The organism is Paracoccus shanxieyensis, assembly GCF_009711265.1.
Taxonomy (GTDB): domain Bacteria; phylum Pseudomonadota; class Alphaproteobacteria; order Rhodobacterales; family Rhodobacteraceae; genus Paracoccus; species Paracoccus shanxieyensis.
The window spans coordinates 1-115,343 of the sequence record NZ_WMII01000006.1 but is presented as its reverse complement, the minus strand read 5'-3'; the positions used below and the strand labels follow the sequence as shown (position 1 = coordinate 115,343).

99 protein-coding genes (1 of these 99 running past the window's edge) are annotated in these 115,343 nt (G+C 65.7%); 61 read left to right on the top strand and 38 right to left on the bottom strand.

Features of this window, described 5'->3' with window-relative positions:
- Positions 1-1,785 carry the 3' portion of an arginine/lysine/ornithine decarboxylase gene (locus GL284_RS08035; RefSeq protein WP_155044085.1) on the top strand. Its footprint begins 504 nt before the window's first position, so 1,785 of the gene's 2,289 nt are visible here — the last part of the coding sequence; its start codon lies off the left edge, out of view; the stop codon is at positions 1,783-1,785.
- Between the two features lie 79 nt (positions 1,786-1,864).
- Here GL284_RS08035 and GL284_RS21295 read toward each other — a convergent pair whose 3' ends face one another.
- From GL284_RS21295 to GL284_RS08015, 5 genes are all read right to left on the bottom strand, one after another.
- Complete coding sequence (locus GL284_RS21295; RefSeq protein WP_196216741.1) at positions 1,865-2,029, bottom strand: hypothetical protein; 165 nt, start codon at positions 2,027-2,029, stop codon at positions 1,865-1,867.
- Positions 2,026-3,150, bottom strand: coding sequence for a YeeE/YedE thiosulfate transporter family protein (locus GL284_RS08030; RefSeq protein WP_155044084.1), 1,125 nt, complete (start codon positions 3,148-3,150; stop codon positions 2,026-2,028). Before GL284_RS08030 ends, GL284_RS21295 begins: the two co-directional genes overlap by 4 nt.
- Positions 3,150-4,085 (bottom strand): sulfurtransferase, encoded by a 936-nt coding sequence (locus GL284_RS08025; protein WP_155044083.1) that lies wholly within the window; start codon positions 4,083-4,085, stop codon positions 3,150-3,152. Before GL284_RS08025 ends, GL284_RS08030 begins: the two co-directional genes overlap by 1 nt.
- A 203-nt stretch (positions 4,086-4,288) precedes the next feature.
- Positions 4,289-5,566 carry a solute carrier family 23 protein gene (locus GL284_RS08020; RefSeq protein ID WP_155044082.1) on the bottom strand — a complete coding sequence of 426 codons (1,278 nt, stop codon included), beginning with the start codon at positions 5,564-5,566 and terminating at the stop codon, positions 4,289-4,291.
- A 75-nt stretch (positions 5,567-5,641) separates the two neighbouring features.
- Positions 5,642-6,898 carry an NAD(P)/FAD-dependent oxidoreductase gene (locus GL284_RS08015; RefSeq protein ID WP_155044081.1) on the bottom strand — a complete coding sequence of 419 codons (1,257 nt, stop codon included), beginning with the start codon at positions 6,896-6,898 and terminating at the stop codon, positions 5,642-5,644.
- A 206-nt stretch (positions 6,899-7,104) separates the two neighbouring features.
- Between GL284_RS08015 and GL284_RS08010 the strand changes: the two genes are divergently transcribed.
- Positions 7,105-8,115 carry a siderophore-interacting protein gene (locus GL284_RS08010; protein WP_155044080.1) on the top strand — a complete coding sequence of 337 codons (1,011 nt, stop codon included), beginning with the start codon at positions 7,105-7,107 and terminating at the stop codon, positions 8,113-8,115.
- Here the strand turns inward: GL284_RS08010 and GL284_RS08005 are convergent.
- From GL284_RS08005 to GL284_RS07985, 5 genes are read right to left on the bottom strand one after another with little or no spacing between them, the layout of a single operon-like run.
- Positions 8,094-9,791 (bottom strand): ABC transporter ATP-binding protein, encoded by a 1,698-nt coding sequence (locus tag GL284_RS08005; protein WP_155044079.1) that lies wholly within the window; start codon positions 9,789-9,791, stop codon positions 8,094-8,096. The two genes, GL284_RS08010 and GL284_RS08005, sit on opposite strands and share 22 nt — an antisense overlap.
- Positions 9,792-9,809: 18 nt before the next feature.
- Positions 9,810-10,586 (bottom strand): ABC transporter ATP-binding protein, encoded by a 777-nt coding sequence (locus tag GL284_RS08000; RefSeq protein WP_155044078.1) that lies wholly within the window; start codon positions 10,584-10,586, stop codon positions 9,810-9,812.
- Positions 10,583-12,559, bottom strand: a complete 1,977-nt coding sequence (gene fhuB / locus GL284_RS07995) for a Fe(3+)-hydroxamate ABC transporter permease FhuB (protein WP_425274189.1) — start codon at positions 12,557-12,559, stop codon at positions 10,583-10,585. Before fhuB ends, GL284_RS08000 begins: the two co-directional genes overlap by 4 nt.
- Before the next feature lie 7 nt (positions 12,560-12,566).
- A complete protein-coding gene (locus GL284_RS07990) occupies positions 12,567-13,457 on the bottom strand; it encodes an ABC transporter substrate-binding protein (protein WP_341870325.1) in 891 nt (296 codons plus the stop codon).
- Positions 13,451-15,541, bottom strand: coding sequence for a TonB-dependent siderophore receptor (locus tag GL284_RS07985; protein ID WP_155044077.1), 2,091 nt, complete (start codon positions 15,539-15,541; stop codon positions 13,451-13,453). The genes GL284_RS07990 and GL284_RS07985 overlap by 7 nt, the downstream gene beginning before the upstream one ends.
- Positions 15,542-15,855: 314 nt before the next feature.
- Between GL284_RS07985 and GL284_RS07980 the strand changes: the two genes are divergently transcribed.
- The 4 genes from GL284_RS07980 (at position 15,856) to GL284_RS07965 (ending at position 20,096) form a co-directional block, all read left to right on the top strand.
- Complete coding sequence (locus GL284_RS07980; RefSeq protein WP_155044076.1) at positions 15,856-16,830, top strand: tripartite tricarboxylate transporter substrate binding protein; 975 nt, start codon at positions 15,856-15,858, stop codon at positions 16,828-16,830.
- Between the two features lie 67 nt (positions 16,831-16,897).
- Positions 16,898-17,371, top strand: coding sequence for a tripartite tricarboxylate transporter TctB family protein (locus tag GL284_RS07975; RefSeq protein WP_155044075.1), 474 nt, complete (start codon positions 16,898-16,900; stop codon positions 17,369-17,371).
- 4 nt (positions 17,372-17,375) lie between these two features.
- Positions 17,376-18,866: a tripartite tricarboxylate transporter permease gene (locus tag GL284_RS07970; protein WP_155044074.1), complete on the top strand. Its 1,491-nt coding sequence runs from the start codon at positions 17,376-17,378 to the stop codon at positions 18,864-18,866.
- Between the two features lie 102 nt (positions 18,867-18,968).
- Complete coding sequence (locus GL284_RS07965; RefSeq protein ID WP_155044073.1) at positions 18,969-20,096, top strand: carboxylate-amine ligase; 1,128 nt, start codon at positions 18,969-18,971, stop codon at positions 20,094-20,096.
- Positions 20,097-20,104: 8 nt separating this feature from the next.
- On the opposite strand, the gene GL284_RS07960 is transcribed toward GL284_RS07965, so the two are convergent.
- The 4 genes from GL284_RS07960 to GL284_RS07945 all read right to left on the bottom strand — a co-directional run bounded on the left by GL284_RS07960 (position 20,105) and on the right by GL284_RS07945 (position 25,056).
- Positions 20,105-20,962 (bottom strand): formate/nitrite transporter family protein, encoded by an 858-nt coding sequence (locus GL284_RS07960; protein ID WP_155044072.1) that lies wholly within the window; start codon positions 20,960-20,962, stop codon positions 20,105-20,107.
- Positions 20,963-21,052: 90 nt separating this feature from the next.
- On the bottom strand, positions 21,053-22,579 hold the full coding sequence (locus GL284_RS07955) for a SulP family inorganic anion transporter (RefSeq protein ID WP_155044071.1): 1,527 nt from the start codon (positions 22,577-22,579) through the stop codon (positions 21,053-21,055).
- A gap of 5 nt (positions 22,580-22,584) precedes the next feature.
- On the bottom strand, positions 22,585-23,283 hold the full coding sequence (locus tag GL284_RS07950; RefSeq protein WP_155044070.1) for a carbonic anhydrase: 699 nt from the start codon (positions 23,281-23,283) through the stop codon (positions 22,585-22,587).
- Positions 23,284-23,772: 489 nt separating this feature from the next.
- Positions 23,773-25,056 carry a S8 family serine peptidase gene (locus tag GL284_RS07945; protein ID WP_155044069.1) on the bottom strand — a complete coding sequence of 428 codons (1,284 nt, stop codon included), beginning with the start codon at positions 25,054-25,056 and terminating at the stop codon, positions 23,773-23,775.
- A gap of 96 nt (positions 25,057-25,152) precedes the next feature.
- Between GL284_RS07945 and GL284_RS07940 the strand changes: the two genes are divergently transcribed.
- The 4 genes from GL284_RS07940 (at position 25,153) to GL284_RS07925 (ending at position 29,375) form a co-directional block, all read left to right on the top strand.
- On the top strand, positions 25,153-25,644 hold the full coding sequence (locus GL284_RS07940) for an RNA polymerase sigma factor (RefSeq protein ID WP_155044068.1): 492 nt from the start codon (positions 25,153-25,155) through the stop codon (positions 25,642-25,644).
- Positions 25,645-25,694: 50 nt separating this feature from the next.
- On the top strand, positions 25,695-26,468 hold the full coding sequence (locus tag GL284_RS07935; protein ID WP_155044067.1) for an anti-sigma factor family protein: 774 nt from the start codon (positions 25,695-25,697) through the stop codon (positions 26,466-26,468).
- Positions 26,469-26,639: 171 nt separating this feature from the next.
- Positions 26,640-27,446: a calcium-binding protein gene (locus GL284_RS07930; protein WP_341870324.1), complete on the top strand. Its 807-nt coding sequence runs from the start codon at positions 26,640-26,642 to the stop codon at positions 27,444-27,446.
- A 261-nt stretch (positions 27,447-27,707) separates the two neighbouring features.
- On the top strand, positions 27,708-29,375 hold the full coding sequence (locus GL284_RS07925; protein ID WP_230382971.1) for an OpgD/OpgG family glucan biosynthesis protein: 1,668 nt from the start codon (positions 27,708-27,710) through the stop codon (positions 29,373-29,375).
- Positions 29,376-29,405: 30 nt separating this feature from the next.
- Here the strand turns inward: GL284_RS07925 and GL284_RS07920 are convergent, their stop codons facing one another.
- The gene (locus tag GL284_RS07920) at positions 29,406-30,287 is read right to left on the bottom strand and encodes a DMT family transporter (protein ID WP_155044066.1); all 882 of its coding nucleotides are present in this window, start codon (positions 30,285-30,287) and stop codon (positions 29,406-29,408) included.
- Between the two features lie 162 nt (positions 30,288-30,449).
- On the opposite strand from GL284_RS07920, the gene GL284_RS07915 reads away from it, so the two are divergent.
- Together GL284_RS07915 and GL284_RS07910 are read left to right on the top strand one after the other, a co-directional pair.
- Complete coding sequence (locus tag GL284_RS07915) at positions 30,450-31,637, top strand: multidrug effflux MFS transporter (protein WP_155044065.1); 1,188 nt, start codon at positions 30,450-30,452, stop codon at positions 31,635-31,637.
- Positions 31,638-31,713: 76 nt separating this feature from the next.
- Complete coding sequence (locus GL284_RS07910; RefSeq protein WP_155044064.1) at positions 31,714-33,237, top strand: phospholipase D-like domain-containing protein; 1,524 nt, start codon at positions 31,714-31,716, stop codon at positions 33,235-33,237.
- A 263-nt stretch (positions 33,238-33,500) separates the two neighbouring features.
- Here the strand turns inward: GL284_RS07910 and GL284_RS07905 are convergent, their stop codons facing one another.
- A complete protein-coding gene (locus GL284_RS07905) occupies positions 33,501-34,178 on the bottom strand; it encodes a hypothetical protein (RefSeq protein WP_155044063.1) in 678 nt (225 codons plus the stop codon).
- Positions 34,179-34,652: 474 nt separating this feature from the next.
- On the opposite strand from GL284_RS07905, the gene GL284_RS07900 reads away from it, so the two are divergent.
- The 7 genes from GL284_RS07900 to GL284_RS07870 all read left to right on the top strand — a co-directional run bounded on the left by GL284_RS07900 (position 34,653) and on the right by GL284_RS07870 (position 43,852).
- Positions 34,653-35,957, top strand: coding sequence for an AAA family ATPase (locus GL284_RS07900; protein ID WP_155044062.1), 1,305 nt, complete (start codon positions 34,653-34,655; stop codon positions 35,955-35,957).
- Positions 35,954-37,084 (top strand): ParB/RepB/Spo0J family partition protein, encoded by a 1,131-nt coding sequence (locus GL284_RS07895; protein WP_155044061.1) that lies wholly within the window; start codon positions 35,954-35,956, stop codon positions 37,082-37,084. Before GL284_RS07900 ends, GL284_RS07895 begins: the two co-directional genes overlap by 4 nt.
- A 957-nt stretch (positions 37,085-38,041) precedes the next feature.
- Positions 38,042-39,028 (top strand): helix-turn-helix domain-containing protein, encoded by a 987-nt coding sequence (locus tag GL284_RS07890; RefSeq protein WP_155044060.1) that lies wholly within the window; start codon positions 38,042-38,044, stop codon positions 39,026-39,028.
- Positions 39,029-39,112: 84 nt separating this feature from the next.
- Positions 39,113-40,051, top strand: coding sequence for an ROK family protein (locus GL284_RS07885; protein ID WP_155044059.1), 939 nt, complete (start codon positions 39,113-39,115; stop codon positions 40,049-40,051).
- Positions 40,045-41,136 (top strand): N-acetylglucosamine-6-phosphate deacetylase, encoded by a 1,092-nt coding sequence (locus tag GL284_RS07880; protein WP_155044058.1) that lies wholly within the window; start codon positions 40,045-40,047, stop codon positions 41,134-41,136. Before GL284_RS07885 ends, GL284_RS07880 begins: the two co-directional genes overlap by 7 nt.
- Positions 41,137-41,747: 611 nt before the next feature.
- A complete protein-coding gene (locus tag GL284_RS07875) occupies positions 41,748-42,062 on the top strand; it encodes a hypothetical protein (RefSeq protein ID WP_155044057.1) in 315 nt (104 codons plus the stop codon).
- A gap of 146 nt (positions 42,063-42,208) precedes the next feature.
- Complete coding sequence (locus tag GL284_RS07870; protein WP_155044056.1) at positions 42,209-43,852, top strand: BCCT family transporter; 1,644 nt, start codon at positions 42,209-42,211, stop codon at positions 43,850-43,852.
- Positions 43,853-43,943: 91 nt separating this feature from the next.
- Here GL284_RS07870 and GL284_RS07865 read toward each other — a convergent pair whose 3' ends face one another.
- Together GL284_RS07865 and GL284_RS07860 are read right to left on the bottom strand one after the other, a co-directional pair.
- Complete coding sequence (locus GL284_RS07865) at positions 43,944-45,488, bottom strand: SLC13 family permease (RefSeq protein ID WP_155044055.1); 1,545 nt, start codon at positions 45,486-45,488, stop codon at positions 43,944-43,946.
- 198 nt (positions 45,489-45,686) lie between these two features.
- On the bottom strand, positions 45,687-45,995 hold the full coding sequence (locus GL284_RS07860) for a hypothetical protein (RefSeq protein WP_155044054.1): 309 nt from the start codon (positions 45,993-45,995) through the stop codon (positions 45,687-45,689).
- A gap of 110 nt (positions 45,996-46,105) precedes the next feature.
- On the opposite strand from GL284_RS07860, the gene GL284_RS07855 reads away from it, so the two are divergent.
- From GL284_RS07855 to GL284_RS07795, 13 genes are all read left to right on the top strand, one after another.
- On the top strand, positions 46,106-46,795 hold the full coding sequence (locus GL284_RS07855) for a GntR family transcriptional regulator (RefSeq protein WP_155044053.1): 690 nt from the start codon (positions 46,106-46,108) through the stop codon (positions 46,793-46,795).
- Complete coding sequence (locus GL284_RS07850) at positions 46,792-47,661, top strand: isocitrate lyase/PEP mutase family protein (RefSeq protein ID WP_155044052.1); 870 nt, start codon at positions 46,792-46,794, stop codon at positions 47,659-47,661. The genes GL284_RS07855 and GL284_RS07850 overlap by 4 nt, the downstream gene beginning before the upstream one ends.
- A complete protein-coding gene (locus tag GL284_RS07845; RefSeq protein WP_155044051.1) occupies positions 47,658-48,380 on the top strand; it encodes an SDR family NAD(P)-dependent oxidoreductase in 723 nt (240 codons plus the stop codon). The genes GL284_RS07850 and GL284_RS07845 overlap by 4 nt, the downstream gene beginning before the upstream one ends.
- Positions 48,377-48,880 carry a TRAP transporter small permease gene (locus tag GL284_RS07840; protein WP_155044050.1) on the top strand — a complete coding sequence of 168 codons (504 nt, stop codon included), beginning with the start codon at positions 48,377-48,379 and terminating at the stop codon, positions 48,878-48,880. The genes GL284_RS07845 and GL284_RS07840 overlap by 4 nt, the downstream gene beginning before the upstream one ends.
- Positions 48,877-50,154: a TRAP transporter large permease gene (locus GL284_RS07835; protein ID WP_155044049.1), complete on the top strand. Its 1,278-nt coding sequence runs from the start codon at positions 48,877-48,879 to the stop codon at positions 50,152-50,154. The genes GL284_RS07840 and GL284_RS07835 overlap by 4 nt, the downstream gene beginning before the upstream one ends.
- 39 nt (positions 50,155-50,193) lie before the next feature.
- Positions 50,194-51,204 (top strand): TRAP transporter substrate-binding protein DctP, encoded by a 1,011-nt coding sequence (gene dctP / locus GL284_RS07830; RefSeq protein WP_155044048.1) that lies wholly within the window; start codon positions 50,194-50,196, stop codon positions 51,202-51,204.
- 69 nt (positions 51,205-51,273) lie between these two features.
- A complete protein-coding gene (locus tag GL284_RS07825; protein ID WP_155044047.1) occupies positions 51,274-52,683 on the top strand; it encodes an FAD-binding oxidoreductase in 1,410 nt (469 codons plus the stop codon).
- Positions 52,680-53,465, top strand: coding sequence for an HpcH/HpaI aldolase family protein (locus GL284_RS07820; protein WP_155044046.1), 786 nt, complete (start codon positions 52,680-52,682; stop codon positions 53,463-53,465). Before GL284_RS07825 ends, GL284_RS07820 begins: the two co-directional genes overlap by 4 nt.
- Before the next feature lie 193 nt (positions 53,466-53,658).
- Positions 53,659-55,020: an MmgE/PrpD family protein gene (locus GL284_RS07815; RefSeq protein ID WP_155044045.1), complete on the top strand. Its 1,362-nt coding sequence runs from the start codon at positions 53,659-53,661 to the stop codon at positions 55,018-55,020.
- Positions 55,021-55,272: 252 nt separating this feature from the next.
- A complete protein-coding gene (locus GL284_RS07810; RefSeq protein ID WP_155044044.1) occupies positions 55,273-56,280 on the top strand; it encodes a TRAP transporter substrate-binding protein in 1,008 nt (335 codons plus the stop codon).
- 55 nt (positions 56,281-56,335) lie between these two features.
- Positions 56,336-56,965, top strand: a complete 630-nt coding sequence (locus GL284_RS07805) for a TRAP transporter small permease (RefSeq protein ID WP_155044043.1) — start codon at positions 56,336-56,338, stop codon at positions 56,963-56,965.
- A complete protein-coding gene (locus tag GL284_RS07800) occupies positions 56,962-58,287 on the top strand; it encodes a TRAP transporter large permease (RefSeq protein ID WP_155044042.1) in 1,326 nt (441 codons plus the stop codon). Before GL284_RS07805 ends, GL284_RS07800 begins: the two co-directional genes overlap by 4 nt.
- Positions 58,288-58,440: 153 nt before the next feature.
- Positions 58,441-60,120, top strand: a complete 1,680-nt coding sequence (locus tag GL284_RS07795) for a tannase/feruloyl esterase family alpha/beta hydrolase (RefSeq protein WP_155044041.1) — start codon at positions 58,441-58,443, stop codon at positions 60,118-60,120.
- A 26-nt stretch (positions 60,121-60,146) separates the two neighbouring features.
- On the opposite strand, the gene GL284_RS07790 is transcribed toward GL284_RS07795, so the two are convergent.
- Genes GL284_RS07790 through GL284_RS07780 form a run of 3 tightly spaced genes read right to left on the bottom strand, consistent with a single transcriptional unit; the run spans position 60,147 to position 63,391 of the window.
- Positions 60,147-61,646, bottom strand: coding sequence for a fumarate hydratase (locus GL284_RS07790; RefSeq protein ID WP_155044040.1), 1,500 nt, complete (start codon positions 61,644-61,646; stop codon positions 60,147-60,149).
- A 9-nt stretch (positions 61,647-61,655) separates the two neighbouring features.
- Positions 61,656-62,630, bottom strand: a complete 975-nt coding sequence (locus tag GL284_RS07785; protein WP_155044039.1) for a LysR family transcriptional regulator — start codon at positions 62,628-62,630, stop codon at positions 61,656-61,658.
- The gene (locus tag GL284_RS07780; protein ID WP_155044038.1) at positions 62,627-63,391 is read right to left on the bottom strand and encodes a class I SAM-dependent methyltransferase; all 765 of its coding nucleotides are present in this window, start codon (positions 63,389-63,391) and stop codon (positions 62,627-62,629) included. The genes GL284_RS07785 and GL284_RS07780 overlap by 4 nt, the downstream gene beginning before the upstream one ends.
- 241 nt (positions 63,392-63,632) lie before the next feature.
- Between GL284_RS07780 and GL284_RS07775 the strand changes: the two genes are divergently transcribed.
- The 6 genes from GL284_RS07775 to GL284_RS07750 all read left to right on the top strand — a co-directional run bounded on the left by GL284_RS07775 (position 63,633) and on the right by GL284_RS07750 (position 69,455).
- Entirely contained in the window at positions 63,633-65,045 is a 1,413-nt protein-coding gene (locus GL284_RS07775) for a hypothetical protein (protein WP_155044037.1), read from the top strand.
- A 4-nt stretch (positions 65,046-65,049) separates the two neighbouring features.
- Entirely contained in the window at positions 65,050-65,427 is a 378-nt protein-coding gene (locus GL284_RS07770) for a VOC family protein (protein ID WP_155044036.1), read from the top strand.
- A 113-nt stretch (positions 65,428-65,540) separates the two neighbouring features.
- On the top strand, positions 65,541-66,704 hold the full coding sequence (locus GL284_RS07765) for an acyl-CoA dehydrogenase family protein (protein WP_155044035.1): 1,164 nt from the start codon (positions 65,541-65,543) through the stop codon (positions 66,702-66,704).
- Complete coding sequence (locus tag GL284_RS07760) at positions 66,704-67,819, top strand: CaiB/BaiF CoA transferase family protein (RefSeq protein ID WP_155044034.1); 1,116 nt, start codon at positions 66,704-66,706, stop codon at positions 67,817-67,819. The genes GL284_RS07765 and GL284_RS07760 overlap by 1 nt, the downstream gene beginning before the upstream one ends.
- Positions 67,816-68,676, top strand: coding sequence for an HTD2 family dehydratase (locus GL284_RS07755; protein WP_230382970.1), 861 nt, complete (start codon positions 67,816-67,818; stop codon positions 68,674-68,676). The genes GL284_RS07760 and GL284_RS07755 overlap by 4 nt, the downstream gene beginning before the upstream one ends.
- On the top strand, positions 68,670-69,455 hold the full coding sequence (locus GL284_RS07750) for an HpcH/HpaI aldolase/citrate lyase family protein (RefSeq protein WP_155044033.1): 786 nt from the start codon (positions 68,670-68,672) through the stop codon (positions 69,453-69,455). Before GL284_RS07755 ends, GL284_RS07750 begins: the two co-directional genes overlap by 7 nt.
- A gap of 150 nt (positions 69,456-69,605) precedes the next feature.
- Here the strand turns inward: GL284_RS07750 and GL284_RS21290 are convergent, their stop codons facing one another.
- The 5 genes from GL284_RS21290 to GL284_RS07725 all read right to left on the bottom strand — a co-directional run bounded on the left by GL284_RS21290 (position 69,606) and on the right by GL284_RS07725 (position 76,032).
- Positions 69,606-70,100: an ABC transporter permease gene (locus tag GL284_RS21290; protein WP_230382969.1), complete on the bottom strand. Its 495-nt coding sequence runs from the start codon at positions 70,098-70,100 to the stop codon at positions 69,606-69,608.
- 349 nt (positions 70,101-70,449) lie between these two features.
- Positions 70,450-71,502 (bottom strand): 2,3-butanediol dehydrogenase, encoded by a 1,053-nt coding sequence (locus GL284_RS07740; protein WP_155044031.1) that lies wholly within the window; start codon positions 71,500-71,502, stop codon positions 70,450-70,452.
- 23 nt (positions 71,503-71,525) lie between these two features.
- On the bottom strand, positions 71,526-72,299 hold the full coding sequence (locus GL284_RS07735) for an acetoin reductase (protein WP_155044030.1): 774 nt from the start codon (positions 72,297-72,299) through the stop codon (positions 71,526-71,528).
- A 66-nt stretch (positions 72,300-72,365) separates the two neighbouring features.
- Entirely contained in the window at positions 72,366-74,165 is a 1,800-nt protein-coding gene (locus GL284_RS07730) for an NAD(P)/FAD-dependent oxidoreductase (RefSeq protein ID WP_155044029.1), read from the bottom strand.
- A gap of 139 nt (positions 74,166-74,304) precedes the next feature.
- Complete coding sequence (locus GL284_RS07725; RefSeq protein WP_230382968.1) at positions 74,305-76,032, bottom strand: sigma-54-dependent Fis family transcriptional regulator; 1,728 nt, start codon at positions 76,030-76,032, stop codon at positions 74,305-74,307.
- Between the two features lie 194 nt (positions 76,033-76,226).
- On the opposite strand from GL284_RS07725, the gene GL284_RS07720 reads away from it, so the two are divergent.
- Entirely contained in the window at positions 76,227-77,510 is a 1,284-nt protein-coding gene (locus GL284_RS07720; RefSeq protein WP_155044027.1) for a lytic murein transglycosylase, read from the top strand.
- A 93-nt stretch (positions 77,511-77,603) separates the two neighbouring features.
- Here the strand turns inward: GL284_RS07720 and GL284_RS07715 are convergent, their stop codons facing one another.
- Entirely contained in the window at positions 77,604-77,834 is a 231-nt protein-coding gene (locus tag GL284_RS07715; protein WP_155044026.1) for a hypothetical protein, read from the bottom strand.
- 333 nt (positions 77,835-78,167) lie between these two features.
- Here GL284_RS07715 and GL284_RS07710 point away from each other — a divergent pair, with 333 nt between their 5' ends.
- Positions 78,168-78,383 carry a hypothetical protein gene (locus tag GL284_RS07710; protein ID WP_230382967.1) on the top strand — a complete coding sequence of 72 codons (216 nt, stop codon included), beginning with the start codon at positions 78,168-78,170 and terminating at the stop codon, positions 78,381-78,383.
- 52 nt (positions 78,384-78,435) lie between these two features.
- Here GL284_RS07710 and GL284_RS07705 read toward each other — a convergent pair whose 3' ends face one another.
- From GL284_RS07705 to otnK, 8 genes are all read right to left on the bottom strand, one after another.
- Positions 78,436-78,840 carry a hypothetical protein gene (locus GL284_RS07705; protein WP_155044024.1) on the bottom strand — a complete coding sequence of 135 codons (405 nt, stop codon included), beginning with the start codon at positions 78,838-78,840 and terminating at the stop codon, positions 78,436-78,438.
- Between the two features lie 132 nt (positions 78,841-78,972).
- The gene (locus GL284_RS07700) at positions 78,973-80,385 is read right to left on the bottom strand and encodes an alanine/glycine:cation symporter family protein (protein ID WP_155044023.1); all 1,413 of its coding nucleotides are present in this window, start codon (positions 80,383-80,385) and stop codon (positions 78,973-78,975) included.
- A gap of 165 nt (positions 80,386-80,550) precedes the next feature.
- Complete coding sequence (locus GL284_RS07695; RefSeq protein ID WP_155044022.1) at positions 80,551-80,826, bottom strand: hypothetical protein; 276 nt, start codon at positions 80,824-80,826, stop codon at positions 80,551-80,553.
- Complete coding sequence (locus GL284_RS07690) at positions 80,823-83,078, bottom strand: FdhF/YdeP family oxidoreductase (protein WP_155044021.1); 2,256 nt, start codon at positions 83,076-83,078, stop codon at positions 80,823-80,825. The genes GL284_RS07695 and GL284_RS07690 overlap by 4 nt, the downstream gene beginning before the upstream one ends.
- A gap of 245 nt (positions 83,079-83,323) precedes the next feature.
- Positions 83,324-83,977, bottom strand: a complete 654-nt coding sequence (otnC, locus tag GL284_RS07685; RefSeq protein WP_230382966.1) for a 3-oxo-tetronate 4-phosphate decarboxylase — start codon at positions 83,975-83,977, stop codon at positions 83,324-83,326.
- Positions 83,974-84,759: a DeoR family transcriptional regulator gene (locus GL284_RS07680; protein ID WP_341870323.1), complete on the bottom strand. Its 786-nt coding sequence runs from the start codon at positions 84,757-84,759 to the stop codon at positions 83,974-83,976. Before GL284_RS07680 ends, otnC begins: the two co-directional genes overlap by 4 nt.
- Positions 84,756-85,538: a 2-oxo-tetronate isomerase gene (gene otnI / locus GL284_RS07675; RefSeq protein WP_155044020.1), complete on the bottom strand. Its 783-nt coding sequence runs from the start codon at positions 85,536-85,538 to the stop codon at positions 84,756-84,758. The genes GL284_RS07680 and otnI overlap by 4 nt, the downstream gene beginning before the upstream one ends.
- Positions 85,538-86,815: a 3-oxo-tetronate kinase gene (otnK, locus tag GL284_RS07670; RefSeq protein ID WP_279639263.1), complete on the bottom strand. Its 1,278-nt coding sequence runs from the start codon at positions 86,813-86,815 to the stop codon at positions 85,538-85,540. Before otnK ends, otnI begins: the two co-directional genes overlap by 1 nt.
- Before the next feature lie 323 nt (positions 86,816-87,138).
- Between otnK and GL284_RS07665 the strand changes: the two genes are divergently transcribed.
- The 13 genes from GL284_RS07665 to GL284_RS07605 all read left to right on the top strand — a co-directional run bounded on the left by GL284_RS07665 (position 87,139) and on the right by GL284_RS07605 (position 102,544).
- Positions 87,139-88,803: a thiamine pyrophosphate-binding protein gene (locus GL284_RS07665; RefSeq protein ID WP_155044019.1), complete on the top strand. Its 1,665-nt coding sequence runs from the start codon at positions 87,139-87,141 to the stop codon at positions 88,801-88,803.
- The gene (locus GL284_RS07660) at positions 88,800-90,896 is read left to right on the top strand and encodes a hydantoinase/oxoprolinase family protein (protein WP_155044018.1); all 2,097 of its coding nucleotides are present in this window, start codon (positions 88,800-88,802) and stop codon (positions 90,894-90,896) included. The genes GL284_RS07665 and GL284_RS07660 overlap by 4 nt, the downstream gene beginning before the upstream one ends.
- Entirely contained in the window at positions 90,893-92,515 is a 1,623-nt protein-coding gene (locus GL284_RS07655) for a hydantoinase B/oxoprolinase family protein (RefSeq protein ID WP_155044017.1), read from the top strand. Before GL284_RS07660 ends, GL284_RS07655 begins: the two co-directional genes overlap by 4 nt.
- On the top strand, positions 92,512-93,729 hold the full coding sequence (locus GL284_RS07650) for a pyridoxal phosphate-dependent aminotransferase (RefSeq protein ID WP_155044016.1): 1,218 nt from the start codon (positions 92,512-92,514) through the stop codon (positions 93,727-93,729). The genes GL284_RS07655 and GL284_RS07650 overlap by 4 nt, the downstream gene beginning before the upstream one ends.
- A complete protein-coding gene (locus GL284_RS07645; RefSeq protein WP_155044015.1) occupies positions 93,726-94,541 on the top strand; it encodes an NAD-dependent epimerase/dehydratase family protein in 816 nt (271 codons plus the stop codon). The genes GL284_RS07650 and GL284_RS07645 overlap by 4 nt, the downstream gene beginning before the upstream one ends.
- Positions 94,541-95,749, top strand: coding sequence for an NAD(P)/FAD-dependent oxidoreductase (locus GL284_RS07640; RefSeq protein WP_155044014.1), 1,209 nt, complete (start codon positions 94,541-94,543; stop codon positions 95,747-95,749). Before GL284_RS07645 ends, GL284_RS07640 begins: the two co-directional genes overlap by 1 nt.
- Positions 95,750-95,777: 28 nt before the next feature.
- Positions 95,778-96,704 carry a LysR substrate-binding domain-containing protein gene (locus GL284_RS07635; protein ID WP_155044013.1) on the top strand — a complete coding sequence of 309 codons (927 nt, stop codon included), beginning with the start codon at positions 95,778-95,780 and terminating at the stop codon, positions 96,702-96,704.
- 107 nt (positions 96,705-96,811) lie between these two features.
- Positions 96,812-97,540 (top strand): SDR family oxidoreductase, encoded by a 729-nt coding sequence (locus GL284_RS07630; protein WP_155044012.1) that lies wholly within the window; start codon positions 96,812-96,814, stop codon positions 97,538-97,540.
- 2 nt (positions 97,541-97,542) lie between these two features.
- Positions 97,543-98,292, top strand: a complete 750-nt coding sequence (locus GL284_RS07625) for an SDR family NAD(P)-dependent oxidoreductase (protein WP_155044011.1) — start codon at positions 97,543-97,545, stop codon at positions 98,290-98,292.
- A gap of 95 nt (positions 98,293-98,387) precedes the next feature.
- The gene (locus GL284_RS07620; RefSeq protein WP_155044010.1) at positions 98,388-99,425 is read left to right on the top strand and encodes an amino acid ABC transporter substrate-binding protein; all 1,038 of its coding nucleotides are present in this window, start codon (positions 98,388-98,390) and stop codon (positions 99,423-99,425) included.
- 52 nt (positions 99,426-99,477) lie between these two features.
- Positions 99,478-100,641, top strand: a complete 1,164-nt coding sequence (locus tag GL284_RS07615) for an ABC transporter permease subunit (RefSeq protein ID WP_155044009.1) — start codon at positions 99,478-99,480, stop codon at positions 100,639-100,641.
- Positions 100,642-100,644: 3 nt separating this feature from the next.
- On the top strand, positions 100,645-101,721 hold the full coding sequence (locus GL284_RS07610; protein ID WP_155044008.1) for an amino acid ABC transporter permease: 1,077 nt from the start codon (positions 100,645-100,647) through the stop codon (positions 101,719-101,721).
- Positions 101,722-101,731: 10 nt separating this feature from the next.
- Entirely contained in the window at positions 101,732-102,544 is an 813-nt protein-coding gene (locus GL284_RS07605) for an amino acid ABC transporter ATP-binding protein (protein ID WP_155044007.1), read from the top strand.
- Here GL284_RS07605 and GL284_RS07600 read toward each other — a convergent pair.
- Positions 102,517-103,197, bottom strand: a complete 681-nt coding sequence (locus GL284_RS07600; RefSeq protein ID WP_155044006.1) for a GntR family transcriptional regulator — start codon at positions 103,195-103,197, stop codon at positions 102,517-102,519. The two genes, GL284_RS07605 and GL284_RS07600, sit on opposite strands and share 28 nt — an antisense overlap.
- A gap of 225 nt (positions 103,198-103,422) precedes the next feature.
- Between GL284_RS07600 and GL284_RS07595 the strand changes: the two genes are divergently transcribed.
- The 4 genes from GL284_RS07595 (at position 103,423) to GL284_RS07580 (ending at position 108,651) form a co-directional block, all read left to right on the top strand.
- Entirely contained in the window at positions 103,423-104,172 is a 750-nt protein-coding gene (locus GL284_RS07595) for an SDR family NAD(P)-dependent oxidoreductase (protein ID WP_155044005.1), read from the top strand.
- A gap of 22 nt (positions 104,173-104,194) precedes the next feature.
- A complete protein-coding gene (locus GL284_RS07590) occupies positions 104,195-105,922 on the top strand; it encodes a dihydroxy-acid dehydratase (protein ID WP_155044004.1) in 1,728 nt (575 codons plus the stop codon).
- Between the two features lie 21 nt (positions 105,923-105,943).
- Positions 105,944-106,678: an aspartate/glutamate racemase family protein gene (locus GL284_RS07585; protein WP_155044003.1), complete on the top strand. Its 735-nt coding sequence runs from the start codon at positions 105,944-105,946 to the stop codon at positions 106,676-106,678.
- A gap of 299 nt (positions 106,679-106,977) precedes the next feature.
- Positions 106,978-108,651, top strand: coding sequence for a tannase/feruloyl esterase family alpha/beta hydrolase (locus GL284_RS07580; protein WP_196216740.1), 1,674 nt, complete (start codon positions 106,978-106,980; stop codon positions 108,649-108,651).
- Between the two features lie 74 nt (positions 108,652-108,725).
- Here the strand turns inward: GL284_RS07580 and GL284_RS07575 are convergent, their stop codons facing one another.
- The gene (locus GL284_RS07575) at positions 108,726-109,499 is read right to left on the bottom strand and encodes an IclR family transcriptional regulator (protein WP_196216739.1); all 774 of its coding nucleotides are present in this window, start codon (positions 109,497-109,499) and stop codon (positions 108,726-108,728) included.
- A 229-nt stretch (positions 109,500-109,728) separates the two neighbouring features.
- Here GL284_RS07575 and GL284_RS07570 point away from each other — a divergent pair, with 229 nt between their 5' ends.
- On the top strand, positions 109,729-111,069 hold the full coding sequence (locus tag GL284_RS07570; protein ID WP_341870322.1) for an MFS transporter: 1,341 nt from the start codon (positions 109,729-109,731) through the stop codon (positions 111,067-111,069).
- On the top strand, positions 111,066-111,914 hold the full coding sequence (locus tag GL284_RS07565) for a sugar phosphate isomerase/epimerase family protein (RefSeq protein WP_155043999.1): 849 nt from the start codon (positions 111,066-111,068) through the stop codon (positions 111,912-111,914). The genes GL284_RS07570 and GL284_RS07565 overlap by 4 nt, the downstream gene beginning before the upstream one ends.
- Positions 111,915-111,987: 73 nt before the next feature.
- On the opposite strand, the gene GL284_RS07560 is transcribed toward GL284_RS07565, so the two are convergent.
- Positions 111,988-112,737, bottom strand: coding sequence for an aminotransferase class IV (locus tag GL284_RS07560; RefSeq protein WP_341870333.1), 750 nt, complete (start codon positions 112,735-112,737; stop codon positions 111,988-111,990).
- An 89-nt stretch (positions 112,738-112,826) separates the two neighbouring features.
- Here GL284_RS07560 and GL284_RS07555 point away from each other — a divergent pair, with 89 nt between their 5' ends.
- The gene (locus GL284_RS07555; protein WP_155043997.1) at positions 112,827-113,600 is read left to right on the top strand and encodes an amino acid ABC transporter ATP-binding protein; all 774 of its coding nucleotides are present in this window, start codon (positions 112,827-112,829) and stop codon (positions 113,598-113,600) included.
- A gap of 2 nt (positions 113,601-113,602) precedes the next feature.
- Positions 113,603-115,009 (top strand): MmgE/PrpD family protein, encoded by a 1,407-nt coding sequence (locus GL284_RS07550; RefSeq protein WP_155043996.1) that lies wholly within the window; start codon positions 113,603-113,605, stop codon positions 115,007-115,009.
- Positions 115,010-115,343 lie beyond the last annotated feature (334 nt).

Genomic DNA, 115,343 nt, shown 5'->3' with positions numbered 1-115,343 from the left:
CCCGGCCATTCCGGCGGGGTGGCCTTCCTGAAATCGCCCATCGGCCAGATGTATCACCAGTTCTATGGCGAAAACATGCTGCGCGCCGATGTCTGCAATGCGGTCGAGGAACTGGGCCAGCTCTTGGACCACAACGGCGCCATCGGGGCCTCGGAACGCAATGCGGCGCGGATCTTCAACGCCGATCACTGCTTCTTCGTGACGAACGGCACCTCGACCAGCAACAAGATGGTCTGGCACCACACCGTCGCGCCCGGCGATGTGGTCGTGGTCGACCGCAACTGCCACAAGTCGATCCTGCATTCGATCATCATGACCGGCGCGATCCCGGTCTTTCTGAAACCCACGCGCAATCATTACGGCATCATCGGCCCGATCCCCTATTCCGAATTCGAGATCGAGACGATCAAGGCCAAGATCCGCGCCAACCCGCTGCTGGCCGGCGTCGATGCCGAGACCGTCAAGCCGCGCATCATGACGCTGACGCAATCGACCTATGACGGCGTTCTGTACAATACCGAAGTCATCAAGGGCCTGCTGGACGGCTATGTCGAAAACCTGCATTTCGACGAAGCGTGGCTGCCCCATGCGGCGTTTCATCCCTTCTATGGCACCTATCACGCCATGGGGCGCAAGCGGGGCCGCACCGAACATTCGGTGACCTATGCCACGCAATCGGTCCACAAGCTGCTGGCCGGGATCTCTCAGGCCAGTCACGTGCTGGTGCAGGACAGCGCCAATACCAAGCTGGACCGGCATCTGTTCAACGAATCCTATCTGATGCACACCTCGACCAGCCCGCAATATTCGATCATCGCCAGCTGCGACGTGGCCGCCGCGATGATGGAGCCGCCGGGCGGCACGGCCTTGGTCGAGGAATCCATCGCCGAGGCCCTGGATTTCCGCCGCGCCATGCGCAAGGTCGATGCCGAATTCGGCGATGACGACTGGTGGTTCCGCGTCTGGGGCCCGGATGAGCTGGAAGAGGAAGGCATCGGCCGCACCAAGGACTGGGTGCTGCGCCGCACCGACAGCGAAGGCGTGCAGCGCGACGGCGAAGACAGCTGGCACGGCTTTGGCGACATGGCGCCGGGCTTCAACATGCTGGACCCGATCAAGGCCACCATCATCACCCCGGGCCTGAACCTTGATGGCCGGTTCGAGGATTGGGGCATTCCGGCCAGCATCGTGTCGAAATATCTGGCCGAACATGGCGTGGTGATCGAAAAGACCGGGCTTTACAGCTTCTTTGTGATGTTCACCATCGGCATCACCAAGGGGCGCTGGAATACGCTGCTGGCCTCGTTGCAGCAGTTCAAGGACGATTACGCCCGCAACCAGCCGCTATGGCGCGTGATGCCGGAATTCTGCCAGAAGCAGCCGCGCTATGAACAGATGGGCCTGCGCGACCTGTGCCAGCACGTCCATTCGCTGTATTCCAAATATGACATCGCGATCCTCTCGACCGAGATGTATCTCAGCGACCATACCCCGGCGATGACGCCCAGCGATGCCTTTGCCCATATCGCGCGCCGCACCACGCAGCGCGTGCCGATCGACGAGCTTGAGGGCCGCATCACGACCAGCCTTGTGACGCCCTATCCTCCGGGCATTCCGCTGCTGATCCCGGGCGAGGTCTTCAACCGCAAGATCGTCGAATATCTAAAGTTCAACCGCGAGTTTGAACGCGAATGCCCCGGGTTTGAAACCGATATTCACGGGCTGGTGCAGGAAACCGGCCCGGATGGGATCAAGCGCTATTTCGCGGATTGCGTCGCCGAATAGCACGGATCGCGCCCCGCTTTTTCGGAAAAGGCCGCCACCGGGGCGGCCTTTTTCATGTCGGCATTCATGGCCGCCGCCGTTATTGCGGCATCGCCCCGCAAAAGCCGCCGGTGGCGGCCACACCCGATCCCAGCGCCAGCATCGGCGGGGCGTGATAGGGATTGGGCGGCGTGCGGGCCAGATCGAACACCAGCACCGCAGCCACGAACAAAAGCGCGAGCGGCGCGGTCAGACGGCGGGTCATGCGCGTGCCTCCATCCCCAGCAGGGGCCGCAGCCGCACCCCCAGAACCGAGCCCAGAAAGCCCGCGCCGAACCAGACCCAGCCATGCAGGCTGCCGGTCGAGATGCCGGAAAAGAACGCGCCGACATTGCAGCCAAAGGCCAGCCGCGACGAAAAGCCCATCAGCAGACCGGCAACGGCGGCGGCGATCCATGCCCGCAGCGGCAGTTTCGGCAGGGGCTGGTTCAGCCCGCCGCTGCGCCATGCCGCGACCAGAAACGCGCCGCCGATGATGCCGATATTCGTCAACGAGGTCACATCCGTCAGCACGCTGTCGCCCAGCCGCGCGGCATTGCCCGGTGCCGTCCAGAAGGCCGATCCGGACAGATCCGCCCCCAGCGCCACCGCGCCCTTGGCGGCCCAAAGCCCCAGCCCATAGACCACGCCCCAGGGCTGTCCCGCCACGACCAGATTGCCGATGGCCAAGGCCGCCAGCAGCACCGCCGCGACGATCAGCCGCCCCGGCACGCGGCGCGTGCCCGGCGCGGCCAGCGCCAGCAGCAGGACGGCGACCGCCGCCAGCCCGCCCAGCGTGACCAGCAGCCCGGATGTGCCTTGCAGCGTCAGGATCGGCAGCGCGCCCAGATCGGTCCACCAGACCAGCCCATATGCGCCCAGAAAGCTGCCCACCGCGAAAAACGGCAGCGCCAGCAGCCCGACCGGATTGCCGCTGCCGGCATTGACCAGCGTGCCGGACCCGCAGCCCAGCACCACCTGCATCGCCATGCCAAAGACGAAAGCGCCCGCGACCATCGCCCAGCCGATGGGGGCGGCGGCGCCGAAAATCTCGCCCGGATGGCTGGCCAGCAGCGGGAAGGCCACGACCGAGACCAGCGCGATGGCCAGAAGCTGCGCCAGCAGCCCGCCCGGATCGCGCCGCAGGATCATCGCGCGCCACGGCCCGGCAAAGCCGAAGCGCAACCCCTCAAGCGTAATGCCGATGCCAAGTCCCACGGCCAGCAACAGCCCGAACCGCGCCCCGGCAAACAGCGCCACCGCAAAGATCGCGGCCAGTCCCGCCAGCGCCAGCGCGGCGCGGGACGCAGCCCGGCCCGGTTCAGGGATCGCCACCGCCTCGGCCATCAGTTGCCGCCCCGGATCTGGTTCATCAGGTTCTGCATCAGGCCGGGCGTGTGATCCATCGCGCCGCCGGTCTGCGACCAGCCCACCATCGAATCCGGGTAAAGCTTCACATCCGGCAGACCGGCCAGTTCGGACAGCGCAAACCATTCGGTCGCGGCCCAATGCCCGGTATTGCAGAAGGCCACGACTTCCTCTTGCGGCTGGATGCCCAGCTTGGCTGCGACCTCGGCGGCCTCGGACCGGCCCATCACCCGCGTCGGATCGTCAAACCAGACCGCATGTGACACGCTTTCGGCCCCCGGCAGCGTGCCGGGCCGGGAGGCGGCGGGATGCGATTGCTGGCCATTGAAAAACGCCTCGGGGCGGGCGTCGATCAGCCGCGCCTTCTGTGCGCCGCTGACCACTGCGGACACGTCATCGGTGGTGGCCAGCCAGCGGTCGGAAAACCGGATGCTGACCTCCGAAGGCACCGGCGCATTGGCCTTGGTCTCCAGCGGCAGGCCATCCGCCGCCCAAGCCCCCATGCCGCCATTCAGGATCGCCAGATGGCTGACGCCCGAGGATTTCAGCGTCCAATAGACCCGCGCCGCCGATCCGAAATCGCTGTTGTCTTCGCCCTGATGGACGATGACCACCGGGCGATCCAGCGTCACGCCGATCTCGCGCAGGGTGGCCTGCAGCTGGTCTTCGGGCACGACCGCGCCGGGATTGTCAGCCGGGCCGCGAAACCGGGCATAGGGGGCGGAAATCGCGCCCGCGATATGGCCCTGCGCATAAGCCTCGCCCCGCGTGTCCAGCACCAGCGGCGCATCCGGCCCGGCAATCATGGTCTGCAGTTCGGCGGGCTCGATCAAGGGCCCGAACTCGGCGGTCTGGGCATGGGCCGCGCCCACAAGGCAAAGCGCGGCAAGGGTAGAGAATGCAAATCTGCGCATGTCCCGGCTCCTGTTCATGGGTTTGCCCCCGATGTCAGGTCCATCGCGGGCTTTGGCAAGGGGATACCACATCGCCGCAGGGTTTGCGCCGCGAACAGCATTCGCGATGCGCGGCCGATGTGGTCTGCCCCGATACATGCACCACGCATGACGGTGGGATCAGGTTCCATCCCAAGCCGCCAAGCCGCAGCCGCCGTCCTTTTTCACCCGCGCCGCCGCAGCCCCAGCAATTGGTACAGCAGCAGCGCCGCGATGGTCGATGTGCCGATGCCGCCAAGGGCGAAGCCGCCGATGTCCACGGTGAAATCGCCCGCGCCAAAGACCAGCGCCACGCCCACCGGAAACAGGTTGCGCGGGTCCGAGAAATCGACGCGGTGGTCGATCCAGATCCGCGCCATCGCCGCCGCGATCAGCCCGAAGACGCAGACCGCCAGCCCCGCCAGCACCGGCGCGGGGATGGTCTGAAGCAGCGCGCCGAATTTCGGTGACAGGCCCAGCAGGATGGCGATGACGGCGGCAACCGGAAAGATCAGCGTGGAATAGACCTTGGTCATCGCCATGACGCCGATGTTTTCGGCATAGGTGGTGACACCCGTGCCGCCGCCCGCCCCCGCGATCATCGTGGCCAGCCCGTCGCCCAGAAAGCCGCGCCCGATATAGCGGTCCATGTCCTGCCCGGTGATCGCGCCAAGCGCCTTGATATGGCCAAGGTTCTCGGCCACCAGCACGATGGCCACCGGGGCGATCAGGGCGATGGCCGCCGGATCGAAGACCGGCGCGGTAAAGCGCGGCAGCCCGAACCACGGCGCCGCGGCGACCGCGGCAAAGTCGATCCCCGGTGCCAGCCCCATCAGATTGCCCAGCACCAGCACCAGCGCATAGCCGAACAGCAAGGCCATCAGCACCGCCACGCGCCGGATGCCGCGCGGGCCATAGGCCGACACCATCGCCATAGAGACCACGACCGCCAGCGCAATCGTCAGATGCACCGCCGTGCCCTGCAATTGCGACACCGCGACCGGCGCAAGGTTCAGCCCGATCGAGACGCCGATGGCCCCGGTCACGGCGGGCGGCATCAACCGCTCGACCCAGCCCGAGCCGATGGCCATCACCAGCAGCCCGATCAGCGCATAGATCAGCCCGGCGACAATGATGCCGCCAAGCGCCACGCCGATATTGGGGTTGGCCCCGCCCCCGGCAAAGCCGGTCGCAGCCATGATGACGGCGATGAAGGCGAATGAGGATCCCAGATAGCTGGGCACGCGCCCGCCCGTGACCACGAAGAACAGAAGCGTGCCGATCCCGGAAAAGAAGATCGCCACATTCGGGTCGAACCCCATGATCAGCGGCGCCAGAATGGTCGAACCCGACATCGCCAGCAAATGCTGCAGGCTCATGGGCAGGGTGGCTGCTGCGGGCAGACGCTCATCGGGCAGCACGGTTTCAGCCGTGGCAAGACGCCAGCGCGGGAAATAGGCCATGGCAATTCCTTGGATCGGTCGGGCATGTCCGGTCATGCGCCAGATCAGGCGGAAACGCCAGAACCCATCCCGGGATCACGGCTCTTTCAGGGTCTCTTTCTGGGTGATCAGCCGGGCCGAGTTCTGCCCCGACAGGAACACCCACAGCCAGCTCAGCGCGACAAAGATGCGCGAGCGCGCGCCGATCAGGAAATAGATATGCGCGATGCCCCAGACCCACCAAGCCAGCCAGCCGCGCATCTTGAAGCGGCCATACTCGATCACCGCCGAATTGCGCCCGATGGTCGCCAGATTGCCCATGTGGCGATACTGGAACGGCGCGGGCGCGGGCTTGCCCGTCAGCCGCGCAAGGATCACCTGCGCGGTATAACTGCCCTGCTGCTTGGCGGCAGGTGCCACCCCCGGCACGGGCTTGCCGTCTGACACGACATGCGCCGTGTCGCCCAGAACGAAGATCGCGGGATCGTCCGGCACGGTCAGATCGGGCGCAACCATGACCCGGCCGGCGCGGTCGGCTTCCGCCCCCAGCCAGTCCTTCGCGCGCGATGCCTGAACGCCCGCCGCCCAGATCGTGGTCTGGGCCGGGATGAACTGGCCGTTCACGGTGATGCCATCGCCGCTGCAATCGGTGACGGGATGGCCGGTCATGACCTCGACCCCGTCGCGACCCAGCGCCTTGGCGGCATATTGCGACAGATCCTCGCTGAAGGCGGGCAGGATGCGCGGTCCGGCCTCGACCAGCAGGATGCGGGCCTTGCGGGTGTCCATGCGGCGGAATTCGCGCGGCAGGATGCGATGCGCCAGTTCGGCGATGATGCCCACCATCTCGACCCCGGTGGGACCGGCACCGATGACGGCAAAGGTCAGCAGCGCCTGCCGCTCGGCCTCGTTTTCGGTCAGTTCGGCGCGCTCGAAGGCCAGCAGCATCCGGCGGCGGATCGTGGTGGCGTCCTCGAGCGTCTTCAGGCCGGGCGCGTCCGGCTCCCACGCGTCCTTGCCGAAATAGGCGTGGCGCGCGCCGGTGGCGATGACCAGCGTGTCGAACCCCACCCGCTCGCCCGAACGCAGCACCACTTCGCGCGTGGTGCGGTCTACGTCCTCGACCGTGCCCAGAAGCGTGGTCACGTCCTTGCGGTCGCGCAGCAGCGCCCGGATGGGCCATGCGATGTCGGAAGTGGCCAGAAGCGTGGTCGCGACCTGATACAGCAGCGGCTGGAACAGATGGTGGTTGCGCTGGTCGATCAGCGTGATCTGGCACCCCGATCCCTTCAGGCCCAGAACGGTCTGAAGACCGGCAAACCCCGCTCCGATGACGACAACCCGGTGCTGCATCGCAAATAACCTTTCGCGTTCTGCCCTCCCGAGCCGTGGGTCTGGCAGCAGGCGGGATGTATGGCAAGCCCGCACGAACATGGATGCTGCGACGTTTCGCCGCAAGTCAGGGCTCAGAACGACACTTGCCAGCGCCTGCACAGGGGAATTGCCGATCCTTTCTGTAGGATATATGCTGCGCCGGATATCACCGAAAGGTCCGCGCAATGTTTCCCATTCGCCCGCATCGCAGCATCGGCACGCTTTCCAGCGCCTCGGGCGCGGCGGCCGCGATCTTGCGCGCCCGCGCCGCCGAATGGGAGGTGGCGCTGATTGAAACGCCCGACAGCCTGACCATGCATGTCTGGGGCAGCGAGCTGACGCTGATCCCCGACGCGGGCAGCACCCGGATCGAGCTGAACGCCCCGGAGCAGCGCCTGATCGGCGTCTTGCAGGACAGCGCGACCGAGCTTTTTGAAAGCCACGGCCTGAACATCCGCTGGGACCGGGTGAATGTCGGCGCGCTGACCCCCGGCCTTGCGCTGATGCAGGTCGAACGCGTCACGCCCCGCACGCCGGGCTTTCTGCGCGTCCGTCTGCGCGGAGACGAGGCCGCGCGCTTTGGCCAGGGCAGTCTGCATTTCCGCCTGCTGATCGCGCCGCAGGGCCGCATCCCGCAATGGCCGCGCATCGCCGAAAACGGCCGCACCGTCTGGCCCGATGGCGCGGATGCGCTGCATCGCCCGGTCTATACCGTGGCCGATCAGGCGGCGGATTGGGCCGATTTCGACATCTTCCGCCACGCGGGCAGCCCGACCTGCGACTGGGCCGACCGCGTGCGCCCCGGCGAGGAAGTGGGCATCATCGGCCCCGGCGGCGGCTGGTGCCCCGAGGCGGGCACGCTGCGGCTGTTCGGCGATGAAACCGCCCTGCCCGCCATCGCGCGGATGCTGGCGCTGACCCAAGGCGATGCGCGCGCATGGATTTCCTGCGCGCCCGAGGATCTGGGCGATCTGGCGGCGGATCCGCGCGTGACGCGCTGCGACGATCTGCTGGCCGCGCTGAACAACGCCGAGCTGGGCACGGGTGATCCGGACACGGCCGAGGATCGCCATGTCTGGTTCGCCGGTCCGGCGCAGGCCGCGCGCGAGGCCCGCGCTGCGCTGCTGAAAGCCGGGCTCAGCAAGCGGCAGTTCACCGCCGCCGCTTATTGGGGTCAGCCCGACAGCCGGGCATAGACCCCGCCGCGCGCCACCAGCGCACCATGTTCGCCCATCTCGACGATGCGGCCGTCCTGCATCACGGCGATGCGGTCGGCATTGCGGATCGTGCCCAGCCGGTGCGCGATGACCAGCGTCGTGCGCCCGACAGACAGCGCGTCCAGCGCTGACTGGATTTCCCGCTCGGTCTGGCTGTCCAGCGCGCTGGTCGCCTCATCCAGAATCAGGATGGGCGGGTTCTTCAAAAAGGCGCGGGCAATCGCCACGCGCTGTTTCTGCCCGCCCGACAGCATGACGCCGCGTTCGCCGACGATGGTGTTCAGCCCATCCGGCAGGCTGTCCAGCAAGGGGCCAAGCTGCGCCTGCCGCGCGGCCTCGGTGATCTCGGCATCCGAGGCACCCAGCCGGCCATAGGCGATGTTTTCGCGCAGGCTGCCGCCGAACAGGAACACGTCCTGACTGACCAGCCCGATCTGGCGGCGCAGGCTGTGCAGCTGCAACTGATCCAACGCCATGCCGTCGACGGTGATCCGCCCCGAGGTCGGTTCATAAAAGCGCGGCAGCAGCGCCAGCAGCGTCGTCTTGCCCGCGCCGGACGGGCCGACAAAGGCCACGGTTTCGCCCGCCTTGATGTCCAGATCAATGCCGCGCAGGATCGGGCGTTCGTCATAGCCAAAGCTCACGTTCTCGAACCGGATATCGCCACGCAGCGCCGGGGCCGGGATGGCGTCGGGCGCATCGGCGATCTCGGGGTCGGTTGCCAGCAGTTCCTGATAGCGGCGAAAGCCCGCAATGCCGCGCGGATAGGTCTCGATCACGGCAGCGATCTTTTCCAGCGGGCGATAGAACACGCCGACAAGCACCAGAAAGCCCACAAAGCCGCCGGTCGTCAGATCGCCGCGCATGACGTAATAGGCTCCCATGACCATGACGATCACCTGCACGAAGCGCAGACCCATGTATTGCAGCGCCGAGACCGTCGCCATCACCTTATAGGCTTCCAGCTTGGTCTTGCGGTAATTCTGGTTGTCGACGGCAAACAGCTCGCTTTCATGGGATTCATTGCCGAAGGCCTGCACCACGCGCACACCGCCAAGCGCCTCTTCCAGCCGGACGTTGAAATCGCCGACGCGGGAATAGATCGCCCGCCACGTCCGCGTCATCCGCCCGCCGTAAAAGATGACCAGCGCCAGCATCGCAGGCACGATCAGCGCCACGATCATCGCCAGTTGCGGATGGATCCAGAACATCAGCAGGAAGGCGCCGATAAAGGTCATCAGCGCGATCATCGCATCTTCCGGGCCGTGATGGGCGACCTCGCCGATTTCCTCAAGGTCGCGGGTGACGCGGGCGACCAGCTTGCCGGTGCGGGCGCGGTCATACCAGCGCCATGACAGCCGCGTCAGGTGGTCGAAGGCACGGGCGCGCATCTCGGTTTCGATATTGATGCCCAGCTTGTGACCCCAATAGACCACGATGGCCAGCAACCCGGTATTGGCGGCATAAAGCACCATCAGACCGATGGCTGCGGCGACGGTCAGGCTCCAGTTGCCCTGCGGCAACAGGTGGTCGATGAAGGCGGTGATGGCCAGCGGAAAGGCCAGTTCCAGCAGCCCCGACAGAACCGCACAGCCGAAATCCAGCCAGAATAGCCCAAGCCACGGGCGGTAATAGCCAAAGAATTCGCGCAGCATGTCCGGTCCTTGTTCTTCCTATGCGGGGACGGCGACCCTGCCGCCATCCTCGCGCCGCAAGACCTGCATCGGCAGGCCATACACATGTTCCAGCGCCTCGGGGCGCATCAGATCGTCGGGACTGCCCTGCAAGGCAAGGCGGCCCGCCTTCATCGCCACCACATGATCGCAGAATCTTGCGGCCATGTTGACCTCGTGCAGCACGACGATGGCGGTGCGGCCCTGATTGTGGCACATGCGGCGGACAAGCGACAGGACCTCGACCTGATGGGCGATGTCCAGCGCCGAAATCGGCTCATCCAGCAGCAGCGTGCCCGCGGCCTGCGCCACCATCATCGCCAGCCAGCAGCGCTGGCGCTCGCCCCCTGACAGCGTATCGACCAGTTGACCCGCGAATTCGGTGACGCCGCATTCCTGCATCGCGCCCTCGACGGCGGCATGGTCGTCCGGCCCGAACCGCCCCAGCGCGCCGTGCCAGGGATAGCGGCCAAGCGCCACCAGTTCGCGCACCGTCATGCCCTCGGCCGGAGGCGTGGTCTGCGGCATGAAGGCCAGCCCGCGCGCATAATCCTGCGCGTTGTAGTCGCTGATCGGACGGCCCGCGAAACGCACCTCGCCCAGGGAATGCCCGATCTGGCGCGCCAGCACCTTCAAGAGCGTCGATTTCGACGAGCCGTTATGCCCGATCAGCGCGATCACCTGCCCGCCGGGCAGCGCCAGATCCAGATCGTGGATCAGCCTGCGGCCCGGCACATCGACGCACAGGCCCTTGATCGTGAACAGTGGCTGGGTCATCGCCTCATCCTCATCATCAGCCATATGAGCCATGGCGCCCCCAGAAGCGAGGCGAAAAGCCCCAAAGGCAGTTCATAGGGAAAACCGGCCATCCGCGCGCCGAAATCGGCGGCGATCATCAGGATCGCCCCGATCAGCGCCGCACCCAGAACGTGATCCTGCGCCCGCGCGAGGCCAATGCGGCGCGCCAGATGCGGGGCCATCAGACCCACGAAGCTCAGCGGGCCGACCAGCACCGTCGCCGCGCCCGTGGCCACGCCCGCCAGCCCGATCAGCGCCAGCCGCGCCCGGATCAGCGGCAGGCCGACGCCCGCCGCGACCTCGCCGCCCAAAGGCAGCACCTGCAACCAGCGCCGCGCCAGCCAGACCGCCGCCAGCATGACCCCCGCCAGCCCCGCCAGCGTCGCGGCCTGCGCCGGTCCGACCTTGCTGGACGATCCCGACAGCCATGCCAGCACCTGCCAGCTTTGTGTGCTGCCGGTGGCCATGATCGCCGACAAAAGCGCCGCAGCCATGGCCGAGACCGCGACCCCCGCCAGCAGCACGCGCTCAGCGGGCATGTCGCGACGGCGGGCGTAATTGGCGACCAGCCCCAGTGCCAGCGCTCCGCCCAGCATGGTGCCGATGCTCAGGACGCCCTGCCCCGGCGCGGTGAACAGATACAGCGTGATCGCATAGCCCATCGAGGCCCCGCCCGACACGCCCAGCACCTCGGGCGAGGCCAGAGGGTTCGCGGTCAGTCGCTGCAGCACCGCTCCGGCCAGTGCCAGCAGCGCCCCCGCCGCACCCGCTGCCACCAGTCGCGGCAGGCGCAGCGGCAGGAAGGCGCGGAAACTGTCCCAATCCAGCACGGCCCAACCGCCCGGAATACGCCCGATCCAGACCAGCACCACGATCAGCGCGATGATCGACGCGCCCAGCCCGGCCAGCACGCGACCGGGCCGCGCCAGCCGTGCGCCCGGCCCCTCGCCCGCCTCGGTTCCGGGCGGGGTCGATCCGCGCAGGCGCGGCAGCAGCCAGATCAGCAGCGGCCCGCCGATCAGCCCGGTCAGCGCGCCGGTGGGAAACATCTCTCCGGTGGCGCCTGCCAGCGTCATCACCACGCCGTCGCAGATCGACAGCGTCAGCGCGCCGATCAGCGGCGCCATGGCCAGCACCTGCCCCATGGTCCGCGCCCCCAGCGTGCGCGCCAATGCGGGCGCGGCCAGACCGACAAAGCCGATCAGCCCCAGTTCGGCCGAGACCGCCGCCGCCAGCACCACGGCCACGACCACCGCCGCAAAGCGCACGGCTGCGACGTTCATGCCCAGCCCCTGCGCCCCGGCAGCCCCCAGCGACAGGACGCGCAAGGGCCGCGCCAGCAGCGCCGCCGCGATGCCGCAGACGGCCAGCACAAGGGCAAGGATGCGCACGCCGCTCCAGTCCTGCTGCACCAGCGAGCCGCCGTTCCAGATCACCAGCGACAGCAGATATTCCCCCCGCGCCAGCGTGATCGCCGTGGCAATGGCCGAGGCGGTCATGGCAACCATCATCCCCGCGATGACCATGGTCACCGGCGCAAAGGCCCGGCGCGCGCCGATGGCCATGACCAGCCCCGCCGCCAGTCCCGCGCCGGTCAGCGCCACCGGCCAGCGGCCATGCTCCAGCAGGCCCGGCGCAAGGATCGTGGCGATCACCAGCCCAAGCTGCGCCCCGCCGGAAATGCCCAGCGTCGTCGGATCGGCGACCGGATTGCGCAACACCGCCTGCAACAGCGCGCCCGACAGCCCCAGCGCCACGCCCGCAACCAGCGCAATCGCGCCGCGCGGCATCAGCCCAAAGGCCAGCAGGATCTGCTGCAGGTTCATGCGCGCCGGATCGAACGGCCATGCCGGCCAATCGCCCGGCAGCACCCGATGCGCGGCCATCAGCCACATCAGCAACGCCAGAGCCGCCGCCGGCAGCAGCGCCAGAACGAAGGTGCGCATGGTCATAGCATGGTCATAGCGTCGTGGGCCCCGCCTCGAATGTCTGGACAAGCAGCCGCGCGAACCGCTGGGCCGAGGGCAGCCCGCCAAAGGCATTGACCGTCGGCATCCTGTAAAGCCGCGATTGCGCGACCTGCGGCAGGGCCTGCCACAGGATGCTGCGGCGCAGCCCGCCGATCGCCTCGGTCGGGATGTCGCCGGTGATGACCAGCCGCGCCTCGGGCGTGTCGGCCAGACGCTCCAGCGGCAAAGGCGCGCGGAAACTGAACTGCGTCTGGCCCGACCATGCGTTTTGCAACCCCAGCCGCACCAGCACATCGCCGAACATGCTGTCAAAGCCGAAGGCGCGCAGATGCCGGGCATCGCCAATGTCGATCAGGCAGACCGGCCGATCCTGAAAGGCTGCGGCGCGCCGGGCCAAGGCGTCGAACTCGGCCTCGGCCTCGGCGCGGGCCTGACCCGCGGCGGCGGCGCTGTTGGTGGCCGCGCCCAGATCCTCCAGCGCCGCCAGCGCCTTGGCCAGGGGCGGCTCACCCGGCACATAGAAGCCCAGCGACAGCACCTGCGCGACCGAAGCCAGTCGCGCCTGATGCTGCTGATAGAACGGCGATGACAGGATCAGATCGGGCTTGGTCAATTGCAGAAGTTCGTAATTCGGCGCGCCCCGCAGCCCCAGATCCACCACCCCCGGCAGATCCCCGACCGAGCTTTCGGCCCGATAGCCGATCAGTTCGCAGGCCGCGACGGGCTGGTGGCCAAGGGCGCAGGCGGTTTCCAGCATGGCCCAGTCCACCGCCGCCAGCCGAAAACCCCGCGCCCCAAATGCAGGCCCCGCCGCAGCCAGCGCCGCGGCGGAGATCAGGAAAGCACGCCGGTCCAGCACGCGGGCCGGGTGGGTTACCACTTGTAGGTCAGCCGCGCCTGCACTTCCCGGCCTTCGCCATAGTTGCAGTAAAACGCGCTGCAGCTTGCCAGATAGGTCTTGTCGGCAAGGTTCAGCACATTCAGCGAGGCTTCGATATTGTCGCGGGTATAGCTCGCGCCCAGATCCAGCAGCGTATAGCTGTCCAGCGGGTAGTTGTTGGCATCGTCGCCATAGCGCTCGCCGACATAGCGCACGCCGCCGCCTGCGCGGAAGCCGTTGCCGAAATCGCGGTCCAGCCACAGCGAGGCCATGTGATAGGGCGAGTTCGCGGCACGGTTGCCGTCAAGGAACGGGCCGGTTTCGCGGGCATCGCCCTTCTGGCGCGCGTCGGTATAGGTATAGGCGGCGCGGACATCCCAGCCCTCGGCCAGTTCCGCCGTCGCTTCCAACTCGACGCCGCGCGAATGCACCTCGCCGATCTGGAACGGCTGGAAGCTTTCGTCGCTGCGCACGACATTGGTCTGTTTCAGATCATAGACGGCGGCCGTCAGCAGGATGTTCTGCGCGGGCTGATACTTCACGCCGATTTCCCACTGCTTGCCCTCGGTCGGCTTCAGCGTGTCGCCATTGCGATCCGTGCCGATCTCGGGGTCGAACGAGGTCGAATAGGCGATATAGGGCGCCAGATCATTCGCGAACAGATAGGACAGACCGATGCGGCCGGTCGTCGCCTCATCCTTCTGATAGGCGCTGGAGGTGCCGGTGAAATTGTTGGTGACGGTGCCGGTCTGCTTGACCCAGCTGTGACGCAGGCCCGCCGACAGACGCCAGTTGTTCCATGCGATTTCGTCCTGCGCATAGATGCCGATCTGCTGGATCGTCAGGTCTTCGTGCTTTTCATACCAAAGATCGCCCACCACGTCGATGTCGCGGTCGGGGTTCCGCCAGTCGATATCCTGCGGGTAAAGGAACTGCGTGTTGTTATCCAGCTTGTTGCGGATGATATCCAGACCGACCAGAATCTTGTGGGTGGCAGCGCCCGTGGTCACATCGCCCACCAGCCGGGTGTCGACGTTCAGCGTGGTGCTGTCCTCGTTCTGGATGGTCTGGTTCAGGTCGATGAAATTGCCGTCCGCCGTCAGCGCGTTCGACGTGAAGATGTTATAGTCCCAGTCGAATTTCTGATAGCGGAAGCCCTGTTCCACGCGCCAGCCGTTTTCCAGATCGCGGGCATATTCCACGCCGACATTGAACATGCGGCGGTCGCTGTCGGTCTCATCGGGATAGCCGGCATAGAACTCGCGCAGGTAATCGTCATCGGCGATCTGGGTCAGCGCATAGGGCACGCCCGCAGGCGAAATCGGGCTGTCCTTCTGATAGCCCAGCAGCAGGTCCAGCGTCGAGACCTCATCCAGCTGCCAGCGGAATGCGCCGGCCAGATACTGGCGGTCGTTGGTCACGTCCTTCACCTGCTCTTCGGTCTTGCTGATCTGGCCGGTCAGACGCCATGCCAGAATCTCAGACGGGGCGCGGTTCACGTCGAAAAACAGGCTGGCATCGCCAAAGCTGCCATAGCCGACGCCTGCCTCGGCAAAGTCGTCCTGCTGGGCGTGCTTCTGCACAAGGTTCACGATCCCGCCGGGTGAACCCGCGCCGTAAAGCCCCGAGGACGGGCCGCGCAGCAGTTCCACACGCTCCAGCCCGTAAAGCTCATACGAGGGCGCGCCGAATTTGCGGATGAACCGCAGCCCGTTCAGATATTGCGAGTTGTTCGAACCGAAGCCGCGGATGTTCGGCTCATCAAAGCCGGGGGTCGCGCCGTAAGGCTCGGCAACGGCACCGGCGCTGTAGCGCAGCGCCTGACCGACCGAGGCCGCGCCCTGATCCCGGATCTGCTGGGTCGTCACGACCGAAACGGACTGCTGGGTTTCCAGCACCGTCGCCTCGGTCTTGGTGGCGATCTGCGTGGTCGGCACGACATAGCCCTGCGTCGGCGCGGTCGCGTCCAGCACGATCTCATCCAGAACCACACTCTCCGTGGTGCCTTCGGTCTGGGCCAGCGCGGGCAATGAGAGTGTCAGAACGCTGGCACCCGCCAGCAGCAGCACACGAGAGGAGAACATCTTTTCGACCACCTTTCATTTGCGCGCCGCCGCCTGCTGGCAGGAACGACCGCGATTCATTTCCTGACGGTTTTAATACAGATTCTGCCCGTCACACAGCCGTGACATTGCGTCGGCCTGTCTGCGTGGTTTTCCTGCCGCAGTCGCGCCGCGCGTGTGGCGAACGTCATCGCGGCAAACACAGCGTATGCATTGAAAATCTGCGCCAATCCGCAAAGTGAAACGCAGATCCGACTGGATCGTTGACAATGTATACACAATCCCCAATCCTGATCCTCAGCGAGGGCCGACCGTGCCCTGAGGGAGGAGAACCGATGAACCGCAGATGTTTTCTGCCGCTGATGGCGGCTGCGCTGACGCTTTCCACGCTGACCACGCCCGCGCTGGCGGAATATCCCGAACGCCCGATCGAAATGATCGTGCCTTGGGGCGCGGGCGGCGGCACCGATGCGGTGGGCCGCATCTTCGCGCAAATGCTGCAACAGGAACTGGGCAAGCCGGTGAACGTGGTGAACCGGACCGGCGGCTCGGGGGTGGTGGGCCATACCGCGATCTCGCGCGCGCGGCCCGACGGCTATACCATCGGCATCGTCACCATCGAAATCGACATGATGCACTGGCAGGGCCTGACCCAGCTGACGCATGAGGATTTCGACTTTCTGGCCATGGTCAATGCCGATCCGGGCGGGCTGATGGTGGCCGAGGACGCGCCGTGGCAGACCGCCGCCGAGCTGCGCGACGCCATGAAATCGGAACCCGCAGGCACGCTGAAAGCCTCGGGGACGGGACAGGGCGGCATCTGGCATCTGAACATGCTGGGCTGGATGCTGTCCGAAGGCATTCCCTTGCAGAACGTGGCATGGGTGCCCAGTCAGGGTGCCTCTGCCGGGCTGACCGACATGGTGGCGGGCGGCGTGCAGCTTGTGCCCTCGTCGCTGGCCGAGGGGCGCGCGCTGATCGATGCGGGCCGCGTGCGGGCGCTGGCCACCATGTCCGACGAACCGCAGGCGCTGTTTCCCGACGCGCCGCCGCTGAAACAGGCCACCGGCTCGGACTGGAAACTGTCGGTCTGGCGCACCATCGCGGCCCCCAAGGGCATGCCCGAAGACGTGCGCGCCAAGCTGACCGCCGCCATTCAAAAAGCCTATGACAGCAAGGAATATCAGGACTTCATGACCGAACGCGGCTTCGGCCTTCGTTGGGCCGGACCCGAGGACACCGCCCGCATCGTGGCCGAAGACGACGCCACGCTGGGCGCGGTCATGAAAGAGGCCGGTCTGGCCAAGTGACGACACGGATGACGACACGGGCGGGCTGCGCCCCGGCGCGGCCCCCCGAACCAGAGGGGAGGCTGGAATGAGACTGGGAGATCGCGCCTTGGGGTTTCTGACCCTGCTGGGCGGAGTGGTTCTGTTCATCGCGTCGATGCGCTTTTCGCCCTTGCCGGGCCAGAAATACGGCGCCGAGACCCTGCCCGAGGTCGTGGGCTTTCTGGCCATCGTGCTGGGCGCGGTGATGCTGGCAAAGGGCCTGCGTCAGGAACGCGGCATGGCGCTGGTGCAGGTGGCCGACTGGGCGCGCGAAACCGGGGCATGGGCGCGGCTTCTGGGGGCGGCGCTGCTGGTGGGGGTCTATGTGCTGGTGCTGGACCGCGTGGGCTTCACCCTTGCCAGCCTGGTGCTGGTCGCGGCCATGCTGGCGCTGACCCGCACGAAGCCCCTGCTGATCTTGCCCATCGCGCTGGTCACGGTGCTGGTCGTGCAATTCGCCTTTGGCCGGATGCTGCTGGTGCCGCTGCCGCGCGGCGAAATCCTGTCGCTGCCGTGGTGATCCGATGAGCACGCTGTCCCAATCCTTTGCCATGGTCTTTGACTGGCAGGTGCTGCTGGTCATGCTGCTGTCGGGCGCCTTCGGGCTGTTCGTCGGCGCCATCCCCGGCCTGACCGCCACCATGGCCACCGCGCTGCTGGTGCCCATCACCTTCTTCATGGAGCCGATTGCCGCCATCGCCGCGATCGTCACCGCATCCGCCATGGCGATCTTTTCCGGCGACATTCCCGGTGCGCTGCTGCGCATCCCCGGCACGCCTGCCTCGGCCGCCTATGTCGAAGACAGCTACCGCATGACCCGCGACGGGCGCGGCCCCGAGGCGCTTGGCGCCTTGCTGGTCTTTTCGGTGATCGGCGGCGTCTTCGGCACCATCGTGCTGATCCTCGCCTCGCCGCTGCTGGCCGAGGTGGCGCTGAAATTCTCCTCCTTTGAATATTTCTGGCTGGTGCTGCTGGGGCTGTCGGCGGCGATCTTCGTGTCGCCCGGCTCGGTCACGCGCGGGCTGGTGGCGCTGGTCATCGGGCTGGTCGCGGCCTGTGTCGGCATGGACAACCCCACCGCCGAGCCGCGCTTCACCTTCGGCAATGTCGATCTGCTGGCCGGGATCTCATTCATTCCGGCGATGATCGGGCTGTTCGCGCTGGCCGAGGTGTTTCGCTATATGGTGCATGGCCACAAGATGCCCCCGGCGCTGAAACCCGACACGCGCGGGATGATCCGCACGCAATGGGGCGTGCTGAAGCGGTATCCCAAACAGACCATGCGCGGCAATGTCACCGGCACGTTGATCGGCGCGCTGCCCGGCGCGGGCGCGGATATCGCGGCGTGGATATCTTATGCGATGTCCAAGCGGTTTTCCCGCACGCCCGAGAAATTCGGCACCGGCCATGTCGAGGGGCTGGTCGAGGCCGGGGCCTCGAACAATTCCGCCGTCAGCGGCGCGTGGATCCCGGCGCTGGTCTTTGGCATTCCGGGCGATTCCATCACCGCCATCGTCATCGGCGTGCTGTATATCAAAGGCATGAACCCCGGCCCGACGATCTTCATCGAACAGGCGGCGATGGTGAATGCGCTGTTCATCGTCTTTCTGCTGGCCAATCTGCTGATGATCCCGCTGGGCTGGCTGGCGATCCGCGGCTCGGCGCATATCCTTGCGGTGCCGCAGCGCATCCTGATGCCGATCATCCTGCTGTTCTGCATCGTCGGCGCCTTTGCCATCACCAATTCGGTCTTTGGCATCATCCTGATGCTGGCCTTCGGCGTTCTGGGCTTCATCATGGAGGAAAACGACATCCCCATCGCGCCCGCCATCCTTGGGCTGGTGCTGGGGCCGATGCTGGAACAGCATTTCGTCACCTCGATGATCAAGGCCAATGGCGATCTGCTGGAATTCTTCGGCAGGCCCATCGCCGCCGGGCTGGGGATCATGACGATCCTGATCTGGTTTCTGCCCTTGGTGCTGCGGCTGGTGCGCGGGCGCAAGGCGGCGGCATGAGGGCTGTGGCATGAGGGCTTTGGCATGACGGCGGCCGCGTGGCGGGAACGCGGGCCGCTGCCAATGTGTTGATCCGCCACAGGTCACGACAGGCGGATCACCATGCAGGACGACGACGACTTCACGCTGGGCATCGAGGAAGAATATCTGCTGGTCGATGCCGAAACCGGCGCCTTAGCCGAGGCGCCCGACGCGCTGATGGCCGCCTGCAAGGCCGATCTTGGCGATCAGGTCAGCCCGGAATATCTGCGCTGCCAGATCGAGGTCGGCACCCCCGTCAGCCGCAATATCGCCGAGGCCCGCGACCATCTTGCGCGGCTGCGCCTCTCGATTGCGACCCATGCGGCGGAATTTGGCATGGCGCCGATTTCCGTGGCCTGCCATCCCTTTGCCGACTGGCGCGATCAAAGCCATACCGATAAGGACCGCTATATCCAGCTGTCGCGCGAAATGGGGGCGGTGTCGCGGCGGATGCTGATCTGCGGGATGCATGTCCATGTCGGCATCACCGACAAGGCGCTGCGGATCGAATTGATGAACCAGATGCCCTATTTCCTGCCGCATCTGCTGGCGCTGTCGGTCTCAAGCCCGTTCTGGCAGGGGGTGGATACCGGGCTTGGCTCGTATCGCACGACGGTGTTTGGCAATTATCCCCGCACGGGCCTGCCGCCGCAATTCGCGGGCTGGGGGGAATATCAGCGTTCGGTGCAGGCGCTGGTGCATCTGGGCATCATTCAGGATGCCAGCAAGATCTGGTGGGATCTGCGCCCCTCGTCGCATTACCCCACGCTGGAGACGCGGATCTGCGACGCCTGCCCGCGCATCCGCGATGCGTTGACCATGGCCGCGACGATTCAGGCCACGGCGCGGATGCTGGTGCGGCTGCACCGCAAGAACCTGCGCTGGCGGCAATATGACAACTTCCTGCTGGGTGAAAACCGCTGGCGCGCGCTGCGCTATGGCGTGACCGAGGGGCTGATCGACTTCGGCTCGCGCGAAATCCGGCCATTTGCGCAACTGACCGAGGACTGGCTGGCGCTGATCGCCGAGGACGCCGATGCGCTGGACAGCCAGCCCGCCACCGCCCGGCTGCGCGACATGGCGCAGGACAGCGCCGCCGACCGCCAGCGCGCGGTCATGGCCTCGGCGCTGGCGGCAGGGGCAGATCACGATCAGGCGATGCGCGCCGTGGTCCAGCACCTGATCGCGGAATTTCGCCGCGATCTTTAGCCTGCCCCTCAGCCTTCCTCGTCGGCGCGCACCTCGAAATGCGACACCAACGCAAAGATCGCCGTGCCGCCGACGATATTGCCCAGCGTGGTGGGCAGAAGGAACGCCCCCAGCGCCGGGCCAAGACTGGCCTGCCCCATCATCAGCAGATAGATCACCTCGACGCTGCCGACGATGACATGCGGGAAATCCCCTATGGCCACCAGATATGTCGCCAGAAACACCAGCAGCAGCTTCGACTGCTCAAGCCCATAGATCGCCCAGACCATCGTGGCGATCATCCAGCCCGAGATGATGCCGCCGGTGAACATCTGCACCGGGGTCTTTTCCATCAGATGATGGCCGATCTCCAGAAAGGCCTGCGTCACTTCGGGGGTAAAGACCGGCAGATAGGCAAAGACCGCCGCCGCAATGGCCGCGCCCGCCAGATTGCCCGCAAAGACCGAGCCCCACAGCCGCAGCAGCCGCAAGACGTTGCCACCCGTGGGCTTGCGCAGCACCGGCACGACCGGCGTCACCGTGTTTTCGGTGAACAGCTGCTGGCCCGCCGCGATGACGAAGATGAAGCCGAAGGTATAGCCCACCGCCTCGATCAGAAAGCCCAGCTCGATATCGGGCAGATTGGCCCTGATGATGCCGCGCGCGACCAGCGACAGGCTCATGGTGATGCCGCCCGCCAAGGCCGACCAGAACAGCGCGAAAACCTCACGCGACAGCTCGCGCTCGCCCTCGCGGCGCAGAAGTTCGTGCACGGTCGCCGCTTTTGACGGCATCCGTTCTTCCAGATCATCGGCGGGAATGGCCTTGGCCTCTTCGGGGGTCGCTTCGTCCTTGGGCAGTTCCCGTGCCGGGCTGTGGTCGCTCATGCCTGTGTCATCCTGCAAATGCCACAGCCACAAGCGCGACGTGGCGCCGGTCGTTCCCGGCGCCACGAAAGATTTCGGCAATGGACCCGCTCAGGCAGTCTCGGAGGAGAGCCGCGCGAAGATCCGCCCGATCCGCGGATCGCTTTGCTGCGGCGCCAGCACCTCGACGGGGCGGCCGGCCCGCGTCTCGCGCCGGACCCATTCGCAGATCGTCTCGGCGCTGGTATGGTCCATATAGTTCAGCTTCTGACCGTCCAGACAGACCTTGCGGCCTTCGGGCAGGTTCTCCAGCGTCTCCAGCATCGCGGGCACGCTGCGGCAGGTCGCGGCCCCGTCAAGGCCAAGGCGGATCGCGTCACCCTGCTCGGTCCGCCTGATCGAAAAGCGGCGCACCAGCCACGGCAGCACCTCGACCAGCGACAGCGCCAGGCCGATGCCCACGCCGACCAGCAGGTCATGCGTCACCACCATCACCACCGTCGCCACCCAGATCGCCACCGGGAAGAACCCGTGATTGGTCAGCAATTCGCGGACATGGTGAATGCCGATCAGACGCCAGCCGGTCACCAGCAGCACCGCCGCCAGCGCCGTCAGCGGCACCAGACCCAACAGCCCCGGCAGCGCCGCGATCAGCGCCAGAATCCAGATGCCATGCATGATGGTCGAGGCCCGCGTCCGGGCCCCCGCCTGCACATTGGCCGAGGACCGCACGATCACGCCGGTGATCGGCAGACCGCCAAGCACCCCGCACAAGCCGTTGCCGACGCCCTGCGCAAACAGCTCCTTGTTCAGCCGGGTGCGTTCGCCGTCATGCATCCGGTCGACGGCGGCCGCCGACAGCAGCGTCTCGGCGCTGGCGATGATGGCGATGACCACGGCGGCGACGATCAGTCCCGGTTCGGTCATGCGGGCGAAATTCTCGACCGTCGGCAGCGCGATGCTGGAAAAGATCGAATCCGGCACCTCGACGCGCGGAATGGGCAGGTTCATCAACGCCGTCAGCACCGTGCCCGCGCCCACGCCGATCAGCGCGCCGGGCACCAGCGCCAGCGATGTCGGGCGCATCTTTTCCCAGCCCAGCATCGCCAGCAGCGAAATCAGGCCGATCAGCAGCGCCAGCGTCTCGGACGACACCGTGTCGCCCAGCACGCGCGACACGCTTTCGTCCATCGCGGCGATATTGTCGGTCGCATGTGCGGCGGGCGCGCTGCCCATCAGCACATGGATCTGGCCAAGAATGATCAGGATGCCAATGCCCGTCAGCATCCCATGCACCACCGCCGGCGAGATCGAGCGGAACCACGATCCCATGCGCAGAAACCCGGCGGCGATCTGGATGATCCCGGCCAGCACCAGCACCGGACCCAGCATGGCGATGCCGTATTCCTGCACGAAGCCAAAGACGATGACGGCAAGCCCCGCCGCCGGTCCCGTCACCTGCAAGGGCGATCCGGCCAGAAAGCCCACGACGATGCCGCCGATGACGCCCGAGATCAGCCCCATCGCCACAGGCACGCCCGAGGCGATGGCGATGCCCAGACACAGCGGCATGGCCACCAGAAAGACCACCAGCGAAGCGGCAAAATCACGCGAGAATGAGGAGGCGTATTTCTGCATGATCGTCACTCCGCCGCGATGGTGGCCTGCGCGGCAAGCTGCGGCTGGATGCGGCCCCGGATCGCGACCGGCAGGTCCTGGCCGTCGCGGGGCAGCACGAATTCGCGTTTCTCGCCGTCATAGACCAGCACGCCGCCAGTCTCGATGTCGAAGAACCAGCCATGCAGCGTGATCTCACCCTGCGCCAGCTTCGCCGCGACCGAAGGATGCGTGCGCAGGTGATCCAGCTGCACCAGCACGTTTTCCAGCGCGACGGCGCGGATCATGTCCGGCTCGCTCAGGCCCTGCGGATAGGCTTGCGACACCACCGAATGCGCGGCGTGGCTGTGACGCAGCCAGGCGGCGACATTGGGCATCGGCTCCAGCAGATGCGGGCAGCACAGGCCCTTCATCGCGCCGCATTCCGAATGGCCGCAGACGATGATGTCGCGCACCCCCAGCGCCATCACGCCATATTCGATGGCCGAGGACACACCGCCATTCATCGTCGAAAACGGCGGCACGATGTTTCCGGCATTGCGACAGACGAACAGCTCTCCGGGGCCCGATTGCGTGATCGCCTCGGGCATGACGCGGCTGTCAGCGCAGGAAATCATCAGGGCCTGCGGGCTTTGACCCTCATGCGCCAATTGCCGGTAAAGCGCGGCCTGTTGCGGGAAAACGTCCCCGCGGAAACTGGTGATCCCCTTCATGAAATCAGGCATCGATGGTCCTTTCGCTTGTCGGGCTGCCGGTCTTGTGGCGGCCCGGGATGGGTGCGGGTCGGTTCTGGGCCGACCGTCGCATGACCTCAGGTAAGCAGGCTTCTCCTGACGCGTCTCTGACAGCTTTGGTCAGCAGGGCGTGGGAAAAGCCCGATATCGCCCCGGATGTGCTGCATCGCAGCATGTTCGGCGGCGGGTTCCCGCCACCCACAAACTCGTCATCCTCAGGTTGTATTCGGGGAAATTCGACCTGTCTGTTGGTCAGACCAGTCCCGGCGCCGGACTCGCGCGGCAAAAGGCGGTCCCGACCGGCAAGAAACCGCCACCTGTCAGATCCGCCGCCGCGATTTTTCTGAAATCCACCCGCCCGGCGCTGCGGCGCGGCATTCCGGCGCAAGAATCGACTGATCGGTTCAGTTATCCGATGCCCGCAGACAGCAAAAAGCCGCCCCGCAGGGACGGCTTCGCGGCGCGGCGCGGGCCGGTCTCTCAGGGGGCGGCGACGGCCATGCAGGGATTGGCCGGGATCACCAGCCCATGCCCGAAGACATCATCATGCCCTTTGGATCCCAGATCGCGGGCGGCGGCCTGCAACCGCACGCGCAGCATGTCGGGCGCGATGCCGGGCTGGCTTTGCATCAGCAGCGCCGCCGCCGCCGTGACAAAGGGCGCGGCAAAGGATGTGCCGGTCTTGGTGCGCGCGCCACTGACCGAGGCGGCAGTCCAGATATCGACCCCCGGCGCGGCGAAATCGATATGCTTGCCCCGCCCGGCCCGGCGATAGACCTGTTCGCGCCGGTCCACCGCCGTCACCGCGATCACCGGCTCATAGGCGGCGGGATATGCGGGTTTCGCGCCCGGCCCGCCATTGCCCGCCGCCGCCACCATCACGATGCCCGCGCCGTCCAGCAACCGCACCTGCCGCGCAAGGGCTGCGTTATGCGGACCGGCCAGCGACAGGTTGATGATGCCCACCTTGGCCGCGCCCAGATAATCCAGCGCCTCGATCAGGTCGAAGGCGTCGGCGCGCTCATCCTTGCCCGCCAGATGAAAGGCATCGACGGCGATCAGCTCGGCCCCCGGCACCAGCCCGGGCGAGCGGCTGTCGGCCTGCCCAACCAGCAGCGCCGCAACCGAGGTGCCGTGGATCTGACCCGAGGGATCGACATTGCGCCCCTCGCCGATGCGATGCACATGCAGGCGGCTGTCGGCAAAGACCGGATGACTGGCATTGATGCCGGTATCGACCATGCCGATGCGCGGTGCGGTGCCGCAACTGGCGGTGCCCGCAGGCCATGCGATCATCTGGCGCGCGGGACAGTCGATGCCGCGACAGGCTGGCCCCTGTTCAGGGCGATAGAAATGGTTGAAATCCGCGCTGCCCCCGGTTTCGCGGGCGCGGACGGCGGCGCGGGCCTCGGCCATCGTCATATGGCGCGGCTTGCGCAGCCGGATCAGTGTCTCGCCCGAGGACAGGGTGGCGCGCCGCAACGGCTGAAAGCCCTGCGCCCGCAGCGCCTCGATATCGGGTTGGGCAAGGCCGCGGACCAGAATCTCATTGGCGGCAAAGGCGGGCGGCGGCGCAGGCGCGCGGACACGCGGGGCCTGTTGCGGCGCGGGCCTGCGGCGCGGCTGCGCGTCGTCGTCATCATCATCATCGTCGTCATGGTCATCGGCCCATGCGGCGGCGACCTGCATCCCCCAGCCCTGCGGCGCGAGCTCCAGCACCAGCATCGCGGCCAGCATGGCAAAAATCAGCGGAAATCGTGGCATCGGGCTTCTCCTGTGGGACGGCTTGCTGGACATTCCACGTCCCAACCCCTCTATTATTCCCCGAATGATGCGTGATGTCCAAGTTTCGGAGGTTTCATGGATGCGGCTTTCAGTCAGGCCCTGATCGCCCTTCTGCCCAACCTTCGCCGCTTCGCGCTGTCCTTGTCGCGGCGCAAGGATCTGGCCGACGATCTGGTGCAGATCACCGTCGAACGCGCCATCGCCAATGCCGCCAGCTTCGACGCCACCTCACGTATTGAACCGTGGCTGTTTCGCATCATGCGCAACGCATGGATCGACCAGACCCGGCGGCAAAAGACGCAGGGCACTCAGGTCGATGTCTTCGACATCCCCGAGGCGCTGCCCACCGATCCCGCCCCCGGCCTTGAGGCGCGCATCATGCTGCGCCACGTCCAGGAGGCCATGCTGACCCTGCCCGAAGACCAGCGCGAGGTGCTGCATCTCGTCTGTGTCGAAGAAATGAGCTATGCCGAAACCGCCCGCACGCTGGACATCCCCATGGGCACGGTCATGAGCCGGCTGGCGCGCGCCCGCCTCGCGCTGGCGGAAAAACTGGGATTAAAATGACCGGCGGCGCGTAGACCATGCGCAACCCCGGCGGCTGACAGGATAGGACCATGCAGATCGACGACGAAACCCTGATGGCGCTTGCCGATGGCCAGCTGGACGCGGACCGCGCCGAGGCCCTGCGCCGCGCCGTCGCGGCCGATCCCGATCTGCAAAGGCGGCTGGCGCGGTTTACCGAAACCCGCCGCCTGCTGGGCGAATGGCGCCAATCCGACACGGGTCAACCCGATGCGGGCCAACCCGACGCAGGGCATTCCGAAGATCCCCTTGCCGCAATGATCCGCGCCGCAGCCCAGCCCGCACCGCAACAGCCCAAACCGCAACAGCCCAAACCGCAGCAAACCACGCCGCCCGCCCCCGCCAACCTGAACCGGCGTCCGTGGCTTGCGGCGGCGGCCTCGGTTGCGCTGGCGGCCTTGGTCTTTGGCTGGTGGCAGCAATCGGGCGCACCCGCCCCGCAAGGTCTGGCCCAGCCCGAGATCGCGGCGCTGGACGAATTGCGCGCCGGGCAGGTGCGGGGGCTGGATGACGGCACGCAGCTTTCCATGATCGCCTCGTATCGCGGCGATGAAGGCCAGCTTTGCCGCGAATATGAAACCGTGCGCGACAGCACCATCCGCATCGTGCTGGCCTGTCGCGGCACCGAGGGCTGGCAACAGCGCTTCGCCGCGCTGTCGGCGACGCAGGACGGCACGTTCCAGCCCGCCTCGGATGAAAGCGCGATCGACGCGGCGCTGCAGGCCGTGGGCGCCGACCAGCCGCTGACCCCCGAGGAAGAGGCCGCAGCCCTTGGCGACAGTGCCGAAGGCCTGCCGCCGAACTGAAACGCCCGCCTTCCCTGCGCATTCGGGCGGCCCGTCATGGCCGCCTTTTTTCATGGCGCACGGCCTTTTTAGGCCCCGCTTTCAGGCCCCGCCATTTTTCCCCCCTGACGCAAAAATTTCACCGCCGCGCGGAATAGTCGCGCGGTCTGCCGCGTAACCCTGCCGGACGACGTGGAATACGGCCGAACCGGCAGCCTGACCGCGCAAGACCTGACCGCCGGCAACATCAGCGAGGATCCCATGGCAACCATCCGTGGCAATGACGACAGCAACCGCATCAACGGCACCAATGTCGCCGACCGCCTGTTCGGCATGTCGGGCGATGACACCATCTATGGCTTCAACGGCAATGACACCATCGACGGCGGCGAAGGCAATGACCGCATCTATGCGGGCGAAGGCCATAACCGCGTCGTCGCGGGCGAAGGCAATGACTTCGTGTCGGCTGGCGCCGGCAATGACGTGATCAATGCCGGCGAAGGCAATGACACCGTGCATGCCGGCAACGGCACCAACAATATCCAGCTGGGCGAAGGCAACGACATGGCCGTGTCGGGCACCGGCAACGACTACATCAACGCGGGCGAAGGCAATGACACCGTGCTGGCCGGGGCGGGCAACGATGTCATCCTTGGCGGCGAAGGCGACGACCGGATGCTGGGTCAGGCGGGCAATGACCGCATCACCGCGCATGAAGGCAATGACACGCTGGACGGCGGCGCGGGCCATGACACCATGTCGGGCGGCGAAGGCTCGGACGTGTTCGTCTGGAATGGCGGGCGCGATGTCATCACCGATTTTGAAACCGATGACGACCGCATCAACCTGTCGCATTACACCCGTTTCGACAGCTGGGGCGATGTGCGCGGCGCGGCCCGTCAGGTCGGAAACGATGTCATCATCACCCATGGCGGCGACCGTCTGGTGATCGAGGACACGCGCCTGAACCAGCTGGGGGGCGACGACTTCATCTGGTAAACCCGGCGCAAGTCCGGGACCGCCAGACGGGGCAGCAGACCATCGCAAACAAAGGCAGGATAGCCCGCCGCGCCGGACCCGTTCCGGCGCGGCATCGCCGTGGACCGCGTGCAAAACCGGCAGGGATCCGCGCTTTTTGCGCGGGTTCTTGCTATTTGCTTGCCAGAATCCCGCAGTCAAAATAGCGATGGGAACAAACCTTGGCACAGGGCATTTCCCTTGCTCATCAATGCTGTCCCGCTGACCGAACGGAGTTCCAACTTGCGCCTTCGCAGTCCCGCCGCCCTTTGTGCCGCAGCCCTTGCCCTGACGCTTGGCCAGCCGCTTCTGCCCGCCAATCTCCTCGCCGCCATGGCGCAGGACGCCACAACCACCGCCGATGCCTTCCAGCCCACGCTGGGTCAGGCGCAGGATTTCAGCTTCGACACGCTGGCCGCCAGCGCGCGCGAACTGGCGGCGAAACCCTTTGTCGCCCCCGTCGTCGAACAGCCCGAAGTGCTGGACAAGATCGACTATGACGCGCATTGGAAGATCGTCTTCCGCCCCGAAACCACCGTGAAGGTGGGCGACGTGCCGGTGCAGTTCTTCCATCTGGGCACCTATTTCCGCAATCCCGTCAAGATCAGCACCGTCGAGGATGGCAAGGCGCGCGAGATCACCTATGACGCCCGCTTCTTCGACATGCCCGCCGACAGCCCGGCCAAGCAACTGACCAAGGGCACGGGCTTTGCGGGCTTCCGCCTGATGGACGAAGACCTGAAAACCGACTGGATCAGCTTTCTGGGCGCGTCCTATTTCCGCACCTCGGGACCGCAGGGCCAATATGGCATGTCGGCCCGCGGCCTTGCGCTGAATTCCGGCATGTCCGAGCCAGAGGAATTCCCGCTGTTCAAGGAATTCTACATCGAAAAGCCCACCGATGGCAGCGCCGATGTCACCATCTATGCGCTGATGGACAGCCCCTCGGTCTCGGGCGCCTACCGCATGGACATCACCAAGGGCACGCCGGGTCAGGGCCAGAAGATGGCGATTTCGTCGAAGCTGTTCTTCCGCAACTCGGTCGAACGGCTGGGCGTCGCGCCGCTGACCTCGATGTATTGGTATTCCGAAACCAACCGCGTTCTGGCCTTCGACTGGCGCCCGGAAGTGCATGACGCCGACGGGCTGATGATGGTGATGGGCAATGGCGAACAGATCTGGCGTCCGCTGATGAACCCGCCGCGCGTCGTCACCTCCAGCTTTGCCACGGAAAACCCGCAGGGCTTCGGCCTGATCCAGCGCGACCGCCGGTTCGAGAATTACGAAGATGACGGCGTGTTCTATGACAAGCGCGCCTCGGTCTGGATCGCGCCCAAGGGCGATTGGGGCAAGGGTCAGATCCAGCTGATCGAGATCCCGACCGATGATGAGATCTATGACAATATCGTCTCGTTCTGGAACCCGGAGGAAAAGCCGCAACCGGGACAAGAGCTTGATTTCAATTACGACCTGACCTGGATGGCCGATGCCCCCGTGCCGCAGCCGCTGGCCAAGACCGTCGCCACCCGCATCGGCGCGGGCGGCGTGCCGGGCCAGCCGCGTCCCTTCGGTCACCTGAAGGTCGCCATCGACTTCGACGGCGACGCGATCGGCAAGCTGGGCCAGCAGGACGGCGTGACGCCGCAGGTCACCGTGCCCGAGCGCGTCCAGATCGTGCAGTCCTATGCCCTGCCCGTGGTCGGCACCTCGCGCTGGCGGCTGATCTTCGACATTGCCGCCGAAGGGGTCGAGACGGCGGATATCCGCGCCTATCTGGCGGCCAAGGACGGCACGCCGCTGACCGAAACCTGGCTGGGACAGGTGCACCCGACGCAGTTCGACCGCATCCGTCCGGGCTATGATCCCGACAAGCCCGCGACCGAACAGGAAGCCGCCTCGGCCACACCCTGATCCTTTTGCGATCCTCTCTGCCGCCGCCGTTCAGATCTCCTGCGCGGCGGCGGTCTGCGTTTCACGCCGCGACCGCAGCAGCGTATAGACCCCGCTGCCGACGATGACCGCGCTGCCCAGCAGCGTCAGCAGGTCGGGCCGCTCGCCAAAGACCAGAGCGGCAAGGATCAGCGCAAAGACCAGCCGCGTATAGCGAAAGGGCGTGACGACCGCGACCTCGCCCAGCCGCATGGCCGAGGTCAGCGCGTAATACGCCCCCGTCCCCACGACCGAGGCCGTGGCGATCAGCCCCAGCGCGGCGGCGGGCGGCACCCCTGCCCCGCCGGTCACCGCCAGCATGATCGCGCCCGCAGGCACCAGCGCCAGAAAGCCGTAAACCCCCAGCACCATGTTCGACAGCGATTTCGGCGCGCCCCGCGTCGCCAGATCGCGCAGCGCAAATCCCAGCATCCCCAGCAGCGCCGCGACCGAGCCCCAGCCCAGATCGACGCCGGGCCGCAACACGATCAGCACGCCTGCAAAGCCGATGGCAATCGCGCTCCAGCGCCGCCAGCCCACACGCTCGCCGAAAAACAGCGCAGCGCCCGCGACGACGACCAAAGGCGTCGCCTGCAGCAGCGCCGAGACCGTGGACAACGGCGCCAGCGCCAGCGCCAGCACGAAAAACAGCCGCCCGACGATCTCGGCCAGCGACTTGGCGCCCACCACCGGATGCAGCAGATCGCGGTTCAGCAGACGGTCGCCGCGCGACTTGGCCAGAGCCGCGAACCAGACCGTGCCCAAGGCGCCAAAGATCATCAGGATCAGCCCGACCGGAACATCGCGCGCGGCGGATTTCAGCAGCATGTCCTCGACCGCGAAACCGGCCATGGCGGCGACCATCATCGCCGCCCCCTTCAGATTGGCATTCATGGGGCACCTCCTACCTTCCGCGCCTACCCTGCCGGACCGGGATTGCCAATGGGGCGCGGTCGTGACACAAGCCCGGCTTGGCGGTGGCATCATCCTTGGCGCGATTCTTGCGCCTTTCCCCCCCCTTGTCCAATTCCATGATCCAAACAAACAGGCATTCCGATGCGTGATCCGTTGTTCCGCATGGCCCTTGTGCTGGGCCTTCTTTCCGCCGTCGGTCCCTTTGCGATGGACATGTATCTGCCCGCGCTGCCGCAGGTGGCCGCCGACCTTGCCACATCCGAGGCAGGCGCGGCGCTGACCCTGACCGCCTATTTCATCGTCTTCGGCGTGGCACAGATGATCTATGGCCCCATGGCCGACGCCATCGGGCGCAAGAAGCCGCTGATGATCGGGCTTGGCATCTTCACGCTGGCCACCATCGCCGCGGCCTTCGCGCCCAGCATCGGCTGGCTGATCGCCGCCCGCGCGGTGCAGGGCCTGGGTGCGGCGGCGCTGATGGCCGTGCCGCGCGCGGTGATCCGCGACGTGGCCAGCGGCCCGGCGGCGGCCCGCGTCATGGCCACCATCATGATCGTCATCGCCGTCTCGCCGATGCTCGCGCCACTCTCGGGCTCGATCATCATGGCCTGGGGCGGCTGGCGCGAGATCTTCGCCGTTCTGGCCTGCGCCGCGCTGATCAGCTTCCTGCTGATCGTCTTTGCCCTGCCCGAGACGCTGGCCCCCGAACACCGCCGGCCCGTGCGCGCCCGCGTGATGGCCGCAGGCGCCCGCCGCCTGCTGGGCGACCGCCGCTTCATGGGGCTGACGATGATCGGCGGCTTCGGCATGGCCAGCTTCTTCGTGTTCATCGCCTCGGCCAGCTTCGTCTATACCCGGCAATACGGGCTGACGCCGACGCAGTTCTCGCTGGCCTTCGCGGCCAATGCGATCGGCTTCTTCTCGGCCTCGCAACTGGCCGCGCGCATGGCCGAAAGGTTCGGGATGGAGCGGGTGATCTCGGTCGCCATCACCGGCTTTGCGGCCGCGACCATCGCGCTGACGCTGGTGGTGTGGTCGGGACTTGATGCCTTGCCCGTGGTGATGATCGGGCTGTTTCTGGGCAATGCCTGCCTTGGGCTGGTGATGCCCACGGCCATGGTCATGTCGCTGGACCCGCATCCCGACATCGCGGGGCTGGCCTCGTCGCTGGGCGGCACGTTCCAGATGCTGACCGGCGGCGTGATGATCGGCGTCACCAGCCTCTTCATGAACAACACCGCGCAAACCATGGTCGCGGGCATCGCGCTGTGCGCCATCCTGTCATGGTGCGCCGCCGCGCTGTCGCTGCCCCGCCTGCGTCTGCGCTGACATAAGTTAAGATCGCGGCGGAACCCTGCCCGCCGCGATCCCGTTTCTGTCCCGCCTTCCCCTTACGCGGTGACACATGCAAGATTTCCAGTTCCGCCCCGGCAAGAATTGCTGGCGCATCGAAAAAGCCAGCTGCTTTTCCTTCATCATCGACGGTCAGGCCTATTTCCGCGCCCTGCGGGAATCGCTGCTGAAGGCGGAACGCATGGCGCTGATGGTGGGCTGGGATTTCGATTTTGAAATCGACATGCTGCCGGGGGAAAGCGATGCCGATGGCCAGGCGCCGGACGGCTTTCCGAACAAGGTCGGGCCGTTTCTGGACGCGCTGGCCGAACGCCGCCCCGGTCTGGACATCTATCTGCTGAAATGGAGCGGCGGCGCCCTGATCGCCCCCGGCGGCATCCTGCCCGCCGCCCGCGTCAAGTTCATGTCCCCCGCCCAGATCCATCTGGCCTTTGACGGCCGCCACCCGATCGGCGCCTGCCACCACCAGAAAGTCGTGGTCATCGACGATTCGCTGGCCTTCTGCGGCGGCATCGACGTGACGGACGGCCGCTGGGACACGCCCGAACACGACCCTGAAAACGACCTCCGCCGCCTGAAATCGGGACAGATCGCCCAGCCGTGGCACGACGCCTCGGCGGTGATTTCCGGCCCCGCGGCGGCGGCGCTCAGCGAGTTGGTGCGCGACCGCTGGGAACGCGCCAATGACGCGCCGGTGGACGAGGATTTCCGGCCCGGCGCGGATCTGTGGCCCGACAGCATCCGCCCCATGCTCGCCAATGTCGATCTGGCCATCGCCCGGACCGAGCCGCCGACGACCGACGCCCCCCCTGTGGCCGAGATCGAGCAGCTCTATCTGGACAGCATCGACACCGCCCGCGACGTGATCTATCTGGAATCGCAATATTTCTGCTGCGACAGTATCACCCGCGCCATCAAGCGCCGCCTGATCGAAGCCGACGGCCCCGAGGTCGTCATCATCCAGCCCGATGCTGCGCAGAAAATGATCGAGGATCAGGCCATGCACATCACCCGCTCGCGCATGGTGCGCGATCTGCGGGCGCATGACTATCATGGCCGTTTCCGCATCTTCTACCCGGTCGATGCGGCGGGCCAAGGCATCTATGTCCATGCCAAGATCAGCATCATCGACGACACGCTGCTGCGGGTCGGCTCGTCGAATATCGACCGCCGTTCGATGGGGTTCGATACCGAATGCGACGTGGCGCTGGCGGGCACGAAAGGCGCCAGCCGCCGCATGATCGCCGCCATGCGCGACCGGCTTCTGGCCGAACATCTGGACACCACGCCCGAAGCCGTCGCCGCTGCGGTCAAGGCGCATGGCAGCCTGATCTCGGCCATCGAGGCGCTGAACCCGCGCACGGGCCGGGCGCTGCGCGAACTGCCCTTGCGGCGCGAAAGCTTTCTGGGCCGCGTGCTGGCCGATACCCGCTTCTTCGATCCGCGTTACCGCGCCAGCGCCAAGGCGCGGGTCGGCGTCACCTCGCGCCATCTGATGATCGGCGCGGGGCTTCTGGCCGGGGGCGCGCTGATCTGGCGTCAGTTCAGACGGAAAGACCGCCCGGGCAAAGACTAGGGGGAAATCACTTTAATCCGCAGAATCCGCCCGTTGATGCGGCGCACTGCGGTGGTCATCCGTTCCGACAGATGCGTCTGCACGTAACTCGCGTGAAACGCGGCTGGTCTGCCTGCTGGCCGCTTTTTCGATCCGCGCTTCCGCGCCAGCGCCAAGGCGCGGGTCGGCGTCACTTCGCGCCATCTGATGATCAGCGCGGGGCTTCTGGCCGGTGGCGCGCTGATCTGGCGTCAATTCAGACGGAAAAACCGCCCCGGCAAAGACTAAGGGGAAATCACTTTAATCCGCAGAATCTGCCCGTTGATGCGGCGCACTGCGGTGGTCATCCGTTCCGACAGATGCGTCTGCACGTAACTTGCGTGAAACCGGCTGGGCGCCAGCAGCGTCAGACAGCCATCGGCCTGCCCCGCCTCGCGCAGGGCCGCAAACCAGCCGTCATGCAGCGCCCGGTCCTCCTCGGCCAGCCGCAGGCAGGCTTCGGCCCACAGGCCGTCTTGCGGGGCACTGACGGCGCGGTGCAGCGGCACGACGTTATCGGCCGGCAGATCCGCCGCGCGCCCGGCCAGCCGGTCCACCAGATCCGGACCGACATTGGCCCATTCCGCCTTGGTGTCCAGCAGCACCCGCTCAAGGTTCAGACCCAGAACCGAGACCCGGCCCCGCGCGCCGTGCTGCTTGATCTCCAGCCAGCCCATCGCCCGCAGCTTTGCCATGTCGCGCTTGACCGTGCGCTCATCGACGCACCACAGCCGCGCCATTTCGCGCTGACCGACCGTCAATTCGTTGCGCTGCCAGTTATAGCGGCTGGTGATCAGCGCCATCAGCCGCAGCACCAGCTTCTGGCGATGCTTGTCGCCCGCCAGGGCATGGGCCATCATGGCCGACAGAATATCATATTTCTTTGCCGCGGCATCACGCCCCACGGCACGGATCACCTGCATGACTGCCCCTGCCCCGGCTTTGCCGGATGCTGCTTCGATTTGTGCCGGTTGCGACCCCGGATGCCTCTGGTGACGGCTTGGCGATCTGCGCCGCCCAACGCTTTTCGTCACCTTGTCGCTATTTGCGTCCTGATTTCCGATTCTGTCAAGCACTTCACCATCCGACCCGGCAATCCGCCCCAAAACCATTTGAAAAATAGGTATCATTGGTAATGCGGGACATGCAGGATGTCACCAAATAGCGGTGAAATGTCCCCCATTCCTGCCGCAACGCCGATCCACCTGTCCCCCATTTCTAAGCCGGATTCAGTGCCAAAGCGATTCGGCCCGGACGATGGGGATCGCGCAAAAGGGCCAGAAAACGCTGGGTTACGCGAAACTTCTCATTCATTGAAATCGGCTTTTGCCAAAAAGGCAAATCCGGCGTAAAAGCGGAACATAAGAAAATTTGCGTCCGAACATACAGGCAAAGACATGTATACGCATGAAGACCTCGCCAAGCTGCAAGCACAGTCACTGAAGATGCAGGGCTGGATCCGTCGGCAGACCTTCAGCCCCGCCAATGAAAAGACCCTGCGCCGCTTCTCAAGCTGGGAGGTGGCCGAGCTGATCTTCCGCATGAACCAGTCGACCTTCCGCGGCAAGCTGGCCGCCGAGCCAAACCTTCCCCTCGGGGAAGTCGAAGAGGATGGCCGCCAGCGCTGGTTCTCGCTCGAAGAGGTGAATGAGCTGCGCCGCCGCATCAAGGTCAACCGCAAGACGCTGATGCCGCCCCGCCCCGAGGGCAAGCGCGCCTTTCGCGCGGCCATTGCCAACTTCAAGGGCGGTGCGGGCAAATCGACCGTGGCGCTGCACTTCGCCCATGCCGCCGCGCTGGACGGCTACCGGGTGCTGGTGGTCGATTTCGACCCGCAGGCCACGCTGAGCCATTCGATGGGCCTGACCGATGTCGGTGAGGATCACACCGTCTGGGGCATCATGGCCCGCGATCTGGAGCGGGAAACCGACCGGATGAACGCCGCCATCTCGGGCGCGGAATCGGGGACCGCCCTGCCCCGGCGCAAGCTGCCCGCCTCGATCCGCGACATGGGTCTGGGCACTCTGCGGCCTGCCGACTTCATCAAGCCCACCGCATGGCCCACGATCGACATCGTGCCCAGCTGCGCCAACGCCGCCTTTGTCGAGTTCGCCAGCGCTCAGTACCGGCATCTGAACCCGGAATGGACCTTCTTCGGCGCGGTGTCGCGCTTTTTGGACAGCCTTGCCGACGATGCCTATGACCTGATCCTGTTCGATTGCCCGCCGGCCATCGGTTACCAGTCGATGAACGCGGTCTTTGCCGCCGACATGCTGTATATCCCCTCGGGGCCCGGCTATTGGGAATACGACTCTACCACCAGCTTCATCGGCCAGCTGTCCGAGGCGCTGGAGGATCTGTCGCATGGCTTTGAAAACTTCCCCACGGGGAAGATCCGCCTGCCCAAGGCCTTTGCCGATATCCGCTTCCTGATGACGCGCTATGAGCCCTCGAATGAGCTGCATCAGGCGATGTTCGGCGCGTTCCGGCAGGTCTTTGGCGACCGTCTGGCCGAGCATCCGATCGAACTGACCCGCGCCGTCGAGCAGTCGGGCCGCTTCCTGTCCTCGATCTATGAGATCGACTACCGCGAGATGACGCGCGGCACATGGCGGCGTGCGCGCGCGACCTTCGATCAGGCCTATGAGGAGTTCCGCAACCATGCCATTGCCGCATGGATGACGCTGGAGGATGAGGCATGACCCGCAAGCGCCGCATGTTCGATATCGAGATGCCGGACGAGCCGGCGGCCGGTCCCGCTGCCGGAACCTTCCCCGCGGGGAAGGGTGACGCGCAGCCCGAACCCGCCCGCGACCAGCGCCGCGGGCCGATGGCCACCGCCATCAGCGAGACCGCCGAGTCGAGCCGCGAGCGCGCCCGGCTGGAGGCCGAGATCCGGGCCGAGAATGATGCGCTGGCGCAGGAGCACGTGCGGCTGAAGCGCGCCGGTCTGATCACCGATCTGATCGCGCTGGACGCCATCGACACGCAGAAACTGATCCGCGACCGCAAGCCCGGCGCGGATTATGAGCTGGCCGAACTGGTCGCCTCGATCCGCGAGATCGGGCTGTCGAACCCGATCCGGGTCGAGCCTGCGGGCGAGGGGCGCTATGAGCTGATCCAGGGCTGGCGCAGGCTGTCGGCCTATCGCGCGCTGCTGGAGGAGACGGGCGATGCCGAGGCATGGGGGCGCATCCCGGCAGGCATCGCGGCGCGGGGCGACGAACTGGAGCAGCTTTACCGTCGCATGGTCGATGAGAACCTTGTGCGCAAGGATATCTCATTCGCCGAGATGGCCCAGCTGGCGCTGCATTACGCAATGGACCCGATGACCGAGGAGAACGACCCCGAAAAGGCCGTGGCCATCCTGTTCAAGTCGGCGGGCTATCAGAAGCGCAGCTATATCCGCAGCTTCATCCGGCTGGTCGAAGGGCTGGGCGAGACGTTGCTTTATGCCGCCGAGGTGCCGCGGGCGCTGGGGCTGGCGCTGTCCTCGAAACTGGATGAGGTGCCGGGGCTGGCGGCGGCGATCCGGGCCGAGCTGAAGGACTGGGACACCCGCAGCATCAAGGACGAACTGGACGTGCTGCGGCGCTTCGTGGGGCAGGGGGCGGATGAGGTTCTGGCCCCCGAGACGCCCGCCGCCAAGCCCGCGCCGCTTCCCGCGGGGAAGGCGCGGACGACGTTCCAGATCCAGCGCCCGCAGGGCAGCGCCAAATGCACCGCCGCGAATGGCCGGCTGGAGATCCGGCTGGCGCGGGATTTCTCGGCGCTGGACCGTCGCCGGCTGGAGGCTGCTGTCCGGCAGATGCTGGACAATCTGGAGTGAACCTTCCCCATGGGGAAGGTTGGCCTTATCCGCACTATGGTCTTATGGTGCGGATAAGGCGGTTGGGTTTTGGATCGTTTGGGGACGGTTGTGTGGGGCGGCTTCCGGCATTGCCTTGGTGATGTGTTGCTTGTGGGTATAGGGAGATTTTTCGCTTAACGTATTGTAATTAATATAAATTTATGATCTGGGATGTTCATGATGAAGGCCACTGTGTGGCGGCGACGCTGCGTGGCCTGTGCTGAGACCGTGCCGGGTTGGCGGCGAGGCCATTGCGTCTGTGGCCATATTTATGCGGTGATCTTTGCCTTTCATCCCGCGGGTCGCCTTGGCAGCCCCGATGAGCGAGGCTGACAAGAATGCCAAGCTGCACGCGGGTGCGACGCCTTGGGACGCGGTTTGCTGAAATGTCGTGGTTCTGGTTGAAACCATTCTCGCCGAGTTGCGAGGCTTGGCGCCGTGCCATGTGGCTTTTATTTTGGAATATCAGCCATCGCTTTGGCGTCGATCTTCGCGCGGGAATGTTCAAAGCGCCCGGTGTTCGCAGAATTGCCGGCCCTGATACCAGCGGGGACATCAAAGAACGCCCAGCTGCCTGCGACCGCGATGCCTTGGGACGCGGTTTGCTGGAGATTGGGCGGTTCTTGCTGAGACCCCTTGCGCGGCGGTGTGAAACCTGGCGTTGCCCCTTTAGGCATCTTTAACGGGGCCAAAGGCCGTTGCTTCGGCGGTGATATCTGCGCGGCGTATCGGGTGCGGGCGGTCTTGGCGGCCCCGGTATCAGCAAAGGCCGATCATGAACCTCCTGCGCACGCGGGCGTGGTGTCGTGGCGCGCGGTTTGCGGCGATGGGGCAGGGGCGCTTATCCCTTGTCACGCGCAACTGCCGCCCGCAAAGATCGCGGGCTTGCCGATCGTGACCTTGCGCGGCGGGCGCGCTAGAGTTTCCGGCATGGAGATGACGAATCTGCTTTCCGACCCGTCCCTGTCCGGGGATGCGCCCGCCGCGCCGCTGCCGGGGCCGGGGGATTGGCTTGCGGCGCAGGCGGCAGAGGCCGGGGCTTTGGCGCGGGCATGTGCGGCCATCGGGCGGCTGGACGGCACGCTGGCCGCGCTGCCCGAGCACCAGCGCGCGGGTGCGGTGCGGCGGCTGGCGCTGATCGAACTGGAGGCGATGCTTTGGGCGCAGGGCACGCCGCTGCGCCGCGAGGATATCGGGCGCGACGCGATGGAGGGCCGCGTCGGCGCAGATCTTGAGGCGATGCGGCTGGCGCGCTGGGGGCTGCGGCGGCTGGAAGGGCAGGGGGGGCTGGCCGATCTGCGCGGCTTTCTGGGGCTTTACCGGCAGGACGGCCCGGCGCTGGCCGAGCCTTTGGCGCTGCGCCCGGTGGGCGAGGCCTTCGATCAGGCTGCGGACGAGTTTCTGGGCATGGCAGGCGCGCTTGCGGGCATCGAGCCCGCCGCGCGTGCCCCCGCGCTGCGCGCGGCATGGCGCATCGCCGATCTGTCCGCCCCCGAATGTCTGGTCGAGCCTGCCTGCTGGACCGCCCGCGACATGGCGACCGGCTGCGAGGCCCTGCGCTTCGTGCCGCTGGGGCGCCATGGCCGTGGCGTCTGGATCGACGGCGGCCCGGCGCGCGGGCGGGTGGCGCGCCAGCTGGCGGCGGCGGAAGCCGGGGCCGTCGAGGCGCGGCGCGAATTGCTGCGCGTGATCCACTGGGCCGCGCGCGCCCTCCAGGCCGTGGCCCCGATCAAGGGCGAGAACGCCGCCCGCGTCGTCGAGGCGCTGGCCGCCCATCCGCTGATGAGCACCGCCATGGTCGAAGAGGCCACCGGCACCAGCCGCGACACTGCCGAGCGGCTGCTGGCCCGGATGCAGGCCATGGGTCTGATCCGCGAGATCACCGGCGCGCGGCGTTTTCGGCTGTGGACGGCGGGCGGTTGAGCGGCCTATGACGGCAGCCGGGTCTGGTCGGGCGGGGTCTGCTTAGACCGGGGCAGGGAAGGCCGGGTTCGGGAAAGGCGCAGGATGCGGCAGGACGGAAAAGCGGGAACGCTGTGCGGGGCGATCGACCTTGGCGGCACCAAGATCGAGGCGCGGCTGTTCGATGCCGCCATGGTCTCGGTCGATCTGCGCCGCGTGCCGACGCCGCGCACGGATTTCGCCGCCTTCATGGTGGCGCTGGTGGATCAGGTCCGCTGGCTTGAGGCGCGGGCGGGGGACGCGCATCTGCCGGTCGCCCTTTCGATTGCCGGGATGATCGAGCCTGCGACGGGGATCGCCACCGCCTCGAACATCCCGGTGACCGGGCGCCATCTGGGGGCGGAACTGACGGCGGCGCTGGGGCGGGATCTGCCGATGGTCAATGATTGCACCGCCTTCGCCTGGTCCGAGGCGCATGGCGGCGCGGGCGAGGGCGCTCGCTCGGTCATGGGGCTGGTCATGGGCACGGGTGTCGGTGCGGGCATTGTCGTCGATGGCCGCGTGCCGCCGCGCCATGCCGGGATCTCGGTCGAGATCGGGCATCTGGGGATGCCTGCGCGGGCGCTGGCCCGGCACGGGCTGCCGATGTGGCGCTGCGGCTGCGGGCGGGACGGCTGTCATGAGAATTACGTCTCGGGGACGGGGCTGCGGCGCATTGCGGAATGGGCCGGGCTGGCCGAGACCGATCCCCAACGCGTGGCGGCGCTGGCGGGGGCGGATGCGCAGGCGGCGCGGGTCATGGAGATCTGGGCCGATCTGGCCGGCGAGATGCTGTATGCCGCGCAGCTGATGCTGGATCCCGAGGTGATCGTGCTGGGGGGCGGGCTGTCGAACATCGCCTGCCTGCCCGAGCGGCTGTCGGCAGCCTTGCAGCGGCTGCGGCTGGGCGATGCGCGGCTGCCCGCGATCCGGCGGGCGCTGCATGGCGACAGCTCGGGCGCGCGGGGGGCGGCGCTGATGGCGCGGATGGGGCAGACATGCTGATCGCGGCGGACCGGATCTGGACCGGGGGCGCGCTGGCGCAGGGGATGGCGGTGCAGCTGGACGCCAGCGGGGCGGGCATCGCCGCGCTGCGGCCTTTGGGCGCGGATACGCCCGATCTGCGCGTCGCGCTGCTGATGCCGGGCTGCACCGATCTGCAGGTGAATGGCGGCGGCGGGGTGCTGTTCAACGCCGATCCGACGCCTGCGGGGCTTCGGGCGATTGCCGAGGCGCATCTGCGGCTGGGCACGGCGGCGATCCTGCCCACCGTCATCACCGACGCCCCCGAGGTGCTGGAGGCCGCGGCCGAGGCGGTCATCGCCGGCGACGCGCCGGGCATTGCGGGCATTCACATCGAGGGGCCGCATATCGCCCCCGAACGCCGTGGCACGCATGAGGCGCGTTTCATCCGGCCGCTGGACGCGCGCACGATGGCGGTGCTGGCGCGGCTGCGGGGCGCGCGGGTGCCGGTCCTGCTGACGCTGGCGCCCGAGCTGGCCGATCCGGCGCTGCTGCGGCAGGCGGCGGGGCTTGGGGTGGTGATCTCGGCCGGGCACAGCATGGCGGATGCGGCACAGACCCGCGCGGCGCTGGCGGGCGGCGTGACGATGTTCACCCATCTTTACAACGCCATGCCGCAGATGACCTCGCGGGCACCGGGCATTGTCGCGGCGGCGATCCTGTCGGATGCGTGGTGCGGCATGATCGCCGACGGCATCCATGTCGCGCCCGAGATGCTGGCGCTGGCCATGGCGGCGCGTCCGGTAGAGGAGCGCTGCTTTCTGATCTCGGACGCGATGCCGTCGGTGGGGGGGGCCGCGCAGTTTTCGTTGTATGGCATGCAGATCCGCGTTCAGGACGGCGCGCTGGTCAATCCGCAAGGCGCGCTGGCCGGGGCGCATGTCGATCTGCTGGAAAGCATGCGGCGGCTGATGGCGATGACCGGCACGCCGCTGGCGCGTGCCATCGCCATGGTCACCGACCTGCCGCGCCGCGCCATGCGCCTGCCACCGCTGGAGATCGCGCCGGGCATGGCCACGCGCGATCTGCTGGCGCTCGACGAGGCACAGGCAATCGTGCGGTGGTGATGCGTCGGCGGGCTTGCGGGCCGGGTCTATCGGGATGGGCTGCTGCTGACGGGGCGGGTCATCTGTGCGTTCGGGGTGCTGCGGGCAATCGCGTGCTGGTCCGGTGTTCGGCGGGTCGCCGCCCCCCGACGCGCTGGGGTTGCGACCGGGGCAGGGGCTTTGCCAAAGCAAGGTGATGCCTGTCGCTTCGGACCACGGAATACTGGGGCCATGGCACGGTTGCGGCTTGCGTGATGCGGGATCTTTTGGGGCGATTGTCTGGAACTTGCGGTGCTGGCGGGCATGTGTCGCCGGAGGGTGGCGCGTCGGCAGGGCCCTTGTGTTGAAATGCCGTGCGCTGACCAATGCGCTGCGTCTGTATGCAGCCGGTATGCGGTCTGGCGCGCCTCGTCCTTTGGCGGCAGATGGTCTGCGACCAGCGACCAGCGACCAGCGACCAGCGACCAGCGACCAGCGACCAGCGGCGCTGGCGGGCGCGAATGAAGCCGGTCACGCGCGCCGAGGCGCGGTCGGACTGACAGAGGCAGCGGGCTTTTCGGTTGTCGCGCCAGGTCGCAGCCTCGCAGGTCAGCGGCGGCGGCCCCGGACGGCGTGGGTTGCGGTGTTGCAGCATGGCGCTGCTGCATGATCGGAGTGCAATCGCGCGGGCCGCGGTATCCCTAGTCCGCAGCGAAAGGGGGCCAGACACGCAGGTTGCGTGGTCGCCCATCTATTCCGGGCTGACGGCGATGCGTGTGGTCGCGCAGCATGTCGGTGCTGAAGGCAGGGCAATCACGGGTGTCCTGCCCGGTAGCCGTGGCTTTTCAGATCCCGTCTGGGCCTTGGCAGTGCGCGAGGATATTGCGCGCGCGTTGCCGCACATCCTGCAACGCCCCCGCCGCGTTGCGATCTTGTCACATCCGCCGCGTGCAGGACCGTTCCTCTGACGGGGCAGGGGGCACGGTCGTCGGACCAGTTTCATCAGCAAAAAGGCCGCGCGACCCGGAAAAACTTGGCCACCGCGCGCAACGCAATGCTGCACTGCGGCGTTAGGGCCACATCCTCTGTCAGAAAGGCCACATCTGGGAATCATATGAGCGACATCAAACCCCCATTCACCGATATCGACATCCAGACTGCGGACGAAGGCTTTTACGAAGGCTATTCGTTGCCGGTCACGCTGGCCGCAAAGATCGGCTTTGCCGTGCTGACGGCCTGGGCGCTGCTGATGCCCGGCGCGGCCGAGCACGCGCTGGCATGGCTGAACACCGAGATCCTGTCGGTCTTCAATTTCTTCTACATCGCGGTTGTCGGGGTTTTCGCCTGGTTCCTTCTGGTGGTGGCCCTTGTCCCGGCATCGGGGCAGCTTCGCCTTGGGAAACCGGACGAAAGGCCCGAATTCAGCACGTTTTCGTGGTTTGCGATGATGTTCGGTGCCGGTCTGGGTGTCGGTCTGATGGTCTATTCCACCGCCGAGCCGCTGAGCCTGTGGCAGACCAATCCGCAGATCATCCAGGGACAGGTCGCGCCGCTGAGCGCCGAGGCGCTGACCTCGGCCTTTCGCTATACCTTCCTGCATTACGGGCTGCATGCGTGGTCGATCTATGTCGTGACCGGCCTGTGTCTGGCCTATTACGCCTATACCCGTGACATGCCGCTGACGATCCGCACGGCGCTGACGCCGATCTTTGGCCGCTACATGAACGGCGCGCTTGGCAATGTCGTCGACGTGCTGGGCGTGGTGGCGACCATCCTTGGCATTGCGGTGACCATCGGCTTTGGCATCAGCCAGTTGGTCGAGGGGGTCTATTCCATCTCGGGCGCGGAATGGCTGCTGCAGGCGGGTCAGAACGGTTCGCCGCCCATGCCGTCCACGGTCGGGCTGATCGCGGCGCTGATCGTCGTCATGGGCATGTCGATCCTGTCGGCCGTGTCCGGCGTCGGGCGCGGCGTCAAATATCTGTCGAACCTCAATCTGGTGCTGTCGACGGTGCTTCTGCTGATCTTTGTCGTGTTCGGGGCCTTCGGCTTTGCGATGACCACCTATGGTCAGGCGCTGGCGGATTATGTGCTGCATTTTCCGGCGCTGTCCTTCGAGGCCTATTCGACCTCGAATGAGCTGGGGCAATGGCAGGCGGGCTCCACCACGTTCTATTGGGCATGGTGGATCGCGTTTTCGCCCTTTGTCGGCCTGTTTCTGGCCCGCATCTCGCGCGGCAGGACGATCCGGGAATTCGTGCTGGGTGCGGTCATCATGCCGTCGCTGGTGTGTTTCCTGTGGATGACGGCGCTTGGCGGCACGGCGATCGATCTGGAGATGTCGGGCGTGGCCGGCGGCGCGATCATCGATGCCTCGCTGACCAACAAGCTGTTCGTGACGCTGCATTATCTGGTCAGCGATCAGTTGTTCGGCTGGCTGTCGGTGATGTGCGTGGTGCTGATCCTGACATTTCTGGTCACCTCGGCGGATTCGGGGCTGCTGGTCATCAACACGATCATGGCCGGAGGCGATGAGGAAACCGGCGTGCGCCACCGCATCACCTGGGGCGTGCTGCTGACGCTGGTGATTGCCGCGCTGATCGTGGCCGGAGGCGGCGGGCTGTTCGTGTTGCAGGACGCCATGATTATCGGCGCGCTGCCGTTTTCGTTCGTGATGCTGGCGATGTGCGTGTCGCTGACCAAGGCGCTGTATCGCGATCACCTGCGCAGCAAGGCCGAAGAGGAACAGGCGGCCTGAGGAACCAACCGCCGGGCCGCGTCGCGGCAGCCCGGCGGTTTTCGCCATGTGCAACAGGGGACAGGGGCGCACCCCTGTCCCTTTTTTCCGCTTAGAATTGCAGGCCCATCGCCAGTCCGCCCAGCAGATAGCAGATGGCGGTGATCAGCAGGATGCCCACCAGATTAAGCACCAGACCGCCGCGCGCCATTTGCGCGATGGTGACCTTGCCCGTCCCGAAGACGATGGCATTGGGCGGCGTGCCGACCGGCAGCATGAAGGCGCAGGTCGCGGCCAGCGCCGCCGGGATCAGCAGCGTCATCGCATCCGCGCCGATGCCCAGGGCCACACCGCCAAGGATGGGGATGAAGGTCGCGGCGGTCGCCGTGTTCGAGGTCACCTCGGTCAGAAACAGGATCATCGTGACCACGGCGGCGACCAGAAGCAGCGTCGGCAAGGTGCCCAGACCCTCGACCTGCGTGCCGATCCAGCCGTCAAGCCCCGAGGCGCCGACCGCAGATGCAAGGCTGAGACCGCCGCCGAACAGCAAGAGCACCCCCCAGGGCAGACCCTTTTCCGCATCCTGCCATGTCAGGACCATCTGACCGCGCCCCTTGCCGGGCAGCAGGAACATGGCGATGCCCGCGCCGATGGCGATTGCGGTATCGTCCAGCGCATCAAGCCACGGCATCGCGGCACCGATCGCCGGGATCGTGCTGAGCAGCCCCGGAACCACCCACAGGAACGCCGCGCCAAGGAACACATACAGCACCATGCGTTCGCCCTGGCTCATCGGTCCCAGATCGGCGATCTGTTCGTTGATCATCGCGCGGCCGCCCGGAATTTCCGGCAGATCAAAGCGATACAGCACGCGCGTCATCAGCCACCATGCGATCAGGATGAAGGCCAGCGCCAGCGGCGTGCCCAGCATCATCCATTCCAGAAAGCCGATGGGGCGGCCCAGCTCATCGGCGGCATAGCCCGCCACGATGGCATTGGGCGGGCTGCCCAGCAGCGTGCCCAGCCCGCCGATCGAGGCCGACCATGCGATGGCCAGCATCAGACAGACCCCGAAGGCCCGCACCTGAGGATCGCGCACCATGTCGGCGATCGAGCCCTCGGTGTCGATCTCGTCGGGGGATTGCGTCGTCGTGCGGTCGATGACCAGCGTCAGCACCGACAGCCCGATGGGCAGCATCATCAGCACCGTCGCGGTATTCGACACCCACATCGACAGAAAGCCGGTCGCCAGCATCATGCCAAGGATGATCTGGCGCGGCTGCACGCCAACCCGGCTGAGCGTCAGCAGCGCGATGCGCCGGTGCAGGTTCCATTTCTCCATGGCGATGGCGATCAGGAACCCGCCCAGAAACAGAAACACGATGGTGTTGCCATAGGCGGCCGTGGCTTCGGCGACCGTGCGCTCGGTGAATGCCGGGATCAGGACGATGGGCAGAAGGGCAGTGGCCGACAGGGGCAGGGCCTCGGTCATCCACCAGACGGCCATCAGCACGCCCATGGCTGCGACGACCCTGCCATCGGGCGACAGCCCCTCGGCCGCGCCCAGCAGCGCATAGGTCAGCCCCGCCACGGCCAGTCCCAGCCCGCGCATGATCCAGACGGCGCCGGCCCCATCGGGCGTTGTGGTTTCTGACATAGCTCTCCTCCTTGTCGTTGGTGCGGGCCTTCCATCCCCCGGATCGGACATGCCGGTGTGCCGCCACATGCGGGGGGTGGAACGCAACAAAGGTCGACAATGCCCTTGACCGTTAGGCAGGGCAACCTTTGCGCGGAAATTGATCGGACGCGGCGGCGGGGGCCTTGCGGCTTGTGCAGCTAAAGGGAAGCGGCCCGGTCACTGAACCACCCCCGCGAGCCAGCCCGGCACCACGCTGTTCCAGCGGAGCAGGTGCAGGACGCCGATCAAGGCGGAACAGGCCGCGCCGGTCAGGATCACTGCCCAGATCGACCAGCCCAGCCAATGCGTCACCGGCTTGGAGGCCCTGTCATGGCCAAGGGCGGCGGTCACTTCGGCGGCCTCGCGCTGATTTAGCCATGTGCCGTTGCGCGTGAGGGAGTTGCAGGCGCCGCGCTGGTCCGCGTTCTGGCGCGGCGCGCGGGCAATCATGGCAACGCGGAGGCCAGCGGCAAAGGCGCCTGCCATCCGCCGCCGCCTGTCGCGATCAAAAAAATCGCCGGGGCCGAACAGCAAGATTGACTCTGAATGTTACGTGTTACATGTAACACGTAACACAAGCTTTGGGAGGAGCGGTGATGCCTGCAAAAAGCGCCATGCGCATCGCGCAACCGCCCTCGCTTGCCACAATGGCCGCCGACAGGCTGCGCAATGCCATCATCGACGGCGAATTCACCCTGGGCGAAAACATCTCGGAAGAGCGTCTGTGCGAGGCGTTCGGGATCAGCCGCTCGCCGGTGCGGGATGCGCTGAACGCGCTGCAATTCACCGGGCTGGTCGAAGTCCGCCCCAAGCGCGGCAGTTTCGTGTTCAACCCGACCGAGGACGATGTCGCCAAGCTGTGCGACTATCGTTTCATGCTGGAACGCGAGGCGGCGCTGATGGCCGTGCGCGATGACAAGGACGCATTGGCGCGCCAGCTTCAGGATGCCGTGGCGGCCATGGTGCAGGCCCATGCAAATGGCGATCGCCGCGCCTATGGTCATGCCGATACCGCCTATCATGCGGCGTTTTTCCTGTGCTGCGGCAACGGTCTGATGCGCGACGCCTATCGTCTGGCCGAGGCGCGGCTGGCGACGCTGCGCACGCTGCTGACCGCCCCCTTTGACGAGCGGCGCGAATCCGGTCTGGCGCAGCATCGCGACATGGCCGAGGCGCTGCTGTCCGGCGACACCGCCGGTTTTGAGGCCATGCTGAAGGTCCATGCCGACTGGACCGGCCGTCTGACAGCCGCCTTGCAATCGCAAAAGGAACACCCCAAGCCATGACGGATCAGACCAAGCACCTGCGCGACCTGCTGACGCAGGGCCGCATCATCGCAGCGCCCGGCGCGCCCGATGCCCTGTCGGCCCGGCTGATCGCGCAAAGCGGGTTTCCGGCGGTCTATATGACCGGGCTGGGGGCCACCGCCAGCCGTCTGGGCGTGCCCGATCTTGGCCTGCTCAGCCAGACCGAGATGGCCGATCAGGCCCGTGCCATGGCCGCGGTCGCGGGCGTGCCGGTGATTGCCGATGCCGATACCGGCTATGGCGGGCCGCTGAACCTGCGCCGCGTCATCGACGATTACGCGCAGGCTGGGATCGCCGCCTTCCATGTCGAGGATCAGCAGATGCCCAAGCGTTGCGGGCAGTTGTCGGGTGCGCGCCTTGTCAGCCCCGCCGAGGCCGAGGCCCGGCTGCGGGCCGCCGTGGCCGCCCGCGACGCCAATCCGCGCGACATGGTGGTCATCGGCCGCACCGACGCTTTGGGGGCCGAGGGGATCGAGGCGGCGCTGGACCGCGCCCGCCGCTATGCCCAGACCGGGGTCGATCTGGTCTTTGTCGATGGCATCCGCACCGTCGCGCAGGTCGAGGCCGTGGCCCATGCGCTGCCCGGTCCCAAGGTGGTCAGTCTGGTCGATGGCACCGAAGCCGCGGCGCTTGGGCTGGATGACCTGCAAGAGATGGGCTTTGCGATCTGCCTGTTCGCGATCACCACGCTGCTGGCCAGCCTGACCGCTCAGGCCGAGGCGCTGGACAAGCTGCGCGCGACCGGCCGCATCGCGCCGAACCCCGAGGGCTTCGACTATGCCCGCTTTTCCGCCCTGGTCGATCTGGCCAGCCATCAGGCCTTTGCGCATGAGCATGAGGCATGAGCGCGCCGGTCGTCCTGATCACCGGCGGCGCGGCAGGCATCGGGCTTGCCATCGCCGCGCGCGCCTTGGCGCGGGGGGCGAAGGTCTGGCTGTGGGACCGCGACGCCGATGCGCTGCATGCTGCCAGAACCGTATGGGGCGGCGATGTGCGGACGGCCGAGGTGGATCTGGCCGATCCGGACGCCATCCTGCGGGCTGAAACCCGGCTTGCCGAACTGCCGCCCACGCATCTGGTCAACAATGCCGGGATTCTGGGCCAGCCAATGGCGCTGGACGCCATGCAGGCCGATGAGATCCAGCGCGTGCTGGCGATCAATGTCACCGGCACATTGCTGGCCAGCGCCGCCTTTCTGCGCGCCCGCGCCGCGCATCCGCAGGCGGCGATCGTCAACATGTCCTCGATTGCCGGGACCAATGGCGGCGCGCCGGGCCATGCGGTCTATGGCGCCTCGAAAGCGGCGCTGCTGGCGCTGACCAGCGCGATGGCCCGCGATCTGGCGCCCGGCATCCGCGTCAACGCGCTGGCACCCGGCATCATCGACACCGAGATTCAGAAGTCCGTCTTCGCCAGCCGCGCGGCGCTTGAGGCCACGGCCCAAGGCATCCCGCTGGGCCGCTTAGGCACCCCGGACGAGGTGGCAGAGGCCGCCGAATGGCTGCTGTTCGCCGCCGCCTATGTCACGGGCGAAACCATGCGCGTCGGAGGAGGGCGCAAATGAAACAACTTGATCGCTGGTTCTTTCGCGCCATCGACATCGCGCTAGTCGGCCTGCTGGCCGCGATGACGCTGATGGTCTTTGGCAATGTCGTGCTGCGCTATGGCTTTGGCTCGGGTCTGGATTTCTCCGAGGAGATGTCGCGCTTCTGCTTTGTCTGGCTGATCTTTCTGGGCTCGGTCGCGGCGATGCGGCGCAATCTGCACATGGGATTTGACATGGTGGTCGTCATGGTCCGCCCGCAGGTCCGCCGCGTGCTGCTGACCATCGCCAACGGGCTGATCCTTGCCTGCTGCCTGCTGCTGCTGGTCGGCACGCTGATGCAATGGCACATCAACGCAACGAACATCGCCCCCGTCACCGGGATGCCGATGAGCTGGCTGTTCGGCGTGGCCGTCCCCATGAGCCTGTGCGTCGGCATCATGGCCGCCATCCGCATGGTCGGCTATGCCACGGGCCGCCTGACCAGCATTCCCACCCCGCATGGCGAGGTGCATGAATGAGCCTGGTCATCTTTCTGGGCGTGCTGATTGCCGCCATGGCCGTGGGCGTGCCCATCGCCTTTTCGCTGATCCTGTGCGCCGTCGCCATGGGCTTTGCGCTGGACATGTTCGACCCTCAGATCATCTCGCAACGCATGATCGTCGGCGCAAACAGCTTCACGCTGCTGGCGATCCCGTTCTTTCTGCTGGCGGGCGAGTTGATGAACGCGGGCGGCATGTCGCGCCGGATCGTGGCCTTTGCCATCTCGCTGGCCGGGCATTTCCGGGGCGGTCTGGGCGTGGTGGCGATCTTTGCCGCGATCATTCTGGCCTCGCTGTCGGGATCGGCTGCGGCGGATACGGCGGCGCTGGTCACGATGCTTTTGCCGATGATGCGCGGCGCGGGCCATGATGAGGCGCGCTCGGTCGGGCTGCTGGCCTCGGGCGGGATCATCGCGCCGATCATTCCGCCGTCGATCGCCTATATCATCTTCGGGGTGGCCACGAACCTGTCGATCAGCCAGCTGTTCATGGCGGGCATCGTGCCGGGCATCATGATGGGGCTGGGCGCGCTGGCCGCCTGGATGATCGTGTCGCGGCTGGACGATGTCGAGCCCCTGCCGCGTGCCAGCTGGGCCGAACGCGGCCGCGCCACGCGCGATGCGATCTGGGCGCTGGGTCTGCCGGTCATCATTCTGGGCGGGATCCGTTTCGGCATCGTCACCCCGACCGAGGCCGCTGTCGTCGCCGTCATCTATGCGCTGTTCGTGGGCATCGTGATCTATCGCGAACTGAAGCCTTCGCAACTGTTCGAGGTCTTCCGCAATGCCGCGACCACCACGGCCGTGGTGATGCTGCTGGCCGCAGCGGCGCTGGCGACGGCCTGGTTCGTGTCCATCGCCGATCTGTCGGGCATCGTTCTGGGCATCGTCGAGCCGCTGATCGAGCATCCGAAGATCCTGATGGCCGTCATCATGCTGCTGATCATCGCCGTGGGCACGGCGCTGGATATGGGCCCGACCATCCTGATCCTTGCGCCGGTGCTGCTTCCGGTCGTCAAGGAAGCCGGGATCGACCCGATCTATTTCGGCGTGCTGTTCGTCATCAACTGCGCCATCGGGCTGGTGACGCCGCCCGTGGGCATCGCCTTGTCCGTGGCCTCGGGGGTGTCGGGCGTGCCGATGCACCGGGCGGCCATGGGCGCCATGCCCTTCATGATCGCGCAGCTGAGTGTCCTGTTCCTGCTGGTCATGTTCCCGCAACTGGTGCTGTGGCCGATGGAATGGCTGCGCTAGACCCGCAAATCCGCATTCAATCTTTGGGAGGAGAACCACATGAAATGCCACGTTAAAGCCCTGCTTGCCAGCACGCTGATCGCTGCGGCCATGGCCGCCCCGGCGCAGGCCGAGATCGGACGCCACACCTTCAAGGTCTCGAACGGTGCGGCCGAGGATCATCCGGTCTCGGCCGGGATCAAGGGCATGTCGGAATGTCTGGTGGGCAAGACCGACGGCAAGATGAAGCTGCGCGGCTTCTATAACGGCGAGCTGGGCGACGATGCCGAGGCCACGCAATCGGTGCGCTCGGGCTCGATCGAGATGGTGGTGACCGGCGCCGCCGCCATCGGCGGGATCGAACCGGCGATGAGCGCGTTCGAGCTGCCGTTCCTGTTCAACTCGGATGCCGAGGTGGATGCGGTGATGACCGGCCCCTATTACGATCATGTCGCGGCCAAGATGCCCGCGCATGACCTGATCCTGCTGTCGATCTGGGAAAACGGCTTCCGCAACTCGACCAACAACAAGCACGCGATCAGCAAGGCCGAGGATTTCGCCGGGCTGAACTTCCGCGTCATGCAGAACCCGATCTTTCTGGACACCTTCCGCCGTCTGGGCGCGAACCCCGTGCCGATGGCTTTTGGCGAGGTGTTCACCGCGCTGGAGACCGGCGCGGTGGACGGTCAGGAAAACCCGCTGCCGCTGATTCAGGCCAGCCGCTTTTATGAGGTGCAAAAATATCTGACCCTGACGCGCCACGCCTATTCGCCGACGCCGGTGCTGATGTCGAAAAAGGTCTGGGACAAGCTGGACCCGGAAGAGCAGGCGCTGGTGCAGGACTGCGCCAAGGAAGGCCGCGACAAGCAGATCGAACGCTCGCGCGCGGCGGTGACCGAGGCGCTGGCCGAGTTGCAAGAGCATGGCATGGAGGTGACCGAGCTGACCCCCGAGGCCACGGATCACCTGCGCGAGCTGGTGGTTCCGGTGCTGGAAGCCGCGATCCCGACCGTGGGTCAGGAAAACTATGATCTGCTGCTTGCGGAACTGACCAAGCTGCGCGGCGAATAACGCCGCGCCCCCCTTCGGCGCGGCGTTCCTCCCCGCCGCGCCGATCCTGTCCTTGCCAAAGGTTTGCCCATGCCCGCCCGATCCGATGCCTGCCTTGCCGCGCTTGCCGCAGCCTTTCCCCCGGCCGCCCTGCTGCAGGGTGCCGACATTCCCGCGCGCAATCTGCAGGACACCAGCTATCTGCCCACCGAGGCGCCGTTGGCCGTCTTGCGCCCGGATACGCCCGAAGGCGTGGCCGAGGTCATGCGGATCTGCGCCGCGCATGGCGTTGCGGTGGTGCCGCAGGGCGGGTTGACCGGGCTGGCGGGCGGGGCCCATCCCATCGCGGGCGCAGTCATGCTGTCGCTGGAGCGGCTGGCGGGGATCGAGGAGATCGACCCCGCCGCCGCCACCATGACCGTGCGCGCCGGCACGCCGCTGGAGGTGATCCAGCGCGCCGCCGACGATGCGGGCTTCTTCGTCGCGCTGGATCTGGGCGCGCGGGGATCGTGCCAGATCGGCGGCAATCTGGGCACGAATGCCGGCGGCAACCGGGTGATCCGCTATGGCATGGCGCGCGAGATGGTGCTGGGGCTGGAATATGTGCTGCCCGATGGCACGCTGGTCACCAGCCTGAACAAGATGATCAAGAACAATGCGGGCTATGATCTGAAACAGCTTTTCATCGGGTCAGAGGGCACGCTGGGCGTCATCACCCGTGCCGTCCTGCGTATGCAACCCAAGCCCGGCTGCGTGAATGCCGCGCTGTGCGGCATGGACAGCTACGGCGATGTCGTGGCTCTGCTGGGCCAGGCGCGGCGTGGTCTGGGGCCGATGCTGTCGGCCTTCGAGGTGATGTGGGCCGATTACTGGCACGAGGCGACGGTGACGGTGGGCGTCCGCTCTCCGCTGGGCGGGGCGCATCCGTTCTATGTGCTGATCGAGGCGCAGGGCCTGTCCGAAGACATCGACGGCCCGCGCTTCCAGTCATGGATCGAAAGCCAGTTCGAGGCCGGGCTGATCGCCGATGCCGCCATCTCGCAAAGCATGGCCGATGTCGGCGCGTTCTGGGCCACGCGCGATGCCTGTTCGGAATTCGGCAGCCGCCTTGGCCCGCATGTGGCCTTTGACGTGGGTTTGCCGGTCGCGGTGATGGACGATTTCGCGCAAGCCTGCAAAGCCCGGCTGGCCGACCGTGTGCCGGATGCGTTTTCGGTCTATTACGGCCATATCGGCGACGGCAACCTGCATCTGATCGCGCTGTCCAAGGGCGCGCAGGTACAGCCGATGACGCAGATCTCGGCTGCGGTCTATGAGACCGTGCGCGATTTTGGCGGCACGGTCTCGGCGGAACATGGCATCGGGCTGCTGAAAAAACCCTATCTTGGCTATACGCGGACCCCGCAGGAACTGGCGCTGATGCGGCGGTTGAAGGCGGCGATAGATCCGCAAGGCATCCTGAACCCCGGAAAGGTGTTCGACATGGAGGAAGGCGCATGAACCGGCTGAAACAGCGGATCGAGGCGGGCGAACAGGTTGCGGCGGCCTGGGTCGAACTGGGCAATCCCGACATTGCCGAAATCATGGTGCGCCACGGTTGGACCACGCTGGTCATCGACGGCGAACATGGGGTCGGTGATCTGGACGACTGGGTGGCCGTCGCCCGTGCCGTCGAAGCGGCGGGCGGCGAGGTGGTGCTGCGCGTCCCCGACGGATCGGACACCACGCTGAAGCGGGTGCTGGACCGGGGTTTCCGGTCGCTGATCGTGCCGATGGTCAACACCGCCGCCCAGGCGCGCGAGATCGTCGCGGCCTGCCGCTATCCCGGCCTTGGCCGACGCGGCTATGCGGCGCCGATCCTGCGCGCCTCGGACTGGGGCGCGCGTCCCGGCTATGCCCGCGACGAGGCCAGCAAGGAACTGCTGCTGATGCTGCAATGCGAACATATCGAGGCGGTCGAGAACCTGCCCGAGATCGCCGCCGTCGAGGGGGTCGATCTGATCTTTATCGGCCCCAACGATCTGGCCGGGTCGATCGACCATCTGGAACGCATGGAGGACCCCGCCCCGCAGGATCTGCTGCGCCGGATCGAGGCGGGCGCCGCTGCCGCGGGCAAGCCTCTGGCGACGATCCTTGGGGCCGGGCGCGGCTGGACGCAGCTGCGCGCGCTTGGCTATCGCTTCATGGTCGGGCCGAACGACATCTCGATCCTGATCGCCGGGGCCCGCGCCAGCGCCGCCGAGCGCGACAACCTGCTGGCCAGCGCCGTGGCGCAATACTGAAGCCCCGCGCCAAGGCGCGATCTTTAAGGCTTGGGCTGGCAACCGATCCGCAACGCAGCAAGCGGGCGGGATCGGTTGTCAGCGTCTGCCACAGACCCGGCGCGCCATAAGAAAATGGCATGGCATCGCTGCCGAACTGCTATTGGACAGATGGCGCGCCGGCCCACATCTTCCCGCCAAAAGGGAGAGCCTCATGTCCATCACCGTTGAATTGTCGCAATTTGTTGCCGAAACCCGGTCGGGCGACATTCCACCGCAGGTGCGCGACCGCGCGCTGGCGCTTGTCACCGACTTTGCCGCCTCGGCCATCCGCGCGGCCGAGGATTGCCCGTCAAGCCATGTCATCTTCCGGACCCTGGACCGTCTGGGCATGGCCGCCGAGGGCGATTGCACGGTGTTCGGCCTGTCGCGGCGCTATGGCGCGGCGGCGGCGGCGCTGCTGAACGGTGCCTTTGGCCATTCGCTGGATTTCGACGACACCCATGCCGACAGCTCGCTGCATCCCAGCGCGCCGGTGGTGCCTGCCGCGCTGGCGGCGGCCGAGCTGACCGGCGCATCGGGGGCGGATCTGCTGGCCGCCGTGGTGATCGGCTTCGAGGTCTGCTGCCGTCTGGGCATGGCGCTGGACCCGGCATCGCATTACGCGCGCGGCTTTCATCCGACGGCCACCGCAGGGGGCTTCGGCGCGGCGGCCGCTGCCGGCCGCCTGCTGGGCCTGAATGCCCAAGGCATCGAGGCGGCCTTCGGGATTGCCGCCAGTCAGGCGTCGGGCTCGTTGCAGTTTCTTGAGAACGGCGCATGGAACAAGCGCTATCAGGTCGGCGAGGCGGCGATGAAGGGGCTGATGGCGGCGACGCTGGCATCGGACGACTTTGTCGGCGCGCTGGATGCGCTGAACGGCAGGCATGGGTTCCTGAAGGGTTATTCGGATGCGGCGGACCCGGCCAAGGCGGTGGCGGATCTGGGCGGCGTGTGGGAAACCATGCGCATTGGCGTGAAGCCCTATCCGGCCTGCCGCTATACGCATGCCGCCGTCGACGGCCTGCTGGAGCTGTGCCGGACCGAGGGCATCGGGGCCGCCGATATCTCGCGCATCGTGGTGGGTCTGCATCGCAACGGCATCGCGCTGGTCGGCGCGCCCTTGCCCGCCAAGCGCCGCGCCCGCAGCATCGTCGAGGGCCAGTTTTCCATGCCCTTTGCCGCTGCGGTGGCGCTGCAACGCGGCCGCTTTGGCTGGGACGATTACGACCTGCTGGGCACAGCCGAAACCGATGCGCTGTCCGACAGGATCGAGGTGCAGCATGACGGCTCGCTTGAGGGGCTGCGCCATCCCTTCGGGGCCACGCTGCGCGTCGAAACCAGGGGCCGCGTGATCGAGCGCCGCATCGCCGATCCCTCGGGCGAGCCGGAGACCTTTCCCAGCGCCGCCGCCAGCGAAGCGAAGTTCCGGTCGCTGACCGATCCGGTCCGGAACGGCGGCACCGCCGACTGGCTGGAGCTGATGCGCGGGCTGTCCGGCGCGCCCTTGGTCAGCGCCCATCTGAAACAGGCGTGAGCCGGCCTTGGCGCTTGCCATCGGGGCCATCTGGCAGCGGGTTTTCAACCGGCGGGCAATGTCCCGGATCGGCTGCGAATGGGCCATTCCCAGCCATCCATGCCATACATCGATGTTATGACCATTAGATATATCATATATTTGATGTATCGCAGCGATCAGATCATTTTCGACCCTGCCAAAGCGATGTTCAGGAGGATCTTCGCCCAAGGCAGGGCCGGAACGCCGGTCAGCAGAATTCAGGGAGGAACTATGCTTAATCGTCGTCATTTCGTCGCCTTGGCGGGCGCTGCCGCCATTGCGATCTCGGCCGCCATGCCCGCCTTGGCCCAGAACCCGATCATCATCAAGTTCAGCCATGTCGTTGCGCCCGATACGCCCAAGGGCAAGGGCGCGGCCAAGTTCAAGGAACTGGCCGAGCAATATACCGACGGCAAGGTCAAGGTCGAGATCTACCCCAACAGCCAGCTTTACAAGGACAAGGAAGAGCTTGAGGCGCTGCAACTGGGCGCGGTGCAGATGCTGGCCCCGTCTTTGGCGAAGTTCGGCCCGCTGGGCGTGCAGCAATTCGAGCTGTTCGATCTGCCGATGCTGTTCAAGGATCGCGATGACCTGCGCAAGATCACCGAGGGCGAGGTCGGCAAGACCCTTCTGGGCATGCTGGACGCCAAGGGGATCAAGGGGCTGGCCTATTGGGACAACGGCTTCAAGATCATGACCGCCAACAGCCCGGTGGTGCATACCGACGATTTTCTGGGCCTGAAGATGCGCATCCAGTCCTCGAAGATCCTTGAGGCGCAGTTCGAGGCGCTTGGCGCCGTGCCGCAGGTCATGGCGTTTTCGGAAGTCTATCAGGCGCTGCAGACCGGGGTCGTCGATGGCACGGAAAACACGCCGTCGAACACCTATACCCAGCGCGTGAACGAGGTGCAGAAATACGCCACCGTCTCGAACCACGGCTATATCGGCTATGCGGTGATCGTGAACAAGGCGTTCTGGGACGGCCTGCCCGAGGATGTGCGCACGAACCTCGACAAGGCCATGGCCGAGTCGACCGAATACGCCAACTCGATCGCCGAGGAAGAAAACAAGACCGCGCTTGAAGCGATGCGGGCCGACGGAGCCACCGAATTCCACGACCAGACCGAGGAAGAACGCGCCGAATGGTTCGAGGTGCTGAAGCCCGTGCATGAGGAAATGGCCGACCGCATCGGCGCCGATCTGATCCAGCAGGCCTATGCCGAACTTGGCATTCAGTGATTGCTGACCCGGGCGCGCGATGCACGCGCGCCCCTTTCATCCAAGAGGTTTGCCCATGTTGCTGCGCATCCTCGACCGTCTCGAAGAAATCCTGATCTCGGTGTGCATGGCTGTGGCCGTTGCACTGATCTTCGTCGCGGTCGTTCACCGTTTCTCGCTGACCGTATCGGCGGATCTTGTGGGCTTTGCCCGCGCGCATGAAATGCCGTGGCTGCAGGATACGGCCCGGTCGACATTCAGGTTCATCAACTCGCTCAAGCTGACCTGGGCGCAAGAGGCCTGCATCTATCTGTTTGTCTGGATGGCCAAGTTCGGCGCGGCCTATGGCGTCCGGCTGGGCATCCATGTCGGCGTCGATATCCTTGCCGAAAGCCTGCAGGGACGCGCCCGCAAGGTGCTGACCACCATCGCCATGTCGGGCGGCATCCTGTTCACCGGCATCATCACCTGGATCGGCACGGATTTCGTCTGGCACATCTGGAAGGGCGGGCAGATCTCGCCCGATCTGGAGATGCCGATGTGGATCATCTATCTGGCCGTGCCGCTGGGTTCGGCGCTGATGTGCTTCCGCTTCGTTCAGGCGCTCTATCTGTATCTGACCACCGGCTACATCGCCCATCACGACCACGGTGCCGTCGATGGCATCGAGGATGAGGCCGAAATCGCCTCGGAGGGCAAGGCATGACCGCGCTTATCATCTTTGCCATTCTGGCGATCCTGCTGGTCACCGGCATGCCGGTGTCCATCGCGCTGGGTCTGACGGTCTTTACCTTCCTGTTCGGCTTCACCGAGATCCCGATGGACAGCATCGCGCTGAAGCTGTTCACCGGCATCGAGAAATTCGAGATCATGGCGATCCCGTTCTTCATCCTTGCCGGAAACTTCCTGACCCATGGCGGCGTCGCCAAACGCATGATCCGCTTTGCCACCTCGCTGGTGGGGCATTGGTATGGCGGCATGGGGATGGCTGCGGTCATGGCCTGCGCGCTGTTTGCCGCGATCTCGGGCTCATCGCCTGCCACGGTGATGGCGGTGGGGTCGATCATGATCCCGGCTATGGTCAAGCAGGGCTATCCGCCGCATTTCGGCGTCGGCTCGATTGCCACGGCGGGCGGGCTGGGCATCCTGATCCCACCCTCGATCGTCATGGTGATGTATGCGGTGGCGACCTCGGGCATGGTCGTGACCGGCCCGAATGGCGAGGCGGTGAAATCGGCCTCGATCGGCACGCTGTTCATGGCGGGGGTGATCCCGGGGCTGATGCTGGCGGCGATGCTGGCCGCGACCACCTGGCACCGCGCGCGCAAGAACAACTATCCGCGCATGCCGCGGGCGTCCTGGGGCGAACGCTGGCGTGCCTTCCGGCAGTCGGTCTGGGGCCTGATGCTGATCGTCATCATCATGGGCGGCATCTATGGCGGCATCTTCACGCCGACCGAGGCCGCCGCCGTCAGCGCCGTCTATGCCTTTGTGATCGCGGTGTTCGTCTACAAGGACATCACGCTGCGCGAGGTGCCGCGGGTGCTTCTGTCCTCGGCGGCGATGTCGGCGATGCTGCTTTACATCATCACCAATGCCGTGATGTTCGCCTTCATCCTGACCTCGGAACAGATCCCGCAGGCCATGTCGGACTGGATCGTCGATCTGGGTCTGGGCAAGATCGGCTTCCTGCTGGTGGTGAACCTTCTGCTGCTGGGCATCGGCATGGTGATGGAGCCGTCGGCCATCGTGCTGATCATGGCGCCGATCCTGTATCCGGTGGCCGTCAAGCTGGGCGTCGATCCGGTCCATTTCGGCATCATGATGGTGGTCAACATGGAGATCGGGCTGTGCACGCCGCCCGTGGGGCTGAACCTCTATGTCGGCTCGGCGATATCCAAGCTGGGGCTGACGCAGGTCAGCAAGGCGGTGTCGCCATGGCTGCTGACCGCGCTGATGTTCCTGATCGTGATCACCTATATCCCCGAGATCACGCTGTTCCTGCCAAGATTGCTGGGCATGAACTGACACGGGAAAGGGGCCGCCCGAAGCGGCCCCTTTTTGGATGTGTGGGGGAATGATTTTCAGATAAATCAATATTATAACCGATATGCTTTTTCGCTATTTGCGGCATGGTCCGATCGCCGCTAGCGTTTCTTCTTCGGGACGGATGGAGGATCCATGTTCCCGCGAACCCCCGAGGAGGCATCCATGAAGATCACCGGCACGCGCTTTTGCGCAGGGGCTGCGCTTTTGGCACTGATATCTGCAGGTGCCGCTGAGGCGCAGTCAAAGAATTTGGATCGGGCGCAGCATTGCGCCGCGCTGGAGGGGGCCAGCGTCCCGGCAGATGCCATCGGGCTGCCGACCGGGGGTACGGTGGTCAAATCGGCAATGCTGGTTCAGGGACTGCCCACCCCGGGGCTTGCGGGCGAGTTTTGCCGGGTCATCGCCGCGGTCCAGCCGTCGCCGACAGATGCGGCGACCGGCACACCGCCGATCCAGTTCAACCTGAACCTTCCCAGCGACTGGAACGGCAAGGCGGTCCACATGGGGGGCGGTGGTTACAACGGCATGGCGGCCAGCGGTACGCTGTGGGTGTCGCATGCGCGCGGAACGCCGCCGCTTGCCAAGGGCTATGCGACCTTCGCATCGGATTCCGGGCATACCGGGCTGAGCACCAGCGCGGATTTCGCCAGCAACGACGCGGCTTTGCTGAATTTTGCCCATGAGCATATCAAAAAGACCCATGACGCAGCCTTTGCCCTGATCCAGCAGCATTACGGCAAGGCCCCGTCGCGGTCCTATTTCGCCGGGGCATCCACCGGCGGGCGCGAGGGGCTGACGGCGGTCCAGCGCTATCCTCAGGATTACGATGGTGTCTATGTCAACGCGCCTGCGATCTATTTCTGGGGGATGCGGCTGATCGGGCTGAAACTGGGACAGCAAGCCTATGGCGCGCCGGGCAATTTCGTCAGCCCCGAGCAGTTTCAGGCGATCAATGCCGCCGCGACCGACGCCTGCGACGGCGACGATGGCGCGCCGGACGGCATCATTTCCGATGTGGCCGCCTGCAAGGCAAAGCAGGCGCAGATCGTCGAAAGCCTGACATGCAAGGGCGACGGCGACAACGCGGTCTGTCTGACCCCCGAACAGTTCCGGACGGTCGAGGCATTGTCCGAGGATTTCACGCTGCCCTATGACATGGCTTACGGGGTCAATTCCTATCCCGGCTATGACGTGATGCAGGGCGTGCCGATCCGCGGCAATCTGGGCATGGGCAGCTCGCCCACGCTGGCCGATCCGGTCAACAGTCTGGAAAACGGCTATCTGTTCGCGCAGGGCGTTGGCTATCTTAGCTATTTCGTGACGCGCGGCGCGCCGTTCGATCCGATGACCTTCGATGTGGCCAATCCCGGCACATACAAGGACAGGCTGGTCGAACTGTCGGCGGTGATTGGCGCGATGAACCCCGATGTGGAAGCGTTCCGCGCGGCGGGGGGCAAGCTGCTGTTCACGCAAGGCGCGGCCGATGAGGCAGTCAGCGTCGGCGGCAGCATCCGCTATTACGACCAGCTTGTCGCACATTACGGCCAGCAGGCGACCGACGATTTTCTGCGGTTTTATGTGATCCCCGGCTTTGCGCATGGCCTGGGCAACTTCATCCCGACATGGGAAGCCGTCGATGTGCTGGATGCCTGGGTCGAAAAGGGCGAGGCTCCCGACCGGCTGGAGGCCAGTGACGCCAACCCGGCAACTGCTGGCCGCACCCGCCCGCTGTGCCGCTATCCGGCGATCCCGGTCATGAAGGCCGGCGGTGATGTGAACAGCGCCGAAAGCTTCGACTGCGTGACGCGGTAACGCGCGCCCTTTCGCCCGCCGTCCGGTCAGGCGGCGGGCATTCGCCAGGCCTTCGGGCCGCTGACATGCACCGAATTGCCGCGCGCATCGACGCCGACCGTGACCGGCATGTCCTGGACGACGAATTCGTGGATGGCCTCCATCCCCAGATCGTCAAAGGCCACGACCCGCGCCGCCTTGATCGCCTGCGACACCAGATAGGCCGCACCGCCCACCGCGACCAGATAGGCCGCGCCGTTCTGGGCGATGCTGGCGACGGTCTGCGCGCCGCGCTCGGCCTTGCCGATCATCACCGCGACGCCAAGCCGTTCCAGCATCATGTCGCTATAGCCGTCCATCCGGGTCGAGGTGGTCGGCCCGGCGGGGCCCACGACCTCGGTTCCGACTGGATCCACGGGGCCGACATAATAGATGGCGCGGTCCCGGAAATCGACCGGCAGCGGCTGGTCCGCGGCCAGCATGTCGCGGATGCGGCGATGGGCGGCGTCGCGCCCGGTCAGCAGATGTCCCGACAGCAGCAGGCTTTCGCCGGGCTGCCATCTGGCGATGTCGTCGCGGGTCAGCGTATCAAGGTTCACCCGCCGCGCGTCCTGCCATGCGTCGCGGAAATCCAGTTCGGGCCAGTCGGCAAGCTGCGGCGGCTGCAATTGCGCGGGCCCCGAGCCGTCCAGCGTGAAATGCACATGCCGGGTCGCGGCGCAGTTCGGCACCATCGCAACCGGAAGCGATGCGGCATGGGTCGGAAAGCTGCGGATCTTGACATCCAGCACCGTCGTCTGGCCGCCCAGACCCTGCGCGCCGATGCCCAGACCATTGATGCGGTCGATCAGCTTGAGCCGCAATTCCTCTTCGGGGGTTGCCGGGCCGCGGGCGCGCAGCTCGGTGGCGTCGATGGGCTCGTTCAGCACCTGCTTGGCCATGGTCATCGCCTTGTCGACGCTGCCACCGATGCCCAGCCCCAGAATGCCCGGCGGACACCAGCCCGCGCCCAGCGTTTCGACCGTGTTCACCACCCAGTCCGCAACCGAGGCCGAGGGGTTCAGTACGGCGAATTTCGTCTTGTTTTCTGACCCGCCGCCTTTGGCGGACACGTCGAAGGTCACGCTGTCGCCCGCCACCATCTCGACGGTCAGCATCGCGGGGGCATTGTCGCGGGTGTTCCGGCGCCGTCCGAACGGATCGGCCACGACCGAGGCGCGCAGCGGGTTCGTGTCATTGCGATAGGCGCGGCGCACCGCATCGTCGACGATGGCTTGCAGGGGCCGGTCCCAGCCCAGCCGCGCCCGGACGCCGATGCGGACAAAGACATTGGCGACGCCGGTATCCTGACAGATCGGGCGGTGGCCCGTCGCGCTCATCCGGGAATTGACAAGGATCTGCGCCATGGCGTTTTTCGCCGCCGGGCTTTTTTCGTGCCGCCATGCCCGCGTCATCGCCTGAATGAAGTCGCGCGGGTGGTAATAGGAGATGAATTGCAGCGCATCGGCAACGCTGTCGATGACATGGTCTTCGGTGATGACAGACATGGCTGGGCCTTATGGGACGTGCTTGTCGGGTTCGGAATGGTCCAGAAGCGTGGCCCCGATCCAGTGGCGGTTGCGCGCCAGATCGCGCAGCGTGTCGCGCGCCAGATGCAGAACGACGGTGACGGCATTGGTCATGGGCCGGTCGGTGGAATGCGCCAGATGCACGGTGCGGCGCAGCGCCGGGCGGCAGATCGGCCAGTTCGACAGCCGCCCGGCCGCCACCTCGGTGGCGATGGCGTTTTCGGGCAGGATGGAATAGCCAAGCCCCGCCGCCACCAGCGACTTGATATTGTTGTAGCTGTCCACATCAATGACCGTGTTCAGCCGTTCGTCATCGCCGCGCGCGTGGCGCATAAGCAGATCGCGCAGACCATGCCCCTCTCCGGGCAGGATCAGCGGTTGGCGGATGGCTTCGGCAAAGGGCAGATCCGTTCCGGCAGGCGGCAGCCCGTCGCGGAGCGCCAGCGCGGGCGTGCCAAAGAACTGCAGCGGTTCTTCAAGCAGCGCCTCGGTCCGGATGCCGTGTTCGGCCACCTCGCCATACAGGACGGCAAGGTCGATGCTGCCGTCGCGCATCCATTGCTGGACGAAACCGCTCATGGCTTCGGCGATGCGCAGCTTGATCTTGGGATAGCGCAGATGGACGGCGGTAATCAGCGGCACGCCCAGAATTTCGCCGATGGTGCCGGGCAGGCCAAGGCGGACCTCGCCTTCGGGGTCGTTCTGGTGGCCGCGGATTTCCTCTTCGGCGACGGTGAACTGGTCAAGGATGGTCCGGGCGTGCCGCAGCAGGATATTGCCTGCCTCGGTCGGTTCGACCCCGCGCGGGGTGCGAAACAACAGCGCGGTGCCAAGGTCGGCCTCCATGTTGCGCACATGCAGCGACAGCGCGGGCTGGGCCACGTGCAGAAACTCTGCCGCGCGCGAGAATGAGCCATGTTCGACGATGGCGATGAAATAGCGCATCTGGCGCATGTCGATCATGGCTGCGATCCGTCATGCGCAAGGGGGGCAAGCGGGGCCAGCGTCCAGCAGATCAGCGGCTGCACCAGAAGCGCCTGACCGTCGCGCACCATGATGTTTTCCCGCCATGCCCGCGCCAGTGCCGGGGCCTGCGCCACGGCGGCGGCGCTGCGGTCCGGGTCGATCCGCGCCAGATACTCGACGAAATCCTGCAGATCGTCGAAGCGGCTTTCGCGGCTCCAGCGGTTCAGATCGCGCAATTCCGCCTGCCGCGACGAGATCAGCGCCTCGACCGCCCGCATCGCCGCGTCGCGCTGGGGCGACTCGTCCTCGATCGGGCGCATGGCGCGAAAGAAGCTGCCGCTGTTCAGGGGTTCGATGACGTAAAGCAGGCCGCCGGGGCGCAGCACGGCCAGCGCGCCGCGCAGCGCATCGCCCATGGCATGGGGATCGACGTGATGCAGCGCGTTGATGAAACAGGCGGCATCGAAGCGCGGCAGATCCGCAGGCAGCGCCTCGGCCTTGGCCCGCAGAAACCGCGTGTCGGGCAGTCGCGCACGGGCCCGCGCCAGCGCGCGATCCGACGGATCGCATCCGGTCAGCGTAAAGCCCGCCTCGACCAGCAGCGCAGTCATATTGCCTTCGCTGCACCCCAATTCAAGGATCTGCCGGGCGCCATGATCGCGCAGGCTTTGCACCAGCCACCCCACCGTGTCGGCATTGACAAGGCGCGCCCGCTGCATCGGATCGTCCTGCCTGCGCAGCGCTTTCGCCAGCGGCATCGGTTCCTCCCCTATTCCCGGATGCACAAGACCATGCCCAAGCTAAAACTTCAAATGCCGTATGGGCGAGCGTTTATATATTTTTGTTATGGGCGCATTGCAAAACCCCTATTGGACGCGCCAGACTGGCGGGCGCAGATTGGGTCTGGTCGAATGCCGAAGGGGTCTTGATGCCATCTCTCATGCGGCGCTGCGCGGATGCGGCGTCTTCGACCGGCGACGGCAGCCCGGTTCCGCCATCATGACACCGGCGCTGTCTGCACGGATGCTGCGGCTGGGCGGGGTGTTTCCTGCCGGGACCGCCTTGGCGACCATCGCCTATGAATACAGCCTCAGCCCTGTGGCCGCCGCCCTTGCCGGGGCGCTGGCAGTGGCAGGCGTCGCCGTCTTCAGCATCGCCGACCGCAGGACGCCGGTGGTCTTTGTCTTTGTCGGTCTGGCGCTGATCGCGGTGGCGCTGGCCATGGGCGAGGGGGCGGGCGCGGCGATCTGGACCGCCGTGCAGCGCGGCAGCTTCGTCGTGGCGCTGTACACGGCCCTGACCAGCATCCGCATCGCCGCCACCGGATCGCATGAGATTTTGGACTGCGGCCGTTTTCTGGCCAGCCAGCCGCCGGGACGCCGGTATGTGGCGCTGACGGCGGGCGGGCATCTGTTCGGCCTGATCCTGCTTTACGGCTCGATCGGTCTGCTGGGCGGGCTGGCGGCGGAAAGCACCGCCCGAGAGCCGAACCCCGAGCTTCGTCAGGCCCGGCTGCGCCGCATGCTGGTCGCCATCAACCGGGGCTTTGCCTCGACGCTGTGCTGGTCGCCCTTGGGCTTTTCCATGGCGATCACCACGGCGCTGATCCCCGGCGCCAGCTGGTCGGCGGCGCTTCTGCCCTGTCTGCTGAACGCGGCGGTGCTTTTGTTGCTGGGATGGCTGCTGGACAGCCTGTTCAAGCCAAGGCTGACACAGGCCGCCCCGCCGCGTCAGGCCCCCTCGGGCGGCTGGCTTTTGCATCTGCGCCCGCTGCTGATCCTGCTGTCGGTGGTGATCGCCGGGGTCAGCATCATCCATTTCGCGGCCGGGGTGGACGTGATCGGCGCGGTCATGTCCTTCGTGCCCGCCGTGGCCGTGGTCTGGATCTGGCTTCAGGGCGGACAGTCGGGCAACGGGCGCTGGGGTCATCTGGCGCGGCGCATGGGCATGTTCGTCACCCGCGAGCTTCCGGCCTATGGCAGCCAGATCGTGCTGCTGTTCATGGCGGCGTTCATCGGCAGCCTTGGGTCGTGGCTGCTGGTGCCGCTGATGGGGCAACTGGGGCTGGATCTGACCGCGCTGTCGCCTGCCGTCATTCTGGTGGCTTTGGTGTGGCTGATGCCGCTGACGGGACAATTGGGCATGAACCCGATCCTGTCGGCCTCGTTGATCCTGCCGATGCTGCCTGCGGCGGATCAGCTGGGGGTGCCCGCGGCGGCGCTGGTGGCGGCGGTGACCGGCGGCTGGGCCATCAGCGGCGCGACATCGCCCTATACCGCCTCGGTTCTGCTGATGGGCAGCTATGGCAATGTCTCGGCGCGGCGTGCCGGTCTGGTCTGGAACGGCGCTTATGCGCTGGTGACGAGCTGTGTGATTTCCGTCTTGGTGCTGCTTTATGCGACATGGGGGTAATGCGATGATCGATCATCTGGACCATCTGGTGCTGACCACCACCGACGAAGACGCCTGCATCGGCTTCTATGTCGGGCTGCTGGGCATGAGGCTGGAAGAGTTCGGGGCAGGGCGCAAGGCGCTGCGCTTTGGCCGGCAGAAGATCAATATCCACGTCAAGGGCCATGAGTTCCAGCCCAAGGCGCATCTTCCGGTGCCCCGCGCGCTGGATCTGTGCTTCATCGCCGACCGTCCGCTGGATCAGGTGATCGCAGCGCTGCGCGCGGCGGGGGCCGCGATTGTCGAAGGCCCGGTTCAGCGCAGCGGCGCAACCGGCCCGATCCGGTCGATCTATTTGCGCGACCCGGATCTGAACCTGATCGAGATCTCGGAATACATATAACGATTATATATACCAGATAGGCACATCATATATTTGATATATCCTTTGCCCCGCCGCATCCTGCGCTTCGGGGACCGTCACGCGCGGTCTGGGGAGGCTAAGGAGCAGGATCCATGTTTGACCACGGCAGCGACGACTACCAAGACATCCGGGATGCGGTGCGCGCGCTCTGCGCCGAGTTCCCCGACGAATACCACCGCAAGATCGACGAGGAACGCGGCTATCCCGAGGCGTTCGTCGATGCGCTGACCAAGGCGGGCTGGATGGCGGCGCTGATCCCCGAGGAATATGGCGGCTCGGGGCTGGGTCTGACCGAAGCCAGCATCATCATGGAAGAGATCAACCGCTCGGGCGGCAATTCGGGCGCCTGTCACGGCCAGATGTACAACATGAACACGCTGATCCGCCACGGCTCCGACGAACAGCGCCAGCGTTACCTGCCCAAGATCGCCTCGGGCGAATTGCGGCTGCAATCCATGGGCGTGACGGAACCCACCACCGGCACGGACACCACCAAGATCAAGACCACCGCCGTCAAGAAGGGCGACAGATACGTCATCAACGGCCAGAAGGTCTGGATCAGCCGCGTGCAGCATTCCGATCTGATGATCCTTCTGGCCCGCACCACGCCGCTGGCCGAGGTGAAGAAGAAATCCGAAGGCATGTCGATCTTTATCGTCGACATCAAGGAGGCGATGAAATCAGGCATGACCGTTCAGCCGATCCTGAACATGGTCAATCACGAAACCAATGAACTGTTCTTCGACAATCTGGAAATCCCCGAGGAAAACCTGATCGGCGAGGAAGGCAAGGGCTTCAAATACATCCTGACCGGGCTGAATGCCGAACGCACGCTGATCGCGGCGGAATGCATCGGCGACGGCTATTGGTTCACCGACCGCGTGGTGAAATATGTCAGCGAGCGCAACGTCTTCGGCCGTCCCATCGGCCAGAACCAAGGCGTGCAATTCCCCATCGCCGAAGCCTTCATCGAGATCGAGGCGGCGAACCTGATGCGCTTTGACGCCTGCCGCCGCTATGACGCGCATGAGGATTGCGGCGCTCAGGCGAACATGGCGAAATATCTGGCCGCGAAAGCCAGCTGGGAAGCCGCGAATGCCTGCCTGCAATTCCATGGCGGCTTCGGCTTTGCCTGCGAATACGACATCGAGCGCAAGTTCCGCGAAACGCGCCTTTATCAGGTCGCGCCGATCTCGACCAACCTGATCCTCAGCTATGTCGCCGAACACATCCTCGGCCTGCCGCGGAGCTTCTGATGGGATTGCCGCTGCAAGGACTGACGGTCGTCGCCATCGAACAGGCGGTGGCGGCCCCCTTTGCCACCTCGCGTCTGGCCGATGCAGGCGCGCATGTCATCAAGATCGAACGGCCCGAGGGCGATTTCGCCCGGGGCTATGACGATGTGGCCAAGGGTCAGGCCAGCTATTTCGTCTGGCTGAACCGGGGCAAGGACTCGGTGGTGCTGGATCTGGCCACGCCCGAGGGCAAGGCCGAACTGGCGCGGCTGCTGGACGGGGCCGATGTGCTGGTCCAGAACCTGAAACGCGGCGCGCTGGCCAAGCTGGGCTTCACGTTCGACCGGCTGGCGCAGGATTGGCCGCGCCTGATCACCTGTTCGATCTCGGGCTATGGCGAGGCCGGGCCAATGGCCGACCGCAAGGCCTATGACCTGCTGATTCAGGCGGAATCGGGTCTGTGTTCGATCACCGGCGGCCCGGAAAGCCCGTCGCGGGTCGGCACGTCGCTGGTCGATATCGCGACCGGCGCCACCGCCCATGCCGCCATCCTTGAGGCGCTGATCCAGCGCGGCATCACCGGCAAGGGCGCCAATATCAGCGTCTCGATGTTCGACGTGATGGCCGACTGGCTGACCGTGCCGCTTCTGAACCACGAGGGCGGCAAATCCCCGAAACGGCTGGGCCTCGCGCATCCCTCGATCTCGCCCTACAGCGTATTCGCCTCCAAGGACGGCAAGCAGGTGCTGATCTCGGTGCAAAGCGACCGCGAATGGCGAAAGCTGGCGGATGTGTTTCTGGGCCAGCCGGAACTGGGCACGGATCCGCGTTTTGCCACCAATGTGGCGCGGGTGGCGAACCGGCCCCAGACCGATGCGCTGGTGGCCGCAGGCTTTGCCCGCCGGGACGAGGCCGAGGCCATTGCCGCGCTGATCGCCTCGGATGTGGCCTTTGCCTCGGTCAATGACATGCAGGGCCTGTCGCAGCACCCGCATCTGCGCCGCATCAGCGTCGACACCCCGAACGGCCCGGTGCGCTATCCCGCCCCGGCGGCGGTGTTTCAGGGCGATGAGCGCAGATATGGCCCGGTTCCTGCGCTTGGCATGGCCCCGGCCAAGGCCAAGGCGACGGCATGAAGGACCGCATGATGACGAATGATCTGGACATCGACCACCTGCGGCAATGGATCGGCCGCGAGGAGGTCAAATCCGAACGCGCCACCCCGGCTTTGGTGGACCGCTTCCGCGCCACCTTCGATCAAGAGCGAGAGGCCCAAGGTGGCGAGGCGGCACCGGTGATGATCCACCTGTGTCTGGCGCCGCCGACCGCCCCCACCTCGGGGCTTGGCCCGGACGGGCACCCGGCGCGGGGCGGGTTCCTGCCCCCCGTGCCGCTGCCGCGCCGGATGTGGGCGGGCGGGGCCTTTGCGTTTCACGATGACATCCGGGTGGATGAGGTGGTGACGCGCCGCTCGGCCATCCGGGATGTGACGGTGAAGCACGGCCGCAGCGGGGTGCTGTGCTTCGTCACCGTCGATCACCGCATCGAAAGCGGCGGTCGTCTGGTGATCGAGGAACGGCAGGACATCGTTTACCGCGATGTGGACACGCCCGCCGATGCGCCGAAAGACGCCCCCGCACCCGCCCCGCATGGCGCGCATCGCGTGCGGGTCGCGCCTTCGGCGGCGCTGCTGTTTCGCTATTCCGCGCTGACCTTCAATGGCCACCGCATCCATTACGACAATCCCTATGTCCGGCAGGTCGAGGGCTATCCCGGCCTGATCGTGCATGGCCCGTTGCAGGCCACGCAACTGGTGCAATTCGCCGAAAGCATCCGGGGCAGGCGGCCCGCGCAGTTCGATTTCCGCAGCCTGTCGCCGCTGTTCGACATTGCCGATTACACGCTGAACGCGACCGAGGACGGCGACGGGCTGAAGCTTTGGACCGCCTATGCCGATGGTCCGGTGGCGATGGAGGCGCGCGCGACATGGTGACCGGCATCCGCGCTCCGCTATTCGTGCCCGCAAACCGCCCCGAGCGTTTCGCCAAGGCCGCCGCCTCGGGCGCGGATGCGGTGATCCTTGATCTTGAGGACGCGGTGGCGGCGGACGCCAAGGACGCTGCGCGTGCGGCGCTGGCCTGTGATTTCACCGATCTGCCGGTGATCGTGCGCATCAATGCGCATGGCACGGTCTGGCATGATGCCGATGTGGCAGCGGTCGCGGCATTGCAGCCCGCCGCCGTGATCCTGCCCAAGGCCGAGGACGCCGCCATCACCGCAGCCGTCGCGGCGGCGCTGGATCTGCCGGTGATCGCCCTGATCGAAAGCGCCTTGGGGCTGGCGCAGGTCCGGGCCATCGCGCAGGCGACGGGCGTGGTGCGGCTGGCCTTCGGCTCGGTCGATTTCTGCGCCGATCTGGGCTGTGCGCATCTGCGCGAGGTCTTGTTGCCTGCGCGGTCGGAACTGGTGCTGGCCTCGCGTCTGGCGGGGATCGAGGCGCCGATCGACGGGGTGACGGTGCAGCTGGACGACCCGGCGATCAGCCATGATGACGCGGCCCATGCCCGCGCCCTGGGGATGACCGGCAAGCTGTGCATCCACCCCAGACAGATCGCCGAGGTGCGCCGCGCCTTCGCGCCGACGCCTGGAGAGATCGACTGGGCTCGGCGGGTGCTGGCCTCGGGCGATGGCGCGGTCTCGGTCGAGGGTGCCATGGTCGATGAACCCGTCCGCATCCGCGCGCGGGCGGTGCTGGCGCAAGCGGGGGGATGATCCCGACCGCCCGATCCCGTCCGCCTAGCCGGGATGGACGCGAACTGCCCTGACCCTTGCGCGCGACCGCAGGCCGCGCCGCCTGCGGATCAGTTTGCCGCGTCATCCGCCAGCAGGTCAGCCCCAACAGGATGCGTCCGAAGGATTTCCTCATTTGCCCGACCCGCTGATGGCGTATTTGCGCCGCATGAACGGGGCGACGATGGCCAGAAAACCAAAGGTCGCCAGCAGCAGGATCACGCTCATCGCGCCGCCCTTGCCCCAGTTCAGCAGCGACAGCACCTGTTGCTGGATCAGCGTGGAGAGCATCGCCGAAGACGGGCCGCCCAGCAGCAGGGGCGTGATGTAAAAGCCCAGCGACAGGATGAAGACGATGACGGCTCCGGCCAGAAGTCCCGGCAGGGACAGCGGCAGATAGATCTGGAAGAACGCCATGATGGGCCGGGCGCCCAGACTGCCCGCCGCCTGCACCAGCCGCAGATCTATGCCTCGCATCACGGCATAAAGCGGCATGACCATGAAGGGCAGCAGGATCTGGACCATGCCGATCGTGACGCCCAGCTGGGTGCGGATCAGCCTGAGCTTTTCAAACCCCAGCGCCATGATGATGCGGTTGATGACACCCGTATCCTGCAACAGGATCATGGCGCGCCGCGCCGGCTGCGCGATGTGGGCATTTGCGCAGACAGCCTGCCCATGCTGGCCCGTGATGCGATGCGGCAGACCCGGCTTTTGCAAAACAATCCTGTCGAGGTCGATGAGCCCCGCAGCCCCGTCGCTGTATCGGCAGACGTTCTGAGAGTTTGCAGGGGGGCGCAGCGGACGTATAATGCAGATGACCAAGCCAATGGCCAAAAGCCGCAATGTGAAACCGGCAGAGGCGGGCGTCGGGCGGCCGGATCCAGCCGCCCTGCGCGTTTGGCCGGACTCTCGGCCCGTGTCCCGACGCATGCGTCCCGAAAAGGGGCGACCATTGGCCGCCCCCATGCCCGATTTACTCGGGGGCCTTCACCAGAATCTTGACGTGGGACTTTTCGGCCACCAGCGCCTCGAAGCCCTCGGCCACGATGTCGTCCAGCGCGATGCGCTTGGTCACCAGCGTGTCGGCGCTGAAATAGCCCTGCTGCATCAGCGCCATGACCGCCGGATAGACATTGCGATAGGCGATGGTGCCCTGCAACTGGCGTTCCTTCAGCACCACGGTATTGGGGTGAAATGCCGCGTCGCCCTCCCAGATCGAGACGATCAGCACCTGCCCCTCGTGCCGGGTGGCGTCGATGCATTGCGGCAGGACGCGCGGCACGCCCGTCACCTCGAAGGCCACATGCACGCCGCCCGAGGCGGCGCGGATCGCGGCGACGGCATCCTCGGCCATGGGGTCGATGACGCTGCTTGCGCCCAGTTCCAGCGCCTTTTGCCGCCGCACGTCCGAGGGTTCGACGACATGGATCTGCGCGGCACCCGCGACGCGCAGCGCCTCGACCACCAAGAGGCCGATGGGACCGGCGCCGAACACCGCCGCCGTATCGCCGGCCTTGATTTTCGACAGCCGCACCGCATGCAGCGCCACCGCCGCAGGCTCGACCAGCGCACCCTGCTCCATCGACAGCCCGTCCGGGATCTTGTGGACCATACGCGCGGGCACCACCGAGAAGGGCGCGAAGCCGCCATGCCCGCCCGACAGGCCGACAAAGCCCAGACTGTCGCAGAGGTTATACTTGCCCTCATGACAGGCGGGGCAGGTGCCGCAGGCGAAGATCGGCTCGATCGCCACCCGGTCGCCCACCGCCAGACCCGAGACGCCATCGCCCAGTTCGGTGACGGTGCCGCAATATTCGTGGCCCATGGTGATCGGGGCCTTGTCATGGCTCAGCGGATGGTCCTGACCGACCGGGACAAAGATCGGCCCGGCCAGATATTCGTGCAGGTCGCTGCCGCAGATGCCGGTCCAGGCGACCTTGAGCTTGACCTCTCCGGGGCCGGGCTGGGGTTCGGGGATGTCCTCGACGCGGATGTCGCGGGCGGCGTGCCAACGGGCTGCTTTCATGATGGTTTCCTTTTCAGATATGGTCAGTGATAGACCATGCCGCCGTCGATCAGGATCGACTGGCCGGTCATGTAATCGCTGTCGGGACCGGCGAGATAGGACACGAGGCTCGCCACGTCCTGCGGAGTCTGCGCCCGACCGAGGGCGATGGAGCCGACGAACTTGTCGAAGGTCGCGCCGATCTCTGCGCCGGTGAGTTTGGCGAAGCGCGCGTCGATCTCGGTCCACATGTCGGTGCCGACGACGCCGGGGCAATAGGCGTTGACCGTGATGCCATCACCGGCGAATTCCTTGGCGGCCACCTGGGTCAGGGCGCGAACGGCGAATTTCGTCGAACAATAGGCGCCCAGCATCGGAAAGCCCTCATGCGCGGCAATCGAGGCGGCGGAAATGATCTTGCCCCTGGTGCCATCCTTTTTGAAGCGTGCGGCGGCGGCCTGAATGCCCCACAGCACGCCTTTGACATTGACCGCGAAGACCCGGTCCATCTCGACATCGGTGATCTGGGCGATGGGCTGGACCTGAGCGATACCGGCATTGTTCACCATGATGTCGAACCCGCCCAATTGCGCGGCGGTCTGGTCAATGGCGTCGATGACCTGCTGGCGGTCGGTCACGTCGGCGGCGATGGTGATGACCTTGGTGCCGGTGAACCCGCTGGCGGCCTCGGTCAGTTGGTCCGCGTTCAGATCCACAAGCGCGATCTGCGCGCCATCGGCGGCCAGACGCTGGGCAATGCCCAGACCGATGCCGCGCGCGCCGCCGGTGACAAGGGCGGTCTTTCCTGCAAGAGACATGATGTTTTTCCTGATATATTCTGGGATCTTCTGCCCACCCGGACCGGATGGGCAGGCTTGGGCGCGTCAGGACAGGTGATGCACCTCTTGCAGCCCATAGACGGGGGTATCCAGCCCCTCCATCCGCGCCTTGAGTTGCAGCGCCAGATACAGCGAATAATGCCGCGACTGGTGCAGGTTGCCGCCGTGGAACCACAGGTTTTGCTGTTGCGTGGGCTTCCACATATTGCGCTGCTCGCCCTCCCACGGGCCGGGATCCTTGGTGGTGTCGGAACCCAGACCCCAGACCTTGCCCACCTTGTCGGCGACCTCGGGGCTGATCAGATCGGCGGCCCAGCCGTTCATTGAGCCAAAGCCCGTCGCCAGCACCACCAGATCGGCGGGCAGGCTGGTGCCATCCTTCAGCACCACCGCGTCGGCCTCGAAATGATCGACCTGACCCTGCACCAGCTTGATTTCGCCGTCGATGATCAACTGGCTGGCGCCCACGTCGATGTAATAGCCCGAGCCGCGGCGCAGGTATTTCATGAACAGCCCCGAGCCGTCATCGCCCCAGTCCAGCTTGAACCCGGCCTTTTCCAGCCCGGCATAGAAATCCGCGTCGCGTTCCCGCATCTTGTCGTAAAGCGGGATCTGGAATTCATGCATGATCTTGTAGGGCAGCGAGGCGAAAATCATGTCGGCCTTTTCGGTCGTCACCCCGTTCGCCACCGCCTGCTCCGAATAAAGCGCGCCCAGCCCGATCTCCATCAGGCTGTCCGAGCGCACGATATGGGTCGAGGACCGCTGCACCATGGTGACATCCGCCTCCGCCTCCCACAGCGCCGCGCAGATGTCATGCGCCGAGTTGTTCGAGCCGATGACCACGACCTTTTTCCCGGTCCATTCGTCCGGCCCCTTGTGCTGGGACGAATGCTGGATGGTGCCTTTGAAGCTGTCCATGCCGGGGAATTTCGGCATGTTCGCCTTGCCTGACATGCCGGTCGCCAGCACCAGCTGCGTCGGATGCAGGGTCAGTTTTTCTCCGTCGCGGTTCACCTCGACCGACCATGTGCCGCTGGCTTCGTCGAAACTGGCCTTTTCCACCGTCGAGCGGGTCCAGTAGTTCAGCTCCATGACCTTGGTATACATCTCCAGCCAGTCGCCCACCTTGTCCTTGGGCGTGAACACCGGCCAGTTGTCGGGGAATTTGATATAGGGCAGGTGGTCATACCAGATCGGATCGTGCAGGCACAAAGACTTGTAGCGGCTGCGCCACTGGTCGCCGGGCCGGTCGTGCTTGTCGAGGATGATGGTCGGCACGCCCAACTGCCGCAGCCGCGCCCCCAGCGCGATGCCGCCCTGCCCGCCGCCGATGATGACGGTATAGGGCTGGGTGTCGTAACCCAGCGTCGCCGCCTCGGTCTCGCGGCGCTCCTTCCAACTGCTGCGGTGCTTGCTGGCGCCATGTTCAGCGCCCATCGGGCGGCGGGTGCCGCGGTTTTCCTCATGGCCTTTCAATTCTTGCAAGGCGGTGAGCAGGGTCCAGATGCGGTCGTCTTTCAGCCGCAGCAGGCCCCAGCCGCGCCCGGCGGCGGTTTCAAAGGTGATCCATGCGGTGGTGACGCCGCCCTCCTCGGCGGGGTCTTCTCCGGTCTGGATCTGGAAATTTCCGGGGCGGGTTTGGGCCAGTTGCTGGCCCAGCATGTCGGCGACCCCCGCCGGGCCTTCGACGGTTTTCAGGTTCCAGCTGACCGCCACCAGATCGCGCCAATAGCTGTCGGTGGCGAACAGGCTGGCGGCCGCCTGCACATCCCCGGCTTCCAGCGCGGCATTAAGCTGGTCCAGCACGGCCTGCGTGCGGCTGACCACGGTTGAATCGAGCATCGCGTCTCCTCCTCTGCGCGTTGTTCAGAGGCGAGTATCGGCGTGCCCAATCGCCGCGATCCATCATTCCCTATGCAAGAGCACCCGAAAATCGACCGCTGCGATGCAGCGTGTTGCGCGCGCAACGCCGCGCAACAACTCAGCCCGGCGGCTGCAACCCCGCCTGCCGCAACCGCCGCAGCACGGTCGAGCGGTTGACCCCCAGCCGTCGCGCGGCGCGGGCCATGTTCCAGCCGCAGGCTTCCATGATCTGTTCCAGCGACTCGGGCGGGGGCAGGTCGGTGCTGCGATCCACCGGGGCGGGCAGGTCGGGCAGGTCGATCACCCTGCCCTCGCACAAGGCAATGGCCACGTCCAGCACCTGTTCCAGTTCACGCAGGTTGCCGGGCCAGTGCCGCCCCAAAAGCGTGGCCCGGGCCGAGGGCGACAGCCGCATTTCCTGCGGCGAACGGCGGCGCAGGATGCGGTCCACCAGCCAGCCGATGTCTTGGCGCTGCCGCAGCGGCGGCAGGTCCAGCACCGCACCCGCCAGCCGGTGAAACAGCGGGCGCGGCAGATCCAGCGCACCGGGCGCCGCGCAGGTGGTCGAGATCACGCGCAGCCCGGCGCCGGCGTCCAGCACGCCGACCAAGACGGCAGCCGTGGCGGGCGGCAGATCCTCGATCCGGCGCAGCAGCAAGGTGGCGCTGCCGGGCAGATCGGCGCAGGCCGCGCGCAGCGCGTCACAGGTCAGCCCGGCGCAGTCCATCGCCAGAAAGCCGCTGGTGCTGCCGGTCATGTGGATGGCATGGGCCAGCTTGGTCTTGCCGGTGCCGGATTCGCCCGCGATCAGCAGCGGCACGGCGCTGCGGGCCAGCTTTGCGGCCTGCGTCAGCAGCCGGGTCATCGCCGGATCGCCACCCGACAATCCGGCCAGCGGCCCCGCCCGGCGGTCGACCCGCAGCGCGGTGCGCGGCGCCTGCGGGGCGATGGCATGGCCGAACAGCGCGCCACCGTCGCGCATCTGGACGATGCGTTCTTCGGTCGGGCGGTCGCGCATCAGATCGGGCAGGTCGTCGATGGTCAGGCCCAGCACCTCGTCGATACGCCGCCCGATCACCGCGCCGCCGTCGGAAAACAGCCGCCGCGCGCCACGGGTATAGCCCAGCACCCGGCCGGAGTCGTCCAGCCGCACCGCAGCCTCGGGGTCCACGTCCAGAAATTCGGGGCTGTCGGACAGGCGCAGCACCCAGTCGCGGCGGCTTTCGGCCATCAGGTTCGCCATCTCGACCCGCCGCGCCGCATTGGTCACAAGGCTCATCGCCAGATTCTGGCTGCGCTTGGGGCTGGGCGAGCGCAGCAGCGAAATGTCCAGCACCGCCGCCAGCCCCCCCAGACTGTCGAAAATCGGCGCCGAGGTGCAACTCAGCGCAACATGCGCATTGCCGAAATGGTCGTCCTGATGCACCGTCACCGGCTCTTGCGTGACCAGACAGGCGCCGACGCCCGAGGTTCCGGCCAGATCCTCGGACCAGTTCGAGCCGAGATAAAGCCCCGCCGCCTTCAATTCGTCCAGAAACAGGTCGTCGCCGAAAAAGTCCACGCAGACGCCCGTGGCATTGGTCAGCAGCAGCGCGTAATTCTGCCCGGCGACCTGCCGGAACAGGCTTTGCAGGCTGGAACGCGCCGCGCCGATCAGCCATTCCGCCTGTTTGCGGTGGTCGCGCAGCTCGGTCTGCGTGACGATATGGGCCGGGTCGCGCCGGGTCGGATCCATGCCGTAAAGTTCGACACAGCGCCGCCACGAGGCCGAGACGAAGCCATCCCGTCCGGTCTGCGTGCCGTCCAGAACACGCTCGATCTCCTCGACGTGCCGCCGATCGCTCATGCCGCCGTCCTCCTCCGGGGCAGAGGTTAGCATATCGCGGGCGCTGGCCCAGAGGGGACTTTGGTCGGGCGCGCGGGTGAAACCCGAGCCCAGTCCCCGCGCCGCCGGGCATCGCGCGGGCCTGCGGGCGATTTCTAGGGTTCCGGGCACCCGCCACTCACGCTAGGCTTGCACCAAAACGTGAGGGGGCAGTGATGCGCATTACATTCCGGAACTCGGTCAGCATGGCCGTGGTGGCCTTGATGCTGGGGTCGTGCGGCGCGGGCAGCTATGCGCCGCGCGGGGGCGGTGTGGCCCAGACGCAGCAGGAAATCAAATGGGGCCGCAACCAGAACCCGCCCGCCGACAAGGTGGCCGGGCTGAACGCGTGGATCGAAAGATACAAGGGCCGCGCGCGGGCGCAGGGCATCAGCGACCAGACGCTGGATTTCGCCTTTCGCGGCGTGGTCTATAACCCCGAGGCGATCAGACGCAGCCAAAATCAGGCCGAGTTCAAGAAGGCGCTTTGGGAATATCTGGAAAACGCCGTTTCGGAAAAGCGCCAGACGAATGGCCGCGCGGCGCTGGCGCAATATGGCGGCGTGCTGTCCCGCGTCGAGGCGGCCTATGGCGTCGACAAGGAAGTCGTCACCGCCGTCTGGGGCATGGAATCGACCTATGGCGAACGCCGGGGCGATCTGCCGCTGATCGAAAGTCTGGCCACTTTGGGCTATGAGGGATATCGCGGCGACTTCTTCCGCAGCCAGCTTTTCGCGGCGCTGAAGATCCTGCAATCGGGCGATATCGACCCCGGCCACATGACCGGAAGCTGGGCCGGAGCCATGGGCCATACCCAGTTCATCCCGACGACCTATCTGGCCTATGCGGTGGATTTCACCGGCGACGGTCGGCGCGACATCTGGTCGAACGACCCCAGCGACTCGCTGGCCTCGACCGCGAATTATCTGGCGAAATCCGGCTGGCAGCGCGGCCTGCCCGCCGCCGTCGAGGTGACGCTGCCGCCGGGCTTCAACACCGGGCTGGGTGGCAAGGGCAAGCGGCGCACGGTTTCGGAATGGCAATCCATGGGCATCCGGCAGGCGAACCAGCGCCCGCTGCCGCCCGCAGGCACCTCGACCGAGTTGCTGATCCCCGGCGGCGCGGATGGCGCGGCCTTCCTGATCACCCGCAACTTTCACGCGATCCTGCGCTATAACAATGCCGACAGCTATGCGCTGGCCGTGGCGCATCTGGCCGACCGGCTGAAGGGCTATCCGGGGCTTGCGAACCCATGGCCCGCCAGCCATCCCGGCCTGCGCATCGAGCAGCGCAAAGAGATGCAGCAGCTTCTGACCATGCGCGGTTTCGACACGCAGGGCGTCGATGGCAATGTCGGGCCGAACACCACGAATGCCATCCGCGCCTATCAGCAGTCGCGCGGCCTGCCGGTCACCGGCCAGCCGGATGCGGCCTTGTTGCAGCAGTTGCGCCGGGGCTGAGGCGGGGCCACGATGGGGTTTCGGCCAAGCGGCGGGGTTGCACCTGCCGCTTCTGGTGCATCTGCCCGTCGGCGATCCCGCAAGGCGGGCAGATCAGGCGTATTGGTTCAGATGCGTCATCGCCGCGCGCGCCATGTCTGGCGACACCCCGCCGCGCAGATCGTCCGAGCCGCGTTCGATAATTTCGCCAAGGCGTGCGCGGATGTGGAAATGCGACACTTCCAGATTGTTGGAAATACGGTGTGCGACGACACGACCAAGCGTCAATGCAATCATGTCCGGGCTGTTCAGATAATCCTGACCGTCGACGGCGGATTGTCCCATGTCAAGCTCCTCGGTTGGGGCAGGCGCTGTGAAGCACCGCGAGAGCAGATACAATTATAACCAAAAATCGCTCGACCCGCGGGAAACGCACCGAACAGAATCAACCTATTGAAGCGCCGGAAGCTTGGCAATCTGTCCTTTTCCCACATGACAGATGTTTGAATACAGGTGGTTAGGTGATGGCGCTTTATCGATTTCGCGCTTAGATTGCATTAACTCTGATTTGTCGCCAGATCGGCCAAGCCTTGCCGGTCGCAAGGCCGCAGGGTTCACCGCAGCCACTCGCGTGGGTAGTCTTGCCCGACACAAGAAACGAAGATGAGGCAGAGCGGGATGACACGGACAGGGATTGCGCTGGTTGCGCTGACGGTGATGCTGGCCGGATGCGGCGGCTATAACAATCCGACGAACAGCGCGGCGGTGCGCACCGTCGGGGGCGCGGGTCTGGGCGCGGTTGCTGCGGATGCGGTGGGCGGATCCAAGACCACGGGCGCGCTGATCGGCGCTGTGGCGGGCGGGCTGTCCTGCACCAGCGGCAATTGCTACTGACGCCTTCGCGAAAGCGCCGCAGCCCCATGCGGGCCTGCGGCCGGATTGCTGGCTATCGCTGTGGCGTCGCGGCGCCATAGCGCGCAACGCATTGCGACTGCCCGAAGGTCGACAGCGCCGTCAGCCGCTGTTGCAGGGCATCGCGCTTGCGCGTTTCGGCGACGGGATCGATCGGCACGCGCTCGCGCATGGTATTGGTGCCACCATAACAACTGGACAGCCCAAGGCCGAAATTCCCGCCGCGATAGCCGCCCGCACAAAAGCGCAGCCCGGTATCGCGCACGGGCTGGGTTTCCCAAGCATATCCCCGGGCGATATTGCCCTCGACCTCGGCCAGCAAGGCGCGGACATTGCGCTGTTCGGATGCCACGCGGGCCTCGCATTGTTCGGTCGGCGTGCCGCAGGCAGCCAGTGTCACAAGCAGGGCGCTGGTGGCGATGATGGTGTTGCACTTCATCTGGTGACCTCCCCCACACACGTCCGGATCGGGACGCATCCTGTCACATTAGCGCGGAACACCCGACCGCGTAAGGGGTGGCCGGACCACGCGGTGTGCGCGGTCCGGCGGTTCGGCGCGTCCCGGCCGGGATCAGCGCCAGATCTGCGGATCGACGCCTTTGGCAAGATCGGGATGCTGGGACAGGTGGAAGGTCGGCATCTTGCCCGCCTTGCGCTGCGCCAGATAATCCCGCGTCAGCTTCGCCACCGTGCCCGACAGCGCCACGATGGCAATCAGGTTGATCGTGGCCATCAGACCCATCGAGGCATCGGCCAGATTGAACACCGTGGCCACGCTTTGGATGGCGCCCCAGACGACCATCAGCACCGCCGCAACCCGCAGGACCGTCAGGCCTGTCTTGTTGCCAAAGCCCAGATAGGACACGGCATTTTCGGCATAGGCATAGTTGCCGATAATCGAGGTGAAGGCGAAAAAGAAGATCGCCACCGCCACGAAGATGCCGCCCGCCGCGCCGAAGTGATGCACCAGCGCGTTCTGCGTCAGCACCGTGCCGGTGATGCCGCTGCCCGGCTGCATCACGCCCGACAGGATGATCATCACCGCCGTCGCCGTGCAGACAAGGATCGTGTCGATAAAGACGCCAAGCGCCTGCACGAAGCCCTGGCTGGACGGGTGGTGCGGGTCGGGCGTCGCCACCGCGGCGATGTTCGGGGCCGAGCCCATGCCCGCCTCGTTCGAGAACAGACCGCGCTTGATGCCGTTCATCGCCGCCGCCGTGATCGAGCCCGCGACCCCACCCGCCGCCTCGGTCAGGCCGAAAGCGCCACCGACGATCTGCCACAGCGCCCACGGCACGTCGGTCAGGTTCATCACGATGACGATGATCGCCGCCAGCAGATAGATGCCCGCCATGAACGGCACGACGATTTCGGCCACGCGCGCCACCTGCGGGATGCCGCCAAAGATGATGGCCGCCGTCAGCCCGGCGGTGGCAAGGCCCACGGCCCATTTCGGCACGCCGAACGCGCCATTGACCGCCTCGGCGATGGAATTCGACTGCACCGAGTTGAAGACCAGCCCGAAAGCAAGGATCAGCGCCACGGCAAACACCGCGCCCAGCCACGGCAGCCCCAGCCCCTTCGAGATGTAATAGGCCGGTCCGCCGCGATACATGCCGCCATCGCCATGCACCTTGTAAAGCTGCGCCAGCGCGCTTTCGGAATAGGCCGTGGCCATGCCGACCAGCGCCACCACCCACATCCAGAACACCGCACCCGCGCCGCCCAGATAGATCGCGACGGCAACGCCCGCGATATTGCCGGTCCCCACGCGCGAGGCCAGACTGACCGTCAGCGCCTGCAGCGGCGTGATGCCGTTCTTGTCGGCCTTGCCCGAACCCAGCACGCATCGGAACAGCTCGGGAAAGTGACGGAACTGCAGAAAGCCCAGCCGGAACGTGAAATACAGCCCGACCGCGATCAGACCGTAGATCAGGATGTAGTTCCAGAAAATCAGGTTCAGGAAGTCGATGACGGCATTCATGCAGGGCTCCGTTATGGTGACAGGGTGATCGTGACGACGATACCGGACAGCATCGTTTCCATGAGTGAAGGCTTGGGCATCGGGCGGCGGGACGCCGTGTTCCGATCCCGGCTCGGCAAGGTTGCAACATCCGGTTGCGCCTGTCACCCCTTGCGGGACAAGAACTCAGCTTCGGTGCAGCAATGCCTCAGCGCGGGTGGTCGGCTGAAACATCCGTCTGTGCCCGGTCAGATGGCCTGACAGCAGGCCGAATTCGTCGTCAAGCACCGCGGCTTCGCGCAGGACCAGCGCATGCGAGATGTCGAAGATGCGGGCAAAGCTGCGGCTGTCTTGCGCGATGCCCAGCGTCATTGCGGCAAGGATGCCCGCGCCCAGCGGGCTGAGACCGGGGCAGGCGGCGGTCAGCCGCTGCGTTTCGGCCATGAACTCGGCCTCGGTCATAGGGGGTGCAGGCGGACCGGGATGGATTTCGAATTGGGCGTAAAGCTGCGCTCGCCAAAGGCACCAAGCGGCACCAGCACGTTCAGTTCCGGATAATAGCCCGCGATGCAGCCGCGCGGCAGATCATAGGCGACCAGCCGGAACGCCTGCGCCACGCGGTCGATCCCGTCATCCGACGGGCCGATGATATCGACCCGGTCCCCGGCCTTCGCGCCGATGGCCGCGATGTCGTCGGGATTGACGAAGACCACGCGGCGTTCGCCATAGACGCCGCGATAGCGGTCATCCATGCCATAGATCGTGGTGTTATACTGATCGTGCGACCGGAAGGTCTGCAGCACGAAACGGCCATCGCCCTGCGATTTCTGCCATTCGGTCGCCTCGGGCAGGGGATCCGCGCCGAAATTCGCCCGCGCCGTCGGTGTGCGCCATTCGCGCTGCGCCGCCGGGTTGCGCAGCCAGAAGCCGCGCGGCTTGCGCACGCGTTCGTTGTAATCGTGAAAGCCCGGCAGCACGCGCCCGATCATGTCGCGGATCAGGTCGTAATCATCCGCCATGGCCTGCCAATCCACCACCGCGCTGCCGACGGTCGCGGCGGCGATCCCGGCGATGATGCCGATTTCGGATTTCAGCTCGGCCGAGGCGGGCAGGTTGATGCCACCCGAGCCGTGGACCATGCTCATGGAATCCTCGACCGTGACGATCTGGCGGATGCCTGCGGGGGATTTGTCGATCTCGGTCCGGCCCAGACAGGGCAGAATGAACGAGGCCGCGCCCGGCAGCAGATGCGAATGGTTCAGCTTGGTGGCGACATGCACCGTCAGGCCCAGCCCGGACAGGGCCTGCGCGATCAGCGCGCTGTCGGGCGTGGCGCGGGCGAAGTTGCCGCCCAGCCCGATAAAGGCCCTGGCCGAGCCGTCCAGCATCGCCCCGATGGCCCCCAGCACGTTATGGCCGTCATGGCGTGGCAGGCTGACGCCCAGTTCCCGCTCCAGGGCATCGGTCAGCTGGGCGGGGGGCTTTTCGTTGATCCCCATGGTGCGGTCGCCCTGCACGTTGGAATGGCCGCGCACGGGGCACAGCCCGGTGCCGGGCCGCCCGACATTGCCGCGCAGGAACAGGAAATTCGCGATCTCGCGGATGGTGGCCACCGAATGGCGGTGCTGCGTCACACCCATCGCCCATGTGGCGATGACCCGGTCCGACTGCATGTAGATGCGCGCCGCCGTTTCGATCTGGGCGCGGCTCAGGCCCGATTGCGTCTGGATCTGGTCCCACGAGGTCGCCTCGACCACAGCGCGCCAATCCTCGAAGCCGTGGCAATGGCGGGTGATGAAATCGCGGTCCAGCACGCCTTCGGCCAGCACCACCTTGCACATGCCCCGGATTGCGGCCATGTCGCCGCCCAGACGGACCTGAAAGTAATCCGTCGAGGTGGGTTGTGAGCCGCCGCGCAGCATCTCGATCTTGTTTTGCGGATCGGCAAAGCGCTGCAGACCCTTTTCCTTCAGCGGGTTGAAGACCACCACGCGCGCGCCGCGTGCCGCCGCCTTGCGCAGATCGGCCAGCATCCGGGGATGGTTGGTGCCGGGGTTCTGGCCAAAGACGAAAATCGCATCGGCCTGTTCAAAATCCTCAAGCAGCACCGTGCCCTTGCCGATGCCCACCGCGTCGATCAGCGCCACGCCCGACGCTTCGTGGCACATGTTCGAGCAGTCGGGGAAATTGTTCGTGCCATACAGTCGCACGAACAGCTGATACAGAAACGCCGCCTCGTTGCTGGCCCGGCCCGAGGTATAGAATTCCGCCTGATCGGGGCTTTCCAGCGCCCGCAGCGCCGCGCCGATCTGGGCAAACGCATCGTCCCAGGCGACGGGCAGATAGCGGTCCTGCGCCGGGTCATAGCGCAGCGGATGGGTCAGGCGGCCCTGATGCTCCAGATCGTAATCCGACCAGCCGCGCAATTCGGAGACGGTGTGATCGGCGAAGAAATCGGGCGTGGTGCGCTTGCGCGTCGCCTCCCATGCGACGGCCTTGACGCCGTTTTCGCAGAATTCAAAGGATGAGCCGTGTTCCGGATCGCCCCATGCGCAGCCGGGGCAGTCAAAGCCGTCGGGCTGGTTGGCGTGCAGCATGGCGCGTGCGCCCGCAAGGGGATTGCCGGTTTGCAGCAGCCGTTTGCCACAGCTTTTCAGCGCCCCCCAACCACCTGCCGCCTTCGAGGCAGGAGCGACGAAATCCTTGTCGGCCATGCGGCGTCACCCAATCGAAAAAGACCGGCCAGCGCGGCCGGGTGTGGAGATGTCAGGAAGTCGGGATGCTGCCGAAATGCGCGGGTCGCTGCTTCCGCTGTGTGTCTGCCAGTTTTGCCGGGGACGATCAATGCGGCAGTGCGGCAAGCGGTGGTTTTCGGCGGGGGATGTGGCGTTTTCAGGCAGGGGTTCTTGCCAGATCGGTCCCTGCTGCCGGTTCGGCAGGCAATGCGCCGCGACGGCTTTTACCCCGCGCCGGGCGGGCCATAGACCTGCAGCAGATCGTCGATCTGATCGGCGCTCAGCGCACGGGCCTGCATCCCGCGCAGCATCAGCGCCAGTTTGGCCGATTCCTCAAGCTCTTCGGCGGCATAGACCGTATCGGTCAGCGTCTTGCCCGACACGACCGGCCCGTGATTGGCAAGGATCATCGCGCTGGCACCTTGGGCTGCGGCATGGATCTCGGCCTCCATTGCGCTGTCGCCGGGGCGGTAATATCGGATGACCGGCAGGCGGCGGCCCACGCGCATCACGAAATAGGGCGTCAGCGCGGCGATGGGCTGATCGCAGCCCGGCTGCGCCAGACAGCCGATCGCCGTGGCGCAGGTCGAATGCAGATGCACCACGGCCCCCGCCTGCGGGCGGGCGGTCAGCACGGCGCGGTGCATGAACACCTCTTTCGACGGTGCGTCGCCGGCGATATGGGTCCAGTCCGGGTCCAGCTTGCTGATGCGGTCGGCGCGCAGCCGCCCCAGCGAGGAATTCGTCGGTGTCATCAGATAGCCGTCGGGCAAGCGCACACAGATATTGCCCGCGCTGCCGACGCAATAGCCGCGCTGAAACAGGCTGGCCCCCAGTTCGACCAGCAGATCGCGGGTCTGGGCCTCGGTCATCGTCATGGGATGCGCCTTTCTGTGCTGTTGCCGGTGATGTGCAGCGCGATGCCTTTGGCGGCCAGCGCGCTGCGGGCGCTGTCTGGCAGGCCCGCATCGGTGACCAGATCGCTGATCTGGTCCAGCGGGCAGGCGTTATAGGCCGCGACCAGCCCGTATTTGCTGCTGTCGGTGACAAGGATGCTGCGGGCCGCCGCGCCGGTGATGGCGCGTTTGACCATGACCTTGGCCTCGCTGGGGGTGAAGATGCCGCCCGGCCCGAAGGATGAGGTCGAGACAAAGGCGATGTCGAAGTGAAAGCCCGCAATCGCGCGGGCCGCGATCTGGCCCACGCCGGACTGGTTGTCGCGTTCGACCCGCCCGCCGGTGTGGTAAAGGCGGCAGCGCGACTGCGCCGACAAAAGCGCGGCGACAGCGAAGTCATTGGTCACAACCGTCAGATCGTCGCGCGCCGTCAGATGGCGCGCCACCTGCAACACGGTCGTGCCCGCATCCAGATAGACCACCGCGCCGGGCGGAACCAGTTCAGCCGCCCGCGCGCCGATGGCCGCCTTTTCCGCCCGCGCCATCTGCGCCTTGCTGTCATGCGAGGGTTCCAGCAGCACGCGCGCGGGCAGGCTGATGCCGCCGGGGACCGCGTTCAGCCGCCCCTCGCGCGCCAGCTTCTGCACGTCGCGCCGCACGGTCATATGCGACACGCCCAGCAGATCGACCAGTTCGGCAAGGCCCATCAGCCCGCGGTCCCGCAGCCGCGTCAGGATCAGCCGCTGGCGCTCGGCCGGGATCACGCCTGCGTCCGATAGGGCGCGAACCAGCCCAGACCCGCCGTGGTCTGGCCGCGCGGGTTGTATTCGCAGCCGATCCAGCCGTCATAGCCCAGCCGGTCCAGCACGGCGTAAAGATGGGGATAGTTCAGCTCGCCCTCATCGGGTTCGTGCCGGTCGGGCACCGAGGCGATCTGCACATGCCCAAAGCGCCCCTGCATGGCGTGGATCAGCGTGGTCAGGTCGCCATCCATGATCTGCGCGTGATACAGGTCCAGCTGCACCAGCACGTTCGGGCGGTCGATGCGGTCGATCAGGTCCAGCGCCTGATGCTGATGCGCGATGAAATAGCCGGGCATGTTGCGGCTGTTGATCGGCTCCAGCAGGACGGTGATGCCGGCATCGGCCAGCAGATCGGCGGCAAAGCGGATATTGTCGATATAGGTCGCTTCCGCCGTGGCGCGGTCCAGCCCCGCCGTGATCCCGGCCATGGCGTGCAGCCGGGGGCAGCCAAGCGCGCGGGCATAATCCAGCGCCACGGCGACATTGGCGCGGAATTCATCCTGACGGCCGGGCAGGGCGGCAAGACCGCGTTCCCCCGCAGCCCAGTTGCCCGGCGGCATGTTGAACAGCGCCTGTTCAAGCCCTGCGGCGTGCAGGCGATCTGCGACCTCGAATGCCGGGTGGTCATAGGGGAACAGGTACTCCACCGCGCGAAAGCCCGCATCCGCCGCCGCCTTGAAGCGGTCCAGAAAGGCGTATTCGGTGAACATCATCGACAGGTTGGCGGCAAAGCGCGGCATCAGGTCATGTCCTTGTCAGCGGTTGGGCTTAGCGACTGGGCATCGAAAAAGAAGCGCTCGCTGCCGAAATTGCCGGATTTCAGCGCCAGCGAGACCGGCTTCGATGTGGCGCGCACCCATGGCACGCCGGGGGCGATCTGCGGGCCGATATGAAAGCCCGTGATGCCCAAGGATTGCGTGACGATGCCCGATGTCTCGCCGCCCGCGACGATGAACTGGTCAAAGCCCGCCGCCTCCAGCAGCGCGGCCACGGCGCCGAACAGCTGCTCGATTGCTGCGCTGGCGCGCGCGGCACCAAAGCGGTCCTGCGCGGCTTTCAACCGGGCCGGATCTGCGGTCGCATACAGCATCGGCGCAAGGCCAACCGGCTGGGCCATCACCCAATCGGCCAGCTCGGTCGGATAGTCTGGGTCCGAAATCGCCCGGTCGACGGCCACGCGCAGCGCGGGGGCCTTGGCCTTGTAAGCCGCGACCTGCGCGTTGGTCATCTGGGAACAGGATCCCGACAGCACCACCGCGCGTCCCTTGCCAGGTTGGCCCTTGGCCTCGGCTGCCGCGCGGCGGTCCGGCACCGCCCATGCCCGCGCCATCCCATCCGCCAGACCCGAGCCGCCGGTCACCAGCGCCATATCCGCGACCGCCCGCCCCATGGTTTCCAGATGCGCGTCGCTCAGCGCGTCCAGAACGGCATAGCGCACGCCCGTCGCCTTCAGATCCGCCAGCGCGGCGCGCACCGCATCGACGCCCTTGTCCAGCACCTGCGCCGGGACATTTCCGGCGCGCCCCTGCGCCTGCATCTGGATCAGCCGCATCAGATTGGCGTCGCGCATCGGCGTCACCGGGTGATCGCGCATCCCGGATTCGTTCAGCGGCACGCCATTCACGAACAGATAGCCCTGATAGATCGTGCGGCCATTGACCGGCAAAGCCGGGCAGATCACCGTGAAATCCGTGTCCAGCGCCGCCATCAGCGCATCAGTCACCGGGCCGATATTGCCCTGCGCCGTGCTGTCGAAGGTCGAGCAATATTTGAAAAACACCTGCCCGCAATCCTGCGCCCGCAGCCAGTCCAGCGACGCAAGACTGTCCTTGACCGCTTGCGCGGCGAGGCAGGACCGGGATTTCAGGCTGATGACCACCGCGTCGGCCGAGACCTTTTCCGTCCCGCCGGGCACGCCGTTCAACTGCACCGTGGTCAGGCCGTTCATCACCAGAAACCCGGCGATGTCGGTCGCGCCTGTGAAATCATCCGCGATCACGCCAAGCTTCAGGGTCAAGATCTTTACCTCTGGTTCAAGGACGGGCAGATGCGTCCGTCGAATATATCTGTGGCAAACCGGCCAGCCAGACAATCAGAAATTCACAAAATATAACAAATCTGCACGCTGCCACGCAGCTCGCCCCGGCAAGGCAGGGGTGTTGCGGGCACCAAGACCGCGCCCGCAGTGGCATTTCCCGCCGCGTATTCCGCCACGACAGACAAGAATAATTTGTCGATGGGCGGTTGAAATTGGTTTTTCCGCCGCCCCCGGCATCGCAGGATAAAGCGCGGAACGTATCCAATGCAGGCGGCGAATGGCCGGCAGAGAGGGAAAATCAGATGGGCAACGGCGGTAAGCTGCTTGTGGAAAGCCTTGTGGCACTGGGGGCCAGCAAGGGTTTCGGTGTGCCGGGCGAAAGCTATCTGGCGGTTCTGGACGCCTTGCATGATACCGAAGGCTCGCTTGATTTCGTGCTGTGCCGCAACGAAGGCGGCGCGGCCTTCATGGCGGCGGCATGGGGCAAGCTGACGGGTCAGCCGGGCATCTGCTTTGTCACGCGCGGACCGGGCGTGACCAATGCCTCGATCGGGGTGCATACGGCGATGCAGGATTCGGCCCCGATGATCATCTTTGTCGGTCAGGTCGGCACCGACATGAAGGGCCGCGAGGCATTTCAGGAAATCGACTATCGCGCGGTCTTCGGCACCATGGCGAAATGGGCGGTCGAGATCGACAGCGTCGACCGCATCCCCGAAATCCTTGCCCGCGCGTGGACCACCGCCACGACCGGCCGGCCCGGTCCGGTCGTCGTGGCCCTGCCCGAAGACATGCTGACCACGCTGACCGATGTGGCCCCCCTGACCCGCCCCGCGCGGGTGGCCGAGCCCGCGCCCACGCCCGATGCCATGGCCGAGGCGCTGCAGATCCTGACCGGCGCAAGCCGCCCGCTGATCCTGCTGGGCGGCATCAACTGGACCGATGCCGGCAAGGTGGCCTTGCAGGGCTTTGCCGAAGCCTCGGACATTCCGGTGATCGCGGCCTTCCGCTATCAGGACCAGTTCGACAATTTCTCGCCGGTCTTTGCCGGTGAGGCGGGCGTGGGCATGCCGCCGCATGTCCGGGCCCTGATGGCCGATGCCGACGTGATCCTGGCGATCAACGTGCGTTTCGGCGAGATGACGACCGATGGCTATACGCTGCTGGACGTGCCTGTGCCCAAGCAGAAGCTGATCCATGTCCACGCCTCGGACCGCGAGATCGGCAAGGTCTATCAGCCGGAACTGGGCATTCAGGCCGGGCCGAATGCCTTTGCCGCCGCGCTGCGTCCGGTCACGGGCGGCTGGTCGGACTGGCGCGCCAAGGCCCGCGCCGCGTGGGAGGCGGGCTTCGATCTGCCGCCGCAGCCCTCGCCCGTCGATATGGGGCTGGTCACGGCGCATCTGCGCGAGGTGCTGCCCGAAGACGCGATCCTGACCAATGGCGCGGGCAATTTCACGGTCTGGCCAAACAAGTTCTACAAGTTCGGTTCCAAGGCGCGGCTGCTGGCGCCGCAATCGGGGGCGATGGGATACGGCCTGCCCGCGGCCATCGCGGCCAAGGTCGCGGATCCCGCGCGCACCGTGGTCTGCTTTGCGGGCGATGGCGATTTCCAGATGACCTGTCAGGAACTTGGCACGGCCATGCAGGCGGGTGCCCAGCCGATCGTCCTGATCCTGAACAATGGCATCTATGGCACGATCCGCGCGCATCAGGAACGCCACTATCCCGGTCGGGTCAGCGGCACGACGATGCAGAACCCCGATTTCGTGCAGCTTGCGCAGGCCTATGGCTATCACGCCGAGCGCGTTGAAAAGACCGAGGATTTCCCCGCAGCCTTTGCCCGCGCCCGTGCCTCGCGCAGCGGGGCGGTGCTGGACCTGAACATCTCTGCCGAGGCGCTGACCCCGCGCCAGACGCTCAGCCAGATGCGCGATGCCGCGATGAAGACGAAGGACACCGCATGAACGCCGCTTCGCAAAGGATCCGGCTGGGGGCCGATATCGGCGGCACGTTCACCGACATTGCGCTGGAATGCCACGGTCGCATGTATTCAACCAAGGTTCTGACCAATTATGCCGCGCCCGAACAGGCCATTCTTGACGGCATCGCCGTCGTCACGGCCGAGGCCGGGATCGGCGTCTCGGCGCTGGATATCGTGATCCATGGCACCACGCTGGCGACGAATGCGCTGATCGAACGCCGGGGCGTGCGCACGGCGCTGGTGACGACCGAAGGCTTTCGCGACGTGATCGAGATGCGGACCGAAAACCGCTTCGAGCAATATGACCTGAACCTGCGTCTGCCTGCGCCGCTGATCCCGCGCGAGGATCGCTTTACCGTCGCGGGACGCATCGGCGCACAGGGTCAGGAACTGCAACCGCTGGACGAGGCGGCGCTTGAGGCCATTGCCGACCGCATCGCCCAGGGCGGTTTCGGCGCGGTGGCCATCGGCTTCATCCATTCCTACATGAACCCCGCGCATGAAGAACGCGCCCGCGAGATCATCGCCGCGCGGGTGAAGCTGCCGATCTCGATTTCGTCCGAAGTGTCGCCGCAGATGCGCGAGTTCGAGCGCTTCAACACCGTCTGCGCCAATGCCTATGTCCGTCCGCAGATGGAGGACTATCTGGGCCGCCTGCAGGTCCGGCTGAAAGAGATGGGCGCGGATTGCCCGGTCTTCATGATCCATTCCGGCGGCGGGCTGATCTCGGTCGAAACCGCGTCACAATTTCCCGTGCGGCTGGTGGAATCCGGCCCGGCGGGCGGCGCGATCTTCGCGGCGGATGTGGCCGAGCGGTTCGGGCTGGACAAGGTGGTCAGCTATGACATGGGCGGCACCACCGCCAAGATCTGCCTGATCGAGGATTTCGCCCCGAAAACCGCCCGCACCTTCGAGGTGGCCCGCACCTATCGCTTTGCCAAGGGGTCCGGGATGCCGATCTCGATCCCGGTGATCGAGATGATCGAGATCGGGGCAGGCGGCGGATCCATCGCCTGGGTCGATGCCATGGGCCGGATCCAGACCGGACCGGAATCCGCGGCGTCGGAACCGGGGCCCGCCTGCTATCAGCGCGGCGGCGACCGCCCGGCGATCACCGATGCCGATCTGGTGCTGGGCAAGCTGGATCCCGACAATTTCGCGGGCGGCGCGATCAAGCTGTCGGTGCCGAATGCCAAGGCCGCCATCGACCGCGACGTGGGCGCGAAGCTGCGCATCTCTGCGGAACCTGCGGCCTTCGGCATCGTCGAGGTGGTGGATGAGAACATGGCCAATGCCGCCCGCGTCCATGCGGTCGAGAATGGCAAAAGCATCTCGGACAATATGATGATCGCCTTTGGTGGCGCGGCGCCGCTGCATGCCGCGCGGCTGTGCGAAAAGCTGGGCATCGACCGCTGCCTTGTGCCGCCGGGTGCGGGGGTCGGGTCGGCCATCGGCTTTCTGCGCGCGCCCTTTGGTTATGAGGCGCTGGCCTCGCGCGTGATCCGGCTGTCGGGCTTTGATCCGGCCGAGGTGAATGCGCTGCTGGACGGGTTGAAGACCACGGCCGAAGGCTTCGTGCGCGCGGGAACCAGCGGCACGATCCTGCGCGAGATCACCGCCTATATGCGCTATGTCGGTCAGGGCTGGGAAATCCCCGTCATGCTGCCCGACCGTGCCTTTGTCAGCGATGACATCGCCCTGCTGCGCGACAGTTTCCGCGAGAATTACGCCCGCTTTTTCGGTCGCGCCATCGACGGGCTGGACGGGCTGGAGATTGAGGTCGTCACCTTCTCGGTCAAGGCGCAGGACGGGCGGCCCGCGCCCGAGCGCGTGGCGCTGACCCTTGGCACCGCGACCACCGCACCTGACACGCATCGCCCGGTCTTCGACCCGGCGCAAGGCAAGATGCTGACCACCGCCATCGTCGAGCGCGCCAGCCTGTCCACAGGCACCCGCGTCCCCGGCCCGGCGATCATCGTCGAACGCGAAACCTCGACCGTCGTCACCTCGCCCTTCGACGTGGTGATGCAGGCCGATGGCAGCCTGCTTCTGATCCGCAAGGAGACCGTGCAATGACCGATGCGACCTTTGAAATCCGCATGCAGGTCATGTGGAACCGCCTGATCTCGGTGGTCGAGGAACAGGCGATGACGCTGCTGCGCACCGCGTTTTCGACCTCGGTGCGCGAGGCGGGCGACCTGTCGGCGGGCGTGTTCGACCCGCAGGGCCGGATGCTGGCGCAGGCCGTCACCGGCACGCCGGGCCATGTCAACACCATGGCCGAGGCCGTGCTGCATTTCATGGCCGAGATCCCGCGCGCCGAGATGTTTCCGGGCGACACCTATGTCACCAACGATCCGTGGAAGGGCACGGGGCATCTGCATGACATCACCATGGTGTCGCCGTCCTTCAAGGGCGACGAGCTGGTCGGGTTTTTCGCCTGCACCGCGCATGTGGTCGATGTGGGCGGGCGCGGTTTCGGCGCCGATGGCAAATCGGTCTATGAGGAAGGCATCCAGATCCCGATCATGAAATTCGCCGAGCGCGGGCAGGTGAACCGCGATCTGATCAGGATCCTGCGCAGCAATGTGCGCGAGGCCAATCAGGTGGTCGGCGATTTCTTCTCGCTGGCGGCGTGCAACGATGTGGGCCACCGCCGCCTGATCGCGATGATGGACGAAATCGGGCTGCCCGATCTGGACGGCCTGGGTGAGTTCATCTTTTCGCGCACCCGCACGGCCACGCTGGAGCGTATCGCCGCATTGCCGAAAGGCGCATGGTCGAACACGCTGCTGACCGATGGCTATGACAGCCCCGTCAAGCTGGCCGCCACCGTCCAGATCGGCGCGGATGCGATCAATGTCGATTTCACCGGCACCGACCCGATGAGCAGGCACGGCATCAACGTGCCGATCATCTATACCAAGGCCTATGCCTGCTATGCGCTGAAATGCGTGGTCGCGCCGGATATTCCCAACAACTGGGCCTCGCTTGAGGCGTTCACGATTTCCTCGCCGGTCAATATCCTGAATGCCGAACGTCCCGCGCCGGTTTCCGTGCGCCATGTCATCGGCCATATGGTGCCCGATCTGGTGCTGGGCGCCTTGGCGCAGGCGCTGCCCGGTCAGGTGCTGGCCGAAGGGGCTGCGGCCTTGTGGAACATCCATATCTCGGCCCGCCCGGTTGCGGGTCAGGACGGGCGGCGTGCGGAAATCCTGATGTTCAACTCGGGCGGCATGGGCGCGCGGCCGACGCTGGACGGGCTGAACGCTACGGCTTTCCCCTCGGGCGTGATGACCATGCCGATCGAGGCGACCGAACAGACCGGCCCCATCGTGGTCTGGCGCAAGGAACTGCGCCCGGACAGCGGCGGCGACGGGCAATATCGCGGCGGTCTTGGCCAGTTGATCGAGATCGAGCCGATGCCGGGCCATGAATTCGACTTTTCGGCGATGTTCGACCGCGTGGGCCATGCCGCCAAGGGCCGCGACGGGGGCGGCGCGGGCGCGGCTGGGATCGTGGCGCTGGACGACGGCACATTGCTGAAGCCCAAGGGCTGGCAGCATGTGCCGGCCGGGCGGCGGCTGATGCTGCATCTGCCGGGTGGCGGTGGCTATGGCGATCCGGCGGCCCGCACGCCCGAGGACCGCGCCAATGATCTTTCCAAAAGCTATGTGACGGAACCCCGCAAATGAGCTATGCCGCAACCCGCCTGTCGGCGGTCAAGCCCTCGGCCTCGATGGCGGCGTCGCAAGCCGCCAAGGCGCTGCGCGCGACCGGGATCGATGTGATCGACCTTGGGCTGGGAGAGCCTGATTTCCCCACCCCCGCCCATGTGGCCGAAGCCGCGCATCAGGCCGCGCTGCGTGGCGAGACGCTGTATACCGCCTCGGCAGGCACACCCGCGCTGCGGCAGGCCGTGGCCGACAAGTTCCGCCGCGAAAACGGTCTGGACTATGGCCCGGACGATATCGTCGTGGCGAACGGCGCCAAGCAGATCATCTTCAACGCACTGATGGCCACGCTGAATGACGGCGATGAGGTCATCCTGCCCGCGCCCTATTTCGTCAGCTACCCCGAGATGGTGAAGCTGCTGGGGGGCGTGCCGGTCATTGCCACATGCCCTGCCGAAGCCGGGTTCCGCCTGACGCCGCAGATCCTTGAGGCGGCGATCACCCCGCGCAGCAAATGGCTGTTTCTGAACATGCCGGGCAACCCGTCCGGCGCGGTCTATAGCCCGGACGAACTGGCGGCGCTGGCCGCCGTGCTGGCGCGCCATCCGCAGATCCTTGTGCTGTCGGACGAGATCTATGAGCATATCATCTTTGACGGTCGCAGCTTTGTCAGTTTCGGCGCGGCCTGCCCGCAGATGAAAGACCGCACGCTGATCGTCAACGGCGTGGCGAAAGCCTATGCGATGACCGGCTGGCGGATCGGTTACGCGGCCGGTCCCGCGCCGCTGATCAAGGCGATGACCACGGTGCAAAGCCAGTCCGTCACCTCGGTCGCAGCGCCCATGCAGGCGGCGGCTCTGGCCGCGCTGACCGGCCCGCAGGATTGCATCGCGACCTTTCGCGCGGCATTCCAGCGCCGCCGCGATCTGGTGGTCTCGGCCATCGACAAGATCCCCGGCCTGACGCTGCCTGCGCCCGAAGGCGCGTTCTATGCCTATATTGGCTGCGCCGGTCTGATCGGGAAACGCACGCCCAAGGGCGATGTGCTGCGCGATGACACGGCGGTCGCAGCCTATCTTCTGGCCGAGGCGCATGTCTCCTCGGTTCCCGGCGCGGCCTATGGGCTGTCGCCGTTCTTCCGCATCTCGACCGCGACCTCGGACGAGATCCTGACCGAAGCCTGCGCCCGTATCGCCAAGGCCGTGGCCGCCCTAGACGCCGGAGAAGCCGCATGACCCAGATTTACGACACCATCCTGATCACCGGCGCGGCCGGTCGGCTGGGCAGCGAATTGCGCCTGGGCCTTGCGCCGCTGGCGCGCAAGCTGCGGCTGGCCGATATGGCGCCGATCCAGAATCTGCAGGCCCATGAAGAAGCCGTGACCTTCGATCTGGGGGACGAGGCTGCGGTGATGGCCGCCGTTGAAGGCGTCGATGTCATCGTGCATTTCGGCGGCGCGCCACTGGAACGCCCATGGGATGAGATCCTGAACGCCAATATCCGCGGCAGCTATCACATCTATGAGGCGGCGCGGAAACATGGGGTCAAGCGCGTGGTCTATGCTTCCTCGGTCCATGCCATCGGCTATCACCGGCTGGAAGATCACATCGACACCAACGCTCCGCACCGGCCCGACAGCCTGTATGGCCTGTCGAAATGCTTCGTCGAGGATCTGGGGCGGCTTTACTGGGACAAGTTCGGCATCGAAAGCGTCGCACTGCGCATCTTTTCGTCCTTTCCCGAGCCTGCGGACCGGCGGATGCTGTGGTCATGGCTGAGCTTTGACGATTGTGTGCGTCTGGTCACGGCGGCGCTGAGCGCGCCGATGGTGGGCTTCAGCCTGTCGTTTGGCATGTCGGACAACAAGGTCAAGCCGGTCGATAACGGGCTGGCCGGGCATCTGGGCTATTATCCGCAAGACACGACCGAGCCGTTCCGCGCCGGCGTCGAAGGCAAAACCCCCGCGCTTGATCCCAAGGCACCCGCTGTTCAGCATCTGGGCGGCTGGTTTGTGGATCTGGGCCATCCCGATGATGAGGCGAAGTGATGCAGGACAGCTATGACGTGGTGATCGTCGGCGGTGCGGTGATCGGCTCGGCCGTCGCCTATTTCCTGACCGCGAACCCGGATTTCAACGGCTCGGTGCTGGTGGTCGAGCGCGACCCCAGCTATGTGAAGGCCTCGACCTCGCTGTCATCCTCGTCGATCAGGACGCAGTTTTCCAACCCGATCAACGTTAAGATCAGCCAGTATGGCTCGGAATTCATTCGCAACTTTGCGGATGTCATGCAGGTCGCGGGCGAAGACAGGCCGGATCTGAACTTTCATCCCGGCGGCTATCTGTTTCTGGCCAATACCGCCGAGGGCGAACAGACCCTGCGCGAAAACCACGCGGTGCAGCGCGCCTGCGGGGCGGATGTCGTGCTGTGGGATCAGGACGAACTGGCGCGGGCCTTCCCGCATCTGCGCACCGACGATATCCGCATCGCGTCCTATGGCCAGTCGGGCGAAGGCTGGTTCAACAATACCGGCCTGATGTATGGTTTCAAGGCAAAGGCCCGTGCGCAGGGTGCGGAATATGTCACCGATGAGGTGGTGGCCATCGGGCGCGACGGCGCGCAGGTGACCAGCGTCACGCTGAAATCGGGCGCGGTCATTCAGGCGGGCACGGTTGTCAACGCCTCGGGGCCGCGGGCCGCGCTGACCGCGCGCATGGCCGGGCTGGATGTTCCGGTCGAGCCGCGCAAGCGCACGCTGTTCGTCTTTGACTGCGCAAAGACCCCCGAAGGCAGCGCGCAGGTCAATCAGGGCCGCTTGCCGCTGATGATCGACCCCACGGGCGTTTTCTGCCGCCCCGAGGGCCGCTTCTTTCTGACCGGCTGCCCGCCCGTCGAAGATCCCGCCGCCGACTGGGACGACTTCGAGCCGCGCTATGAGGAATTCGAGGAGATCATCTGGCCCGCGCTGGCCGAACGCTCCGAGGCGTTCGAGGCGATCAAGGTTGTCAACCAATGGGCCGGGCATTACGACTTCAATACGCTGGATCACAACCTGATCGTCGGCCGCCATCCCGAAGTGACAAATTTTGTTTACGCAAACGGCTATTCGGGGCATGGCTTGCAGCAAGGCCCGGCGGCCGGGCGGGCTGTGTCCGAGCTGATCATCTATGGTCAGTTCCGCACGCTTGACCTGTCCGAGGTCGGCTATGAACGCATTGTGCAGAACCGGCCCTTCCTTGAAAAGGCGGTGATCTGAACGGAAGGGGCGGCGGCGCCGCAGGATCATGAACGAACGTGCCATCCGCCTGCCGCCGCTGAACGCCTTGCGCGTGTTTCACACCGTCGTGCGGCACCGCAGCTTTCGCAGTGCCGCCGACGAATTGCGGGTCACGCCGCAGGCCGTCAGCGCGCAGATCAAGCTGCTGGAAGACACGCTGGGCGTCGAGCTGTTCGAGCGCAAGGGCCGCGCGATCGAGCCCAATGAGCAGGCGATCCTGCTGGCGCATTATGTGCAATCCGCCTTTGACGAGCTGACCGAGGGCGTGCGGCGGGTGACGAAGACCGGCCCGAAGAACCGCATCAACCTGAACGCCAGCCCCTATTTCGCGACCCGCTATCTGCTGGACCGGCTGGCCGCGTTTCGCGACACCATGCCCGATGCCGATCTGCGGCTGACCACCATGGTCGAGCTTCCCGATTTCGTCTCGGACGAGGTGGACGTGGCGGTTCAATGGGGCTTCGGCGGCTGGCGGCAATATGAAAGCACGCTGCTGCTTCAGGATTTCAAACAGATCTGCTGCACCCCGGACATGGCGCGCAAGATCGCGGGCCCTGCCGATCTGCTGGACCTGCCGCTGCTGCATCCGGTGCTGGCGGAAGGGCTATGGGGCGATGTGCTGCGCCATCTGGGCGTCGAGGCGGCGGACAATCCCGGCGGCATCCGCTTTCAGGATGCAGCCACCATGCGGCGTGCCACGGTCGCGGGGTTGGGCGTCGGTCTGATCTCGACCATCGACGCCGAAGAGGATCTGAAGCTGGGAAAGCTGGTCGCGCCCCTGGGTCGCGACATCATGCAGGGGATGCCGGGCGAACAGGTGCCCGGCTTTTATCTGGTTCTGCCGCGCGCGCATCGCCGCCTGAAACCCATTGCCGCGTTCTGCGCATGGGTCGAAGGCGAAAACTGGCGTCAGCTTGGCGTGCAGAAGTTCTGATCCCCGGCGAATTCCGCAGCCGCAAGAAAATTTTGTCGATCTGCCGCTTTTCTTGATTTGGTTCGGCCTTCCGATGCCGCAGCTTTGGCGCAGAGAAGGATGCAGGCATGACACAGGCACTGATAACCGGAGCAACCAGCGGCATCGGCAAAGCCATCACCTTGGCGATGAAGGCCGCGGGGCATGACGTGATCGCCGTCGGCAGACAGCCCGACGCTCTGGCGGCGCTTGAGGCGCAGGGGATCCGCGCGATGCAGCTTGATCTGGCCGACCCGGCGGCGATTGACCAGCTTGCCGGGCTGACGCCTGACGTGCTGATCAACAACGCCGGCATGATGCCCGCCATGCTGCCCTTTGCCCAGATGGACATGGCCCAGATCGACCGGGCCATTGACCTGAACCTGCGTTCGGCCTTGGCGGTGACGCGGGCCGTGGTGCCGGGGATGCAGGACCGGGGCAGGGGGCATGTGTTCTTCACCGGCTCGACCGCGGGTCACGCGCCCTTTGCCAAGCTGGCGGTCTATTGCGCGACCAAGGCCGCCATCGGCGGCTTTGCGCAGGCGCTGCGGCTGGATCTGGCGCCTTACGGCGTGCGGGTGACCGAAATCGTGGCGGGCCGGGTCGAGACCGGACTTTACAAGGATCTGCTGTCCGCCGAGGCGCGGGCAGCGATGTATGCGGGCAATTCCGCAGTGCAGCCCGAAGACGTGGCCGCGATGGTGCTGGCGGTGCTGACATTGCCGCAATCGGTGGATGTGGCGCGTTTCGATATTCTTCCGATGCATCAGGCGACGGCGACAGGCGCACAGAATGGCGCTCAGGACAAAGGTAAATGACGATGCAGGGTCTTTCTGTTGTGGTTGTGGGCGGTGGCGCCGGGCTTGGGGCGCTGATCGCCGAGATGGCGGTGCGCAATGGCGCTGCGGCCATCGGGATCATCGACATCAACGCCGCTGCCGCCGAGGCGGCGCTGGCCCCGGCCCGTGCGGCAGGTCTGCCCGCGGCGTTTGCCGCCTGCGACATCCGCACGGCCGAGGCCGCCCATGCCGCCTTCGCGCAGGTTGCCGAAGAGCTGGGCCGCGTCGATACGCTGGTCAATTCGGCGGCGATCTATCCGCGCAAGCCGATCCTTGAGATCACGGATGCCGATTGGGACGCCTCGAACGCCATCAACGTCAAGGGCACCTATCACATGATGGTCGCGGGGGTCCGTCAGATGCGCCAGCAGGACCCCAAGGGGCATGTGCGGGGCCGGATCGTCAACATCACCTCGGTCGATGCGTTCAAGGCGCATCCGCAGAACGCGCATTACGCCGCGACCAAGGCGGCGGTGGTCAGCCTGACCAAAAGCATGGCCCATGAGGTCGCCCCCGACGGCATTCTGGTCAATTCGGTGGCCCCCGCCGGGATGGCCACGCAAAAGGCCAAGGAGCTGGGCTTTCTGGGCGAACTGGCCAAGGCCAGCCCGCTGGCGCGGGGCGGAGAGCCCGAGGAGATGGCCGAATGGGTGCTGATGGCCGGCGGTCCGAAAAACACCTACATGACCGGCGAAAACATCATCGTTTCAGGCGGTTATATCTACGCCTGAGTCCAGGCCGCAGGCGAAAGGCGTCGCGGCAGCCTGTGCTGTGACGCCAGAGATGACAAACAGGCCAATCGCAAAAACAACAGGGATGTAACACAATGAAAGCTATGCTTCTTGCCGGCGTCGCCGCCAGCGTCGCTGCCGTTCTGACCTTTGGATCCTCGGCGCAGGCCGCGCCGGGCGACACCTTGAAAGCCGTCAAGGACCGGGGTGTGCTGAACTGCCCCGGCCATAACGGCTCGTATCTTGGCTTTGCCGAAGTCGATGACAAGGGCGTCTGGAAGGGTCTGGACATCGACCTGTGCCGCGCGCTGGCCACGGCGATCTTTGACGATCCCGACAAGATCAAGGTCGTGCCGATTTCCTGGACGCAGCGCTGGCCCGCGCTGCAATCGGGCGATGTCGATATCATCATCAAGGCGTCGGGCGGCACCTTCTCGCGCGATACCGAGCTGGGCTTCCAGTTCTCGAATTCCTATTATCTGGGCACGACCAAGATCCTTGCGCATAAGGAACTGGGCCTGACCTCGCTGAAGGATGCCGATGGCGGGTCGGTCTGCATTCCGGCGGGCTCGGCGCAAGAACGTCAGGTGGCGTCCTATGCCAGCCGCATCGGCATCAAGCTGGAAACCATCGCGATCGAAAAGACCGAGGAACTGGAAGACGCCTATTTCTCGGGGCGCTGCGATCTTTATGCGCAATGGGGTCCGGTGCTGGGCATTGCCCGCTCGGTCGCGGCGAATCCCGAAGATCACGTCCTGCTGCCTGATGTTCTGGCGGTCGAACCCGAGGTGATGATCGTCCGTCAGGGCGACGAGCAGTGGCTGGACATCGCCAACTGGATGCTGTCGGTGCTGCTGTTCGCCGAACAGGAAGGCATCGATTCCACCAATGTCGCCGAGGCGAAGGCCAATCCTGCCACGCCCGAAATCGCCAAGATGCTGGGCGTCACGCCGGGCTTCGGCACGCCGCTGGGCCTTTCGGACGACTGGGCGTTCAACGTCATCTCGAAGGTCGGCAACTATTCCCAGATCTTCGAGCGCGGTCTGGGGTCGCAAACGCCCTACAAGATGCCGCGCGAGCTGACGGCGCTGTGGAACAATGGCGGGGTTCTGTTCCCCTTCGTCATCGACTGATCGACATACGGGTGGCCCTTGGCGGGGCCGCCCCTGCCCGAACGAGGTCGCGATGACACTCTGGAAAAACCGCAAGGTCCGCGCCATCGGATTGCAGGCCGCCTTCGTTGCCGCAATCGCGTGCTGTCTGGTCGTTGCCGTGCTGACGGCGCGCGAAAGGCTGGCGGCGCAAGGCATCAAGACCGGCTTCGGCTTTCTGCAAAAAGCGACCGGCTGGGAGATGACCTTTTCGCTGCTGCCGACGACGGCCTTTGATCCCTATTGGTGGGTTCTGCTGATGGGTCTGCTGAACACGCTGTTCATCGGGGTCCTGTCGCTGATCTTTGCCACGCTGATCGGGGGCGTGATCGGCATTGCCCGGATTTCGCCCAACAAGGCATTCCGGCTGGTCGGCACGGTCTATGTCGAGGCGTTTCGCAACATCCCCCTGATCGTGCAGGTGTTTTTCTGGTATGCCTTGGCGAACCGTCTGCCGCCGCCGCGTCAGGCCTATGAATTCGCCGGCGGCTTTCTGACCAATCGCGGGCTTTACCTGCCGGGTGTCACCATCGCCGGCTGGTCGATCTTTGTGCTGCTGGTGCTGCTGGCCGTGGCGGTGTCGGCGATTCTGGCGCTGCATGGCCTGCGCCGGTTCCGGCGGGTCGAGCCCGCCAGAAAGCGCGCGCTGAGCCTTGGCATCGCCCTTGCCGCCGCGGTTGCGGCGCTGGTCGTGGGCTGGGCCGGATATACCGGCGGGGCCCAGATCATGACCTGGCCTGCCGTGCGCGGGCTGAACATTCAGGGCGGCTATCGCATTCCGCCGGAAATCTATGCGCTGGTCTTTGCCATCGCCATCTATGGTGGCGCCTATGTGGCCGAGATCGTGCGCGGCGGCTTCAACGCCGTCAGCAAGGGGCAGGTCGAGGCGGCGCAGTCGCTGGGTCTGACGCCGTGGTCGGTGTTTTCCCGCGTCCGGTTCCCGCTGGCCTTCCGCTCGATGCTGCCGATCCTGACCAACCAGTATGTCTGGCTGATCAAGGCGACGACATTGGGCATCATCGTGGGCTTTGCTGATTTCTTCATGGTGGTGAACGCGGCGATCACCCATTCGGGGCAGACCTTCGAGCTGGTCGGCCTGCTGATGGTGACGTTCCTGATCATCAACTTCACGCTGGCAGCGATCCTGAACCGCATCAACAAAGCCGTGGCCCTGAAAGGCCACCAGCTGAGGGGCTGAGGCATGACCGTATCCCAGATCAAACGGCCCTCGAACGGCTGGCGGCAGATCCGCCGCGACTATTTCGGCTCGGTCGGGTCCGGGCTCTTGACGGTGGGCAGCTTCGCGCTGCTGGGCAGTCTGGCATGGATGCTGATCCGCTGGGGCCTCTTGGACGCCACCTTCGCCCCCGAGGCGCGGCACGACACCTGTCAGGCCGCGGGGGGCGCGTGCTGGTCGGTCATCGCAAACCGCTGGCGGCTGATCCTGTTCGGGCTTTACCCGTATGATGAACAATGGCGCTCGGCTTTGGCCTGCGTCATTGTCGTGGCTACCGTCGCCGCAAGCTGCTTTCCGCGCTTCTGGAACGTGCGCGCGCTGTCCCTGATCTGGATTCTGGGCGCGGTGACGTTCTTCATGCTGATGCGCGGCGGCGTGTTCGGACTGCGCCCGGTCACGGCGGATCAATGGGGCGGGCTCAGCCTGACCTTGATGATCTTTGTCGGCACCGTGCTGGTGGGCATGCCGCTGTCCATCATGCTGGCGCTGATGCGCCGTTCGGAAATGCCGGTCATCGCCCGCGCCACCGGCTTTTTCATCGACGCCGTGCGGTCGCTGCCGGTCATTACCATCCTGTTCACCTTTGCGATCTTCCTGCCCTTCGTGCTGCCCGCATTTCTGCAGGGCGAAAAGCTGTATCGCGTCATTCTGGCGCTGGGTCTGTTCTTCGCCGCCTATCAGGCCGAGATCATCCGGGGCGGGCTTCAGGGTGTCGCCGCAGGACAGGACGAAGCGGCCAAGGCGCTGGGGCTGAGCTATCGCTATCGCGTGTCGCGCATCCTGCTGCCGCAGGCGTTCCGCAACGCCTTGCCTGCAACGATCAACCAGATGGTAATCGCGTTCATGGAGACCTCGATGGTGGTCATCATCGGCTTTTTCGAGCTGCTGGCCTCGGGGAATGCGGCCTATGGCACGGGTGAGTGGAGCTTTGCCTTCGTCGAGGTCTATGTCTTCATCTCGGCGATCTACTTCACCTTCGTCTTTGGCCTGTCCCGCTATGGCGCGTTCCTTGAACGGCGCATGAATACCGGCCGGCATTAAGGAACCGAACATGACACAAGCTACCGCGCCCGCCGTCGAAATCCGCGACCTGCAGAAGTTCTACGGGACATACCATGCGCTGCGCTCGATCAACCTGACGGTCGGGCGGGGCGAAAAGGTGGTGATCTGCGGCCCGTCGGGGTCGGGAAAATCCACCATGATCCGCTGCATCAACCGGCTTGAGGAACATGATGGCGGCATGATCCGCGTGCTGGGCACCGAGCTGAACGACGATATCGGCAATATCGACGAGATCCGGCAGGACGTCGGCATGGTGTTTCAGCATTTCAATCTGTTCCCGCACATGACCGTGCTGGAAAACTGCACGCTGGCGCCGATGCTGGTGCGCAAGAAGTCGCAGGCCGAAGCCGAGGCCATCGCCCGCGGCTATCTGGAAAAGGTGCGCATCCCCGATCAGGCCGACAAGTTCCCCGGCCAGTTGTCGGGCGGCCAGCAGCAGCGCGTGGCCATCGCCCGCGCGCTGTGCATGAAGCCGGAAATCCTGCTGTTCGATGAGCCGACATCGGCGCTGGACCCGGAAATGATCGCCGAGGTGCTGGATGTCATGGGCACGCTGGCGGCCGAGGGCATGACGATGATCTGTGTCACCCATGAGATGGGCTTTGCCCGCAAGGTGGCCGATCGGGTGATCTTCATGGATCAGGGCGAGATCGTCGAGGAAGGCAGCCCCGATGCGTTCTTCGATGCGCCAAGGAACGACAGAACCCGGCGCTTCCTGTCGCAGATCCTGGGTACTGAGACCGGACAGGCGCAAGCGCTGCGTCGGGTCGGGCCTCAGGAAATGCCCACCACGGCGTGCTGATAGCGCAGGAAATCCTCCATCGTGGCGCAGCCTTGCAGAAGATGCGCTCGGATTTCCGCCTCGACCGCTGCGAAATCGTCGCCATGCATCAGGTCGACATAGCGGTCATGGATGGTGGGGGCAGGGCCGGTGCGGCCATGAGCGCGGTGATAGGTGGCCCAGTAAAGCTGCATCTGGCCCTTCAGCACATTCCAGAACGACATCAGCAGCTTGTTGCCTGATGCGGCATAGGCCAGTTCATGCAGCTCGATCTCGGCCGCCAGCTGCGCGCCCATATCGGCATCCTTCAGCGTCCGGGTCAGCTGCGCGTGGCGCGCGCGCAATTCGGCCAGCAGCTCCGGATCGCGCTTGGGCCAGATCAGGCGATTGGCAAAGACCTCCATCTCGGCGCGGACGGAAAACAGATCCTCCAGCCCGTCCAGTGTCAGGCTCATCACGCGGGTGCCCAGATAGGGCACGGTGACGACCAGCCCCTCTTCGATCAATTGCCGCATGGCTTCACGAATCGGTCCCCGGCTGACGCCGAATTTCTCGGCCAGTTCCAGTTCGACCAGCGGCGCGCCGGGCGCATAGGTGCCGTTGATGATCGCATTGCGCAGTTCGGCGACGACTTGCTCGCGGAACGTGTTTCGCGGCAGCGGACGGATGGTCATTTGAACAGCACCTCATCAGAAATCGGCGTCCCAGCCGTAGCATTTCACATTCCCCCCTTGCACCAATTTCCGTAACCGTCAATTGTTGGCAGTAGGCGGTCAACGGTTAACAATCGACTCGCCGACCGCAGTGTCGCCTTCCCGGTGGCGCGCGCTTTCGATGATCGAGGGGCGGCTTCTGGCGCGTTACCGGCTGTGACCCGCGCCCCTTTGATGGAGATCCGAATGGACCGCAGAACAACCATCATCACCGGGGCATCCTCGGGTATCGGCGCGGCGCTGGCGCGGCGGCTGGCATCGCCGCAAATCGGGCTGCTGCTGCACGCGCACAGCTCGGCCGAGGCGCTGGAGCGTGTCGCCGATGCCGCGCGGGACAAGGGGGCGGTGGTGGCGACTGCGCTTGGCGATCTGATGGATCCCGAACTGGGCCGCCAGCTTGCCAATCAGGCACAGACCGTATTCGGCAGGCTGGATTGTCTGGTCGCGAATGCCGGCTTCCCGATCCTGAAATCTTTGGACGAAGGCACGTTCGAGGATCTGGACCGCGCCTTCCGCGCGAATGTCTACAGCTTCTTTGCGCTGGTGAAACATGCCCAGCCGCTGATTGCGCGCGCGTCGCATGGCAGGATCGTCGCGACGGGCAGCTTCACCTCGCATGTGTTCCGCACCGATATTCGCCAGTTTCCGATGTCGGCCGCATCCAAGGGCGCGCTGGAGGTCGCGATGCGCAGCGTGGCCGGAGCATTGGCCGCCGACGGCATCACGGTGAACTGCGTCGTTCCGGGTTTCATCGAAAAGGACGCAGGCACGCGCGACGGCGTGCCGGATGACGAATTGGCCCGGACCGCCCTTCGCATCCCGCTGGGCCGTCCCGGACGCAGCGATGAGGTGGCCGCCGCCATCGCCTTTCTGCTGTCACCCGACGCCAGCTACATCACCGGCCAGTCGTTGCACGTCAACGGTGGGCTGATCTGACCATCTGAAAAGGCAACGCCAGATGACCGAAGACCTTACCCACCTGCGCAGCCGTGTCTGGTTCGACCGGACGGACGCGGCAGGTTTCTTTCACCGCACCCACCTGAAATCCCAAGGCCATCTGAAAGAGATGTTCGAGGGCCGGCCAGTGGTGGGGATCGCCAATTCCGCCTCGCAGCTTGTGCCCTGCAATTCGCACCTGACCGAGCTGGCCGAATGGGTGGCGCGCGGCGTGCTGGAGGCGGGCGGGTTTCCCCTGATCTTTCCGACCATGTCCATCGGCGATTCGCTGATGCGGCCCAGCGGCATGATGTATCGCAACCTGATGAGCATGGAGCTGGAAGAGCTGATCCGGGGCAACCCCATCGACGGGGTGGTCCTGCTGACCGGCTGCGACAATACCGGCCCGGCCTATGCCATGGGCGCGGCCAGCGTCGATCTGCCGACGATCATCGTCCATGCCGGCCCGATGATGAGCGGGAATTTCCGCGGCAAGCAGGTCGGTTCGGGCACCGACATGTACAAGCTTTACGACGACACCCGCTCGGGTCTAGCGCCGGTCGATGCCTTTGCCGAGGCGGAATTCGGCATGTCGCGCAGCATCGGCGTCTGCAATACCATGGGCACGGCCTCGACCATGGGCGCGGTGCTCGAGGCGCTTGGCATGTCGCTGCCCGGCAGTTCCGGCATTCCCGCGCCGGATGCGCGCAAGAAATCTGCGGCGCAGCTTTCCGGCCGCCGCATCGTCGATCTGATCCGCCAGAACCTGCGCATGTCGCAGCTTGCCACGCGCGCGGCCTTTGAAAACGCCATCCGCGTCAACGCGGCCATCGGCGGCGGCACCAATACCACGGTGCATCTTCTGGCCTTGGCCGGGCGGCTGGGGCTTGACCTGACGCTGGACGATATCGAGGCCAACAGCCGGGGCATCCCGCTTCTGGCCAATATCCTGCCGAATGGCGAATATCTGATGGAGGAGTTCTATAACGCGGGCGGGCTGCCCGCGCTGATGAAATCCATGCAGGCGCATCTGAACCTGAACGCCCTGACCGTCTCGGGGCAGACGATCGCCGAGGTGATCGCGCCCGCCGAAATCTTTGACGACCGGGTGATCGCGGCGTTCGACACACCCTTCAAGACCCAGCCCGCGCTGGCCGTTCTGCGCGGCAATCTGGCGCCCGACGGCGCGATCATCAAGGCCACCGCCGCCAGCCCGCATCTGTTGCAGCATCGCGGCAAGGCCGTCGTGTTCGAGTCGATCGAGGATATGGATGCCCGCATCGACCGCCCCGATCTGGATGTCAGCGCGGGATCGGTGTTGGTGCTGAAGAATATCGGTCCCCGCAGCTATCCCGGCGCGCCCGAGCTGGGCAATATCAAGGTGCCGCGCAAGCTGCTGGATCAGGGTGTGACCGACGTGCTGCGCATCTCGGACGGCCGGATGAGCGGCACGGCCTTCGGCACCGTGGTGTTGCAGATAGCCCCCGAGACCGCCATCGGCGGCCCCATCGCGCTGGTCGAAGAGGGCGACGAGATCGAGCTGGATCTGGAAAACCGCACCCTGACCCTGCATGTCGCGCCCGAGGTGCTGGATCAGCGCCGTGCCAGGTGGCAGCCGACGGTGGCCGTGGCCGAACGCGGCTATCGCAGCCTGTTCGTCAACCACGTCCTGCAAGCCGATCAGGGTCTGGATTTCGATTTTCTGCGCGGCGGTTCGGGGTCTGCCCCCAGCCAGCGTCGCCCCTACTGAACGTCTTTGCGGAGTGCCAACATGACGATCTACAAATCCCGCCTGAGGTCGCAGTCCTGGGCCGGGGAAAGCGTGGGGATCATCGTCCTCGACTGTTTTTATCCGTTCATTCCGGGGAATGTGGCGAATGCGACGACCTATGATTTTCCGGTGCGCTATGCGCTGGCCGAAGGGGTGACGGGCGAAAAGCTGTTATATCATGCCGATGACTCGCTGCTGCCCGCCTTTACCGCCGCCGCGCAGAAGCTTCAGGACGAAGGTGTGCTGGGCATTACCGGCGCTTGCGGGTTCATGGCGCTGTTTCAGCGCGAAATCGCCGCAGCGGTCGATATTCCGGTCTTTGCCAGCAGCTTGTTGCAGGTGAATTTCATGCATCAGATCACCGGCAAGCGCGTGGGGGTCATCTGCGCCGATTCGACCTGCCTGAAACCCGGCCATCTGGCCGGGACCGGAGTTTCGCCGGATGTGCCGCTGGCCGTGACCGGGATGGAGGGATGCGCGGCGTTCAACAGCGGCATCCGCGCCAATATCGGCGAACTTGACGACGATGCGCTGCGCCAAGGCGTGATCGGGGTCGCCCGCGATCTGGTCGCCCGCAACCCGGATGTCGGCTCGATCCTGCTGGAATGCAGCGACCTGCCACCCTATGCCCATGCGGTTCAGGCGGCGACGGGCCTGCCGGTTTTCGACTTCAACACGATGATCAACTACGTCCACGAAACGCTGACGCGCAGACCGTATTTCGGTCGGATGTAGACATATATATGGAAGGGCGTGTTGCGCGTCGTCCCGTCCGATATGCCTGCAATCAATTGGCAATGCCGACCATCCTGCCACGCAGGGCGCGCGCCTGCGGCATGCAGCGTATTTATGCAAACAATTTCGGCAATTCCAAGCGCAGCAGTAAGCAACCGCGCACAGAAAAGACAAACGCTTGCCAGCGGAAAATCCGCGTCAATTATCATTTTTATACGAACATATTTTAGCTGAGACTGGCCGGAATGTTGCAATCATCGCGGGTCGGAATGGCCCAGCCGATTTCGAAAAGGCCCGACATGACCAACCGCAAGACCCTGCTGCTCTTTGTCCTTGCCGCGCCGTTTCTTGGTGCCGGACCCGCCGCGGCGCTGGAGTGTGACGTGGACACCGCCGCTGCGTTTGATCTGCCGGGTGTGACGGTCACGGCCGCCGTTCCGGCTGAGGACGGTGCGGCGGCCTGTCTGGTTTCGGGCACCGTCATCACGCAAGGGGGCGATGCGCCCGATGGCGCGGCCCGGTTCGAAATCCGCCTGCCCGAGGCGTGGAACGGCCGCTTTGCCATGCTGGGCAATGGCGGGCTTGCCGGCCGCGTCCGGGCCTCGGCCAACCATGCCGACATCGCCTATGCCAATGCGACGGGCTATGTCACCGCGATGACCGACCTTGGCCATGAGGCGGAAAGCAGCGTCGATGCCCGCTTTGCCTTGCTGCCGGATGGCACCCCGGACGATGCGGCGATTGCGGATTACTACCACCGCGCCACGCATGTCGTGACCCAGACCGCCAAGGCGATGGCCACGGCCGCATATGGCCATGCGCCGCAACGCTCGTATCTGACGGGCTGCTCGACCGGCGGGCGGATGGCGCAGGTGGCGGCGACGCGCTATCCCGACGATTTCGACGGGGTGATCTCGGGCACCCCCTTCATGGACATCTCCTCGATGCTGAAGATCCAGCATTTCCAGATCAACCAGTTGCTTTCGCCCGATGCCCAGATCCTTCCCGAAAAGCTGCCCGCCATTCAGGCTGCCGTGATGCAGGCCTGCGACGGCATCGACGGCACGGTCGACGGGCTGGTGCAGATGCCCGCCGCCTGTTCCTTTGCCCCCGAGACGATGATCTGCCCCGGCGCTGACGACGCCGCCTGCATAAGCGCCGCGCAGGCCAAGGCGCTGCGCGCCTATTTCACCGCGCTTCATACCGATGACGGCCAGCTTGTGTTTCCGGGCTATGCGCCGGTCCTGTTCGACGACGGGTTTTCAAACTTTCAGGGCGGCAAGGAACCGGCAGCCGATGTCACGGCGGCCGAGCCATGGGGCAATGACGGTTTCGCGCCCGCCCCGATCGAGTGGTCGTTTTCCGACCATATCATCCAGTATCTGGTCAAACACGATCCGTCCTTCAACGTGCGCGATCTGGGGATTTCGCCCGACGGGACGGTGCCGCGTCCGGTGGTCGAGGAATTCATTGCCAGAACGGCCGCCGGAAACGGGTCGGATCTGGCGGCGACGCAGGCCTTTCTGGATGCGGGCAAGAAGATGATCCTCTATCACGGTTGGGGCGATCATGCCCTGTCGCCCTTCCGCACCACGCGTTTCGTGGACGATCTGGCGCGGCGCGAGGGCGGGATGCAGGCCCTGTCGGCAAAAGCCCGGCTGTTCATGGTGCCCGATATGGGCCATTGCCGCGGCGGTACCGGCCCCGACGCCTTCAATACGCTGGCCGCGCTGGAGGCATGGGTCGAACAGGGCATCGCCCCCGACGCTCTGGCCGCCGAAAAGCTGGACGACAGCGGCGCGGTCACTCGGTCGATGCCGCTTTGCCCCTATCCGGCGCGGGCCGAATATTCCGGCACGGGCGATGTGACGCAGGCCGCGAACTGGAGCTGCACCGCCAATACCGCACTGCTGCAGATGGGCAGCGTCGGCATCTCGGCCGGGCTGCTGACCGGCGGAGAGCCCACGCAATAGGGTGGTGCGGGTGGTGGCGGGGCCTGTTGGCGCTGTCACCCGCCACGGAAACATCTTATGGCGTCAGCCAGCGATCACGCCATCAGCTTGGCCGCGCCGACCAGCGCCGACAGCTCTTGCGCGGCATTGATCACCAGCCGCGCCAATTCGCCCAGCCGTTCGTCGGGCATGCGCGAGGTCGGCCCTGCAATGCTGACGGTGCCGACCGGCGCGCCGCTGCGAGGGTCGCGGATTGCCGCAGCGACCGACGCGGTGCCGAGTTCATAGGAATCCCGCACCGACGCATAGCCTTGCCGGCGCACGGGCGCCAGCGTCTCCAGCAGCGCCGCCAGATCGGCGGGCGCGCCGGGACCAAAGCTTTCGCGCGGAATCTGCTGGCGGGCAACGATCCGGATGGCGCTGTCATCATCCAGACAGGCCAGCCAGGCATGACCGTTCGCCGCAGCCATCAGCCCGACCACCGCCCCATTGTCAGGATCATAGCGCAAGCCGCTGGTCGCGCCCTGCGCCTTGGCAATCCAGCGCAACTCCTCGCCATTCAGGACGGCCAGCCGCGCCAGTTCGCCGCTATCGCCCGCCAGACGATCCAGCACCGGCTGCGCCATCTCGACCACGCCATTATGGGCCAGATAGGCAAAACCCAACGAGACGATCTTTGCTGTCAGCCGGTAATATTCCCCCGCCCCGGCCTGCCGGACATAACCGCCGTCTTTCAGATCGCCCAGCACACGATGGGCGGCGGCGCGCGGCATGTCCAACTGATCGGCGATGGCCGACAGCGCCAGCCCCTGCGGATGGCCCGCCAGCAATTCCAGGATCGAAACGGCCCGGTCCCTGATGCTTGCCATGCCACGCCCCCCGGATCGCTGAATTCCCGCAGCCATACACGACCACCCGCCAGCGGTCCAGCGCAGGACCGACGCGGCCCGACGGATAAGGAACATCATTCCAATTGAAACGCAGTTTCAATATCGCTATGACACCCCTGCCGCAGTGGAGGAGCGCGCGCACCGGATGGGGGTAATCCCCCCAACGATGTCGGTCCCTGCGGGAGGAAACCAGACATCGGAGGACGCGGTGCAACCTAATACAACGCTGAAGTTGAACGAATTTCTTGATGCGCAGCCCGTCAGGGGCTTTCATTGGCGGGTGCTGCTGCTGTGCCTCAGCGTGCTGATCATGGACGGATTCGACATCGTGTCGATCGGCTTCATCGCGCCCGCATTGATCGACGATTGGGGCATCACCAAGGCCGAAATGGGCCCGGTCCTGTCGGCAGGGCTGTTCGGAATGGCGCTGGGGGCGTTCGCGGGTGGTCCGCTGGCCGACCGTTTTGGACGGCGCAATGTCATCGTCGGCTCGGTGTTTTTCTTCGGGGTGATGAGCCTGTTGTCGGCATGGTCGCCCAATCTGACCGTTCTGACGGCGCTGCGGTTTCTGACCGGGCTTGGGCTGGGTGCCTCGCAGCCCAATGCCGCGACGCTGATCTCTGAATTCGCGCCGAAACATCGCCGCGCGCTGTTCGTGTCCTTTGTCTATTGCGGATTTACCATCGGCGCGGCGGGCGGCGGGTTTCTGTCAGCCCAGCTTATCGCCACCTATAACTGGCACTCGATCCTGATCGTGGGCGGTGTCGTGCCGATGGTGATGGCTGTCGTGCTGCACGTCTTCCTGCCCGAATCGGCGCGGTTCATGGCCTTGCGTCCCGCGCGCCGGGCCGAGCTGATGGCGCTGGTCAACAAGATCCGCCCCGGTGCCGCAAATGCCGCCACCGCCTTTGTCATCGACACCATCCCTGCCGCCAAGGGGTCGGTCCGGCTGATCCTGTCGCAGCCCTTCCTGCTGGTCACGCTGGCGCTGTGGGTCGGGCTTTTCATGAACAACCTGACGGTCTATCTGCTGAACAGCTGGCTGCCCGTTCTGGTCAAGGATGTGGGCTTTTCCTTTGAAACCGCCGCCCGCATCGGCGCGATGATGCAGATCGGCGGCACCATCGGCAATATCGTCCTTGGCTGGGAAATGGACCGATGGAATCCGCACCGGGTCATGGCGCTGACCCTGCTGGGCGCGGTCGCCGCCGCGCTGGTCATCGGCAACACTGCCCCCGATGAAACCATGCTGATGCTGGTCATTCTGGTGCTGGGCTATTTCTGCACCTCGGCCAATACCGGCTGGGCTGCCTTGGCCGCCAGCTACTACCCGACCGAGATGCGCGCCACCGGCACCGCGTGGATGACCGCAGTCGGCCGCTTCGGCGCCATCCTTGGCGCGTCGGTGGGCGCGGTCATGATGGCCGCAGGGTGGGGCTTTTCGCAGGTGTTCAGCTTTCTGGCGCTGCCCCTGTCCATCGCCGCCGCCGCGGCTATGGCCAAGGCATTCCTGATGCGCCGCAACCGCCGACTGACGGAGACAACATGAAGATCGCAATCGACGGCTATTGCTACCACCGCTATTTCGGCGAGGTTTATCCGGGGCTGGAACAGCCCCCCGCGCAGGACATGACCTTGCCCGGCTTTATCGCCCGCGCACAGGCGCTGGGGGTCGAGGGGATATCTGTCGAGTCCTTCATGCTGCCGCCCGGCACGCCCGATCTGGCAGGGCTGCGGCAGGCGCTGGATCAGGCGGGGCTGGACCGGATGTGGGCCTGGGGCCACCCAAAGGGTCTGGGCAGCGGCCTGATCCCCGAGGCGCTGCAGGATCTGAACCGCCATGCCGGCTATGCGGCGGCGGTCGGGGCGCGCGTGATGCGGATTTGCGCCGGTGGGCGCGGCACGCGCACGCTGTCATGGGCTGAACACAAGGCGCTGCTGGTGCCGCTGCTGGAACGCGCCATCGACCACGCAGCCGATCTGGGTGTCATGCTGGCCATCGAAAACCACATCGATTTTTCCGCGCCGGAACTGGTCGAGCTGGTCGAGACGCTGGGGCCCGAGCACATCGGCGTCTGCCTTGACACCGCCAACAACCTGCGCACCTTTGACGACCCGTCCGAGGTGATCGCCAGCCTCGCGCCCTATGCGCGCGCGGTGCATTTGAAGGATGTCACGGCCTTTCGCGGCAGTCCGCGCAATTTCGGCTTCTGGCCAAGTGTCGCGACGGGCAGCGGATTGATCGACATGCCCTTTGCGCTGGATTGTCTTGACCGCGCCGGGTTCGATGGGCTGCTGGCGATCGAGTTCGATTATCTGCACCCACGTTATCCCGATGAGGATGCGGCGCTTGGCGAAAGCATTGCATGGCTGCGGCAGCAGTTGGGGCGCTGAACCAAGGCCGGACGCGCCGCCCACGCGCCTGATCGCGCGGGCGGCGTCGCAATATTCCCAAACTACCGGAGTGTCAGGCTTTTTCGGTGAAATCCTGATACAACGCAGCAAGCTCGGCACCCACCGGGCCGGGCGTGCCATTGCCGATCCTGCGCCCGTCGATCTGCGTGACGGGGGTGATGCCGCCCAATGTGCCGGTCACGAAAGCCTCATCCGCGGCATAGACTTCGGCCAGCGTGAAGTCCTTTTCGCGCACCACCTCGCCCGCGCCGCGCCAGATCTGCATGACCTTGCGCCGGGTGATGCCGTTGAAGCAACATGCCCCGGTCGAGGTCCACAGCTCTCGTCCGCGCAGGATGAAGAAGTTCGTGGAATTGCAGCTTGCGACAAAGCCGCGATCATCCAGCATCAATGCCTCATCCGCGCCCATGTTGATGGCCTGGATCAGCGCCTGAATAAAATTCAGCCGCGAATGCGAGTTCAGGCGAAGGTCGAACACATCCGGGGTCGAGCAGCGGATCGCCGAGGTCATCAGCCGCAACCCGGCTTTCTTGGTTTCCGGGCGCGGCTGCTTATATTCGGCGACGATGACGATCGTCGGGCCACCCACGACAAAACGCGGATCCTGATTGACCGTGGATTTCTGCCCGCGTGTGATCATCAGGCGGATGTGAACGCCGTCCAGCATGTCGTTATGGCGCAGCGTGCGGTGGATTTCCCCGACCAGCGCGGCGCGATCCATGCCGATCTGAAGACCGATGGAATTCGCGCCCTCATAAAGCCGGTCCATATGATCGTCGATCGCCAGCAGATTGCCACGGATCAGGCGCGCTGATCTATTTCATCATCTATCCCGGCACGCTGGCAGCTTACTGGCTGGAACGGCGGCTGGGCGCGAAAGGGGGCTAGGCCATGACCGCGCCGCTGTTGCAAATCGAAAGCCTGCATAAAAGTTTCGGCCCTGCTGAGGTGCTGAAGGGGCTGGATCTGACGGTGAACAAGGGCGAACGCATCGCCATTCTCGGTTCCAGCGGGTCGGGGAAAAGCACGTTCCTGCGCTGCATCAACTTTATGGAGGTGCCGACCTCGGGTCGGGTCATTCTGGACGGGCAGCCCATCGGCACCCCCGACCGGCGCGGGCGCCTGACGGTGCGCGAAGCGCAGCTTTGCGATCTGCGTGCCCGTGTCGGCATGATCTTTCAGCAGTTCAACCTGTTCCCGCATATGACGGTGCTTGCGAATGTGATGGAGGGGCCTCTGTCGGTGCGGCGCGAACCCCGCGCGCAAGTCGAAGAGCGTGCCCGGCATTATCTGGCGCGGGTGGGGCTGTCCGAACGTGTCGACGCCTATCCCGCGCAATTGTCCGGCGGGCAGCAACAGCGTGTCGCCATTGCCCGCGCGCTGGCGATGGAGCCCGAGGTGCTGCTGTTTGATGAGCCGACCTCGAGCCTTGATCCCGAGTTGGTCGGCGAAGTGCTGGACGTGATCCTTGATCTGTCAAAGGAAGGCCGCACCATGCTGCTGGTCACGCATGAGCTGGGCTTTGCCTATCATTTCGCGACGCGGGTGCTGTTCCTGCATCAGGGCCGCATCCACGAAGAAGGCCCCCCGGAACAGGTTCTGAAGGCCCCGCAGCAAGAGCGGACGCGCGAGTTCCTGTCACGCTTCACCGCTTTCGGATTCTGAACATGGCCGAGACCGCGCAGATCGCGGAGTTTGCTGCAGGTTTGCGCTTTCAGGACATTCCTCAGCCAGTCTGGCGCAAGGCTTTGGACCATGTGATCGACGCGATCGGCTGCGGTCTGGCGGGCGCAGGCAGCAGCTTGTCGCGCCAGTTTCTGCATGTGCTGTCCGAGGAGGCTGGCCCCGGACCGTGCAGCGTTATGGGGACGACCAGATCGTTCGGGCCGGGTTCGGCGGCTTTCGCCAACGCGATGGCGATCAACGCGCTGGATTTCGATGACGGGCTGGAAGAGGACGGCAAGGGGCTTGGCCATCCCGGCGCGACGATCATCGCGGCGGCGATTTCCGCGGCCTTTCTGCGTCCGGTCAGCGGCCGGGATTTCCTGACCGCCGTGGTGGCGGGATACGAGGTAAATGCAAGGCTGATCCGCGCCATCCAGCCGGGGATCCAGCGGTTCCGGCTGGTCTATGGCGTCTGCCAGCATCAGGGCATCGGCGGTGCCGCAGCTTTTGGGCGGTTGATGGGGCTGGATGCTGCGGGCATGGCGAATGCCTTGGGCTTTGCAGGGACGCTTGCGAACGTGCCCAGCTTGCGCAAATACAACTGGGACAGCAGGCCCTTGGTCTCATTCAAGGATTTCGTGGCCCCGGCGGCGGAATCTGCGGTTCGTGCGGTTCGGTTGCACCAAGGCGGCATGATCGGCGCGGCCAATGTGCTGGATGGCGAGACGGGGCTGTGGCGGATGCTCGGCTCGGACCGCTATGCACCGGATCTGTTGACCGACGGGCTGGGCCGCGACTGGTCGCTGGACATGGCAACGATCAAGCCATGGCCAACCTGCCGCTGGATGCACTGCACGCTGGCCTCGCTGGATGCGCTGATGCGCGACCATGGTGTCGGGGCGGGCAATATCGAACGCATCACCCTTCACGTATCCGACGGGCTTTTGCGTGACTTCATGCAGGTGCGGCCCGCCACCATGGTCGATGCGCAGTTTTCGCTGCCCTATGCCATCGCTGCCATGCTGCAAGCCATCCCGCCCGCGCAATGGTATGCGCCGGATCGGCTGTCCGATCCCGCGCTGCTGGCGCTGGCCGCGCGGGTATCGGGTGAAACCGACCCTAAGGCTGACGCCCAGATGCACGAACATCGCCGCCCGGCAGGCCGCGTCAGCGTGGTGCTGCGCGACGGGCGGCAGATCGCCGCGCCGCTGATCTGCTATCCCCCCGGCAGCCGGCAGAACCCGCTGCCGGAGGACTTTGTGGGGCAGAAGTTTCGCGACAACCTTGCTGGCATCATGCCGCAGCGCCACGCGCAGGAAACGCTGGACGCGTTTCTGACGCTGCAGGATTGCGATGATGTCGCCGCTGTCCTGCGTCCACTGCTGACCGGGGCTGAGCTGGCGGGGTGAATGGGGGCGGATTGACCGCTTGATCATTTTTGGAATCAATGGAAGCTGACCCTTTTTCGCCATCCGCCTGCTTTTATCGTGATAGGCTCAATGGACGGTGGTTCATGCCGACACGGAAGAGCCCCGATGATCACCTTGTCGCAGGCCTCGCTCTTGGTCTGAAGACGTGATGAAAGGCACGGGCTTTCCGGACGGTTGCTGGGCACAGGCAGTGTCCCAACACATGGTGTAGGAGGCCGCGCGCGGAGCCTTCGGCGTAGCGCAGCGCGCGGCCGTTGGTGACGCTGGCGGTCACCGTCGATCTTCGGACAAGTTTCGGGTTGCGAGACCTTGA

What these genes read in the sequence shown, in the direction of transcription:
- GL284_RS07770 (WP_155044036.1), top strand. Translation starts at nt 65,050, where the DNA reads ATGATCGATCATCTGGACCATCTGGTGCTGACCACCACCGACGAAGAC.
- GL284_RS08020 (WP_155044082.1), bottom strand. Translation starts at nt 5,566, where the DNA reads ATGGCCTATTTCCCGCGCTGGCGTCTTGCCACGGCTGAAACCGTGCTG.
- GL284_RS07920 (WP_155044066.1), bottom strand. Translation starts at nt 30,287, where the DNA reads ATGAATGCCAATCTGAAGGGGGCGGCGATGATGGTCGCCGCCATGGCC.
- GL284_RS07965 (WP_155044073.1), top strand. Translation starts at nt 18,969, where the DNA reads ATGCAGGACGACGACGACTTCACGCTGGGCATCGAGGAAGAATATCTG.
- GL284_RS08025 (WP_155044083.1), bottom strand. Translation starts at nt 4,085, where the DNA reads ATGCGCAGATTTGCATTCTCTACCCTTGCCGCGCTTTGCCTTGTGGGC.
- GL284_RS07735 (WP_155044030.1), bottom strand. Translation starts at nt 72,299, where the DNA reads ATGTCTCTTGCAGGAAAGACCGCCCTTGTCACCGGCGGCGCGCGCGGC.
- GL284_RS07950 (WP_155044070.1), bottom strand. Translation starts at nt 23,283, where the DNA reads ATGCCTGATTTCATGAAGGGGATCACCAGTTTCCGCGGGGACGTTTTC.
- GL284_RS21295 (WP_196216741.1), bottom strand. Translation starts at nt 2,029, where the DNA reads ATGACCCGCCGTCTGACCGCGCCGCTCGCGCTTTTGTTCGTGGCTGCG.
- GL284_RS07650 (WP_155044016.1), top strand. Translation starts at nt 92,512, where the DNA reads ATGAGCTATGCCGCAACCCGCCTGTCGGCGGTCAAGCCCTCGGCCTCG.
- GL284_RS08000 (WP_155044078.1), bottom strand. Translation starts at nt 10,586, where the DNA reads ATGACCCAGCCACTGTTCACGATCAAGGGCCTGTGCGTCGATGTGCCG.
- GL284_RS07665 (WP_155044019.1), top strand. Translation starts at nt 87,139, where the DNA reads ATGGGCAACGGCGGTAAGCTGCTTGTGGAAAGCCTTGTGGCACTGGGG.
- GL284_RS07805 (WP_155044043.1), top strand. Translation starts at nt 56,336, where the DNA reads ATGTTGCTGCGCATCCTCGACCGTCTCGAAGAAATCCTGATCTCGGTG.
- GL284_RS07900 (WP_155044062.1), top strand. Translation starts at nt 34,653, where the DNA reads ATGTATACGCATGAAGACCTCGCCAAGCTGCAAGCACAGTCACTGAAG.
- GL284_RS07695 (WP_155044022.1), bottom strand. Translation starts at nt 80,826, where the DNA reads ATGACCGAGGCCGAGTTCATGGCCGAAACGCAGCGGCTGACCGCCGCC.
- GL284_RS08005 (WP_155044079.1), bottom strand. Translation starts at nt 9,791, where the DNA reads ATGCTGCGCGAATTCTTTGGCTATTACCGCCCGTGGCTTGGGCTATTC.
- GL284_RS07550 (WP_155043996.1), top strand. Translation starts at nt 113,603, where the DNA reads ATGGCCGAGACCGCGCAGATCGCGGAGTTTGCTGCAGGTTTGCGCTTT.
- GL284_RS07555 (WP_155043997.1), top strand. Translation starts at nt 112,827, where the DNA reads ATGACCGCGCCGCTGTTGCAAATCGAAAGCCTGCATAAAAGTTTCGGC.
- GL284_RS07595 (WP_155044005.1), top strand. Translation starts at nt 103,423, where the DNA reads ATGGACCGCAGAACAACCATCATCACCGGGGCATCCTCGGGTATCGGC.
- GL284_RS07910 (WP_155044064.1), top strand. Translation starts at nt 31,714, where the DNA reads ATGCAAGATTTCCAGTTCCGCCCCGGCAAGAATTGCTGGCGCATCGAA.
- GL284_RS07840 (WP_155044050.1), top strand. Translation starts at nt 48,377, where the DNA reads ATGAAACAACTTGATCGCTGGTTCTTTCGCGCCATCGACATCGCGCTA.
- GL284_RS07975 (WP_155044075.1), top strand. Translation starts at nt 16,898, where the DNA reads ATGAGACTGGGAGATCGCGCCTTGGGGTTTCTGACCCTGCTGGGCGGA.
- GL284_RS07655 (WP_155044017.1), top strand. Translation starts at nt 90,893, where the DNA reads ATGACCGATGCGACCTTTGAAATCCGCATGCAGGTCATGTGGAACCGC.
- GL284_RS07960 (WP_155044072.1), bottom strand. Translation starts at nt 20,962, where the DNA reads ATGAGCGACCACAGCCCGGCACGGGAACTGCCCAAGGACGAAGCGACC.
- GL284_RS07605 (WP_155044007.1), top strand. Translation starts at nt 101,732, where the DNA reads ATGACACAAGCTACCGCGCCCGCCGTCGAAATCCGCGACCTGCAGAAG.
- GL284_RS07820 (WP_155044046.1), top strand. Translation starts at nt 52,680, where the DNA reads ATGAACCGGCTGAAACAGCGGATCGAGGCGGGCGAACAGGTTGCGGCG.
- GL284_RS07985 (WP_155044077.1), bottom strand. Translation starts at nt 15,541, where the DNA reads ATGTTCTCCTCTCGTGTGCTGCTGCTGGCGGGTGCCAGCGTTCTGACA.
- GL284_RS07640 (WP_155044014.1), top strand. Translation starts at nt 94,541, where the DNA reads ATGCAGGACAGCTATGACGTGGTGATCGTCGGCGGTGCGGTGATCGGC.
- GL284_RS07775 (WP_155044037.1), top strand. Translation starts at nt 63,633, where the DNA reads ATGACACCGGCGCTGTCTGCACGGATGCTGCGGCTGGGCGGGGTGTTT.
- GL284_RS07845 (WP_155044051.1), top strand. Translation starts at nt 47,658, where the DNA reads ATGAGCGCGCCGGTCGTCCTGATCACCGGCGGCGCGGCAGGCATCGGG.
- GL284_RS07870 (WP_155044056.1), top strand. Translation starts at nt 42,209, where the DNA reads ATGAGCGACATCAAACCCCCATTCACCGATATCGACATCCAGACTGCG.
- GL284_RS07970 (WP_155044074.1), top strand. Translation starts at nt 17,376, where the DNA reads ATGAGCACGCTGTCCCAATCCTTTGCCATGGTCTTTGACTGGCAGGTG.
- GL284_RS07625 (WP_155044011.1), top strand. Translation starts at nt 97,543, where the DNA reads ATGCAGGGTCTTTCTGTTGTGGTTGTGGGCGGTGGCGCCGGGCTTGGG.
- GL284_RS07790 (WP_155044040.1), bottom strand. Translation starts at nt 61,646, where the DNA reads ATGTCTGTCATCACCGAAGACCATGTCATCGACAGCGTTGCCGATGCG.
- GL284_RS07885 (WP_155044059.1), top strand. Translation starts at nt 39,113, where the DNA reads ATGCGGCAGGACGGAAAAGCGGGAACGCTGTGCGGGGCGATCGACCTT.
- GL284_RS07945 (WP_155044069.1), bottom strand. Translation starts at nt 25,056, where the DNA reads ATGCCACGATTTCCGCTGATTTTTGCCATGCTGGCCGCGATGCTGGTG.
- GL284_RS07725 (WP_230382968.1), bottom strand. Translation starts at nt 76,032, where the DNA reads ATGAGCGATCGGCGGCACGTCGAGGAGATCGAGCGTGTTCTGGACGGC.
- GL284_RS07720 (WP_155044027.1), top strand. Translation starts at nt 76,227, where the DNA reads ATGCGCATTACATTCCGGAACTCGGTCAGCATGGCCGTGGTGGCCTTG.
- GL284_RS08015 (WP_155044081.1), bottom strand. Translation starts at nt 6,898, where the DNA reads ATGCAGCACCGGGTTGTCGTCATCGGAGCGGGGTTTGCCGGTCTTCAG.
- GL284_RS07865 (WP_155044055.1), bottom strand. Translation starts at nt 45,488, where the DNA reads ATGTCAGAAACCACAACGCCCGATGGGGCCGGCGCCGTCTGGATCATG.
- GL284_RS07580 (WP_196216740.1), top strand. Translation starts at nt 106,978, where the DNA reads ATGACCAACCGCAAGACCCTGCTGCTCTTTGTCCTTGCCGCGCCGTTT.
- GL284_RS07610 (WP_155044008.1), top strand. Translation starts at nt 100,645, where the DNA reads ATGACCGTATCCCAGATCAAACGGCCCTCGAACGGCTGGCGGCAGATC.
- GL284_RS07760 (WP_155044034.1), top strand. Translation starts at nt 66,704, where the DNA reads ATGGGATTGCCGCTGCAAGGACTGACGGTCGTCGCCATCGAACAGGCG.
- fhuB (WP_425274189.1), bottom strand. Translation starts at nt 12,559, where the DNA reads ATGACCATGCGCACCTTCGTTCTGGCGCTGCTGCCGGCGGCGGCTCTG.
- GL284_RS07835 (WP_155044049.1), top strand. Translation starts at nt 48,877, where the DNA reads ATGAGCCTGGTCATCTTTCTGGGCGTGCTGATTGCCGCCATGGCCGTG.
- dctP (WP_155044048.1), top strand. Translation starts at nt 50,194, where the DNA reads ATGAAATGCCACGTTAAAGCCCTGCTTGCCAGCACGCTGATCGCTGCG.
- GL284_RS07855 (WP_155044053.1), top strand. Translation starts at nt 46,106, where the DNA reads ATGCCTGCAAAAAGCGCCATGCGCATCGCGCAACCGCCCTCGCTTGCC.
- GL284_RS07890 (WP_155044060.1), top strand. Translation starts at nt 38,042, where the DNA reads ATGACGAATCTGCTTTCCGACCCGTCCCTGTCCGGGGATGCGCCCGCC.
- otnI (WP_155044020.1), bottom strand. Translation starts at nt 85,538, where the DNA reads ATGCCGCGCTTTGCCGCCAACCTGTCGATGATGTTCACCGAATACGCC.
- GL284_RS07810 (WP_155044044.1), top strand. Translation starts at nt 55,273, where the DNA reads ATGCTTAATCGTCGTCATTTCGTCGCCTTGGCGGGCGCTGCCGCCATT.
- GL284_RS07630 (WP_155044012.1), top strand. Translation starts at nt 96,812, where the DNA reads ATGACACAGGCACTGATAACCGGAGCAACCAGCGGCATCGGCAAAGCC.
- GL284_RS07905 (WP_155044063.1), bottom strand. Translation starts at nt 34,178, where the DNA reads ATGCAGGTGATCCGTGCCGTGGGGCGTGATGCCGCGGCAAAGAAATAT.
- GL284_RS07705 (WP_155044024.1), bottom strand. Translation starts at nt 78,840, where the DNA reads ATGAAGTGCAACACCATCATCGCCACCAGCGCCCTGCTTGTGACACTG.
- GL284_RS07850 (WP_155044052.1), top strand. Translation starts at nt 46,792, where the DNA reads ATGACGGATCAGACCAAGCACCTGCGCGACCTGCTGACGCAGGGCCGC.
- GL284_RS07785 (WP_155044039.1), bottom strand. Translation starts at nt 62,630, where the DNA reads ATGATCGACATGCGCCAGATGCGCTATTTCATCGCCATCGTCGAACAT.
- GL284_RS21290 (WP_230382969.1), bottom strand. Translation starts at nt 70,100, where the DNA reads ATGATCCTGTTGCAGGATACGGGTGTCATCAACCGCATCATCATGGCG.
- GL284_RS07585 (WP_155044003.1), top strand. Translation starts at nt 105,944, where the DNA reads ATGACGATCTACAAATCCCGCCTGAGGTCGCAGTCCTGGGCCGGGGAA.
- GL284_RS07875 (WP_155044057.1), top strand. Translation starts at nt 41,748, where the DNA reads ATGGCGCTGCTGCATGATCGGAGTGCAATCGCGCGGGCCGCGGTATCC.
- GL284_RS08030 (WP_155044084.1), bottom strand. Translation starts at nt 3,150, where the DNA reads ATGGCCGAGGCGGTGGCGATCCCTGAACCGGGCCGGGCTGCGTCCCGC.
- GL284_RS07590 (WP_155044004.1), top strand. Translation starts at nt 104,195, where the DNA reads ATGACCGAAGACCTTACCCACCTGCGCAGCCGTGTCTGGTTCGACCGG.
- GL284_RS07740 (WP_155044031.1), bottom strand. Translation starts at nt 71,502, where the DNA reads ATGAAAGCAGCCCGTTGGCACGCCGCCCGCGACATCCGCGTCGAGGAC.
- GL284_RS07860 (WP_155044054.1), bottom strand. Translation starts at nt 45,995, where the DNA reads ATGGCAGGCGCCTTTGCCGCTGGCCTCCGCGTTGCCATGATTGCCCGC.
- GL284_RS07980 (WP_155044076.1), top strand. Translation starts at nt 15,856, where the DNA reads ATGAACCGCAGATGTTTTCTGCCGCTGATGGCGGCTGCGCTGACGCTT.
- GL284_RS07600 (WP_155044006.1), bottom strand. Translation starts at nt 103,197, where the DNA reads ATGACCATCCGTCCGCTGCCGCGAAACACGTTCCGCGAGCAAGTCGTC.
- GL284_RS07800 (WP_155044042.1), top strand. Translation starts at nt 56,962, where the DNA reads ATGACCGCGCTTATCATCTTTGCCATTCTGGCGATCCTGCTGGTCACC.
- GL284_RS07895 (WP_155044061.1), top strand. Translation starts at nt 35,954, where the DNA reads ATGACCCGCAAGCGCCGCATGTTCGATATCGAGATGCCGGACGAGCCG.
- GL284_RS07690 (WP_155044021.1), bottom strand. Translation starts at nt 83,078, where the DNA reads ATGGCCGACAAGGATTTCGTCGCTCCTGCCTCGAAGGCGGCAGGTGGT.
- GL284_RS07575 (WP_196216739.1), bottom strand. Translation starts at nt 109,499, where the DNA reads ATGGCAAGCATCAGGGACCGGGCCGTTTCGATCCTGGAATTGCTGGCG.
- GL284_RS07635 (WP_155044013.1), top strand. Translation starts at nt 95,778, where the DNA reads ATGAACGAACGTGCCATCCGCCTGCCGCCGCTGAACGCCTTGCGCGTG.
- GL284_RS07620 (WP_155044010.1), top strand. Translation starts at nt 98,388, where the DNA reads ATGAAAGCTATGCTTCTTGCCGGCGTCGCCGCCAGCGTCGCTGCCGTT.
- GL284_RS07660 (WP_155044018.1), top strand. Translation starts at nt 88,800, where the DNA reads ATGAACGCCGCTTCGCAAAGGATCCGGCTGGGGGCCGATATCGGCGGC.
- GL284_RS07645 (WP_155044015.1), top strand. Translation starts at nt 93,726, where the DNA reads ATGACCCAGATTTACGACACCATCCTGATCACCGGCGCGGCCGGTCGG.
- GL284_RS07715 (WP_155044026.1), bottom strand. Translation starts at nt 77,834, where the DNA reads ATGGGACAATCCGCCGTCGACGGTCAGGATTATCTGAACAGCCCGGAC.
- otnC (WP_230382966.1), bottom strand. Translation starts at nt 83,977, where the DNA reads ATGACGATGACCGAGGCCCAGACCCGCGATCTGCTGGTCGAACTGGGG.
- GL284_RS07700 (WP_155044023.1), bottom strand. Translation starts at nt 80,385, where the DNA reads ATGAATGCCGTCATCGACTTCCTGAACCTGATTTTCTGGAACTACATC.
- GL284_RS07765 (WP_155044035.1), top strand. Translation starts at nt 65,541, where the DNA reads ATGTTTGACCACGGCAGCGACGACTACCAAGACATCCGGGATGCGGTG.
- GL284_RS07825 (WP_155044047.1), top strand. Translation starts at nt 51,274, where the DNA reads ATGCCCGCCCGATCCGATGCCTGCCTTGCCGCGCTTGCCGCAGCCTTT.
- GL284_RS07815 (WP_155044045.1), top strand. Translation starts at nt 53,659, where the DNA reads ATGTCCATCACCGTTGAATTGTCGCAATTTGTTGCCGAAACCCGGTCG.
- GL284_RS08010 (WP_155044080.1), top strand. Translation starts at nt 7,105, where the DNA reads ATGTTTCCCATTCGCCCGCATCGCAGCATCGGCACGCTTTCCAGCGCC.
- GL284_RS07780 (WP_155044038.1), bottom strand. Translation starts at nt 63,391, where the DNA reads ATGCCGCTGGCGAAAGCGCTGCGCAGGCAGGACGATCCGATGCAGCGG.
- GL284_RS07710 (WP_230382967.1), top strand. Translation starts at nt 78,168, where the DNA reads ATGACACGGACAGGGATTGCGCTGGTTGCGCTGACGGTGATGCTGGCC.
- GL284_RS07730 (WP_155044029.1), bottom strand. Translation starts at nt 74,165, where the DNA reads ATGCTCGATTCAACCGTGGTCAGCCGCACGCAGGCCGTGCTGGACCAG.
- GL284_RS07915 (WP_155044065.1), top strand. Translation starts at nt 30,450, where the DNA reads ATGCGTGATCCGTTGTTCCGCATGGCCCTTGTGCTGGGCCTTCTTTCC.
- GL284_RS07750 (WP_155044033.1), top strand. Translation starts at nt 68,670, where the DNA reads ATGGTGACCGGCATCCGCGCTCCGCTATTCGTGCCCGCAAACCGCCCC.
- GL284_RS07755 (WP_230382970.1), top strand. Translation starts at nt 67,816, where the DNA reads ATGAAGGACCGCATGATGACGAATGATCTGGACATCGACCACCTGCGG.
- GL284_RS07615 (WP_155044009.1), top strand. Translation starts at nt 99,478, where the DNA reads ATGACACTCTGGAAAAACCGCAAGGTCCGCGCCATCGGATTGCAGGCC.
- GL284_RS07795 (WP_155044041.1), top strand. Translation starts at nt 58,441, where the DNA reads ATGTTCCCGCGAACCCCCGAGGAGGCATCCATGAAGATCACCGGCACG.
- GL284_RS07940 (WP_155044068.1), top strand. Translation starts at nt 25,153, where the DNA reads ATGGATGCGGCTTTCAGTCAGGCCCTGATCGCCCTTCTGCCCAACCTT.
- GL284_RS07880 (WP_155044058.1), top strand. Translation starts at nt 40,045, where the DNA reads ATGCTGATCGCGGCGGACCGGATCTGGACCGGGGGCGCGCTGGCGCAG.
- GL284_RS07935 (WP_155044067.1), top strand. Translation starts at nt 25,695, where the DNA reads ATGCAGATCGACGACGAAACCCTGATGGCGCTTGCCGATGGCCAGCTG.
- GL284_RS07565 (WP_155043999.1), top strand. Translation starts at nt 111,066, where the DNA reads ATGAAGATCGCAATCGACGGCTATTGCTACCACCGCTATTTCGGCGAG.
- GL284_RS07955 (WP_155044071.1), bottom strand. Translation starts at nt 22,579, where the DNA reads ATGCAGAAATACGCCTCCTCATTCTCGCGTGATTTTGCCGCTTCGCTG.